The sequence below is a fragment of the Streptomyces sp. CNX435 genome, from assembly GCF_059570575.1.
Window position 1 is genome coordinate 1 of record NZ_JCANTA010000027.1, and the last position, 90823, is coordinate 90823.

75 protein-coding genes and 3 pseudogenes are annotated in these 90823 nt (G+C 73.4%); 29 read left to right on the forward strand and 49 right to left on the reverse strand.

Annotated features, from left to right (window positions below):
• On the reverse strand, window positions 1–1584 hold a 1584-nt coding region (locus T328_RS30930; protein ID WP_496499536.1), incomplete at its 3' end, for an AfsR/SARP family transcriptional regulator.
• Window positions 1585–1745: 161 nt separating this feature from the next.
• On the opposite strand from T328_RS30930, the gene T328_RS30935 reads away from it, so the two are divergent.
• The gene (locus T328_RS30935) at window positions 1746–2087 is read left to right on the forward strand and encodes a hypothetical protein (protein WP_496499537.1); all 342 of its coding nucleotides are present in this window, start codon (window positions 1746–1748) and stop codon (window positions 2085–2087) included.
• Between the two features lie 334 nt (window positions 2088–2421).
• On the opposite strand, the gene T328_RS30940 is transcribed toward T328_RS30935, so the two are convergent.
• Complete coding sequence (locus T328_RS30940; RefSeq protein ID WP_496499538.1) at window positions 2422–2730, reverse strand: helix-turn-helix domain-containing protein; 309 nt, start codon at window positions 2728–2730, stop codon at window positions 2422–2424.
• A 401-nt stretch (window positions 2731–3131) separates the two neighbouring features.
• Between T328_RS30940 and T328_RS30945 the strand changes: the two genes are divergently transcribed.
• Window positions 3132–4013 (forward strand): class I SAM-dependent methyltransferase, encoded by an 882-nt coding sequence (locus T328_RS30945; RefSeq protein ID WP_496499539.1) that lies wholly within the window; start codon window positions 3132–3134, stop codon window positions 4011–4013.
• Window positions 4014–4194: 181 nt separating this feature from the next.
• Window positions 4195–4746, forward strand: a complete 552-nt coding sequence (locus T328_RS30950) for a nuclear transport factor 2 family protein (protein WP_496499540.1) — start codon at window positions 4195–4197, stop codon at window positions 4744–4746.
• 94 nt (window positions 4747–4840) lie between these two features.
• Here T328_RS30950 and T328_RS30955 read toward each other — a convergent pair whose 3' ends face one another.
• On the reverse strand, window positions 4841–6106 hold the full coding sequence (locus T328_RS30955) for a flavin-containing monooxygenase (protein WP_496499541.1): 1266 nt from the start codon (window positions 6104–6106) through the stop codon (window positions 4841–4843).
• Window positions 6107–6196: 90 nt separating this feature from the next.
• Window positions 6197–6850 (reverse strand): TetR family transcriptional regulator, encoded by a 654-nt coding sequence (locus T328_RS30960; protein WP_496499542.1) that lies wholly within the window; start codon window positions 6848–6850, stop codon window positions 6197–6199.
• Window positions 6851–7117: 267 nt separating this feature from the next.
• Between T328_RS30960 and T328_RS30965 the strand changes: the two genes are divergently transcribed.
• Together T328_RS30965 and afsK are read left to right on the forward strand one after the other, a co-directional pair.
• Complete coding sequence (locus T328_RS30965; protein WP_496499543.1) at window positions 7118–8116, forward strand: VOC family protein; 999 nt, start codon at window positions 7118–7120, stop codon at window positions 8114–8116.
• Between the two features lie 226 nt (window positions 8117–8342).
• Complete coding sequence (afsK, locus tag T328_RS30970) at window positions 8343–11027, forward strand: protein serine/threonine kinase AfsK (protein ID WP_496499544.1); 2685 nt, start codon at window positions 8343–8345, stop codon at window positions 11025–11027.
• Window positions 11028–11100: 73 nt separating this feature from the next.
• Here the strand turns inward: afsK and T328_RS30975 are convergent, their stop codons facing one another.
• Entirely contained in the window at window positions 11101–12126 is a 1026-nt protein-coding gene (locus tag T328_RS30975) for a helix-turn-helix transcriptional regulator (RefSeq protein WP_496499545.1), read from the reverse strand.
• A 62-nt stretch (window positions 12127–12188) separates the two neighbouring features.
• Here T328_RS30975 and T328_RS30980 point away from each other — a divergent pair, with 62 nt between their 5' ends.
• The 4 genes from T328_RS30980 (at window position 12189) to T328_RS30995 (ending at window position 17069) form a co-directional block, all read left to right on the forward strand.
• Window positions 12189–12584 carry a RidA family protein gene (locus T328_RS30980; RefSeq protein ID WP_496499546.1) on the forward strand — a complete coding sequence of 132 codons (396 nt, stop codon included), beginning with the start codon at window positions 12189–12191 and terminating at the stop codon, window positions 12582–12584.
• A 353-nt stretch (window positions 12585–12937) separates the two neighbouring features.
• A complete protein-coding gene (locus tag T328_RS30985) occupies window positions 12938–14686 on the forward strand; it encodes an ABC transporter ATP-binding protein (protein WP_496499547.1) in 1749 nt (582 codons plus the stop codon).
• Complete coding sequence (locus tag T328_RS30990) at window positions 14683–16419, forward strand: ABC transporter ATP-binding protein (protein WP_496499548.1); 1737 nt, start codon at window positions 14683–14685, stop codon at window positions 16417–16419. The genes T328_RS30985 and T328_RS30990 overlap by 4 nt, the downstream gene beginning before the upstream one ends.
• Window positions 16416–17069, forward strand: a complete 654-nt coding sequence (locus T328_RS30995) for a helix-turn-helix domain-containing protein (protein WP_496499549.1) — start codon at window positions 16416–16418, stop codon at window positions 17067–17069. The genes T328_RS30990 and T328_RS30995 overlap by 4 nt, the downstream gene beginning before the upstream one ends.
• 231 nt (window positions 17070–17300) lie before the next feature.
• Here T328_RS30995 and T328_RS31000 read toward each other — a convergent pair whose 3' ends face one another.
• From T328_RS31000 to T328_RS31020, 5 genes and pseudogenes are all read right to left on the reverse strand, one after another.
• Window positions 17301–17828 (reverse strand): DUF1062 domain-containing protein, encoded by a 528-nt coding sequence (locus T328_RS31000; protein ID WP_496499550.1) that lies wholly within the window; start codon window positions 17826–17828, stop codon window positions 17301–17303.
• A 244-nt stretch (window positions 17829–18072) separates the two neighbouring features.
• The gene (locus T328_RS31005) at window positions 18073–18654 is read right to left on the reverse strand and encodes a hypothetical protein (protein ID WP_496499551.1); all 582 of its coding nucleotides are present in this window, start codon (window positions 18652–18654) and stop codon (window positions 18073–18075) included.
• 37 nt (window positions 18655–18691) lie between these two features.
• Window positions 18692–19627, reverse strand: a pseudogene (locus T328_RS31010) (helicase domain-containing protein); the annotation flags it as partial.
• Between the two features lie 87 nt (window positions 19628–19714).
• Complete coding sequence (locus T328_RS31015; RefSeq protein ID WP_496499552.1) at window positions 19715–19960, reverse strand: DUF397 domain-containing protein; 246 nt, start codon at window positions 19958–19960, stop codon at window positions 19715–19717.
• Window positions 19957–20793, reverse strand: a complete 837-nt coding sequence (locus tag T328_RS31020; RefSeq protein WP_496499553.1) for a helix-turn-helix domain-containing protein — start codon at window positions 20791–20793, stop codon at window positions 19957–19959. The genes T328_RS31015 and T328_RS31020 overlap by 4 nt, the downstream gene beginning before the upstream one ends.
• Before the next feature lie 180 nt (window positions 20794–20973).
• Between T328_RS31020 and T328_RS31025 the strand changes: the two genes are divergently transcribed.
• Window positions 20974–21357, forward strand: a complete 384-nt coding sequence (locus T328_RS31025) for an ATP-binding protein (protein ID WP_496499554.1) — start codon at window positions 20974–20976, stop codon at window positions 21355–21357.
• Window positions 21358–21434: 77 nt separating this feature from the next.
• Window positions 21435–21737: an NIPSNAP family protein gene (locus T328_RS31030; RefSeq protein WP_496499555.1), complete on the forward strand. Its 303-nt coding sequence runs from the start codon at window positions 21435–21437 to the stop codon at window positions 21735–21737.
• 6 nt (window positions 21738–21743) lie between these two features.
• Here T328_RS31030 and T328_RS31035 read toward each other — a convergent pair whose 3' ends face one another.
• The 3 genes from T328_RS31035 to T328_RS31045 all read right to left on the reverse strand — a co-directional run bounded on the left by T328_RS31035 (window position 21744) and on the right by T328_RS31045 (window position 26690).
• On the reverse strand, window positions 21744–22109 hold the full coding sequence (locus tag T328_RS31035; RefSeq protein ID WP_496499556.1) for a WD40 repeat domain-containing protein: 366 nt from the start codon (window positions 22107–22109) through the stop codon (window positions 21744–21746).
• Window positions 22110–22118: 9 nt separating this feature from the next.
• Complete coding sequence (locus T328_RS31040; RefSeq protein ID WP_496499557.1) at window positions 22119–25271, reverse strand: nSTAND1 domain-containing NTPase; 3153 nt, start codon at window positions 25269–25271, stop codon at window positions 22119–22121.
• A gap of 174 nt (window positions 25272–25445) precedes the next feature.
• Window positions 25446–26690 carry an MFS transporter gene (locus T328_RS31045; RefSeq protein WP_496499605.1) on the reverse strand — a complete coding sequence of 415 codons (1245 nt, stop codon included), beginning with the start codon at window positions 26688–26690 and terminating at the stop codon, window positions 25446–25448.
• A 628-nt stretch (window positions 26691–27318) separates the two neighbouring features.
• Here T328_RS31045 and T328_RS31050 point away from each other — a divergent pair.
• A complete protein-coding gene (locus tag T328_RS31050; protein ID WP_496499558.1) occupies window positions 27319–27756 on the forward strand; it encodes a hypothetical protein in 438 nt (145 codons plus the stop codon).
• A 279-nt stretch (window positions 27757–28035) separates the two neighbouring features.
• Window positions 28036–29070 (forward strand): GlxA family transcriptional regulator, encoded by a 1035-nt coding sequence (locus T328_RS31055; RefSeq protein ID WP_496499559.1) that lies wholly within the window; start codon window positions 28036–28038, stop codon window positions 29068–29070.
• A 362-nt stretch (window positions 29071–29432) separates the two neighbouring features.
• Here T328_RS31055 and T328_RS31060 read toward each other — a convergent pair.
• From T328_RS31060 to T328_RS31070, 3 genes and pseudogenes are all read right to left on the reverse strand, one after another.
• Window positions 29433–30209, reverse strand: a pseudogene (locus T328_RS31060) (NAD(P)H-dependent oxidoreductase); the annotation flags it as partial.
• A gap of 329 nt (window positions 30210–30538) precedes the next feature.
• Entirely contained in the window at window positions 30539–31039 is a 501-nt protein-coding gene (locus tag T328_RS31065) for an ATP-binding protein (RefSeq protein WP_496499560.1), read from the reverse strand.
• A 458-nt stretch (window positions 31040–31497) separates the two neighbouring features.
• Window positions 31498–31908, reverse strand: coding sequence for an STAS domain-containing protein (locus T328_RS31070; protein WP_496499606.1), 411 nt, complete (start codon window positions 31906–31908; stop codon window positions 31498–31500).
• A gap of 326 nt (window positions 31909–32234) precedes the next feature.
• On the opposite strand from T328_RS31070, the gene T328_RS31075 reads away from it, so the two are divergent.
• A complete protein-coding gene (locus T328_RS31075; RefSeq protein ID WP_496499561.1) occupies window positions 32235–32810 on the forward strand; it encodes a sigma-70 family RNA polymerase sigma factor in 576 nt (191 codons plus the stop codon).
• Window positions 32807–33991 carry a zf-HC2 domain-containing protein gene (locus T328_RS31080; RefSeq protein WP_496499562.1) on the forward strand — a complete coding sequence of 395 codons (1185 nt, stop codon included), beginning with the start codon at window positions 32807–32809 and terminating at the stop codon, window positions 33989–33991. Before T328_RS31075 ends, T328_RS31080 begins: the two co-directional genes overlap by 4 nt.
• 105 nt (window positions 33992–34096) lie before the next feature.
• Here the strand turns inward: T328_RS31080 and purU are convergent, their stop codons facing one another.
• From purU to T328_RS31100, 4 genes are all read right to left on the reverse strand, one after another.
• Window positions 34097–34945 carry a formyltetrahydrofolate deformylase gene (gene purU, locus T328_RS31085; protein ID WP_496499563.1) on the reverse strand — a complete coding sequence of 283 codons (849 nt, stop codon included), beginning with the start codon at window positions 34943–34945 and terminating at the stop codon, window positions 34097–34099.
• A 21-nt stretch (window positions 34946–34966) separates the two neighbouring features.
• Window positions 34967–35404, reverse strand: coding sequence for an SCO4402 family protein (locus T328_RS31090; protein ID WP_496499564.1), 438 nt, complete (start codon window positions 35402–35404; stop codon window positions 34967–34969).
• Between the two features lie 120 nt (window positions 35405–35524).
• Window positions 35525–37102, reverse strand: a complete 1578-nt coding sequence (locus T328_RS31095; RefSeq protein WP_496499565.1) for a hypothetical protein — start codon at window positions 37100–37102, stop codon at window positions 35525–35527.
• Window positions 37103–37141: 39 nt separating this feature from the next.
• A complete protein-coding gene (locus tag T328_RS31100; protein WP_496499566.1) occupies window positions 37142–38686 on the reverse strand; it encodes an NsdA family TPR-like regulatory protein in 1545 nt (514 codons plus the stop codon).
• Window positions 38687–38878: 192 nt separating this feature from the next.
• On the opposite strand from T328_RS31100, the gene T328_RS31105 reads away from it, so the two are divergent.
• Window positions 38879–39565, forward strand: coding sequence for a bifunctional DNA primase/polymerase (locus T328_RS31105; protein WP_496499567.1), 687 nt, complete (start codon window positions 38879–38881; stop codon window positions 39563–39565).
• 457 nt (window positions 39566–40022) lie between these two features.
• On the opposite strand, the gene T328_RS31110 is transcribed toward T328_RS31105, so the two are convergent.
• The 13 genes from T328_RS31110 to T328_RS31170 all read right to left on the reverse strand — a co-directional run bounded on the left by T328_RS31110 (window position 40023) and on the right by T328_RS31170 (window position 51397).
• Window positions 40023–40148 carry a hypothetical protein gene (locus tag T328_RS31110; RefSeq protein ID WP_496499568.1) on the reverse strand — a complete coding sequence of 42 codons (126 nt, stop codon included), beginning with the start codon at window positions 40146–40148 and terminating at the stop codon, window positions 40023–40025.
• A 109-nt stretch (window positions 40149–40257) separates the two neighbouring features.
• The gene (locus T328_RS31115) at window positions 40258–43314 is read right to left on the reverse strand and encodes a BTAD domain-containing putative transcriptional regulator (RefSeq protein ID WP_496499569.1); all 3057 of its coding nucleotides are present in this window, start codon (window positions 43312–43314) and stop codon (window positions 40258–40260) included.
• A 282-nt stretch (window positions 43315–43596) separates the two neighbouring features.
• Window positions 43597–43965, reverse strand: a complete 369-nt coding sequence (locus T328_RS31120) for an SH3 domain-containing protein (protein ID WP_496499570.1) — start codon at window positions 43963–43965, stop codon at window positions 43597–43599.
• Between the two features lie 153 nt (window positions 43966–44118).
• Window positions 44119–44460, reverse strand: a complete 342-nt coding sequence (locus tag T328_RS31125; protein WP_496499571.1) for a hypothetical protein — start codon at window positions 44458–44460, stop codon at window positions 44119–44121.
• 59 nt (window positions 44461–44519) lie between these two features.
• Window positions 44520–45014 (reverse strand): TadE/TadG family type IV pilus assembly protein, encoded by a 495-nt coding sequence (locus T328_RS31130; protein WP_496499572.1) that lies wholly within the window; start codon window positions 45012–45014, stop codon window positions 44520–44522.
• On the reverse strand, window positions 45011–45406 hold the full coding sequence (locus T328_RS31135; RefSeq protein WP_496499607.1) for a TadE family protein: 396 nt from the start codon (window positions 45404–45406) through the stop codon (window positions 45011–45013). Before T328_RS31135 ends, T328_RS31130 begins: the two co-directional genes overlap by 4 nt.
• A 107-nt stretch (window positions 45407–45513) precedes the next feature.
• On the reverse strand, window positions 45514–46029 hold the full coding sequence (locus T328_RS31140) for a TadE family protein (protein ID WP_496499573.1): 516 nt from the start codon (window positions 46027–46029) through the stop codon (window positions 45514–45516).
• Between the two features lie 36 nt (window positions 46030–46065).
• Entirely contained in the window at window positions 46066–46314 is a 249-nt protein-coding gene (locus tag T328_RS31145; protein WP_496499574.1) for a hypothetical protein, read from the reverse strand.
• 37 nt (window positions 46315–46351) lie between these two features.
• Window positions 46352–47296, reverse strand: coding sequence for a type II secretion system F family protein (locus tag T328_RS31150; protein WP_496499575.1), 945 nt, complete (start codon window positions 47294–47296; stop codon window positions 46352–46354).
• Entirely contained in the window at window positions 47296–48216 is a 921-nt protein-coding gene (locus tag T328_RS31155; protein ID WP_496499576.1) for a type II secretion system F family protein, read from the reverse strand. Before T328_RS31155 ends, T328_RS31150 begins: the two co-directional genes overlap by 1 nt.
• Before the next feature lie 6 nt (window positions 48217–48222).
• On the reverse strand, window positions 48223–49539 hold the full coding sequence (locus tag T328_RS31160) for a TadA family conjugal transfer-associated ATPase (protein WP_496499577.1): 1317 nt from the start codon (window positions 49537–49539) through the stop codon (window positions 48223–48225).
• Window positions 49536–50639 carry a hypothetical protein gene (locus tag T328_RS31165; RefSeq protein ID WP_496499578.1) on the reverse strand — a complete coding sequence of 368 codons (1104 nt, stop codon included), beginning with the start codon at window positions 50637–50639 and terminating at the stop codon, window positions 49536–49538. Before T328_RS31165 ends, T328_RS31160 begins: the two co-directional genes overlap by 4 nt.
• Before the next feature lie 38 nt (window positions 50640–50677).
• Window positions 50678–51397, reverse strand: a complete 720-nt coding sequence (locus T328_RS31170; RefSeq protein ID WP_496499579.1) for a CpaB family protein — start codon at window positions 51395–51397, stop codon at window positions 50678–50680.
• 490 nt (window positions 51398–51887) lie between these two features.
• Between T328_RS31170 and T328_RS31175 the strand changes: the two genes are divergently transcribed.
• On the forward strand, window positions 51888–54056 hold the full coding sequence (locus tag T328_RS31175; protein ID WP_496499580.1) for a hypothetical protein: 2169 nt from the start codon (window positions 51888–51890) through the stop codon (window positions 54054–54056).
• Window positions 54057–54318: 262 nt separating this feature from the next.
• Window positions 54319–55677: a hypothetical protein gene (locus tag T328_RS31180; protein WP_496499608.1), complete on the forward strand. Its 1359-nt coding sequence runs from the start codon at window positions 54319–54321 to the stop codon at window positions 55675–55677.
• Window positions 55678–55734: 57 nt separating this feature from the next.
• Here the strand turns inward: T328_RS31180 and T328_RS31185 are convergent, their stop codons facing one another.
• Window positions 55735–56349, reverse strand: a complete 615-nt coding sequence (locus tag T328_RS31185; RefSeq protein WP_496499581.1) for a hypothetical protein — start codon at window positions 56347–56349, stop codon at window positions 55735–55737.
• A gap of 103 nt (window positions 56350–56452) precedes the next feature.
• Here T328_RS31185 and T328_RS31190 point away from each other — a divergent pair, with 103 nt between their 5' ends.
• The 3 genes from T328_RS31190 to T328_RS31200 are packed head-to-tail and all read left to right on the forward strand — an operon-like array spanning window position 56453 to window position 58823.
• Entirely contained in the window at window positions 56453–56749 is a 297-nt protein-coding gene (locus T328_RS31190) for a hypothetical protein (RefSeq protein ID WP_496499582.1), read from the forward strand.
• Complete coding sequence (locus tag T328_RS31195) at window positions 56746–58104, forward strand: putative T7SS-secreted protein (RefSeq protein ID WP_496499583.1); 1359 nt, start codon at window positions 56746–56748, stop codon at window positions 58102–58104. Before T328_RS31190 ends, T328_RS31195 begins: the two co-directional genes overlap by 4 nt.
• Window positions 58101–58823: a hypothetical protein gene (locus T328_RS31200; protein WP_496499584.1), complete on the forward strand. Its 723-nt coding sequence runs from the start codon at window positions 58101–58103 to the stop codon at window positions 58821–58823. Before T328_RS31195 ends, T328_RS31200 begins: the two co-directional genes overlap by 4 nt.
• Before the next feature lie 135 nt (window positions 58824–58958).
• Here T328_RS31200 and T328_RS31205 read toward each other — a convergent pair whose 3' ends face one another.
• The 3 genes from T328_RS31205 to T328_RS31215 all read right to left on the reverse strand — a co-directional run bounded on the left by T328_RS31205 (window position 58959) and on the right by T328_RS31215 (window position 64810).
• Window positions 58959–59291 carry a hypothetical protein gene (locus T328_RS31205; protein WP_496499585.1) on the reverse strand — a complete coding sequence of 111 codons (333 nt, stop codon included), beginning with the start codon at window positions 59289–59291 and terminating at the stop codon, window positions 58959–58961.
• A 100-nt stretch (window positions 59292–59391) separates the two neighbouring features.
• On the reverse strand, window positions 59392–59694 hold the full coding sequence (locus T328_RS31210) for a WXG100 family type VII secretion target (protein WP_027770582.1): 303 nt from the start codon (window positions 59692–59694) through the stop codon (window positions 59392–59394).
• Window positions 59695–59878: 184 nt separating this feature from the next.
• Window positions 59879–64810, reverse strand: a complete 4932-nt coding sequence (locus tag T328_RS31215; RefSeq protein WP_496499586.1) for an FtsK/SpoIIIE domain-containing protein — start codon at window positions 64808–64810, stop codon at window positions 59879–59881.
• Window positions 64811–65013: 203 nt separating this feature from the next.
• Between T328_RS31215 and T328_RS31220 the strand changes: the two genes are divergently transcribed.
• Window positions 65014–65658, forward strand: coding sequence for a hypothetical protein (locus tag T328_RS31220; protein ID WP_496499587.1), 645 nt, complete (start codon window positions 65014–65016; stop codon window positions 65656–65658).
• A gap of 131 nt (window positions 65659–65789) precedes the next feature.
• Here the strand turns inward: T328_RS31220 and T328_RS31225 are convergent, their stop codons facing one another.
• The 4 genes from T328_RS31225 to pdxH all read right to left on the reverse strand — a co-directional run bounded on the left by T328_RS31225 (window position 65790) and on the right by pdxH (window position 70736).
• Entirely contained in the window at window positions 65790–66758 is a 969-nt protein-coding gene (locus T328_RS31225) for an alpha/beta fold hydrolase (RefSeq protein ID WP_496499588.1), read from the reverse strand.
• Window positions 66759–67204: 446 nt separating this feature from the next.
• Entirely contained in the window at window positions 67205–67891 is a 687-nt protein-coding gene (locus tag T328_RS31230; RefSeq protein WP_496499589.1) for an iron-dependent transcriptional repressor DtxR, read from the reverse strand.
• A gap of 180 nt (window positions 67892–68071) precedes the next feature.
• On the reverse strand, window positions 68072–69670 hold the full coding sequence (locus T328_RS31235) for a PAS domain-containing protein (protein WP_496499590.1): 1599 nt from the start codon (window positions 69668–69670) through the stop codon (window positions 68072–68074).
• Window positions 69671–70046: 376 nt separating this feature from the next.
• Window positions 70047–70736 carry a pyridoxamine 5'-phosphate oxidase gene (gene pdxH / locus T328_RS31240; RefSeq protein WP_496499591.1) on the reverse strand — a complete coding sequence of 230 codons (690 nt, stop codon included), beginning with the start codon at window positions 70734–70736 and terminating at the stop codon, window positions 70047–70049.
• Window positions 70737–71083: 347 nt separating this feature from the next.
• Here pdxH and T328_RS31245 point away from each other — a divergent pair, with 347 nt between their 5' ends.
• Window positions 71084–72190, forward strand: coding sequence for a citrate synthase 2 (locus T328_RS31245; RefSeq protein WP_496499592.1), 1107 nt, complete (start codon window positions 71084–71086; stop codon window positions 72188–72190).
• A 210-nt stretch (window positions 72191–72400) separates the two neighbouring features.
• On the opposite strand, the gene T328_RS31250 is transcribed toward T328_RS31245, so the two are convergent.
• From T328_RS31250 to T328_RS31265, 4 genes are read right to left on the reverse strand one after another with little or no spacing between them, the layout of a single operon-like run.
• A complete protein-coding gene (locus T328_RS31250) occupies window positions 72401–73051 on the reverse strand; it encodes a TetR/AcrR family transcriptional regulator (RefSeq protein ID WP_496499593.1) in 651 nt (216 codons plus the stop codon).
• Window positions 73039–73932 (reverse strand): enoyl-CoA hydratase-related protein, encoded by an 894-nt coding sequence (locus tag T328_RS31255; RefSeq protein ID WP_496499594.1) that lies wholly within the window; start codon window positions 73930–73932, stop codon window positions 73039–73041. Before T328_RS31255 ends, T328_RS31250 begins: the two co-directional genes overlap by 13 nt.
• A 47-nt stretch (window positions 73933–73979) precedes the next feature.
• Window positions 73980–75146, reverse strand: coding sequence for an acyl-CoA dehydrogenase family protein (locus T328_RS31260; protein WP_496499595.1), 1167 nt, complete (start codon window positions 75144–75146; stop codon window positions 73980–73982).
• Window positions 75143–77413 carry an ATP-binding protein gene (locus tag T328_RS31265; protein ID WP_496499596.1) on the reverse strand — a complete coding sequence of 757 codons (2271 nt, stop codon included), beginning with the start codon at window positions 77411–77413 and terminating at the stop codon, window positions 75143–75145. Before T328_RS31265 ends, T328_RS31260 begins: the two co-directional genes overlap by 4 nt.
• A gap of 179 nt (window positions 77414–77592) precedes the next feature.
• On the opposite strand from T328_RS31265, the pseudogene T328_RS31270 reads away from it, so the two are divergent.
• Window positions 77593–78787 (forward strand): annotated as a pseudogene (locus tag T328_RS31270) (RNA-guided endonuclease InsQ/TnpB family protein); the annotation flags it as partial.
• A 64-nt stretch (window positions 78788–78851) separates the two neighbouring features.
• Here the strand turns inward: T328_RS31270 and T328_RS31275 are convergent.
• Genes T328_RS31275 through T328_RS31285 form a run of 3 tightly spaced genes read right to left on the reverse strand, consistent with a single transcriptional unit; the run spans window position 78852 to window position 83124 of the window.
• A complete protein-coding gene (locus T328_RS31275; protein WP_496499597.1) occupies window positions 78852–80459 on the reverse strand; it encodes an acyl-CoA carboxylase subunit beta in 1608 nt (535 codons plus the stop codon).
• On the reverse strand, window positions 80456–82192 hold the full coding sequence (locus tag T328_RS31280; RefSeq protein WP_496499598.1) for an acyclic terpene utilization AtuA family protein: 1737 nt from the start codon (window positions 82190–82192) through the stop codon (window positions 80456–80458). The genes T328_RS31275 and T328_RS31280 overlap by 4 nt, the downstream gene beginning before the upstream one ends.
• Window positions 82189–83124, reverse strand: a complete 936-nt coding sequence (locus T328_RS31285; RefSeq protein WP_496499599.1) for a TIGR03084 family metal-binding protein — start codon at window positions 83122–83124, stop codon at window positions 82189–82191. The genes T328_RS31280 and T328_RS31285 overlap by 4 nt, the downstream gene beginning before the upstream one ends.
• Before the next feature lie 209 nt (window positions 83125–83333).
• On the opposite strand from T328_RS31285, the gene T328_RS31290 reads away from it, so the two are divergent.
• Entirely contained in the window at window positions 83334–83858 is a 525-nt protein-coding gene (locus T328_RS31290; RefSeq protein ID WP_496499609.1) for a Uma2 family endonuclease, read from the forward strand.
• Here the strand turns inward: T328_RS31290 and T328_RS31295 are convergent, their stop codons facing one another.
• Window positions 83859–86873 (reverse strand): FAD-binding and (Fe-S)-binding domain-containing protein, encoded by a 3015-nt coding sequence (locus T328_RS31295; protein ID WP_496499600.1) that lies wholly within the window; start codon window positions 86871–86873, stop codon window positions 83859–83861.
• A gap of 170 nt (window positions 86874–87043) precedes the next feature.
• On the opposite strand from T328_RS31295, the gene T328_RS31300 reads away from it, so the two are divergent.
• The 4 genes from T328_RS31300 to T328_RS31315 form a co-directional block, all read left to right on the forward strand.
• The gene (locus T328_RS31300) at window positions 87044–88105 is read left to right on the forward strand and encodes a glycoside hydrolase family 10 protein (RefSeq protein ID WP_496499601.1); all 1062 of its coding nucleotides are present in this window, start codon (window positions 87044–87046) and stop codon (window positions 88103–88105) included.
• 203 nt (window positions 88106–88308) lie between these two features.
• Entirely contained in the window at window positions 88309–88965 is a 657-nt protein-coding gene (locus tag T328_RS31305) for a hypothetical protein (protein WP_496499602.1), read from the forward strand.
• Window positions 88966–89192: 227 nt separating this feature from the next.
• Window positions 89193–90026, forward strand: a complete 834-nt coding sequence (locus T328_RS31310; protein WP_496499603.1) for a hypothetical protein — start codon at window positions 89193–89195, stop codon at window positions 90024–90026.
• A 40-nt stretch (window positions 90027–90066) separates the two neighbouring features.
• Window positions 90067–90823, forward strand: a 757-nt coding sequence (locus T328_RS31315; RefSeq protein WP_496499604.1) for a WXG100 family type VII secretion target, incomplete at its 3' end; no start/stop codon positions are given.

Genomic DNA, 90823 nt, shown 5'->3' on the forward strand with positions numbered 1-90823 from the left:
CTGGCCGTAGCCCAGTTCGAAGGTGGCCTTGACCGCCAGGTCGCCCACGCGCAGCTCGTCCAGGCGGCGGTGTTCGTCCGACAGCTTCCGGGCCAGCACCGGCACCGTCCACGAACGGCGTGCCGCCAGCCGGGAGGCCGCGATGCGGATGGCCAGCGGCAGGAAGCCGCAGGCCGCGACGACGTCCATCGCCGCTCCCCGGTACGGCTCCACCCGCTCGGCGCCGACGATGCGCGTGAACAGCAGCAGTGCCTCGTCCGGGTCCATCACGTCGAGGTCGACGTAATGCGCCCCGGCCAGGTCCCCCATCCTCGCCCGGGAGGTGATCACCGCCGCACAGCCTTCGGTGCCGGGGAGGAGGGGGCGTATCTGGGCGGCGTCGCGGGCGTTGTCGAGCAGGGTCAGGACGCGGCGGCCGGCGAGCATCGAGCGGTACAACGCCGCCCGCTCCTCCACCGGTTCGGGGATCTCCGCGTCCGGGGCACCCAGGGACCGTAGGAAGGAGCCGAGGACGGCGGCCGGATCCGCCGGGGACGGGCCCGCGCCTTGCAGGTCCGCGTACAGCTGGCCGTCCGGGAACGACTCGCGGGCAGCGTGGGCGACGTGGACCGCCAGGGTGGTCTTGCCGACGCCGCCGATGCCCGACACCGACGACACCGCCATCACCATGTGCGGGGCCTGTACCAGCTGCTTGCCCAGCTCCTCCACCACCGCTCCCCGGCCCGTGAAGTCCGGCAGCGTTGCGGGCAGTTGCGCGGGGGCCACGGCTGTGGCCGGGGCGCGGGGGGCCGGTGCCGGGGTCGGCTGGTCGGTGGTGCGCAGGATGCGCTGCTGCAGCGCCGCCAGCTCCGGGCCCGGTTCGACGCCCAGTTCGTCGGTGAGCTGGCGCCGGGTGTCGGTGTACACCGCCAGCGCCTCCGCCTGCCGGCCGCTGCGGTACAGCGCCAGCATCAGCAGCTCCCGGAACCGCTCCCGCAGCGGATACGCCGCCGTCAGGGCCGTCAGCTCCGAAATCGCCTCCGCGCGCCGCCCCACCTCGACATCCAGCTCCAGCCGCCCCTCCAGCAGTGACAGCCGCCACTCCGCCAACCGCGTCCGCTGCCGCTCCGCGTACGGCCCCGGCAGCCCCGCCAGCGGCTCGCCGTCCCACAAACCCAGCGCGTCACGACGCAACTCCCGCGCCCGCTCCGGCTCCCCCGCCGCCAGCGCCGCGTCCGCCTCCCCCGCCAGGCGCGCGGCCGTGTCCACGTCCAGTTCCGCACCCGCCCCCAGGTGCACCGCATACCCGCCCGCCTCACCCCGCAGCAGGTCCGCATCGTCACCCAACGCCCGGCGCAGCCGCGACACGTACGTCCGTACCGTCCCTACGGCATCCCGCGGCGGGTCCTCGCCCCACACCGCGTCGACCAGCTCCTCCACCGCCACATGCCGGCCGCCCCGCAGCAACAACACCGCCAGCACCGCCCGCTGCTGCGGCGAACCCACACCCACCGGCTGCCCGCCACGCCACACCCGCACCGGCCCCAGCAGCCCGAACCCCACAGACCCCCCGGGTAACCCCGCGCCGCGCACACCCTCGGACATCGCCACCCCCAGGCCCAGCCCCCGCACACCCAGTCTGCCCCACCCCCCACACCCGCCGCCACCGGCCACAACCGGCCACGACCGCCCCGATTGACAGCGGATTGACGGCCCTCGACGCACCGTCCACAGGGCGTCCATGGACGTCGGTTTCGCTGTACGCCATGAGCGACTTGACTCCCCGGACAGAAGCACATGCCCATGCCCACGGTCTCCGTCTCGTCGTCGACGCACTCCCGGACGAGCGGTTCACCCACCGGTCCGTACGGCAGCTCCCCGATCCCCCGCCGCCGCACCTGGTGCCCGTGCTGGCCGAACTCTCGCGCGGCACACCGGACACGGTCGCCTGCCGCAACCTGCACATGTCGCCGCGCACCTACAGCAGGAGGGTGGCGGAGCTGCTGGACCACCTCGGCGCGCAGAGCCGGTTCCAGGGTGGGGCGCAAGCGGTGCGGCGGGGGTGGCTGGTGGGGGCGTGCCTCGCCGATACGGCGGAGGGCCGCTGAACGGCCGGGTACCGGGCCAGGCACCGGCCAGGCACGGCCAGGCACCGGCCGGCTACCGGCCGGGCTCGGGCGGGCCTACGCGCGCCCGCCTCACCCCGCCCGGCAGCGCGGGCACCGGCACGGTGGCCAGCGCTCGGGCAGCTCCGGCAGCTCCGGCAGGGGTTCCGTCTCGGCGGGCCGGAAGTGCGTACGGCTCGCGCGGCCCCGGCGGCCGGTCCGCGAGACCCGGTAGACCGTGATCGTCAGACCCGGGTGGCCCGACGGCCCCACCCGCTCCGGCCGACGTACCGGATCTGATGCCATCCCGACGCCCCTCACCACCTGTCGGCGGCGGTCACCGGGAAACGCCCGCGGTGTGCGGTTCCGGGATGTCGACCAGCTCCAGATACGCGAACGCGAAGACCGCCGCCTGCGCCCGCGAACGGACTCCGATCTTGCGTACGGCGTTGCTGAGGTGCGCCCTCACCGTCCGCTCCGTGATTCCCAGCCGGCGGGCGATGAGGCGGTTCCCCGCGCCCGTACCGACGAGGAAGAGCGTCTGCCGCTCGCGATCGGTCAGCAGCGGGATTCCGTCGGGATCCCCCGGGGCCCGTAACCGCCCTTCCGTATCGACCTCCGACGGGCTCGGCTTCCTCTGGCACACGACCGACAGTCCTCCCAGCCCCCCGCGGTGCAGTGCAACGGCAGCCGCGAAAGTATGCGGGCGGGCGGACGGCGGTCAAGGAATCCGGACGTCCCCGCGCAATGCTGGCGATTACTCGCCGATCTGCCCGGCGCGCCCTTGCGCCGGCGTCCGGTCGCCGGTCGCCGGTCGCCGGTCTCGCGGGACACGGTGAACGACGGCTTGACGTGGGCATTAAGCAAACGTTGATGGGCCCCTGCCATTCTCTTCTCAGGCCCGCTTCTAGGGGGAAACCGGGCCGAGCGGTCGGCCGCTATCTCACACCGATCAGGTGAGCGGCCCACACGGTGCCCGTCCGATGACCATCAGGGGAAGTCGTCGGACGGGCACCGTCCTCGTTTCCGGATACGTACGCTCCTCGCATGGAGCAGGAGCGGGAGCGGGAGCGGGACATACGGTCCGTGGAGGACGTACTGCGGCTGCTGGACGGGATGTTCGAGCCGGATGCCGATCGCTGGCGCGGCGGCGCGGGCGGCGGCTGGTGGGACGGGTTCTACGCCGATCGGGAGCGGGAGGTTCCGTTCTTCGTCGGCAAGCCCGACGAGAACCTCGTCTCGTACCTCGACCGCGGCCTCGTCGCCCCCGGCCGCGCCCTCGACCTCGGCTGCGGCCCGGGGCGCAACGCCGTGTTCCTCGCCGGGCGCGGGTTCGACGTCGACGCCGTCGACCTCTCCGCCGCCGCCGTCGCCTGGGGCGCGGAGCGGGCGCACGAGGCCGGGGTGACGGTCCGGTTCCGCTGCGGTGACGCCTTCGACCTCGTACGCGACGAGCCCGGCCCGCCGCGCGGCGGAGGCGCCGGACACGGCGGAGGCGCCGGACACGGCGGACGCGGCGGACGCGGCGGACACGGCGGACACGGCGGACACGGCGGACGCGGCGGACACGGCGGACACGGCGGACCGTACGACCTCGTCTACGACTCCGGCTGCTTCCACCACCTGCCCCCGCACCGCCGCGTCAGCTACCTCGCCCTGCTGCGCGACCACCTCGCCCCCGGCGGGCACTTCGGCCTCGCCTGCTTCGCCGCCGGGGCCATGGGCGCCGAACTGCCGGACGCCGCGTTCTACCGGAAGGGCACGCTGCACGGCGGGCTCGCCTACACGCCGGAGTCGCTGCGGTGGATCTTCGGTGAGCCGGGGTGGGAGGAGGTCGAGCTGCGAAGGATGCGGGGCGAGGCGGCGGAGTCACCGTATTTCGGGGAGGAGTTCCTGTGGACGGCGCTCTTCCGGCGGCCCGACGACTGACGACTGACGTCGTCGGGCGGTGCGACTGATCTCCCATGGTGCCTCTTGGCGTCGCACGGTCCCGCACGCTGTGACCGCATGAGGTTCACCGGGTTCCGCTCCGGGCCGTCTTTAGGTCGGCTTTCGCTGCGGTGGTGCACGATCGCCCCGTCGATTCGATCGAGCCGTTGTGGAGGATGAAGTGAAGGAGACCCCCGCCCGCCGTCACGTGCTGCGCGGCGCCGCCGCCGGCGGACTGCTCACCGGGATCGCCGCCGCGGGCGCGCTGCGCGCGGCCCCGGCCCAGGCGGCACCCGCCGAGACAGCCGCCGGGCTGCGCCACGACCGGGTGCTCCACGTGGCGAACACGGCGATGGACGGCTTCGACCGCGGCTGGCGTACCGGGGACTGGCAGTCGTTTCTGGCGATGCTGACGGACGACTTCAGCTTCTGGTTTCCGGAGGATCCGGCGCGCGGCCGGTTCGAAGGGGGCCCCGGCCGGCGGGCGGTGGCCGAGTGGACCGCGTTCCACGCCGGCAACGGCAACCGCGTCCACGGCGAGCGGCGCCGGGTCACCGCCGCCGGCAGCCGGGTTTTCTACGAGTACGACTCGGTGGGCGCCTCGGCCGGCACGGCGGCGTACCGGAACTGGGAGATGATCGTCGTGGAGGTGCGCGGCGACAGGATCAGCGCTCTGCACGAGTACTGGGGCGACGCCCGCCCGGCTGACGGCGGTGCCGTCGGGGCGCCGTAACAGCCAACGGCCGTCACGACGTGGGCGGCGCTCCGTCGGGGCGCCGTAACAGCCGTCACGACGTGGGCGGCGGACATGGCGAAGTCCCGTCCCCTCAGCCGCCGCTCCTCGCCACTTCCCTCGCCAACTTCCCCGCCTCCGCCCCGATCTCCCGCAGACTCCCGCTCACCGCCGACGTATACCCCACGAAGTGCAACCCCGCCGCCCCCTCCGGCGACCGCCACCCCCGCGCCCGCGGCAGGCCGCGATCGTCGAGCACGTCCAGGTGGCCCACCACCTCCTCCAGCCCGCGCCGCCAGCCCGTGGCCGCGATCACCGCCTCCGGCTCCGCGCGGTCGCCGTCCGCCAGGATCACGCCGTCGGCGTCCAGCGCCGCCACCGCCGGGACCGGGATCACCCGGCGTTCCCGTACCGCCGCGACCAGCCCGTCGTCCAGGATCGGGACCGCCCCCTCCCGGGCCCGCGTGTACAGCCCGCTCGCCGGGCGGGGCAGGCCGTACGCGCCGAGGTCCGGGACCGCCGTCCGGCTCACCCTGGCCGCCAGCCGGTCCACCGTCCGGGCCGGGAGTGCCCCGCTCAGGCCGCGGCCCGCCACCGCGCCCCAGCCGGCCATGGGCCGGCGCACGATGTGCGGCAGCGTCCGCACCGCCAGCCGCACGCGCTTCGCGCCCCCGTCCGCCAGGTCCACGGCTATCTCCGCGCCCGTGTTGCCCGCGCCGACGACGAGGACGTCCTTGCCCTCGTACGGGGCGGGGTTGCGGTAGTGCGCGGCGTGCAGCAGTTCGCCGCGGTACGAATCGCGGCCGGGCCAGTCCGGTACGTACGGGGTGTGGCAGTAGCCCGTGGCGACCACGACGCGGCGCGCGTCGAGGACCCGGCCGCCGGTTGCCGCCACCCTCCAGCCGGAGTCGACGCCGGCAGCGGACGAACCAGAAACGGGCGCATCAGAAGCAGCCCAGTCAGACGCGGGCGAGTCGGAAGGCGACGACGAAGCGCGGTCTATCCGCGCCACCTCCACGTTGTGCACGATCTCCAGCTCGTGGTGCTCCGCATACCCCTCCAGGTAGCGCACCAGCTCGTCCCGCCCCACCCACCGCCCGTACCGGCGCGGGATCGGCACCCCCGGCAGCCCCGACATCCCCCGCGGCGTGTGCAGCCGCAGCCGGTCGTAGTGCCGGCGCCACGAGTCGCCCACGCGGGCGCCCCGCTCCAGGACCACGGCCCGGATTCCGGTCGCGCGAAGCGCCGCCGCCGTGGCGAGCCCCGCCGGGCCGGCGCCGACGACGAGCACCGGACGGTCGTCCCGGCCGCCCCGGCCGTCCCGCCTCGCCCGTCCTGAAGGGACACTGTCATGTGGCATGCCGGTGAGCGTAGTGGGGCAACGGCCGCTTTCCGGCAGATTGCCGGGCTCGTAGCACTAACGATTCAGCAGCGGCTATGCTGCGCACGCTCACGTCTGCTTCGGCGGCTTCCGCCCCGTCACCCCGAGGTGCATCAGCAGCGCCAGCGACGGCTTCAGGTCCGCCTGCTTCACGCCCCAGGTCTGGAACGCCTTCTGGTGCGCCGCCACCCCCGCGAGCATCACCACCAGCGACCCGGCCACCGCCGCCGGGTGCACGGACTCGTCGACCTTGCCCTTCGCCTGCAGCTCCCCGACCGACTCGGTCAGGGACTTGGTGACGGAGTTCAGGATCTTCATACGGATCTTGTAGAACCGCTTGTCGCCCTCCGCGGCCCCGAGGTCGACGACCCGCAGGATCGCCTCGTTCCGCCGCCAGAACCCGAGGAATCCCTCGACCAGTTCCTCCGCGGCCTGCGCCCCGGACCTGCCGGCCCACGAGCGGCCGGCCACCAGCTCGGTCAGGCCGGCGCCCTCCTTGGCCATCTGCTCCGCGAGCTCCAGGACGGCGCCCTCGACGTCCGGGAAGTACTGGTAGAACGTGGCGGGTGACGTGCCCGCGCGCCGGGCCACGTCGATGACCTTCACATCCCGGTACGGCGAGGCGTCGAGCAGCTCGCCGAGGCACTCAAGCAGCTTGGTGCGGGTCGCCTGGCCGCGCCGGCCGGCGACACGGCCGTCGACCGTCCGAACTTGACCTGTCATGTCGTCAGCTTACCGACGCGTGATCGAACCGCGATCCGGCAGGGGCAAACGAGGGCAAACGGGGAGGTCACACGGGCGGAAGTGCGCGAATTGCCACTCTCGAACAGAATTGACCCGACGTTCGGGGTATTTTCACAACAGCCGATGTCCACCGCCGACATGTTGGCGCTACCTTGGCGATGCGACCCACCGCCCGATCCCCGTCACGCCGGTCCCGCTCACACCACCAGCCCCCACACACGGTCCCGTGGAAGGACGACGACGGCCATGGACGTATTCGCCGAGGGCTCACCCTGCTGGGCCGACGCCACGCTGCCCGACTTGCGCGCCGGCGAGCGCTTCTACGGTGAGCTGTTCGGCTGGACGTTCACCGGGGGCGGTACGGGAACGCCCGTCGGCGACGCCTTCCCCCGGCACTCCCGGGCGCTGCTCGACGGCGCGCCCGTCGCCGCGCTCGTCGCCAAGCGGGACGGCCGGATGCCCACCGCCTGGGGCGTGCACCTGGCCAGCCCGGACCTCGTCGGCACCGTCGAGAAGGTCCGGCGGGCCGGCGGCACCGTGCTCACCGGGCCGGCGGGGGTCGGGGAGTACGGCCGATCGGCGCTGGCCGCGGACCCGGACGGCGCGGTGTTCGCCGTCTGGCAGGGCGGCACGCGCCCGGGCTTCGGGGTGACCGACGTGCCCGGCGCCTTCTGCTGGACCGAGGTGTACGTACGGAACGCCGACGCCGCCGACGCCTTCTACCCGGCCGTCTTCGGCTACGAGCTGCAGGATCCCCCGTTCGACGCCGGCGACTTCAAGGTGTGGGCGCTGCCGGGGTCGGGCCGGGAGGTGGCGGGCCGGGCGGTCGTCGGCGACATGGTGCCGGCGGAGATGCCGCCGCACTTCCTCGTCTACTTCCGGGTGGCCGACGTCGGCGAGGCGGTCCGGACCGTACGGCACGGGGGCGGGCGGGTGCTGGTGGACCGGCAGGAGATCCCGGGGGCGACGTTCGCGGTGGTCGTGGACAACCAGGGGGCGGCGTTCGCGGTGATGGACGGCGCGGCGGGCGGGGACACCGCCCCGGGCCCCGACGAGGCCCCCGAGGAGGCCCCCGATGAGGCCGGTCAAGGCCGCCCCGGCACCGGCACCGCCGCAGGCCCCGGCACCGACCCAGCCGCCGGCCCGGCCACCGACCCAGACGGCACCCGCGGCACCCGCGGCACCCGCGGCGCCCGTGCCGCGGAGTCCCCCTCCGCCCCCGCCACCAGCACCGACGGGACCTGACACCGTGCTGTCCCACGCCCCGCGCGCGGCGCGGCCCGCCGGGTTCCGCCGTACTCGGCGGTACCAGGGCCGGCGGTCCCCCGAGCCGCCCCCCGGGTTAGCCCCGGCGCGCTCCGGAGTGGAGAATCGGCAGGCGTACTTTCGGGACTGACGGCCGTACGCCTGCGGTGAGAGGCTGCAGGGGGGCCCGGTTCCGGGAGCCCCCGACGGGGAGGTGGATGGTTACGTGGTCGAGCAGCTGGCGCAGCACGACCCGAGGCGGATCGGTCCTTTCGAGGTGCTCGGCAGGCTGGGCGCCGGCGGGATGGGTCTCGTCTATCTCGCGCGGTCGGCCTCCGGCCGCCGCGTGGCGATCAAGACTGTCCGCACCGAGCTGGCCGAGGACCAGCTCTTCCGCGTGCGCTTCACCCGCGAGGTCGAGGCCGCCCGGGCCGTCAGCGGCTTCTACACCGCGCCCGTCGTCGACGCCGACCCGCGGGCCGCCGTGCCGTGGCTCGCCACCGCGTACATGCCCGCGCCCTCGCTGGAGGAGATCGTCAACGACTGCGGGCCGCTGCCGCCGCAGGCCGTGCGGTGGGTGGCCGCCGGGGTCGCGGAGGCGCTGCAGTCCATCCACGGCGCCGGGCTCGTCCACCGCGACCTGAAGCCGTCCAACGTGCTGGTCCTGGAGGACGGGCCGCGCGTGATCGACTTCGGTATCGCGTCCGGGGTCTCCAACACCCGGCTGACCATGACCAACGTCGCCGTCGGCACACCCGCGTACATGTCGCCCGAGCAGGCCCGCGACTCGCGCAGCGTGACCGGCGCCAGCGACGTCTTCTCGCTCGGCTCGACCCTCGTCTTCGCCGCCACCGGACACGCGCCGTTCCACGGCGCGAACCCCGTCGAGACGGTCTTCATGCTGCTGCGCGAGGGGCCCGACCTGGAAGGGCTGCCGGGCGAGCTGCGCCCGCTCATCGAGTCGTGCATGCAGATGTCGGCCGACCACCGGCCCAGCCCGGAGACGCTGCAGTCCGACCTGGCGCCGCACCTCTTCGGCGCCGCGGGCGACGACAGCGGTACGGCGTCCGCGTGGCTGCCGCGGGCCGCGATCCGGATGATCGAGCAGCGCCGCGGGGCCGCGGCCACCGTGGGCGGGGCCGGCGGGGCCGCGGGGCGGAACGGGGGATCGCGGGGGTCCTCCGCGTCGCGCCGGTCGATGCCGCCGCGTCCGCCGCACCCGCCGGGGCCGCCGCCGGCGGTGGCGCCGTCCGCGGGTCCGGGGGCGGGGCCCGTACCGCAGTCCCCGCCGCAGTCGGCGGCCCAGTCCGCCCCCGTGTCCGCACCGCACTCCGCACCGCACTCCGCACCGCACTCCGCCCCCGGCCGGCACGCCGGGCCACCCGATTCCGCCCCCCTCGGCCCCGGCCCCGGCGGTTCGGGGCCCGCCCATGCTGCGCCCGGCGGCGCCCCGGCCGCACCCCCCGCGGCGCCGCCGGAGCGCGCCCCCGCGCAGCCCGTACCGGCCGGCGCGGCGCCCGGCGCCGAGGTCCAGCTCGCCGGCGCCCCCGTGGCGATCGGCCCCGGCCCTCGCGTCGTGGACGCCCGCGCCGCGCGCGCCCGCGCCGCCGCCGACGGCGGCCTCGACCTCGGCTGGGCCCGTCCCCGCGGCGGCGCCGCCGCACCGCACGCCGGGCAGCAGGCGCCCAGCGTGCACATCGGCGGCGGCCACCACCTGGCCGCCTCCCCGCCCACCACCGCACCCGCGCCGCCGGAGCCGGCCCGGTGGCGGCCGTGGCGCTTCCGGATGTCCAACGACGTCTGGGGCAAGCCGCTGGTCTCCGGGAACCTGCTCTACGTGACCTCCTTCGAGGTCCACGCCCTGGACGTGACCAGCGGCCGGCGGCAGTTCAAGACCCGCGAGGTCGCCTGGTCCATGGCCCTGTCCGAGGGCCTCATCCACGCCTCCGACGGCCCCAGCCTCTACGCGCTCGACGCCGCCGACGGCCGCGAGCGCTGGCGCCAGGGCACCGGCGGCTGGGTCTACTCGCTGCAGGTCGCCGCCGGCACCGTCGTCACCGGCACCCGCGGCGGCGGCATGCAGGCCCGGCACGCGGCGACCGGCGAGCCGCTGTGGGAGCTGAACGGGGCGCAGACGGAGTTCGAGACGCAGGAGGCCGGGCCGCTGGCCCACGACGGCACGGTCTACGTCTGGAGCGACGGCCGGCTGCGCGCCCTGGACACCAGATCCGGCGCGGAGCGCTGGTCGTACCCGATCGGCGACGCTGCCGCCTGCGGCGGCGTCCCGGTGCGGCTGCTCCCGGTGGCCGGTACAGCCGGTACAGCCGGTACGGCCGTCGGGCCCACGGTCTTCGCGGCGGCCGGCAAGCGGGTGCTCGCCCTGGACGCGGCGTACGGCACGCTGCGCTGGACGTTCGAGGCGCCGGCGGTGATCCTGAGCCCGCCCGCGTACGCCCCGGGCGCGGCCATGACGGGCGGCGGCGTCTTCGTCGCCGACCACCTCGGTACGGTCTACGCCCTCGACGCCGCCGACGGCCGCGAGCGCTGGCGCATCGCCACGGAGGCCCGCCAGTCCATCGAGCCCGTCCTCGTCGCGGACGGCCACGTCCACGTCGGCAGCGGCTCCGCCCTCTACACCCTCGACGCCGTCGCCGGCACCCCGATGTGGCGCTTCGCCACCCGCGGCGAGCTGATCGGCGCCCCGGTCGCCGCCGACGGCCGCGTCCACTTCGGCTCCGCGGACCACTGCATCTACGCGGTCGACGCGGTCGGCGGCCAGCTCCGCTGGAAACTGGCCACGGACGGCGAGATCACCGGCTCCCCGGTGGTCGCGAACGGCGTCGTCTACGCCTGCAGCAAGGACCGCTGCGTGTACGCCCTGGACGCCGAGAAGGGCACGGCCCGCCGCTGACCGGGGAGCCGGCCGCGAGTCCGCCGGCGCAGCCGGCGGCAGCCGGGCGGTGTCGCGGCCACCGCGCCCGGGGTCAGCCGCCGAGTCCGTCCTCGGCCGCCCCGCCCGGCGGCTCCGCCCCCCGCGCCTCCGCGTAGTGCGCCGCCAGCGCCGCGGCGCGCTCGCGGAGCGCCGTACGCAGCCACTCCGGCGCCAACGCCTCGGCGTCCGCCGCGAGTTGCCACACCGCCCACTCGGCGTGCCGCGCGTCCTGGAACGCCACCTCCAGCCGCAGCCGCCCGTCGGCCCCCGGCTCCACCTCCTCGGCCAGCACGGCCAGCGCGGTGCCCACCAGCTCCTCCCGCCGCGCCGCCTTCACCCGCACCTCCACCGCGACCTGCTCGCCGCCGCTACGGAACCGGGCGCTCCGCTCCTGCCAGGCCCGGTCCAGGTCGACGCACTCCGGGCGCTCGGCCGGTTCGGGGAGTTCCTCGGCGGCCCGTACCCGGGAGAGGCGGTAGGTGCGGTCGGCGCCGGCTCTGGTGGCGAGCAGGTAGCCCCTGTCCCGTACGGTGACGAGGCCGATCGGGTCCACCGTGCGCCACGCCGCGGCCCGGCCCTCGGGGGCGTAGCGGATACGCAGCCTGCGCCCGGCGAAGACCGCGCCGCGGATCGCGGCCAGCACGTCGTCCGGTACGGCGTCGGCGGTGAGCGGACGCGCGAGGAGATCGGTCTCCGGGTCGACGAGCAGCCGTTCGGCCACGCCGGCGGCGGTGTCCCGGTAGCCGGCGGGCAGCGCGTCGACCACCTTGAGCATCGCCGACGCGAGCGCCGAGCCGAGGCCGAACGCCTGCGCCCCGCGCCGCGATCCGGCGATGAGCAGCGCCAGGGCCTCGTCGTGGTTGAGCCCGGTCAGCTCCGTACGGAACCCGGGCAGCAGCGCGAACCCGCCGTGCCGGCCGCGCTCGGCGTGGACCGGGACGCCGGCCGCGGACAGCGCGTCGATGTCGCGGAGCACGGTGCGGGTGGAGACCTCCAGCTCGCGGGCGAGCGTGGCCGCGGACAGCCGGCCGCGCTGGCGCAGCAGGAGCACCAGGGAGACCAGACGATCGGCGCGCATACGAAAAAATCTAGCAGCATATACGACACAGGATGTCGTGATTCGCTGCGAGGCTGACGGCCATGGAACGTACCGCGATAAACCCGGTGACCTGGTCGCAGGAGATGGGCTTCAACCAGGGCGAGGTCGTCTCCGGCCACACCCGGACCCTCTACCTCTCCGGCCAGACCGCCATGAGTCCCGACGGCCGGCCGCAGCACGACGGCGACATGGCCGCACAGCTGGCGCTCAGCGCCGACAACCTCGAAGCCGTACTCGCCGACGCCGGCATGTCCCTGGCGAACCTCGTCCGCCTCAACGTCTACACCACCGACGTCGATCTGCTCTTCCCGCACTACGGCGAGCTGGCCGGCCGCCTGGCCGCCGCGCAGGCGGCGCCGACGACCACGATGCTCGGCGTGACCCGGCTGGCGATCCCCACCCTCCTGGTCGAACTCGAAGGCACCGCCGTCGCGTAGCGCGACCCCCGCCTCCCGGCCCCGGCACCCGGGGGCCGGGAGGCGGGAAGCACAGCCGCTGGGTGCGCATCGAGGGCATCGCGGGGCTCGACACGCCCACCTGACCCTGCGGCAGCACCGGCTCAGCCGCTACCGCGAGGCCGCTCAACTGAACCCGCGCACGCGCCCGCCGCAGTTCCGACGGCCGGGCCAGCGCGGTCACGGTACTTCGCCGAAGGCGAGGCGAGGCTTGCCCTTTTGTTAGGCGCATCTCATAATGCTCGTTAGTGAAAATGGTTATCGGTCCGGATCCGGGTCGGCCGGTGGTCCGTGGAGATGCCCGCGTACTTGCGCTGCAGAAGGGTGCGTCGTTGATGAGGACCGAGACCACGCCACGGAATCCGATCGCGTCGCTGCTGCGTCCCGTGCGCGGACGTCTCGTGCTGGCGGCGTGCTTGCAGGCTGTCTCGTCGGCGCTGGTGCTGTCTCCGCTCATCACCAGCAGCGTCATCGCCCGACAGCTTCTGGCCGATCCGACCGATCCGGGCATCTGGTCGACACTGCTGGCCGGGTCGCTCCTGCTCGGACTGGGCCTCGTGTTAAGAGGTGCGGCGGATCTGATCGCGCACCTCGCCGACAACACCTTGACGCTGGTCCTGCGACGGCGCGTCGCGGCGCGGCTGCGCAGCGCCCCGCTCGGCTGGTTCACCAACACCACCGCGGGGCAGGTGAAGCAGGGCATGCAGGACGATGTCGGTGCGCTGCACCATCTCGTCGCACATTCCTACACCGAGATCGCCGGTGCGGTCGCGACACCGATCGCTGCCTATGCGTACCTGTTCGTCATCGACTGGCGGCTGGCGTTGATCCTGGCGATGCCGATCCCGGTCTTCGTGCTGATCTACCGGCGCATGATGGCCGACAGCGGGAAGCAGATGGGCGAGTACGGCCGCGTCCTGGCCGGCATCAACAGCGCCGTGGTGGAGTTCGTCGACGGGATCCCCGTCGTCAAGACCTTCGGCCAGACCGGTCGCGCCCACGCCGCCTACCGCGCCGCGGTCGAGCGTTTCACCACCTTCTTCCTCCGCTGGACCCGTCCGCTGATCGCCCCGGAGACCATCTCGAACCAGCTGATCGCCCCGATCACCCTGCTGATCCTGACCTTCCTGTTCGGCACGGGGTTCGTCGCGGCGGGCTGGATGGACGGGATCGACGTGGTGCCGTTCGCGCTGGTGGGCCTCGGCCTGGCAGGCCCGGTCGGGGCGTTGACCTCGAACCTGCAAGCGCTGCAGATGGGACAGGCCGCGGCCGGCCGACTGACAGCACTGCTCCAGATCGATCCCATGCCGGAACCGGCCGCACCGGTGAGTCCCTCCGGGACGCGCATCGAGCTCGACCACGTCGACTTCGGCTACGAACCGGACCGGGAGGTCCTCCACGACATCACCGCCACGTTGGAACCCGGCAGCGTCACCGCGATCGTCGGCCCTTCCGGATCGGGCAAGTCGACGCTCGCGCGGCTGATGCTCCGTTACGCCGACCCCACGGTCGGCCAGATCCGGCTCGGCGGCGTCAGTCTCGACCAGATCGCCTCAGCCGAGTTGTTCCGCACGGTCGGATCCGTCTTCCAAGACGTCCGCCTGCTCCGGGGAAGCATCGCCGACAACATCGCGCTGGCCCGTCCGGACGCGGCACGCACCGACATCGAGCGAGCTGCCATGGCGGCGAACATTCACGAGCGCATCCTCCGCCTCCCGCGCGGTTACGACTCCGTCCACGGTGAGGACGCCATCCTCTCCGGGGGCGAAGCGCAACGCGTCAGCATCGCCCGCGCGTTCCTGCACGACCCGGACGTGCTCATCCTCGACGAGGCGACCTCCGCCGCCGACGCCGAATCCGAGCACGCCATCCAAACGGGACTGTCGGCCCTGGCGACCGAACGCTCTCGCACCGTCATCGTGATCGCCCACCGGCTCGACACCGTCCGCGACGCGGACCAGATCCTCGTCCTGGACCAGGGCCGCATCGTCGAGCAGGGACGCCACGACGACCTCCTCAAGCGTGACGGCGCCTACCAGCGTCTCTGGCACGCGCAGCACCACACCGAAGGGAGCCTCCGGTGATCCGCCGCCTTGCCCGCTACCTCGGCCCCGAGAACGCCGCCCTCATCTACCGCTACTTCCGCTGGGCCCTCTGCTCCAGCCTCGTCCAGGGCCTCAGCCTCGCGTTCACCATCCCGATCCTGCGCGCGTTGCTGACCGGGGACACCACGGCCGCCGCGGGATGGCTGGCGGGCTTCTGCGTCGCCGCGATCATCTCGTGGCGCGTCGAGTACTCGGCAACCCTGAAAGGCTTCGACGCGGCAGGCAAGTTGCTCACCACGCTGCGGTACCGCATCGGCGACCACGTCGCGACGTTGCCGCTGGGATGGTTCACGCCGACCAACACCGGCACCCTGGGACTGACCCTCAGCAAGGGCGTCATGGACATCCTCGCGCTCCCCGTGCGCCAGCTGACCGCTCTGATCAAGTCGATCGTGATCCCGCTGGTACTCATCGCCGCCCTCGTCGTTGTCGACCATCGGATCGGGCTGATCGCCCTGGCCGCGGTACCCGCGGTCGCCGCCCTGTACTGGTGGGCCGGCAGGCTCGGCCGCCGGGCCGATGCCGCGGTCAACCGGGCCACCGCGGACGCGAGCGACCGCATGGTCGAGTTCGCCCAGGCACAGCCGGTGCTGCGTGCCTTCGGACGAGCGGGATCGGCCACCGACCACTTCGACCAGGCACTGCGGGAACAAGCCCGCACCGAGCGCCGCCAGCTCTGGCTCGTGCTACCCCCCGTCATCCTCAACGGCATGGTCGTCCGGCTCACCCTGCTCGGCCTGTTGTCCACGGTGATCGCGTTCGCCGCCGGCGTCACCGACCCACTCGCTCTCGCAACCCTGCTGGCGACCCTGCCGGTCATCAACCGCCTCGTCACCCCGCTCGGCGAGGTCGCCAGCCACGCCACCGTGATCCGCACCGCCACCGCACACATGGACGCCGTCGACACCATCCTCGACGCCGAAACCCTGACAGAACCCACGGTGCCCCGCCAACCGGCTGACGCAACAGTCGAGTTCGCCAACGTCTCTTTCGCCTACCGCACCGGCATCCCGGTGCTGCGCGACATCAGCTTCACCGTTCCGCAAAGGACCACGACCGCGGTCGTCGGGCCATCGGGCTCCGGCAAGAGCACACTCGTCCGGCTCGCGGCCCGGTTCTTCGACCCGCCGGAAGGAGAGATCCGTATCGGGAAGACGCCGGTCGCCCTGATCGGCGCCGAGAAGCTGCAGCGCATGGTCGCCCCGGTCTTCCAGGACAACTACCTGTTCTCCGGCACCCTTGCCGACAACGTCCGCATCGCCCGCCCGGACGCCACCGACGCCGACCTCGACACCGTTGCGGAACGAGCGGGCCTGACCAACGTCATCACCGCGCTGCCGGAAGGATGGAACAGCCAGGTCGGCGAAGGCGGCACACGACTGTCCGGCGGGGAACGGCAACGCGTCGCGATCGCCCGCGCCTTCCTCAAAGACGCCCCCATCCTCCTGCTGGACGAAGCCACCGGATCCCTCGACGCCGAGAACCAGCACGCGTTCGCCACCGCCATCGACACCCTCCGACGCGAGAAGACGGTCATCGTCATCGCGCACCAGCTCTCCACCATCACCACCGCGGACGAAATACTCTTCCTCGAAGACGGACGCATTGTCGAACGCGGCACCCACCAGGAACTTCTCACCATGAACCAGCGCTACGCAGCACACTGGCGAGCACTCAACGCCACCCGCACCTGGCGACTCCTCGCCCAATGACAGCTCCCCGGCGAGCCAGCGGACGGCCCCGAAAACTCACCGACAGCGACATCATCGACGCCGTCCTCGAAGAAGGGTTCTTCGGCATCACCGTCGCCGCGGTCGCGCGCCGCCTCAATGTCTCCACCATGACCCTCTACCGATATGCGCCCACGAGAGCCGACCTACTCGCCCTCGCCTGGAACCACGTCATCACCACCACCCACTGGCCGCCGCTCACCGGCCCCTGGCAGCAGATCCTCCACACACACGCAACCACGTTCTGGCACCTCCTGGCCCGATATCCGGGTGTGGTCACCGAACTCTCCCAAGCCCTCATGCCGACCGCGATGATGAACCACATCGACGGCCTCGCCGTCGCCCTCGTCGATCAAGGCTTCACCGCCCGGGACGCCGTTCTCTCCGTCGACCTCGTCATCGACCTCACCGTCGACCACCGCCGCGGCGTCGAGAACATCCACGGACTCGCCGACACCCCGGCGACCCTGGATGCCATGGCTCAGCTATGGGCCCCCAACGACGCCGACCCACCCAACAGGCGGGCCGTGCGAGCCGCCATGACCAACGCCATCACACTCACCCCATTCGACTGGTACACCCAGAAACTCGACCTCGCACTCAACGGCATCGAAGCCACATTCCCCAGGTAGAGCGAGGTGCCCCGAAACGCCGCCGCAGCCGGTGGCCGCGCCGTCACTGACCGCCGCTGCTGCGGTCGTGCCTACCCCGGCTGGGGCCACCAACGCCAAACCGGTCCGCTCGGCGCTGCTCGTTCGATCAGCTTCCACGTCGGTTACGGACGGACGTGAGCCGGACTCCGGCAACACGGGCCGGTCCGGCGGGAGTCGCCGGACCGGCCCGTGCCCTGCCGAGGGTTGCTCTCAGCGTTTGAGGGTGAACGTGAAGTCGCCGGAGAGCCTGCCGGTCAGGCGGACCGCCGAGACGAGCCTCCCCTCCACGACCAGCCTCTCGGCCTCGGCCCGTGCGAGGCCGCAGCCGTCGGCGATCAACCGCACCGGCCGGACCGGGATCCGCGCCGCGAAGCGCACGGTCACGTCGATGACCTCGCGGTCCAGGTGGTCGGTGCCGCCGGTGTCGAGGCGCCAGGCGCCGGTCCAGTCGAGCGCGACGCGGTTGCGGCGCTGGACGGCCGGGTCCTGGAGCAGGCCGGCCGCCAGGCCGATGTCGTTGTGATGCAGCCGGGCGAGCGTTTCGGGGCGTACGGAGCGGACGTTGACCCGCTCCAGGACGGAGAGCTTCGTCGTTTCCCCGCAGCCCGTACAGAGCGCGAGGAGCCAGGCGTCGAGGAGCTTGTGGTGGGCGTTGACACGGAACTTGCCGTTCGCCCGGAACCGCCCGGACGCGCACGCGTGACAGCGGCGGCGGACGAGCGGCAGGCGGGTGGGCATGACCAACCAGTCTGTGAGCACAGAAGTACACCGGTATCTGTGTGAGAAAACGCAGCAAAAAGCAGCACGGCGTACGCACAGAGCGGCGTACGACGCGCGACCGATCAGCGCTGGGGAGGTCTCACACGGTGTACAACGGCATGCCCTTGCCTCGACGACTGGAGCCGCGAGCACGGTAACGGCGCGGGGCGGCGCAGCTCCACCGGTTTTCGCGCGCGGCGGTTGACCGCCCAGCGCCGCGGCCTCAGGCGGCGCGGGGCGGTTCCTGACGGTGGTCGTTGGGGGTGCCCTCGTCCTGCCGGGGTCCGGTGGCCGGGGGGTATGCGGTGGGGCCGCGGCGGGCGGTGAGCTGGTCGGTGGCCTCCTGCTTGGGTTCGGGGGTGATGTGGCGGACGCGCTGCTTGCCCCAGATACCCGCGCCGATCAGCATCAGCGCGCCGCCGATCACCGCGTTCGCCGCCCCGACGTCCAGACCCGTACCGTCCGTGCTGACCTTCAGGCCGTCGGCCACCTGCCCCTGCCGGAACATCCAGAGCCCGGTGATGAACAGCACCAGCAGCCCGGCCAGGGTGACGAGGCGGCGTGAGTGCCGCAGGATCCCGAAGACGGCCAGCAGCGCGGCGACCGCCATCGGCAGGAAGAGCGACCCGAAGAGCTGGGCGCGGGAGTTGGAGATGCCGTCGAAGACGTCGCCGAGTCCGTAGTACCGGCCGTCGCGGCCGTTGTACCAGGGCCGCCAGGCACTCCAGACCACGCCCACCGCGCCGATCAGCACGAGGATGGATCCGGCGACGTACCGCTTCCTGCTCGCGTTGGTCTCCAGCATCTTCGTTCCCTCCGATGCCGTAGTCCCCCACCCGACGCTACGCCCGGATCCCCCCTTCCGCGACCGGTGACCCTCCGGCGTCGGCTCCCGGTGCCGGACGGCTGTACACCACGTCGAGGCGGGAGACGGCGCGGGTCAGCACGACGTACAGGCGGCGCAGGCCGGTCTGCCCGTCCTCGGCGTCGGTGATCGCGGCCGGTTCGACCGCGACGACGTGGTCGTACTCCGGGCCCTTGGCGGCGGTCGCCGGCAGGACGGCGACGCGGGCGGCGAGGTCGTCGGGGCCCGCCGTCGCGATGCCTGCCCTCTCCAGAACCGAGCGCACCCCGTCGACCTCGGCCGCGGCGGCGATCACCCCGATCGAGCCCTCCCTGCCGAGAGCCTGCTGTACCGCGTCCCGTGTCGCGGTGAGGACATCCGGGGCGCGCAGCATCCGCAGCGCGCCGTCGTAGCGCAGGGAGCGGGCGGCGGGGACGTCGACGTCGAGGTGGCCGAGCACGTGGTTGGCGAGGTCGACCACGGCGGCCGGCACCCGGAAGCCGGTGGTGAGCGACGCGATCTCGGTGTCGGGCCGGCCCAGGTGGGCAAGGAGCGAGGGCCAGTCGCGGGCGGCCCACGGTGTGGTGCCCTGGGCCAGATCGCCGAGCACCGTCAGCGAGCCGAACTCCGCGCGCCGCGAGATCACCCGCGCCTCCATCGGGGAGAGGTCCTGCGCCTCGTCGACGACGATGTGACGGTAGCCCTCGGGGTGATCCAGCAGCCCGGACAGCTCGTCGAGGAGTACGTGGTCGGCGGCGCTCCACCTCGCCGACTTGACGGACCGCGGCGGCCTGGCCCAGAGCAGTGCCCGCCGTTCGGCGGCGTCCAGGATGCCGTGGGCGGCGCGGGCCAGCTCCCCGGCGTCGGTGAACAGCGCGGCGAGCACCTCGGCGGGCTGCACTCTGGGCCAGGCGGCGTCCAGGAAGGCGTCGATCGAGGATAGGAGCGGCGACGGACGGGCACCGAACCGGCCGCCCACCCCGCACCGCGGGAGCGGTGGGGGTGGTCGACAAGCGGTCCGCTACCGGGGTGAGGCGGCGGCGAAGGCGGTGAACGCCTGCCAGGCGTCGGCGGAGAAGGTGAGCGCCGGGCCGTCGGGGTCCTTGGAGTCGCGCACGTGGACGGCGGTGGGGGTGGTGGCGACCTCGACGCACTGGCCGCCTTCGCTGCCGCTGTAGGACGACTTGTGCCAGTCGTGGGCGACCTCGATGCACGCCCCCCCTTCGCTGTCGCTGTAGCTGCTCTTGAACCAGGCCAGCGTGCTCATAGCTCTCCCAGGATCTTCTCGATGAGTTCGAGTGATTCGCGAGGCGTCAGCGCCTGCGCCCGGATGATGCCATACCGCCCCTCGATCTCGCGGACCGCTTTCCGGTCCACGATCAGCTGGCTGGTGCCCTGCACCTCCACGTACGCAATCCTGCGCCCGTCCTCCGTCTCAAGCAAGTGCAGCGGACCTGCCAGACCCGCGTGCTCCTCGCGGTCCGTCGGCATGACCTGGATCTCGACGTTCGGCAGTCGCGCGATCCGGAGGAGGTGTTCCAACTGGCCGCGGAGCACGGCCTTTCCACCGATCGGCCGTCGCAGCAGGGTCTCCTCCAGCACGTAGCTCAGCATCGGCGCCGGCTTGCGGTCGAAGATCGCCTGGCGGTCCAGCCGGGCGGCCACCCGCTGCTCGATGGTGTCTTCATGCACCGGTGGACGACGGGCCGCCAGCACCGCGCGCGCGTACGCCTCGGTCTGTAGCAGTCCGTTGATCACCTGACAGTCGTAGGCGTGCAGCTCCACCGCCTCCCGCTCCAGGGCCGCGAAGTCCTCGAAGAACGCCGGATACCGCGCCCGCGTCACCTCGTCCTTCATCGCCTTCAGCAACCCGCCCGCCTCCAGCGCCACGTCCACCTGGTCGATGTACTCCGGCCGCGGGATCCGCCTCCCCTGCTCCACGGCCGACACCATGTCGACGCCGTAGCCGATCCGGTCCGCGAGCTGCTTCTGCGTGATCCCGAGCCGCTCCCGAAGGATCTTCTGCTGCATCCCGAAGGTCTTGAGGATCCCCGAACCCTCGCCCCACTCCGGTCGACCCGGACGCTCTGATTCCGCCATACTGACCTACCTCCCCACCAGCGCTACGTGACACGTACAGCACTCTCCGTAGCGGCTGTACGCCTCGCCAGGCTATGCGCATCAGCGGCATCGTGGGGGCCCATGAAGCCCCCAACGATTGCACGAGAAGCGGAATGCGCCCCTGGCGCGCAACCGACCGCGCTCGCCCGGACGTTCGCCATGCAGTTCACCTCCAGCCGCCGTGGCGCCCGCCTCGCCCGGCTGCTCGCCGTGCGGCGGCTGGACACGTGGGGGCATCCCCGCGGCGGGGAGGTGTCGCTGAAGGTGGAGACGGTCGTCGCGGAGCTGTGCGCGAACGCCGTGCTGCACGGGCGGGTCCCCGGGCGGGACTTCCACCTCGCGGTGCGGCTGCGCGTCGACGGCGTGGTCCGGATCGAGGTGTCGGACGCGCGGCGTGAGCGGGTGCCGGTGCTGGGGCGGCCGTGCCCGGTGGACGAGGAGTCGGGGCGGGGGTTGCTGCTCGTGGACGCGCTGGCGGAGCGGTGGGGGGTGGCCGAACGGAGAGGCGTGGGGAAGATCGTGTGGTGCGAGGTCGAGACGTAGGCGCTACGCCGCACCGTTCTGACCGCTCCGCGATGCGTACGCTGCGGTCCGGGAGCTAACGACTCAGGAGGACTCGGATGCCCAAGACCACCCAGCTGCGCACCTACACCGTCCGGGAGGGCATGCTCGATGAGTGGGTAGCGCGGTGGCGTGCAGAAATCGTGCCGCTGCGCCGGGAGTTGGGTTTCACCATCGGCGGCGCCTGGGCCGACCGGGAGCGTAACCAGTTCGTCTGGCTCATCTCGTACGACGGCCCGGAGACGTTCGCCGAACGGAACGCGCTTTACTGGGCCTCGCCGGGACGCAAGGCGATGAATCTCGACCCGGACGAGTACCTGGTGCACACCGATGACCGCACGGTCGAGACGGTCGACCTGTAGTGGTGATCACGGGTTCAGCGGAAGCATGTGGTGCCGTCGCTCGTCGTCGCTGAGGACGCGGAAGACCCGGCCGCGTGCTTCCGCTTCAAGACGTTCGAAGTCGGGCTCGGCGGCCCACACTCGGGCGGTGCCGTCGAAGGAGCCGGTGAGGAGGCGAGTGCCGTCACGGGACCAGGCGACCGACGCCACTTTGTCCTGGTGCACGCCTACGATCGCGATCTCCTCGAAGGTGGCGGACGACCAGAGGCGCACCGTGCGGTCGTCGGACCCGGTGGCGATGAGCCGACCGTCCGGAGACCAGGCGACAGCACGGACGCGGCCCTCGTGGCCCTTGAGGACCTGGACACGGCGGCCTGTGGTCGTGTCCCACACGGCGGCCGTTCAGTCCCCGGAGGCAGTGGCGACGCGGTCTTCGTCGGGGGACCAGGCGACGTCGTCCACGTAGTTGTCGTGCCCACGCAGCACGGTGAGCTGCCGGCATTCGGCAACGTCCCAGAGTCGGCACGTACGGTCGTCCGAGGCGCTGGCCAGGAGGCGGCCACTGGAGGACCAGGCGATGCGACTGACCCAGTCCTGATGTCCGGTCAGAGAGACGAGTTCGACTCCCGCTTGGGCCGACCAGACCCTCACTGTGCCGTCGTGGTCTCCGGTGGCGATGCGGCTGCCGTCGGGGGACCAGGCGACCGACTCGACCACGGGTACCCGGTGGTCGAAGAGGCTGGCCTGGTTTGCCATGACGAGGCTGAACACACCGCCGTTGGTGCTGATGGCCAGGCGGTCGTCGAGCGGTGCCCAGGCGGCGCTCCAGACGCGGTCCGCCTGCTCGATGACATGGCTGGAGGGGGTTCCCGTGGTGGCGTCCCATACCCGGACCGTTCCGTCGTCCGAGGCGGTGGCGATGCGGGTGTTCTCATGCGACCAGGCAGCCTGGTTCACGGGTCCGCGGTGCCCGTGGAGAAGCAGCCGTTCGGCACCCCTGGGGCGTAGGTCCCAGATGCGGCCCGTGCCATCGGTGGAGCTGGTGGCGAGCCGGTCGCCGTTGGGGGACCAGGTCACGCCCCACACCGTGTCGGAGTGCCCGCGCAGGACGGCGACGACCTTCGCATCGCAGGCGTCGACGATCCGTACGCTCTGGTCGGAGGAGGCCGAGGCGAGCATCTGTCCGTCGGGCGACCAGGCGACGTTCCAGACGTAGTCCGTGTGACCGCGGACCAGAAGCCGCTGCGCGCCGCTCTCGGCGTCGAAGACGCGCACCGTATGGTCACCGGATCCGGTGGCGATCCGGTGACCGTCCGGGGACCAGGCGATGCCTTCCACGAAGTCGGAATGGCCGGACAGCGTCGTCACCGAGGTGCCGGTGGTGAGATCCCACACGAGGGCGGTCTGATCGTGTGAGGCCGAGGCCAGGCGTGCGCTGTCCGGACCCCAGGCGAGGCCCCACACGTCGTCGCGGTGTCCGCGCAGTTCGTGGATGAGGTCACCCGTCTCGGCGTCCCATACACGCACCCTCTGGTCGCGTGAACTACCGGCGATCCACCGACCGTCGGGTGACCAGGCAACCCGCCGCCCGATGTCGGAGGCACCGGTGAGCAGACGCAGGGGCTCTCCGGACGCGGCGTCCCAGATCCGTACGACGCAGTCGCGGCCCACGCTGGCGATCCGGGAGGAGTCGGGCGACCAGGCTACGCCCTCGACCATCACACCCTCGGACGGCAGAGCCCACACAGAGCGACCCGACCGGGCGTCATAGACCCTGGCCGTGCCGTCTCTGGACGCTGTGGCCAGAAGCCGCCCGTCCGGGGACCAGGCAACGTCCCGGACAGTGTTGGTGTGCCCGTCGAGTTGGATACGTAAGTGACTGAACGCCAGGGCCGTCATGAGGCCACGCCGGGCGTTCGGGGTCGGCGTGCATTCGCCGAGCGCGGCCAGTGACAGCAGGAGAGACTGCTCAGGCTGCTGTTCCACGGCGCCGAGCGCGTGCTCGCCGATGCTGTCCGAAACGCGCCGCAGGAACACGAGATCGCGACGCTGTGACGACTCTACGAGCGATTGCGCCGCTTCCGAGGCCTGACCGGTCTCCTGCAGCGCGAGCAGCCATCGCCGGGCGAGAGTGAGCCTCTCGCCGGTGAGCAGATAGTCGGCGCCGCGTCCGGAGCGCTCCCAGTCCTCCGCCCACCGTTCGAGTTCCGCGCGTTGCCGCAGCTGTTCTGCGCGCGCCTCGACCTCCTGCCGCAAGGGTGCCCACCGGCGGAACAGCGCCTCATGCGTGACCTGGGCGTAGGGCTCCTGGCCAGCGCGTACGTCGGACATAAGCAGGCGGGCCTCGACAAAGGCGTCCACGACGCGTCGTTCCTGTGCCGTCAGCTCGGCGAGCGGTACGCGACGTCTGGCCACCTCTTGACCCTGGACGGTGACGAACCTCAGCAGCACCCGCAGTACGAATTCAATGCCATCGTCCGCAGAGCCCAGCTCGGCCACGGCGTGATCGGCTTGCCGGCCCAGCGCGCCGGCCACTCCGCCGCGGCTGTGGTAAAGCTCCTCCGTGACCGTCCCTCCGGGGCCGGAGGCGAAGTACAGCTCCTGCAACAGATAAGCGAGCAACGGCAGGGCGTCGTCGGCGCCCGCGTCGTTGACGATTGCCTCCACGACACTGGGCGCGAAGGAGAGACCGACAAGCGCGGCGGGCTGCTCGACCACCTGGGCGAGGTGGCTCCTGCCGAGCGCGCCGATGGCGACCGGGTGCTGGAAAAGGTCGGCGTGGCCCGTGTCGAGAAGCGGTCCCAGGAAGTCCACGCGCAGTGTGGCGAGTACGCGGATCCGCGCATCTCGCGTCACGCAGGCGCGAAGGGCTTCGAGGAACTGGGTACGTTCCCGTTCGCCGGCGAGAGTGACGAGTTCTTCGAACTGGTCGACCACGACGAGCATGCGGCGGAACCTGCCGCCGCGAAGCCTGGATAATTCCGCGAGCAGCGAGGCGGGGTCCTGCCGAAGACGCCGTAGTACCGCGCTCACCGGTTCGCGCTCACCATCGGCCGCAGAGATCGCGGAGGCCAGGGCCGCCAGGGGGTTGGGGCCCGGAGAGAAGGCGGGGAGGATCGACCAGCGTCGGCTGCGCAGCCGCGGCATCACCCCCGCTCGTACCAGCGACGACTTCCCGCTCCCCGAGGCGCCCACGAGGACGAGGAACCTGTCTGAGGGCCGGTCCTGCGCTTCGTGCAGCCGACGTGTCAGATCCTCGGACTGGGCCTCCCTGCCGAAGAACACGGCGGCCTCGTCCTCTACAAACGCGTCCAACCCGGGATACGGAACCCGGTCGCGAGGCCAGTCCGTCGGCGGAGTCGCGGGATTCTCCAGCCGGTAGACGACGATCTGCACCACCACCATGGTGACGATCAGCAGTCCGATCGCCGGGATCGCAACCCGCTGGAGCACGTGCAGGAGCCACGGCACGTCGTTCTCGTTGGTGGCGTAGTTGGTGACGATCCCCAGCAGACTTGCCACAAGCACCAACAGGACCTGGAGCAACAGCTGCAAACGGTTCCTCATGACGCACCAATCAGTACGCCGCTTCGTCGCCGCAGCACTCCACGCCCCCGCTCCGCCGCCACCGAGTACCGGGCATCGGGACATCGACGCCCATTGCACATCATCTGGGCCGGGCGACGCGATCTCAACCGCCCCCGGGAAAACCGGTCACGGCACCAGGTCCTACGCCGCCCGCACCCGGTCCTCCGCCCGGCCTCGGCTCACCACCAGCGACATCATCGCCGCCAGCGCGCACAGCCCGCCCGACGCCAGCCACACCATGTCGTACGTTCCCGTCACGTCGCGGGCCACGCCGCCGAGCCAGGCCACCAGCGCCGCGCCGATCTGGTGGGAGGCGAGGACCCAGCCGAAGACGATCGCGCTGTCCTCGCCGTAGTGCTCGCGGCAGAGCGCGAGCGTGGGCGGGACGGTGGCGACCCAGTCCAGGCCGTAGAAGACGATGAAGAAGACCATCGGCGGGTGGATCGACGGGCCGAGCAGCAGCGGCAGGAACATCAGGCTGAGGCCGCGGAGTCCGTAGTAGACGGCGAGCAGCCGGCGGGCGTCGTACCGGTCGGTGAGCCAGCCGCTCGCGATCGTGCCGATGACGTCGAAGACGCCGACGACCGCCAGGAGCGAGGCCGCCACGGTCATGGCCATGCCGTGGTCGTGGGCGGAGGGCACGAAGTGGGTGCGGATGATGCCGTTCGTGGACGCGCCGCAGATCGCGAACGTGCCGCAGAGCAGCCAGAACGTACCGCTGCGCGAGGCGTCGCGCAGGACGCGCAGCGCGCGTGCGGCGGCGCCGTGCCGCGGCGGGGGCTTGGGGACGAACTCGTCCGAGCCGTACGGGGCGAGGCCGACGTCGGCGGGGTGGTCGCGCAGGAGGAGCCAGACGAACGGCACGGCGGCGGCGGAGACCAGTGCGACCGTCACCGTCGCCGGGCGCCAGCCGTGGGTCTCCACGACCCACGACAGCAGCGGCAGGAACACCAGTTGGCCGGAGGCGGTGGCGGCGGTGAGGATGCCGGTGACGAGGCCGCGGTGTTTGACGAACCAGCGGTTGGTGACGGTGGCGGAGAAGGCGAGCGCCATGGAGCCGGTGCCGAGGCCGACGAGCAGGCCCCAGTAGAGGAGCAGTTGCCAGCTGGCGGTCATCCAGTGACTGAGAAGGGCCCCGGTGGCGATCATCGTGAGCGCCACGGCCACCACGCGGCGTATGCCGAAGCGGTCCATGAGCGCGGCGGCGAAGGGGGCGGTGACGCCGTACAGGGCGAGGTTGACCGAGGCGGCGAGGCCGATGGTGCCGCGGGACCAGCCGAACTCGTCGTGCAGGGGGCCGATCAGCAGCCCGGGCAGCGCGACGAAGGACGCCGCGGCCACGACGGTCGCGAAGGCGACCGCCGCGACGAACCAGGCGCGGTGCACGCGGCGCCGCCGCGGGGCGGGGACGACGGTCGCGGTTGTGGCGGCGGTGTCGTCTGTCTCGTTGGTCTCGGCGGTCTCGGCGGTCTCGGCGGAGGGCGGCGGCGGTGTCTGCGTCACCCATCGAGGATGGCCCGCGGATCATGCGCGGACGAGTGGCCCGAGGGCCAAGGTCTGCAAGGATCAGGCCACCCCGACAACGCTCGCCGTCTGCTACGAGGCCCAGCGGTGGACCCGCCCGTCCGGGGCGGTGTAGCTCACGTTCTCTCGTTCGCGGTGGCCTCGATGGTGAACGGCCCGACGCCAGATCCCGGCGGGCCGGACGGCGATAGATTCCGTCAAGACCACGATAGATTCCGTCCAGGTTTTGCGCATACAGCCGGTGGCATGATTGTCGCGACCACGCGGCTTGCCTGTACGCTAACGACTCGCGCCTACCCTCCACCCTTGTTGCAGGGGAATTCTTATCGGCGCGTGAATCGAGACCACACCGACGACGAGGGACACGAATGCAAAAGGCCCAAAACAGGGCCTGAGCCGCACTCTCACGGGGGGCAAGTCGCTGGATCTGCCGGGCGCCTCGGAGAGGCGCCCTCGATCACGAGTAAGTCTTCAGGGGAGGAAACAGGCAATGATGCGCAAGATTTCGGCCGCCGCGTTCACGGTGGGGCTGGCAGTGACGGGGGCGCTCTTCGCGGCCGGTCCGGTGCAGGCGCAGAACCCGCACCCGTGTGACCCGTTGGATCTCGACATCTGCACCGAGACCATCGACGACCACCCTGGCGGAAAGCTGTGGTTCAAAAGGGACGGGGACAGGGTGGAACTCGCCGACACCGACGAGGACGGCCTGCGGGCCGTCGGTAATGTCTACCTGGGGAGCAAATCCGCTGGCGACGCGAAGAAGGTCTACACCTTTTACGCTGAGGGAGGCGACGGCCTCGTGGTCAGGCGGGCCAGCGATGGCGGTAAGTACAACCTCATCGAGAACCGTGTGTACACCTTCCAGGTCTGCCTCGACGACGACCCGGGCAAGGACAGGTTCTGCAGCTACTGGGAGGTGTACAACTAGCCCCGGGGATTACGGGAGGGGCGCCCGAGTCGCCTCGACGACGGCTAACTGACGAAGAAGGCCCCTCCAATTCGCCCGCCACCGAGCGCGGCGAGCATTCCCCATCAGCCCCCGCCGCGCCGCTTGCCTGCGCGCGGCGGGGGACCCAAGCAGCCCCGGCCGCTCAACCGTTCGCATGAGCGTCAACCAGATGGCGGGGGAAACCCTGGAAACCCGACCCAAGGCGGCCTCGCGGCGACACCCGATGGCCCGAGGGTCAACGTGTGCAAGGATCGGGCCATGAGCACTGTGCAGCGCAGAGCGACCGCGGGGGCGGGCATCTTCCTGCATCCGGAGCGGCATCCCGTCGCGGTCTTCGTACGGCACGGGATGCTGCCCATCGAGATGGGAATCGCCCACCGCCTCTTCGGGCGGGCCCGCAGCGCGGCGGGCGATCCTCTGTATGAGGTGGTGACCTGTACGGTCACGCCGGGCGAGGTGCGTACGGACGCGGACGTGAGCGTCAACGTACGGTACGGGCCGGAGGCGCTGGCCCGGGCCCGTACGGTGATCATCCCCGCGGCGCACGAGGCGGACGAGGCGTACACGCGCGGGCGGCTGCCCGCGGAGCTGGCGGCGGCGCTGGGACACGTGCGGGTGGGGACGCGGCTCGCGTCGATCTGCACCGGGGCGTTCGTGCTCGCCTCGGCCGGGCTGCTGGACGGGCGGCCGGCGACGACGCACTGGACGTCGGGCGACCGGTTCCGGAGGCTGTTCCCGAAGGTGCGGTTCGACCCCGACGTGCTGTACGTGGACGACGGCGACGTGCTGACGTCCGCGGGGGTGGCCTCCGGGGTCGATCTGTGCCTGCACATGATCCGGCACGACCACGGCTCCGCCGTGGCCAACGACGTGGCGCGGCGCACCGTCGTGCCGCCGCACCGGGACGGCGGGCAGGCGCAGTTCATCCGGCGGCCGGTGCCGGAGCCGGCGGTGTCGACGACGGCGAAGGCGCGGGCGTGGGCGCTGGCGCGGCTGCACGAGCCGCTGGCGCTGCGGGACTTGGCGGAGTGCGAGTCGATGTCTGTACGGACGTTCACGCGGCGGTTCCGGGACGAGGTGGGGATGAGCCCGGGGCGGTGGCTGACGGTGCAGCGGTTGGAGCGGGCGCGGCAGTTGCTGGAGGACACGGACCTGGCGGTGGACCGGATCGCGGCGGACGCGGGGTTCGGGACGGCGGCGTCGCTGCGGCAGCACATGCAGGCGGCGCTGGGGGTGTCACCGAGCGCGTACCGGCGTACGTTCCGGGCGGAGGGGGGCGGGGTGGCCGCCTGAGGCGGGGGCGTTGTCCGAGGCGGGGATCACGTCCGCGGTCGGGGCGTTGTCCGGGGCGGGGGCCTCGTCTGCGGTCGGGGTGCCTACGGTCGGGGCGTTGCCTGCGGCGGGGCGTCGCCTGCGGCGGGGGCTCCGCCTGCGGCGTGGGGCGTCTCTGGCGGAGGGACGGGCTTGTCAGCGGGATTGTCGGAGGGGCGGCCTACCCTGGGGCGGGTGTGCGGGGAAGTGGGGGTGTTTGTCTGCGCGTTGGCCGCCGACGCGCCCTCGCCGTACGACCCCGCCGCCGACGGGCTCTCGCCGTACGACCCCGCCGCCGACGGGCTCTCGCCGTACGGCCCCGCCGCCGACGGGCCCTCCACGTGCGGCCCTGCCGCCTCCGTGCGGTGCACTCCCAAGCCCGCTTCGCCCGCGGCCAGTTCCGGTCGCAGCACCAGCCGCTCGTCGTAGTCCCCGCTCCGCTCCATGCGGTACGGCAGCGGGGCCGTCGTCCCCAGGGTGCGCAGCCGCTCGCCCAACGCCGCGGCAACCGGCGGGTAGCCGGCCGGCGTGAGGCGGTCGGCGCCGTAGACGACGAAGGGCGGCAGCGGCGCCATGCCCGTGTAGAAGAACGTGCCGTGGTGCAGCGGCCACAGCACCTCGTCGATGTGCCCGTGGATGCCGCGCGGGCCGAAGCTCGCCTCGCGGGCGCCGACCGACGTCACGACCAGCGCGCGCTTCCCGGCCAGGCCCCCGTCCCCGTATCGCCGCGTTCCGCCGTCCGCGTCCTTGACCTTGGACGCGAGTCCCTGCACGAGCACCCGGTCGAACCAGCCCTTGAGAATCGCCGGGGGCCCGAACCACCACAGCGGGAAGTGCACGACGAGGGCGTCCGCCCACGCCAGCTTCTCGTGCTCGGCGGCGATGTCGGGGCTGACGGTACCGGCCCGCCAGGAGTCCTCCTGGGCGTCGCCGACGAGGAACCGGTGGTCGGTGGCGTCGGCGTAGTCGTCCACGTCCAGTACGGCCTTGAAGCCCATGGCGTACAGATCGGACTGCCGGACCTCGTGACCCGCGTCGCGCAGCGCGCGGAGGCCGTCGTCGCGGAGGGCGGCGTTGAGTGAGCGGTGTTCGGGGTGGGCGAAGAGCCAGAGAACGTTCATGCTTCGAGACTCGCGCCACGCACGGCCCGGGGCGAGAGCCGTATCGCCAACATCCGCAAGAATCACGCCACGAGGAGCCCACGCGAAGCCACGCGAATCGCGCCACGCCGCTGAGGGTCGAGTGGCGGTACGCCCGTGCAACCCCGAGCCTTGCACGGCGAACCGCCACCCGGCATCGGCGGATGGGGACCGTCGCCGAATGCGCGACCCGCTTTCGCCAAGGGCGTACCACCGGCCGGCAGCCCTCGGCGTCCCCTCGCAACGAATCGCTGCCCACAAGGGTGATCAGGCCCGTACGGCTCGTCAACACCTGGTCCGGTCCGGAGGTGTCACGTGCTGTTCGTGCCGGCGCGTGCGTGTTCGTGCGCTCCCGCGAGCAACGCGCCGTCCGCGCCGTCCGCGCGCTCCCCCGGCGGCCGGGCGAGGGCGCACGCGCGGTCGATCTCGCACCAGATGACCTTGCCGAATCCTTCCGCCTGCCACCCCCAGCGGTCGGCGATGGCGTCGACCAGCTCCAGCCCCCGGCCGTGCGTCTCGTACTCCTGCGCGCACCGCTGCCGCGGCGGGGCGGCGCAGGTGTCGACGACCTCCACCCGGTACGGGCCGCAGTCGGCGGGCGACGCGGGGAGGGAGAGGCGGAGGCGGGCGGGCCGGTCGGTGTGGACGACGGCGTTGGTGACCAGCTCCGAGACGAGCATCACCAGCGATTCGGCGTACGGCTCGTCGGCCGCCACCCCGGTCCACGCCAGCCTCGCCCGGGTCCACCGCCTGGCCCGGCCGACCTCGACGGGGTCGGGCTGCACCTTGAGCTGCACCTGCAGGGTCTGCACCGCTCACACCATCCTCGGGATCACGCTGCGTGATCTCTTCACTGTCCAGGATGATTGACGTAGCGTCACGGCAACAAGCGCTTCGGGCATATCCCAGCGCGAATGAGTGCGCGTGCGGCATACTGTGCGACGCTCGCGCCCGACGGTCGAACGCCGGTCCGGCATCGACCATTCATGCTGCTGTGACCATGTACGAGTCGGGCACGTCCGCACCGCCGCGGCCACCGATTCGAGGGCCGCGGGTCCGTGTCGCCACAGGACAACTCGCACCCGATGAAGGGTAGTGGAGTCGGGGCCGACTTCGTTGCGTAACGGAAGAGTTCGCCCGTGCGTGTTGAGCTCTCCCTCCTTTCAGCACTCTCCGTAGTCAAATCGCGGGTCGGTGAGTGAGGAGTCCGAGGACGAGTGACACCCAACTCCGCTGCCGGCTACGCCGAAAGCCGCCGCACCGACACCCGCTACGCCGACAGCGGCTCCGCCGTACCGCCCGTCGCGTCGTCCACGTCCGCGTAGACCGCGAACAGCCGCCGTACGCCCAGCGCCGCCAGCACCCGGTTCACGTGCGCCCCGCTGGCGACCGCGCTCCCCGTCGAATACGCACCCGTGGCCCCGCTGCCGCCGTCCGCCGGCAGGATCAGGCGGAACTCGCCACCGCAGGAACTCAACAGCCGGCGCGCGGCGATGAGGACGCCGACGCCGCTGGAGTCGCAGAAGCGGACCGCGGAGAGGTCGAGGACGAGGTGGCGGCGGCCCTCCGCGACCGCGTCGTGCACGTGCTGGCGTACGCGGGGCGAGGTGACCAGGTCGAGCTCGCCGGAGACCCACAGGACATGCCAGTCGCCTCGGTTGTCGGTGGTCACCTGCAGCAAAGACACCCCGTCGCAGTCCTTCCGTCGCCTGCCGGCCCGTCGCGCCCGCTCGCCCGTCCGTTTCGTCCCGCCGGCATCCGTCATCTGCCGTGTTGCACGTGTCACCTGCTGTGCCCACAGCACACAAGATGAAACACCGACCCTATGCGCAATCACCGCACGAGGCCCCCGCATTCCGGTCAGCAGCGGATAACCGTTGGCAATTCGTTGCCTTCTGTTGCACGTAATGCGGTACAGATCACGCTCCGAGGGCGTACGTCCCCACCCCCCGGCGCTACATTCGTTGCCACCGGCAACGCGGAGGCGACCGACGGATTGGGGGACGCATGGCGCACGGGACCGGACCGCAGGGCGCCGGACAGGGCACCGTTCCGCCCCGCTGGAACCGCAAGATGCAGCAGCGGCTCGCGCGCGGCGAGGCCGCCGCGCTGGGCGAGCTGTACGACCGCTTCGCGCCCCTCGTCTACGGCCTCGCCCTGCGCGTGCTGGAGAACGAGGAGGAGGCGAACTGCGTGCTCTCCGAGGTGTTCTCGTACGTCTGGCAGCACCCGGACGCGTACGACCCGAAGCGCGGCCAACTCCGCGCCTTCCTCGCCGGACTCGCGCACAAGCACGCCGTACGGCGGCTGCGCTGGTCCGTGATCCAGGCCGGCGCGGCCGGGGAGATCGGGGACTCCGAGGAGCGCATCCGCGCCGTCTCCGTCGCCGCCCGCGCCGACTACCTCGTCACGTCCATGCCCGAACCGCTGCGCGCCGCGCTGGAGCTGGCGTACTTCAAGCGCCGCGACTACCGCCAGACCGCCGCCGAACTCGGCGTCTCCGCCGACGAGGCCCGCCGGCGGCTGCGCCTCGGGCTGCAGCTGCTCGCCACCGCGCACACCGAGGGCGGGCGGCCCTCATGACCACGGGCCCCTACAACCACGGCCGGCTGAAGTCCCTGCTCGGCGCATGGGCGCTGGCGGCCTGCGCGCCGGAGGAGACCGCGGCCGTCGAGGCGCACCTGACCGACTGCGCGCCCTGCGCCGACGAGGCGCTCCGGCTGCGCGACGCCGTGCGCCTGCTGCACCCGCACGACAACCTCGACCTGGACGCCGCCCTGCGCGGTCGCGTGCTGGAGCTGTGCCTGACGCGGCGGATGCCGGGGATCCCGATGCCCGGGTGGTCGGTGCCGTACGACGCCGAGACCGCCCGGCTGGACGCGCTGCTGCACGACATGGGCGAGGCGGAGTGGGGCGCTCCGGTACAGCTCGCGTGGTACGACGACGACCGGCCGGCGACGCGGGAGACGTCGGTGGCCGGCGTCATCGGGCACCTGCTGGCCGTCGACGGGCTGCTGGCCCTCGCGCTCGGCCTCCCCGACCCGCTCGCCGCCGCGGACACATCCGCCGACGAGGCGCACCCGCGCACGGTCTCCTCCCCCGCCGAGCGCACCGAGGCGCTGTGGCGGGAGGCGGGCTCGTCGTACGCGGAACAGCAGTCGCTCGCCCGGGAGTTCCGGCGCAAGCACGCGGGGACGATGCGCGGCCACTGGCGGGACCAGACGTACGCGCTGATACGGACCGCGGGGTTCGCGGGCGGCGGCGTGGCCGACCTGCCGGTGCGGTACGGCGGCGGGGTGACGCTGCCGCTGCGCGACGCCTTCCTGGACCGGGCCTTCGAGTGCTGGATCCACGCCTGGGACATCGCGGAGGCGGTGGACTACCCGTACGTGCCGCCGACGCCGGAGCACATGCACCTCATGATCGACCTGGCGGCGCGGCTGCTGCCCGGGAGGCTCGCGGACCGGCGCCGCTCGGGGCGCGCGGCGCCGCCGCGGACGCTGGTGGCGGCGGGGGCGCCGGGGCGGACGCTGCACCTGGAGGTGGAGGGCAAGGGCGGCGGGGACTGGTACATCCCGCTGGACTCGCCGGCGGCGGTCGCGGGGCCGGAGCGGGCCGTGGCGCATGTGGCGCTGGAGGGCCTGGAGTTCTGCCGGCTGGCGGCGGGGCACGTGTCGCCGGAGGACGCGGCGGCGGGGCGCGACGGGGAGCGGGAGGCGGTGGACGACTTCCTGTACGCGGCGGTGTCGCTGTCGCGGCTGTAAGCGGGGCAGGCGGGGCGGACAGCGCGGGCGGCTAGGCGGAGCGGACCGCCCAGGCGGCGCGTACGGACGCGGAGTCGCCGCTACGGGTCGTAGAACCGCCGCGGTCTACGCGAAGACCACCGTGCGCGTGCCGTTCAGCAGCACCCGGTGCTCGCTGTGCCACTTCACCGCCCGCGCCAGCGCCTGGCACTCCACGTCCCGCCCGACCGCCACCAGCTGCGCCGGCGTCACCTCGTGCCCGACCCGCTCGACCTCCTGCTCGATGATCGGGCCCTCGTCGAGATCCGCGGTCACGTAGTGCGCGGTGGCGCCGATCAGCTTGACCCCGCGCGCGTGCGCCTGGTGGTACGGCTTCGCGCCCTTGAAACTCGGCAGGAAGGAGTGGTGGATGTTGATGATCCGCCCCTCCAGCTGCTTGCACAGGTCGTCGGAGAGCACCTGCATGTAGCGGGCGAGCACCACCAGCTCCACACCCTCGGCCCGGACCAGCTCCAGCAGCCGCTGCTCCGCCTCCGCCCCGGTGTCCTTCGTGACCGGCAGGTGGTGGAACGGGATGCCGTAGGAGCCGACCAGTTCCTCGAAGTCGGTGTGGTTCGACACCACGGCCGCGATCTCCACCGGCAGCGCGCCGGTGCGGGCGCGGAACATCAGGTCGTTAAGGCAGTGCCCGAACTTGCTGACCATGAGCAGCACCCGCATCCGCGTGCCCTGCTCGTGGATCTGCCAGTCCATCGCCCACGACTCCGCCACCGCCGCGAAGCTGGCGCGCAGCTTCTCGACGTTCGCCTGCCCCTCGGCGGAGAAGTGCACCCGCATGAAGAACAGGCCGGTGGTGGGGTCGCCGTACTGCTGGCTGTCCTCGATGTTGCAGTCCGTCATGAAGAGGTAACTGGAGACTGCATGCACGATGCCCTTTTTGTCCGGGCAGGACAGCGTCAGCACGTACTCGCTCATGGGCCTACGATCCCACACCCGTCAGGCGGCGCCCGTCATGATCGCCAGCACTTCGAGGGAGCGCGGCGTGGCGTCGGGGTCATCGCCGTCGTTCTCCGCGAGCCGCACGTGCGCCTCCCGCGCCGCGCGCACGGCCTCGGGCCAGGCGTGGTTCTCCAGGTACGCGGAGACCGGGGAGTCCGCGCCGACCTGGTGCATGATGCGCAGCACGCGCAGCACGGCGGTGTCGACGAGGGCGGCCTCGCGGGAGTCGCGGAAGATCGTCCCGACGTACTTCTCCGCCGACCAGTTGTCCAGCCAGGTGTCCTCGACGAGGCGGTAGACGGCGTCGGTGACGTCGCCGTACCCCGACGTCCCCGCCGCCCAGTACTCACGCTGGAACTCGGGGTCGGAGATCATGTGCAGCGCGGAACGCACGTTGGCGCGCCAGCGCCACCACGGCATGTCGTTGATGGGCATGGGGACCATGGTGGGGTAACGGCGGTCGCCGCGGGAAGCCCTTTCACCGACGGGACCGCCCGCACCGCTCACCGTGCCCGTACCGCCCACCGTCCCGCACCCCTCACCGTGCCGTACCGCTCACAGCTGCGTCGCCTGGCGCCGCGAGAGGCCGTACTCGTCGGCGATCGGGTTCCAGAGACCGGCGGCCTTCTGCTTGGCGGTGGTGGCCTCGCCGCTGGCGCGGTTGCCCGCCGACAGGTGGTTCCCGCCGCCGCCGCAGCCCTTGCCGCGCCTGGCCGCTTCGGCCCAGGCGGCGTAGTGGTCGTCGGCGGAGGCGCTGGCGTTCCAGGCGTTGGTGAGCGAGCGGGTCAGCTGCTGGTGGGACGGCAGCCGGTCGACGGAGAGGTCCGAGAGCCGGGTGACGAGGTCGCGGCGCTGGCCGGCCGCGTCGCGCAGGTCCCGGGCGGCCTTGCCGAGGGCCTTGCACTGGCGGATGTTCTCCACCGAGCTGATCACCGTGTCCCGGCTGTCGTTGCTCTCGGCGAGCAGCGCGTCCAGGTCCTTGGCCTGCGCCTCGGCGGGGTCGTCCTTGACCCGCTTATCGCCGTCGCCGCCGTCGCCGTCGTCCTTGCCGCCCGGGTCCTGGTCGGCGCTGGCGCTCGGGGTGGCGCCGCTGGCGGAGTCGCCGCCGCCGTCGCCGCTGCTGAGGAGCCAGCCGGCGGTGATGCCGACGGCGGCGCAGGCGGCGGTGCCGATGGCGATGGCGGCCCAGCGGGGGATGGAGCCGCGGCGGTCGTCGTCATCGTCGTCGTAGTAGCGCCCGGGGGGCGGGGCGCCGTTGCCGTGGCCGTGGGCGTACGGGCCGGGGGGCGGTCCGCCGGGGTGGGCACCGGGTGCGGGGCCGGCAGGGCCGGCAGGGCCGCCGGGGGGCTGGGCGCCGTACGGGGCGGACGGGTGGCCCGCGGGGGCGCCGCCGGGGCGGACCGGGGGGAGCTTCTGGGTGGCGCCGGGGTCACCGGCGGGTGGGCCGCCGGGGGCGCCGGGGGCACCGGGGCCGGGGCCGGCGGGGGCCGCGTCGCGGAAGAGGCCCTCGAACTGCGTGTGCACCGGTGCCGCGTGGCGGGCGGAGCGCGGGGAGTCCTCTTCGTACGCCGGCGGGGCGAAGGGCGGCACGCCGGGGGGTCCGGCGGGCGGGGCGCCGGGCTGCGGGTCCGCGTACGGGCCGGCGAGCGGCTGGATGAGCTGGGTGGCGTCGGCGTCGTCGCCGGGTCTCTGCTGCGGTGCGGCGGCGACCGGGGGTATGAGCTGGGTCGCGGCCCCGTCGTCCGCCGCACCGGGCGGCGGGCCGGCGGGCGGCTGGTGCGGGGCACCGCCGTACGGCGGCTGCCCCGGCCCCGGCCCCGAACCGGCGCCGGGGCCGCCGGGGCCGGCGCCGGGGCCGCCCGGCGTGGCCTGGAGCGGCCAGGGCTCCGGGTCGGCCGGCGGCGCGGCCGGCGGGGCGCTCTGCGGCGGCTGCGGGCGCTCCGGGCGGTTGCCGAGGTGACGTATCTGCTGCGTCGACTCGTCCACTGTCTCCGCGGCAGCCGCGGCCGGGGACGGGTCCTGGGCCCACCACGGCTCGCCGCCCGGGGGCGGCCCGGCGCCGTCCGACGCGGGGGGCACCGCTCCCGCGCGCTCCTCGCGCCGGGGCTCGCTGCCGTGTCCGTTGTGGGTCAACGGGACTCCTCATGGGTACGGACTCTGACCGTCCGGACACTACCTGCTCGGTGCCGCGGTGAGCCAAGAGCCCAGCCCATGGCACCGGGCGGTGAACTCCCGCACCGCCGGCTCCGCCTCGTACGGCTCCAGGCTCCGTGCCAGCCGGGCCAGTTCGGCCGCCGCCCGGGCCGAGGCGAGCCCGTCGAGCAGCCGCAGCGCCCGCACGCCCGTACGGCACGCCTGGGCCGGCTCGCGCCGCCCGGCCTGCGCCCGCCCGAGCGCGGCGAACGCGAGGCAGCGCAGCCGCGCCGACGACTCCGGCAGCCCGGCCAGCGCCTCCTCCGCGCACCGCTGCGCGGCCTCGTAACGGCCCAGCTCCAGCAGGGCGCAGGCCAGTTCGTAGGCGAGCGCGGGCCGGTCGAAGCGCGCCAGCCATGCGGGCTCGCGCGTACGTCCAGGGTCGCGCCCCGGATCGCGTCCTGGATCGCGCCGCGGGTCGCGCCGCGGATCGCGTACGCCGCCCGCACCGCCCGCCATACCCGCCCTGCTCGCCCCGCCCGCCCCGCCCGGCCCGCCCGGCCCTCGGATCCCGTCGGCCTCCGCCTGCTCCAGCGCCGCCCGCGCCCGCGCCGCCGCCTCCCGGAACGCCGCCTCGTCGCCGAGCCCCGCCGCGCCACGTGCCTCGGCGGCGCTGAACAGCGCCTCCGCGCGCGGCGGTACGCGGTCGCGGGTGCCCTCGCGGGCGGTACGGGCCAGCTGGACGACCTCGCGGTGGTTGCCGAGCGCGGCGGCCAGCCGGCTCATGCCGGCCGCCAGGACGTAGCCGCCGAAGCCGCGGTCGCCGGCGGCGTCGGCGAGGCGCAGGGCCTGGACGTAGTAGCGCTGGGCGACGCCCGGCAGGCCCGTGTCGACGGCCATGCCGCCGGCCAGCTCGGTCATCCGGGCGGCGGCGGCGAGCAGTTCGCGGCCGATGGCGTCGTCGTAGCGGCCGGCGAGCAGGCCGGCGACGACGGAGTTGAGGTAGTGCACGGTCACCGGCCGGTAGTGGCCGCTGCCGTGCCGGCGGTCGAGGGCGGCGAGGGTGGCGGTGGTGTCCCGTACGGCGTTCACGTCGGTGCGGGTGACGGGCCGGCCCGAGGTGCGGGCGAGCGGCGGCCCGGGCGCGCTGATCAGCCAGTCGCGGCTGGGCTCGACGAGCGCGGAGGCCACCGGCGTCGCGCGGGTCAGCACCTCGCGCCGGCCCACGTCGGCGCGCCACAGCTCGCAGACCTGCTCGACGGCGGCGGTGACGGTCGGGGCGTAGATGAGGCCCAGCGCGGTGCCGGAGTGCCGGGAGTCGGCCATGCCGACCTCGTCCAGGGTGACCGCGCGGCCGAGCTTGCGGCCCAGCGCCTCGGCGATCATCGCGGGCGCCTGGCCGCGGGGGCGCTGGCCGCGCAGCCAGCGGGCCACGGAGGTCTTGTCGTAGCGCAGGTCGAGGCCGTGTTCGCGGCCGCACATGTTGACGCGGCGGGCCAGCCCCGCGTTGGAGCAGCCGGCCTCTTCGATCACCACCTGAAGTCGTACGTTCGGTGTGCGTGCCTCGATTGGCCTGGCGGCCATGGGTAGTCCTCCCTGCAAGGGCCTTGCTCGGCCGGTTCCTGCCAGAACCGCCAGGACGATCATTTCCCGCGAAATAAGCGGAAAACGCCATGCTCCCTCCCGCGCATCCGTGCGCCCCACTGCCGTAACGTTGCTGCGGCCGAAGGCTCCGCGGGCCCGTAACCCCTGCTCACGGCTGGAGTTGAGCCGTTCGTGAACGAGACCGTGGGAGCAGAGGCGACGCAGGTACCCCGACGACTGAACCCGCACGAGCGGGGCGAAGAACCGCTGTCCGCAGCCCTGCGGTACGCGGAGGAACGGCACTGGGACGTCGTCCCGGGCACCTGGATGGAGACCGACGAGGCGACCGGCGTACCGCGGTGCTCCTGCGGCGACGCGGAGTGCCACGCGCCGGGCGCGCACCCCGGGCGGCGCGACTGGAAGGCAGCCGCAACGGCCAGCGCCACCGTCGTGCGCCGCCTGTGGTCGAAACACCCGCGGGCGGCCGTACTGCTGCCCACCGGGCGGGCGTTCGACGTCGTGGACGTCGCGGAGAGCGCCGGGTGTCTGGCGCTGGCCCGGCTGGAGCGGAAGCGTACGGCGCTGGGGCCGGTGGCGGCGACGCCGGACCGGCGGATGTACTTCTTCGTGCTGCCGGGCGCCACGGCGAAGGCGATCGACGGGCTGCACACCCTGGGCCACGCCTCGTCGGCGTCCCTGGACCTGGTGGTACGCGGCGAGGGCGACTGGGCGGCGGCGCCGCCGACGCGGTTCGGGCTGAGCGGGCCGGTGCAGTGGGTGCGGCGGCCGACGGTGTCCAACTCGTGGCTGCCGGACGTGGCCGACCTGATCAGCACGCTGGCGTACGCGTGCGGGGTCGCCTCCCGGCGGCGGGCGTAGGGGGATCCGGGGGCCGGGGGCGAAGCGCCGCTCGCCGCAAGCGGCGGGGCGGGGTTTCAGGAGGAGCCGGAGCGCTTGTCGACGCAGGTGCCGGCGCGGGGCGGGCAGGGGCGGGGGCGGGGAAATGCAGTGCGCGGGGGCCTGAGGCGCTCCTGACCGACGACAGGGCCGCGCCGGCAAGCGCGGACGAGCCACCCCGCCACGCACCGGCCACGCGCCGCGGTGCGTGGCCGCGGCCCACGCTGTCAGCTGCGCCGGGGCAAGAACCGCGGTTCACGGGGGACGTGCGACGCCAACGGCAGGCGCAGCCCCGCCGGACACGCCCTGCCGGCCGCCGCGAGCCGACGGCGGGCTCGTACCGCACACCCCTGCCCCCGGACAGCCCCCGACACCGCACACCAACTCCCACAACCGACCGGGCCGCTGCAGGCGGCCCCGCCCCGCCGCGCCGCAGGCGCTAGCTCGCCGCCCCCGTCGAGCCGGGCTGCGTCCGCCAGCCCGGCAGCAGCTCGTCCAGCAGCACCGCCGAGCGGCCCCCGCCCTGCCGGCCGCCGCGAGCCGACGGCGGGCTCGTACCGCACACCCCTGCCCCCGGGCAACCCCCGCGCCGCGCACTAACTCCCGCAACCGCCCGGGCCCGCCGCAGGCGGCACCGCGCCGCCCCGCCGCGCCCCGCCGCAGGCGCGCCGCAGCTAGCTCGCGGCCCCGGCGGAGCCGGCCCGCGCGCGCCAGCCCGGGAGCAGCTCGTCCAGCAGCGCCTCCGTGCGCGGCGGCAGGCCGCGGGCGCCGTGGAGGGCCGCCGCGCGGTCGAGGAGGTCGGAGGCGGTGGCCTCCAGGCGGGCGGTGTCGCCGGTGGCGTGCACCGCGCGCAGCAGCTCGTTCCACAGCCGCTCGTCCGCCGGGGCGACGACCAGCGCCGACTGCACCGCGGCGACCGCGCCGTCCGCCTGCCCCGCCTCCCGGCGCAGCGCGGACAGCGCCAGCCCCGCGTCGGCGACGAGCAGCGGCAGCTGGGCCTCCACGATCTCGTTGGACAGCCAGCCGTACCGCCCCTGCGGCCGGTCCGCGAGCAGCGGGCCCGCGGCCAGCGCCAGCGCGTCGTTCAGCAGCCGCTCCCGCGTCTGCGGGCTCGACTGCCGGTCCGGGTCGGTCGCTTCGAGGTGCAGCGTGCGCAGCACGTCCCAGTCGGAGACGACCGACGTGGACAGCGCCAGCCGCCCGTCCGCGTCCGGCGCGAGCCGCGCGGCCCCCGAGGGGTCCCGTCCCAGCCAGTTGACCAGCCGCTCGACGAAGGCGTCCCGCACGTCGTCCGTCACGCCCCGCGGCCAGAGCGCCGCGGCGAGCACCTGCGGGTGCACGCCCTCGCGGTGGAACAGCAGCAGCGCCAGCGCCTCCCGCAGCAGCGGGCTGCGCTCGCCGTCCGGCTCGGCCAGGCCCATGATCTCGTACGAACCGAGCAGCCGCGCGTACACGGCGGGCCGGCCCTGCTCGGACAGGTCCACGGTGAAGCCGACGTCGCCGGCGGCGCGGGTGACGGAGATGCCGCGGCCGTCCGTCCCGCTGGTCGCCGGGCCCTCGAAGCCCACCTGGGAGAACAGCTCCACCAGCGCCTCGTGCTGCTCCTGCGGCAGCCGCTGCGCGGCCAGCTCCAGGCCCAGCAGCGGGGCGCTCAGCCGCCCGTCCCGGGTGATCTCGAACTCCCAGGACGCGCCCGCCAGTTCCTCCTGCCCGGTGCCGACGAGGTAGCCGATGCCGAGCCGCGAGGAGCCGCCGGCGAGGTGCGCGAGCTGGTCGGCCTCGGCCGCGGTCGGCTCGGTGGCGACGATGACGAGGTGCGGCGCCCAGTGCGTACGGCCCGCGTGCCCGGCGCGGCCGGTGAGCACGCTGTCGTGCCCGGCGTTGCCGAGGGCGTTGGCGCGCTGCGCGGACTCGGCCTCCATGACCTCGATGAGCGCCGGTACGTCCTCCAGGTAGCGCACCCGGGTCGGCGCCAGCTCCGTCAGCCGCTCGCCGAAGCCGACGACGGTCACCGACATCCGGTCCGACCATCCGTTGGTGGCCAGCTCCGCGGCGATGGACGACAGCACCGCGAGCCGGTCCGCGGGGGCGCCCTTGACGGCGGCGATGCCGGGGACGGCCTCCAGGTTGAGCAGCAGCCGGGCCTCCTCGCGGGTGCCGAGGCTGGCCAGTCCGGGGTACGGGGCCGCGGCGGCGCCTTCACCGGGCTGCGCTTCCTCGGGCTGCGGGATGCTCTCGACGTCGGCGCGGTCGATGCGCCAGAACGTCTGGTCCTGGCCGGTACGCCACGGGGCGGGCGGCTCGCCCGCCACCCCGGCGAGTTGCAGGTAGAGGTCGCTCTCGGTCAGCCAGGCGGCGTAGATCGTGGGCAGCGGGCGGGCGGTCGCGGTCAGCGCGGCGGACAGGCCGCGCAGCGCCCGGTCGAGGAAGCTGACGCCGCCGGGGTCGGCGCCCACCAGCAGCGCGTCGCGGGCGAGCGCGGCGCGCCCGGCCGGCTCCGCGCCCGTACGGCCGGCGCCGCCGGTGTGGAACGCCGCCTGCCACAGCGCCTGCCGGCGCCGCCGGCTCAGCGCGCCGAGCACGCCGGCGGCCAGCAGCGGCGCGGCTATCAGCACCTCCGGCAGGCTGATGCCGCCGTCGCTGTGCACCTCGGCGGCGGCCCCGTCGCCGGCGCCGCGCTCGCCGGCGCCGCCGTCGGTGTCGCGGGTGGGGATCTGCTGGACGTTCGCCTGCTCGCCGGCGCGGTCGCCGGACTCGCGGTCGACGGCGGGGGTGTCGGGCACGAGGCGCTCGCCGCGGCCGGAGGTGGCCTGCTGCCTGTCGCCGTCCTTGCCGTGCTCGTCGGCGGTGGGGCTGGACCTGTCGTACTCGTGGATCTGCTGGGCCTCGGACTTGGACACCTCGTCGCGGTCCTCGGGCATCTCGACCAGGTCGCCGCCGTGGGCGTCGGCGGGCATCTCCATGATCCAGCCGGGGCGGATCAGGCTGGCCTGGCTGAGCTTGGAGCCGTCGGGCTGGATGCGGTCCTTGTTGAGCTGGTAGATCTCGCCGTAGCGGCGCCCGTCGCCCAGGTGCCTCTCCGCTATCTCCCAAAGAGAATCGTGATGGCGGCCCTCGGGCGGCTGGATGCGGTAGAACTTCGTGTCCCGCTCGGCCTGTTCGCTGGTGTCCTTGCGGACCTCGCCGCCGGCGCCCTGGCCCTGGGGCGTCTCGACGTCGACGGCCGGCCGGGCGGTGTCGACCTGCTGGCCCGGGGTCTGCTGGGCGGCGGCGACCGGCGGCGGCTTGTTCTGGTCGAGCTGCTGGCCGAGCTGGGACAGGCCGGGCGCGAAGCTCGCGGCGCCAGCGGTGAGCAGCAGCAGGGCGGCGACGAGCTGGCGGGCGAGCGCCTGGCTGGCGCCGGAGCCCGGCACCCGGCCGGGCATGCCCATCCCGGAGACGGCGGCCTTGGCCTCGACGAGCACGCACGCGGCGAACTGCGCCCAGGCCAGCCAGACGACGACCGCGAAGACCTTGACGAAGACGTCGGTGGTCACGTCCTCGTTGAGCATGCTGAGTGAGGGCGTCTCGTCGGGCAGCGGCCAGCCGATGAAGTAGGCGAGCGCGCCGGGCACGCCGACGACGAGCACCACCAGCGCGAGGAAGGCGAAGAACGCCCTGACGACGTCGCCGAAGGTCCTGCGCCGGATGCGTACCGGTACCGGAGTCCTGTTCGCACTGCTGCGTGCCATTGCTGGTCCTGAGCCCTCCCGGTCGGCGCGGCGCGGACCGCGGCCCCCCATGTTCGCGCGCTGCGCGCGCAGGCCGCTGGGCGGCGTCCCCGTAGTTGCCCACCTGACGTTACCGAAGGCCGTTTTAGGGGTCGAGCCCAGGCAGGTGACTGCCTCGTCACGACCTCGTCACCGCGACTGTACGGGACGCTTCCGCGGCCCGCCCACGCGAAGCCGCCGGAGCCGCCCCGCGCATGGCGGTGCGGCCCCGGCGGCCGGCGCTACGGGCAGCGGCCCGCGGGCTCAGCAGTACGGGATGCGGTCCACGTTCTTGACCCAGCGCGCGGCGAGGAAGCCGTTGTGGGACTTGAGCTTGTACCAGATGCCGTTGCCGAACACGTCCTGGCCGTCGACCTTGCAGTCGATCCAGACGATCTCGCCGCGGGGGATGAAGCCCATCTTGCGGGAGTGGGTGGTGGGTTGCGAGCGGATCAGGATCCCGGGCTTGGCGATCACCACGCCGCGCTGCGAGCGGTTCCAGTCGTCCCAGGTCTTCACGGCGGGCGCGCCGGCGCCCGCCGTCGTGGTGGCCGCCACGGGGGCCGCACCCAGCAGCCCCAGCGCCATGGCTCCCGCGGTCAGCGCGACAGCGGTTTTGGTTCTCTTCAGCACAGTTGCCCCTTGACAGTCGATCGGAGTGAGGCGGTCGCCTCGGTCCGGTTTGTATGACTATCTGACCGATGTCCGGGGGTAGCTCACCGAAGACGGGCTAATTCGCCCGATCGGCAGCACAGCCTCGCGCGTACGGCCCAGGGACACCGCCGTTCAGGCGGGGCCGGCCGCGTTCTCGACGAGCTGCAGCAGCAGCGCGGCGGCCGTCTTGACCTCCTTGGTCGCGCCGACCTGTACCTCGGTGCCGACGTGGTTGCCCCAGCCGGGCGAGGCGTTGTACTTGGTGCCGTTCAGCGTCAGCGACACGGTCTGGCCGCGCGTGAAGCGGACCATGGAGCCGCTGACGGCCGCCAGCGGGGCGCTGTCGATGACCTGACCGTTGGTGTCGAACAGGCTCAGCGTGCCGCCGTCCACGGTGATCGTGCCGTGCTGGGCGAGGGGCCGCAGGCCCTTGCCTATCTGGACCTGGTCGAAGACGTACTGGGGCTGACTCACGCGTTCTCTCCATGGGATTGCGGATGGGACGGGGCGCGCCGGCGGGCGCGGGCCGCGGGCTACGGTTCGCCGACCTCAGTGCGCGGCTCGGCGCGGGCGTTGCCGGTGGCCTCCAGCGGGCCGCTGAGGGCCAGGCCCGTCAGCAGCGGGCGGTAGCTCAGGACGATCTCGACCTCGACGTATGCGGCCGTCGCGTCCGTACACGTCGCGGACTCGACGTCGCCGTTCTGGACCTCTACGTGGGACATGAACTCCTGGACCCGGCTGTCGCAGTTCTCCGCCCGGATCGGGGCCTCCAGTTCCGTCTGGCCCTCGTACAGCGCGTCCTTGTCGGTGTCCTGCGCCGCGTACCGGGCCGCCTGCTCCGCGATATCCGCCGCGCGCTCGCGCTGCGAGATCGCCAGTCCGCCGTCGACCACGAACGCGGCCAGCGCCATGAACAGGAACGCGAAGATGATGACCGCGCCGGCGCCCGAGCCCCGGTCGTCCAGCCGGTCCCGCCGGGCCGCCAGGCCGCCGCGCAGCCGCGCGGCCAGGACACGTACGCGCCTCATGCCGCCCTCCGGTACGGGTCGAGCGGCGCGGACGACGAGCCCGTCATCCGCGGGTCGATGTCCAGGCCCAGCATCCCCAGGCCCTTCACCTGGCAGCTCACCTCGACGGTGATGACGTTGCTGGCGGCGCCCGGCTCCGGCGGCGAGAAGTCCCCCGACAGGTCCACCTCCACCGGGCCCGTGCACACGTCGCCCTCCAGCTGCGACTCCGCCGCCCGCTGCGCGGCCGTCCGGGCCTCGCCCACGGTCCGCTGCAGGGACGCCGCACGTACCGCGTCGCGCGCCGCGCCGTCGACGCCGCCGCGGCCGTCGACCAGCTGGCCGAAGGCGACGAGGACGAGGATGAACAGGAACATCACCGGGGCGAGGATCACCACCTCGATGGTCGTCACCCCCCGGTCGTCGGACCGGAGGTCCCGGCCCTCCCCCGGCTCCCCGGGCACCTGCTCCCCGCGGTCGCCGTGCGCCTTGCTCACAGACATGGGTCCCCCGTCCCCCGTCATCCCAGATCCGGTACGAACCGCTCGATCGGCCCCTCCGACTCCGCCCGTGCCCGGAGGTCGATGAACGGGAAGACGTTGACCACGCCGCCCTCCACCTCCACCCCGACCCGGTCGCCGTCGGACTCGTACGGCCTGATGTCCGGGCCGGTGAGCAGCTTCGGGCCGACGGTGTCCAGCCGCTCCTGCGCCGCGGTCTGCGCCAGGCCCTGCCACGCGCCCGGGTTGGACTCGGCGGTCCGGCGCGCCTCGCGCGCGCCCGCCTGCGCCGTCGCCTGCGCGACGTGGTCGGCGAAGAAGTACAGCCCGAACTGCACGGTGGAGAAGATCATGAAGTACAGCACGGGGGTGAGCAGCACGAACTCGATCGCGGACATGCCGCGGTCGCCTCCGCCCACGCCGCGCCGCCCGCTGCTCGCCCCCGTGTGCGCGTACGCATCACCGCCGCCGCCGTCGCCGCGGCAGGCGTCGAGCCTGCGCCGCAGCCACGGTGGTGCCTGTGCGCTCATCGTCATGATCAATCCGCCCCGTCAGCCGGTGGTCCCGCGGCTTCAGCAGCCGTCGGCGCCGGCGTTCTGGATGCAGTTCTCCACATCCGACGCGCCGTCGCTCAGCGCTCGGTTGATGATGACCGCGACCGCGCTGACGATCGCCACCACGATCGCGGAGATGATCACCCACTCCACGGCGGAGGCACCGCGGTCCAGCTCGCCCGAGCGGGCGCGCTCCACGCGGCCGCGCAGGAAGGTGACCAGAAAGTCGATCGCCGGATGTCCGGTGCTGGTGAAGCGGTTCTTCATGACGTCGTACGTCCTCTCTGCGTAATGGGGGGATGACTCAGACCTGCAGCACGCGGATCGCCGCGGGATAGACCAGGAAGACCAGGAACCCGGCGCACAGCAGCAGCTGTGCGACGAGCATGGACTGCGACTTCTCGCCTGCCGCCCCCTCGATTTCGGCAAGCTCGCGATGTCTCATGGTCTCCGCCCTGGCCGCCAGCGACTCGCGCACTTTCGCGCCGTCGTCGGAGACCAGCGCCAGCGACGCCGACAGGTCCTTCAGCTCTTCGATCCCCAGCTCGTCGCCGAGATTGCCGAGCGCCTGCCACTGGCTGGTGCCGGTGATGCGGGCGTCGGCCAGTGCGTTGCGGACCCTGCGCAGCGCCCAGCCGTCGCTGATGTCGGCTGCCGCCATCAGGGCCTCGGGCAGGCCGCGCCCGCCCGCCAGGTTCATCGCCACCAGGTCCAGGTACGCGCCCACGACGCGGCGCAGGTCCTTGCGCTTGTCGGCGGCGTCCCTGCGTACCTCCAGGTCCGGCAGGAGGAAGAAGAGCAGCGCCGCGACCAGCGCGAGCCACACCGGGATGACCGGGTTCAGGCCGAAGCCGGCCACCGAGATGAACGCGTACACCATGGGGCCGAAGATCAGCCCCACCGCGGACAGCAGCACCTTCGTCGCCAGGAAGCTCTCCCAGGAGCGGTCCAGCACCGCCAGGTCGGAGCGCAGCGAGCGCTGCTCCCAGCCCTGCCGCAGGTAGAACTCCGCGGCCCGCTGCCCGACCTGGGCGCGCAGCCCCCCGAGGCGCCCCTCGTCCTGCTGTTGCGCCGAGGAGGTGGTCGTCCGGCCGGCGCCGCGGGCGCGCAGCGCGTCGACCCGTGCCACCGTCGCGACCGCGCCGCGGCGGCCGGGCGCCAGGGCCCGTACGAGCAGGTAGATGCCCAGGCCCATGACGGCGCCGATGATGACGGAGTACGTCAGTGTGTCCGCACCCTGCAACTCCATCAGGAGACCTCCTCACGCGGCCGGACGAACGCGACCTGCTGCGGCGGCTGCTTCGCGCCCGCCAGGAAGCGCTCGGGCGTCTCGATCGTCGACAGCTTGCGCAGCCACCAGAAGCCGGCCGCGAACAGGGCGCAGACGCAGGCCAGCACCGCCTGGCCCATCGGCGAGCCGTAGGGCTCGACGAAGCCGCGGTTGAAGACGGACAGGCCGAGCACGAACGCCACCGAGACGCTGACGACGATCTGCACGCTGCGCCGCGTCGAGGCGCGCTGCGCCATCACGCGCTGGCGCATGTCGACTTCCTCGCGCGCCGACTTCGCCAGCGCGCCCAGCACCTCGCGCAGACCGGGGCCGCGCAGCCGGGCGTTGAGGATGAGGGCCGCGATGATCAGGTCGGCGGAGGCGTCGTCGAGGTCGTCGGCGAGGTGCTGCAGGGCGTCCGGCAGCGGCGTACGGGACCGCAGCCGGTCCACCATCGCGTCCAGGTGCGGCCGCAGCGCGGGCGCCGCGGCGCGGGCGGAGGCCGGAATGGCCTGCTCCAGGCCGACGGCGCCGGCGATCGTGTCGCGCAGCGACTCCGTCCACTGGGCCAGCGCCTCGACCCGCTTCATCGCGATCCGCTCCGCCGACGCGCCGCCGAAGAGCTTGTCCCAGAACGCCACCAGGATGCCGGTGGCCAGGCCCGCGACCGGCCAGCGGGTGAGCAGCAGCACCAGCAGCCCGGCGACCGCGGCGAGCGTCGCCCGCTGGCTGGCGAACCGGACCAGCTCCGCGGCCCGTTCGCCCTCCTGCAGCTTCTCGTGCTCCGGCTTCGCCGGCAGCCCGCGGAGCGCGACGACGAGCAGCGCGACACCGCCGCCGACGACGGCGCCGGCGAGCAGCCCGTACAGCAGCGTCATGGAGAAGACCGTGCTGTTCATGCGCCGCTACCTCCAATCCCCGCTGGGCTGGTAGCCGAACGGCATCAGCTCGTCGATGCAGTTGATCGGCGCGTGCGGGTGCAGCAGGCCGTCCGGGCCCTCCTTGAAGACCTCGGACGACATGACCCGGCCGTCCACGCCGTTGACCTCGCGCACCGAGGAGACCATGCGCTGCAGGCCGCCGCCCTGGTGGTAGAGGTTCCGCCGCTCGATGAAGACGACGAAGTCGATGGCGCCGGCGACCAGCATCTGGCTGGCCTCCACCGGCAGCCGCTCGCTGGCCTGCAGGGCGTACGTCGAGATGCGGTTGAAGACCTCGGAGGAGCTGTTGGCGTGGATCGTGGACAGCGAGCCGTCGTTGCCCTGCGACATCGCGTTGAGCATGGTGACGATCTCGTCGCCGAGCACCTCGCCGACGATGACGCGGGACGGGTTCATACGCAGCGACCTGCGCACCAGCTCGGCCATCGTGATGGCGCCGTGGCCCTCGGAGTTGGGCAGCCGCTCCTCGAACGCGACCACGTTGGGGTGCAGCTCGGGGAACTGGTCCAGGCCCAGTTCGAGCGCGCGCTCCACGGTGACCAGGCGCTCGACGGCCGGGATCTCGTTGGCGAGCGCGCGCAGCAGCGTCGTCTTCCCGGCGTTGGTGGCGCCGGCGATCATGATGTTCTTACGGGCCCGTACGGCGCAGGTCAGGAACGAGCCCAGCTCCGGGGAGATCGTGGCGTTGCCGACCAGGTCGGGCAGGAACACCTTGCCGAGGCGGGCGCGGCGGATGGACAGCGCCGGGCGGCGGGTGACGTCCATGACCGCGGAGAGCCGGGAGCCGTCCGGCAGCCGCAGGTCGAGCTGCGGGTTGGCGGAGTCGAAGGGGCGGGAGGAGAGGCCGGAGTAGGCGCCGAGTATCTGGATCAGCTCGACGAGTTCCTCGTCGCTCTCGGCCACCGGGTCGACTTTGGCCTCGCGGCCGTCGGCGTAGCCGACGAAGACGTGGTCGAAGCCGTTGATGTCGATGTTCTCGACCTCGGGGTCGTCCAGCAGCGGCTGCAGCCGGCCGACGCCGAAGAGGGCGGCGTGCACGGCCGCGGCGTACGCCTCCTCGGTCTCGGCGTCGAGGGGCGTGCGGCCGTAGTTGATCTCGGAGCGGGCGTAGTCCTCCAGGATCTGCGCGATGACGGCGCGGGCGAAGTGCCGCTCGTCCTCGGCGGACATGGGGGTGACGCCGGCGAGCTGGTCCTCGTGACGCTGCCGGGCGATACGGTCGCCGGCTTCCTGGCGGAAGCGCTTGACGAGGCCGTGGTCTACTGCGGGTCCGCTGGTCATCGGGCGGCTCCATGGCGGGGGCCGGGGCCGGGGGTGGTGCCGGGGCCGGGGGCCTGGCCGGGGGCGGGGGCGCCGTAGGCGGGGTGCTGGCCGGGGGCGGCAGGCTGACCCGGCTGACCGGGGGCCGGGGGCTGTTGGCCATGCGGCTGGGCGTGGGCCGGCTGACCCGGCTGCCCGGGCTGTCCCGGCTGCTGCGGGCCGGCGCCCTGGCCCGTACCCGCCACGCCTCCGCCGTACGGTGCCTGCGGCACGCCGCCGCCGTACGGCGGCTGCGGGGCGCCCGCGGCGGCCGGCTCGGCGAGCAGCGAGCTGCCGAAGGTCTGGTGCATGTCGCTGGCGACCTTGCGGATCGAGCGTACGAGCATCGACTTCTCCGCCCGCCCGCGGCGGCGCCCCGCCATCTGCTCGGCGCCCGCGACGTCGTCCGCGACCACGCCGAGCACGCGGGCACCCGACTGCGAGGCCGTGAGCATGTCGTTGACCTGCCCGGCGACCTTCGCGGCACCGGACGGCTCGGTGACCAGCAGCACGCCGATCAGCGGCGTGCCCAGCGCGGCGGCGCCGCGCTGCGTGCCGTGCAGCCGCGCGGACAGCGACGACGCCCGGTCCCGTACCCGCGCGATCTGCTCCGGCAGCGCGCGGGCCACCAGCAGCACCAGCGCGGCGTGCGAGAACAGCTCCAGGGTCCCGGAGTCGGCGCCGACGCGGCCGCAGTCCGCGATCACGTCCGCGCCGCCGTGCGGTGACTCGGCGAGCGCGGCGAACGCCCGCCCCAGCGTGGGCCAGAGCCGGGTGAGCCCGGCGGCCTGGTCGGAGTTGCCGAGGCCGACGATGACGTCGAGCCCGCCGGACATCGGCTGCGCGTGATCCCACAGCTGCTCCGCGGCGATCCCGCGGCGGGCGGTGGCGGCCAGCGACAGCATGCCGGTGTTCGGGTCGAGCGGGTTGCCGTTCTGCCCGACCGAGCGGTAGACGAGGTCGCCGCCCGCCGGGTCCGCCTCGGCGAGCAGCGCACGCCGGGGCCAGACGGCGGCCAGCGCGACGGCGGTCGTCGTCACGCCGGGCGCGCCCTTGTCGGCCGCGACTGCGATCAGCGCCATGGTGAGTTCCCTCGCTCCCGTGAAGACCCGTGCCGACGTCAGCTGTTGCTGGATACGAGAGTCAGGCCGACTTCGTTCTCGGACGCCGCCGCCACGAGGGGACCTGCCTGTGTCTTGTCGACGAGGAGATTGACGGTGACGGTTCCACTGGTGACCGTGCCCTCTTCGCCCCTGCTGATGCTCTGCACCTTGACGCCCTCGGCGAGCACGTCGCCGGTCGCGGTGGTGCCCGAGGTGCCGGTGTCGGAATCCTCGGTGGTGCTCGCGTTGTCGCCGACGAAGTAGGCGTCGACGCGGGCGCCGTCGATCAGGCCGCCGGGCATCTGCCCGGACTCCATGGTCACGCCGACCACGGTCTGGCCCGCCTTCAGGCCCTTGCCCTCCTGGATCATCTCGGAGACGAGGATGCTGCCGGGGACGAGGTCGGTGGTCGCGTAGAACTCGTCCAGCCCGCCCCGCTGGTTCCAGCGGATGTACGGGATGTCGCTGTCCTCCGGCATCATCACCTGCTCGATGTCCTCCTCGGAGATGCCCTCGCCCGCGGGGACGCGCTCGGAGATCTGCACGGCGGCCACCTGGTTGCCGGCGCGCAGCACCAGCACGGCCGTGCCCAACGCGCCCGCGAGGATGAGCAGCACGGCCAGTGCCGCCAACGCGGGTTTGCGTTCGCGAGGAGCAAACGGCAGTCTGTCGCCGGACTGCGGAACAGGGGCGGCCGACCTGCCGCCCGCGGCTGCCGTGCGTTCCCTGGTCTTCACGGAATCACCCCGTAACTCGCCGTTTCCTGGCCGAAATTCCCCTACCTGATCGGCCGAGAACGCCGCAACAGGTTGTCAAGCCATCGAACCGTAGCAGTAGCCTAAACCCCCCTCAACCCGCGCCGGGCAACGAGAGCGTCACAGCCCGTCGACAGTTCCGAAAGCTGGGACGACGACCTTGCGGAACGGCATATCGCCAGCTTGCCGGGGGCGCGCGAGGCCGGCCTCGGCGGCCTGCGGGCCCGCGCGCACGCCGGGGGCGGGCCCGGCGGCGGTGTCGGCGGGGTGCTCTGTGACAGACCTGTGGACGGGATATTGGCGAATCCGGATATGTGCACTCGCCAACTCGTCAATTGGATGGAATTCCGCGGGCGTCGGGGCGCGATTACGGATGCCGGTGGTCGTCGCTACGATCTGGTGGGAAAGGGGGATACGCGTGCGCCGGCCGGTGCGGCGGCGGGTGTGCGGCCGGCTTGCACGGTTCGGGGGGATGGTGAAGTTCGTGGGGGGTTCGGCGGCGGGGTCGACGCGCGCGCCGGGGGTGCCGGTGCGTACCGCCGGCGTCTTCCCGGCCTGGCGGACGGCGGTGGCCGCCGGACTGCTGCTGCTTCTGGCGTGCCTGCCCGGGACCGCCGCGACCGCGGCCGGCCGGGCGGAGGGGGACGCGAGCGGGCAGGCGGCGTATCTGGCGGAGCAGTTGCGCAGGAATCCGGTGTACGTCACGGACCAGGCCCCGCGCGAGTTCCCGCGCTCCGCCGCCGCGGAGGTCGCGAAGGTCGCGAAGCGGGCGGGCGTGCCGACGTACGTCGTGCTGCTGGCCGAGCGCGAGGCGTTCGACGAGCGGCTGCTCGGCGCCGTACACGACCGGCTGCGCCGGGACGGGCTGTACGTGCTGCTGGACGGCAGCGGCATCGGCATCACCGCCGTGCCGTTCGGCGTCGACGTGCCGGCGTCGGCGGCGGAGACCGTCGCGCAGTATGAACTGCCGTACGACGCCGGCGCGCTGCTGACGTTCCAGCGCTTCGTGGAGGCGCTGACCGACGACGACCCGGCGGGGCGCGCGGAGGCGGCGCGGCAGAAGTACGGCAGCGACGCGGACAACGGGCCGAGCGAGGAACCTGACAAGCTGCACATCTCGCGCACCGACCGCGCGAACCAGTCGTTCCTGACGGGCATCGCGCTGGCCGGGGTGCCGCTGCTGACGCTGCTGCTCGTGCCGTACGTGCTGCGGACGCGCGCCCGGTCGCGGCGGCGCCGGGCGGCGGCCGGTGGCAAGCCGGCGGCGGCGGGGCGGTCCGCCGGCGGGGGCGGACGGGGGCTGCTCGCGGCGGTCGCGGCGGCGGCCGTGCTGGCCGTGGGCATCGCGCTGGGCGCGGCGGCGAGGTACGACGAGAAGACGTCCGACCCGGGCCCGCCGCCGACGCGGGCGGACATGGCGGCCCGACTGGCCCGTGTGTCCGCGGGCCTGGCGAAGGACCCGGTGTACGTGGACCCGGAGTCGCCGGCGCAGATCGACGCCGCGGAGCTGAGGGGGCTGCGCAAGAAGATCGGCGCGCTCGACGTGCCGGTGTACGTGGCCTCGGTGCCGATGGCGCCGGAGGACGAGTCCGGCGGGCAGGGCGACACGTTCCTGGAGTCCCTCGGCCGGACGGCCGGCGAGGACGGCATCTACGTGCTGGCCGACCCGCGCAGCGGCTACGTCAACGCCGCGGACATCGGGATCGGGCTCGACGTCGACCTGTACCTGTTGCCGGACGAGATCGGGTACCCGCCGCGCGACGAGGACGTGGGCGACGGCGACCTGCGGCTCGGCGAGCGGGTGGGCATGCTGGTGGACGAGCTGACCGGAGCGCGGCGCGGCGGCGACCCGGGGACGGCACCGTCGCCGGTGGACCCGCCGGACCCGGTGGCGGAGGACGCGCTGCCGTCGGTGTTCGCGGCGGACTTCGTACCGGGGCTGTTCGTGGGGGTGCTGGGGTCGGCGGTGGCGTTCGGCGCGGTGGCGGGGTCGGTGGGGATCGGCCGGCGGTTGCGGGGCGGTTTCGCGGTGGCGGCCGTCGCCGCCGGCTCCGGGCCGGGGGTCGCCGCCGGCTCCGGGCCGGGATACGAGGCACCGCCGGACCCCTCCGCGGCGTACCTCCGGCGCACGGCGCACGCGGAACTGGAGGCACTGGCCCGGGAGTTCGAGGCCGCGGACCCCGACGGCGCGGTGCGCACGCGGGCGTGGGACTGCCTGGACGCGGCGCGGCTGCTGGTCGACGCGGAGGAGGACGGCCGCATCGACCGCGACGCACCGCCGGAGGCGCTGGCGACGGCGATCGCCCTGGCCCGCGCGGGCCGCGCGACGCTGGCCCGCCCGGGCGGCACCCCGGCGAACAGCCTCTGCACGCTGAACCCGCTCCACGGCCCCGCCCGCGCCAAGCAGCGAACCCGCCTCGCCCCGGGGGCACCGGCCAGGGCGGTCCCCCTCTGCGCGGCCTGCCGCGCGGCGGCGGCGTCCAGCCCGGGCACCGCCCACACGCTGCGCCTCACGCTCCCGGCGCCGCGCGGGGAGGCCCGTATCCCGTACGACACGGCCCCGGGCGCGCTGCCCGCGGCCCGCGAGGGAATAGCCCGACTGATCCGCGAGGTACAGGAGTCCGCCGGTGTCCACGACTGAGTACGGTCCCGGACCGGGTCACGACGCGGCCCGTGCGCAGAGCGCGCAGAGCGCGGGTGCGGCGCGGCGGGCCGGCGACGCAGGCGCGGCAGAGTGGGCACGCGGGGCAGCCGCGGCGCCCGCGCGGGCCACCACCCGGGGGCTCCGCCCGCAGGGTGAGTCGCGCGGTGCCGCCGCGACACCGGAAGCCGCCCGCCCGGGGCCCGCACGCCACACCACTCCCCCGAGGCGCCCGCGGGTCGCAGCCGCCGCGGCGGTCGGGCTGCCGCGCGCCGGCGCGCCCCGCCGCCGCCCGCAGGGCGCCCGCGCCGCGGTCGCCGCCCTGGCCGGGCTGCTGCTCGTGCTCCTCTCCGCCTCCGCCGCCTGGGCGGCGCCCAGCCCCGGGGAGGAGATCGCCGGGCACCTCCGCGACTCCCCCGTCTACGTATCCGACGCCTACACCGGGGCCGTGGACGAGGCACGGCAGCGCGAGATCGCCGCGCAGATCGAGGAGACCGGGCTGCCGATCAAGGTCGTGCTCGTACCGCTCGTGGAGGGCGACGACTTCGCCGGAGACTCCGGGACGCTCGCGGAGGTGGTGCGGGGGCGGCTCGGCGGCGGCGCTCTGATCCTCGTCACGACCAGCGAACAGGCCGACTGGCTGGAGGGCTACGAGTGGCCCGGCGACGAGCACCAGGCGCAGGACGCGGTGGGGGCCGTCGGGCACCTGGACGAGATGAAGGACGCCGGGCTCGCGGCCCGGGTGGCGAAGGCCGTCGAGCTGATCGACGCGGGCAACGGCACCGAGGTCTACGACGAGGCCGTGGCCGACCTCGGCGCCGACGCGCCGCCGGCGGACGGCGAGGGCGGCACGGAGAGTTCAGCGGGCGCGGAGGGCGCGAAGGGCGCGAAGGGGGAAGCGGACGAGGGCGGTTCGGCGTGGCCCCTGGTCCTGGTCCTGGGCGGCATCGCCCTGGCCGCCGTCCTCGCCGCCGGGGCGCTCCGCTACGTCCGCCGCCGCGGCCCCGGTCCGCGCGCCGCCACGGCGCCGTTCGCCACACCGCAGGCGGTGTTCGCCGCGGCCCGCGCGGCGGACGAGGCGGAGCTGCGCCGCCGCGCGGAGGAGGAGGTCGTGGCCCTGGGCGAGGCGGTACGGGAGGTGGAGGCCGGCGCCGCCGACCAGGCGGCGCACCTCCACGCGGCGCTCGACGCGTACGCCGCGGCGGGCACGGTCCTCGACGGCGCCCGGAGCCGCGCCGACCTGGCCGGCGTGCTGGCCCTGGTCGCGGAGGGCCGCGACGCAATGGAAGCCGCCCGCGACACCCGCCCCCGCCGCACCGGGCCACCGCTCCCCCTGTGCTTCTTCAACCCCCTCCACGGCCGCGCCGCCCACCGCACCCGCTGGCGCCCCCTGGGCCGCCGCCGCCAGCTCCACGTCGCCGCCTGCGACACCTGCACCGGGGCGCTTCGCGAACGCCGCGCCCCGGAGGTGCTGACGGACACGGTGGACGGCCGCGACGTCCCGTACTTCGAGGCCCCCACGGAGGACAGCGTCTGGGCGGCCACCGGCTACGGCTCCCTCACCCGGGACGCCCTGGCCCCCCGGATAGCCCGCGGCGACTTCACCCGCACCCGCGACTGACATCCACAAGTGCATCGCCCCCGGCACGCACCGCACGTGGGCGCACGTGGGCGCACCTCACCCGCCGCCCGGCGGCCACTCCACCCCCGCCTGCTCCAGTATCCCGCGGTACCTGCCCCGCCCCCGCCGCATGATCGCCGACGCCACCCACAGGTACAGCCACCACACCACCGTGATCCCACCCACCACCGCCAGCGGCGCCGGCCGCAACGAGCCGTTGACCGCGAGGGCGATCAGCACGCCCAGCGGTACGGCCACCGCCAGCATCCGGAGCCGTGGGCGGCGCGACGTGCCGTAGAGGTCCACCATGATCCGCGCGTGCAGCAGCTCCACCTCCTGCCGCGCCTCCGGCAGCGGCTCCGGCGTGCGGCCGGAGGTCATGCCCGGGAGCGGGCCGCCGAGCGGGGCGTCCGGGTAGCGGGAGCGCGTGCGGGTCGCGCGTTCCGCGGCGTCCGGGAGGCGGCGGAAGGCGAAGACGGGGTGGCTGCGGCCGGGGCGGTGTTTCCCGGAGAGGCCGGCGTAGCGGTATCCGTACTGCTCGGCGAGGTAGGCGAAAGCCGCGAACGTGCGCCGGGAGTTCCACGGATTGATCGTCGTGTACGTCTCGGCGCCCTGCTCCCCTGCCTTCAGCAGCGCGCGCAGCTGGGCCCGGAGTTGGGGGTGTAGAGACATGACCGTCCTCTGCAGGGAACCGTGGACGCCGATTTCCGTCTCCTATCATGCAGCGACGAACACGTTCCGTGTAGCAGATGCTCTGACACACCCGGGGGGATTCGTGTCATTCCTGAGGTTCTTCCACGACGACGTCATGGCGATGGCCAGGACCCTGGAGTCCAGCGGGGACCGCATGAAGGAGTCCTCGAAGAAGATCGCCGACACCGACGCGAGCCTGGTCGGCCACGACGAGCTGCGTTCGGCGTGCGACGACTTCGCGGACTCGTGGGACTACGGCTTCGGCCAGCTCTCCAAGCTGACCAAGGGCGTCTCGGAGTTCGTCGTCACGGCGGCCGACGAGCTGGAGAAGCTGGACAAGAAGCTCCACGACGAGCTGCAGAAGGCGGGGAAGAAGTGACGCGCGCCGAAGACTTCCCGAACCTCGGTTTCGACCCCACGCCCGGCGACCTCGACACGGTACGCCGCCTCGTCGCCGCGATCGGCACGGTCACCGGCCAGAGCGGGACGGCGCAGTCCCAGCTCAGCCGGATCGGGGAGACGGACGGCATCTGGGTCGGCAAGGCGGCCGACGCCTTCAGCGACTCCGTGTCCGAGATCCCCCCGTACCTGGAGAAGGCCCTCACCTCCCTCAACGCCGCCCACCGGGCGCTGTCGTCGTGGGAGTCCGGCCTGGCCGGCTACCAGAGCCGCGCCCGGAAGCTGGAGCTGGAGGCCGAGGCCGCCGCGGGGCGGGTGAGTTCGGCGCAGCAAGCCCTGGACGGGCTGCCGGGCGACACCGAGGGGATGACGGACAAGGAGAAGGAAGACCACCAGGAGGACAAGAAGGGCAAGACCGCCTCGTATGACGCGGCGGCGGCCGAGCTGGAGGCGATCCGGGGCCGGGCGCGCACGCTGAACGACGAGTTCAACGGCGACGCCGAGACGGCCGCGCGGCAGATCAGGAGTGCGGCCGACGACGCGCCGCCGGAGCCCAACTGGTTCGAGCGGCGTCTTGACGACCTCGGAAACCTTCTCGAAGCCGCGTGGGACACGATCACCGACCCGAACTTCTGGAAGCTCATCGGCGACATCCTGGCCGACGTCGCCATGGTCATCGGCATCATCTGCCTGTTCGCCCTGCCGTTCGGCGGCCTCGCGGGCCTGGCCCTGATCGGCCTGTACGTCGGGATGGGCGCCTTCGCCGCGCACGCCATCGCGCTGGCCGGGGGCGCGGAGGGCATGACCTGGCAGACGCTGGCCTGGGACGCCGCCGGGGTGCTGGCGGGCGGCCTCGGCCGCGCCGGGATGCGGCTCGCGCAGTCCGGCCGCGCGCTGGTCCAGGCCGGGCGGAACCTGCGCGCCACCCAGGGCTTCGCCGCCGCACTCAGCCGGATCGGCCCCGGCAACTGGGGCAACCTCGCCCGGCTCCCCAGCGGCGTGGCCAACTCGCTGCGCGGCTTCGCCATGTCGGGCCAGGGCTGGGCGCACGTGGCCGCGGGCAACCTCGTCGACTGGTCGGCCACCATCGCCGGTGCCGGGTTCGCCATCGGCTCCAACATCAATCCCGGACGGTGGACCGACGGCGACTGGAACGTGGCCGACATCCCGGTCGTCGGGCCGATCTCGGCGCTGGCCGACTACTTCGAGCCGGAGAGCGACGTGGTCGCGCCCGGTCCGCTGCCGCCCCGGGTCGATCCGCCCGCGATGCTGACGTCGGCCGGCGACAGCTTCACCCGCGGGCTCAGCCCCTCCCAGCTGGGGACGGCGGCATGACGGCGGCCGAGGGTGCCCGCAAGGTCCCGTACGCCTTCAGCTACCGGGTGCCGGACGAGTTCGTACGCCTTCCCGAGACCGACACCCTGGCGGGCTGGGACGAGGCGCTGGGCCGGCTGATGCCGGACGCGGACGAGGCAGAGCTGGCAGCCGCCGGGATGCAGATGCGCACGTTCCTGCCCATGATGGCCGAGGGCGGCGAGACGACCATCCTCACCGCCATGTGCGTCGGCACGGAGGACGTGGAGGGCGAGGAACGGCTCTCCATGGGGCTGCTCGCCGTGTCCGCCCGGCCCAGCGACCACGACGACCAGCTCATGGCGGCGGAGGGGATCTTTCGCGCGAAAGAGCATAAGTTCTTCGCCGGGGCGAAGGAACCCGTGGAGCTGGACTACGAGTTGGGCAAGGGACTGCAGGGCGCGCAGGACATGCTGCTGGCGGTGAAGCTCCCCGGCGGGCCCGGGGTGATGTCGGCGTCGCTGCGGTCGCTCACCCTGCCCGGCGCCGGCGAGGTGAGCCCGGCGCCGATGGTCCCGTTCGCGTCGCTGCAGCTGATCGTGCCGGCGCCACGCGGCTATTGCGCCTACGTCACGATCACCACGCCGTCCGTCTTCCTGCTGGACTCCTACTGCATGCGGCTCGCGCACATCGGGCGCACCTTCGGGTTCGACGTGCCGGGGGCCGCCGCCGGCGGCGAGGCGCACGAGGCCGGGGCGTAGGGGACCCGGGGCGTAGGAAACCTGGGAATCCCGGCCGGGGAGCACGGCTCAGGGGCAACTGCTCAGGGGCACGGCCGGCGAGCACGGCGACGGCCCGGCGGGGACCGCCGGGCCGGAAGAGCGGGGGCAGGGCGGCTACTTGCCGCCGCCTACCTGGCTCTCCTCCTTCTTCGTGCCCTTCTGGAGTTCCTTCTCCAGGTCCACGTCCACCTTGTGGGCCTCGCGGACCACGGTGTCGGACATCTCGGCCAGGCTCGTCAGTTGGTCGTCGATGTCGCCGCGACCGTCCTCCCAGCCCGACTCGAAGTCCTCCAGCTTGTCGACCACACCGCCGTCCCCGATGTCGTCGCGGTACGACTCGAAGGTGGCCTTCGTGCGGTTCATCCGGTTCTTGATGCTGCGCAGCCGCCCGCCGAAGCCGTCGAGCTCGCTGAGCGGAATCGCCAGCCTGTCGCCGTCGTTGCCCATGAGCCTCTCCCCCAGTCACTACGAAGCGGGGCGCCGCCGCACCGAACACGATGCCACGGCGCCCCGGCCAAGCGAAACGAACCGAACCGAATCGCGAAGGTCAGCCCTTGAGGCCCTTCTCCAGCTCGGAGTCCAGGTTCTCGAAGGCGTCGGCGGCGGACTTCAGGAAGTCGCCCATTCCCTCAAGGCCCTCGATGGTCTTCTTCGCGCCGGTGGTGAACTCGTCGAAGGACTGGTCGAACTGCTTCGAGGACCGACCGGTCACGTAGCCGTCGCTCACCAGGCTCTGGATGTACTTGCGCAGGTCATCCAGCTTGCGGTCGATGTCCTGCCGCTCGTCCTTGAGTCGCTTGGCGGCATCCCGCATGTCCTGATATGTAACATCGACATCGGCCTTGCCCATGGCAGCTACCCTCCCGTTTGTCTCATCGTCGCGAGGGCCGTCCCCGAGACGTCAGTCGTGCATCGTTCGTATCTCGCAACCGTAGACGCAATCCATCGCCCCCGCGGTTGCAGGGTCGAAGAGGTCGGCGTGACAGCAGCCACGACGGGCACGACGGCCAGGCGCGTCGCGCCCGTCACGCCCGTCACACCAGCGGCGTCGTCACCGCGAACGGCTCACCGTCGCCCAGGTGCAGCAGCCCTTTGCCCGGCTGCACCTGGTCGCCGACCGAACCGCGGTTCAGCCGGATGCCGATGAGGTCGCCCGCCGACGGGTCCTGCGGCGACAGGGCGACCCCGCGGCGCGCCTTCTTGGCCTCCACCTGCCAGCCGGAGAAGCCGGAGGCGACCTCCTCCTCGTCGCCCGCGAGGACCAGCGCCCAGCCGCGCTCCGCGCCGCGCCGGGCGATGGCCTTGAACTCGTCGCCCGCGTCGCAGTTCGTCAGCATCTCCGCGTCGTCCACGAGAACGGCGATCGGCTCGTCCGGCGACGCCTGCTTGAGCAGGTCGTGCACCTCGTCCTCGTCGATGTCGTCCTCGGTGAAGACCTGCAACACGCCTTCGCGGCCCGCCAGATCGCGCATCGGCGAGGGCCGCGGCGCGGCTATGACGAGCCGTACGCCCTGCTGGAGGTACGTCAGCGCCATCGACTTCAGCACCGTGCTGCGGCCGGACTTGGCCGGGCCGCCGATGATGAACGCCGGGATGCCGTCGGCCAGGTTCGGGCCGAAGCCCATCAGCTCGTCGCCGCCGACGCCGACGAGCGCCCACAGCTTGGAACTCTCCTGCGCCTGTACGTCGCGCATCTCCCACGCCTCCTCGAAGCCGAGGCGGCTGGGCAGCACGTCGACGCGGAACGGGCGCAGCGAGCGCGGCACCGCCGCGTCCCGCTCCGTCGCCGCCTCGCCGATGGCGGCGACGGCGGCGGCCTGGGCGGCGCCGGAGAGGTCGTCGGAGAGGACCGCGATCTGGGTCTCCAGGCCGCTTTCGGAGCGGAACATCCGGCCGGGCTCGATGTCCTCGGGGATGTTGCGGGCGTTGAGGCTGATCATGGAGAAGTCGGAGCGGTCGGGCAGCCGGAAGGCGAACTTGTCCTCCGTCAGCGTGCTGATCCGGCCGGTGAGCACGCTGCGGTCGCCGGTGATGATCATGTGGATACCGACGCTCGCGCCCTCGCGCAGCAGCCCGTAGATCTCGTCGGTCAGGTCGCCGTGGTTGATCTCGCCGAGGGTGGGCAGCCAGCCCTCCCACCGGTCGAGGAGCACCACGACGTACGGCAGCTTCTGCTCCGGGTCCGACGCCGCCGCCCGCTGTTCGGCGATGTCGGCGAAGCCGTCCGCGGCCAGCAGCTCCTGGCGGCGGCCCAGCTCCTGCTTGAGCCGGCCGATGAGGCGCACCGCGCGCTCGGTCTGGTTGCGGCTGACGACGGCGCCGCAGTGCGGCAGCCGGGTCAGCGCGTTCAGCGCGCCGTTGCCGCAGTCGATGCCGTACAGGTGCAGGTCGGCGATCGAGTGCGTACGGGCGAGGGAGCCGGCGATCGTACGGAGCATCTGCGAGCGCCCGCTGCGCGGGGCGCCGCCGACGATGAGGTGCCCGAAGTCCGTGAAGTCGATGGCGACGGTGCGCCGCGCCTGCTGCGCGGGCAGGTCCTCGATGCCGTACGGGGCCGGGGGCAGCGGCCCGGTCGCCTGCGGCTCGGGCAGCGTGTCGAGCTGGACGCTGTCGGGCAGCGCGGGCAGCCACGGGCTGTGCTGCTCGGGGATGCCCAGGCGCTCGTTGGCCTCGTTGACCGCGTCGACGAGCACCTTCAGGTCGGTGATCTCGTCCTCCTCCTGCTGCGCTCCCGCGGGCCGCTTGAGCGCGCCCCGCCCCAGCTCGGTCCAGCCGAGTCGGCCGGCCCAGGGCTGGGCGGTCGCCGGGTCGGCGGCGCCGGGGCGCCGGCCGCCGACGCGGCCGGACTGGAAGGGGACGAGGGAGGCGTGACCCAGGCGCACGTACGCGCGGCCGGGCATGGACTTGGCGATGAAGCCGGCGTCCGGGGCGTCGATGACGTCCGCGGACTCGCCGCCGTCGGTGACGCGCAGCGCGATCCGCAGGTTGGTGTTCGCGCGGATCTCCGGGGAGACGACGCCGCTGGGCCGCTGGGTGGCGAGCATCAGGTGGATGCCGAGGGAACGGCCTCGGGCGGCGATGTCGACCAGGCCGGTGACGAAGTCGGGCAGTTCGCGGACCATGGCGGCGAACTCGTCGATGACGAGCAGCAGCCGGGGCAGCGGCGCGTACCGCCCGGGCTCGCGGCGCAGCAGGTCCTGGAAGTCCTCGATGTCCTTGGCCTCGGCGTCGGCGAGGATGTGCTCGCGGCGGTGCAGCTCGGCGCGGAGCGACTCCAGGGCGCGGGTGACGAGGTGGTTGTCGAGGTCGGTGACCATGCCGACGGTGTGCGGCAGCTTGACGCAGTCCTTGAACGCGGAGCCGCCCTTGTAGTCGATGAGGACGAAGGTCATGTTCTCCGGGGTGTTCGACACCGCGAGCGCCGCGACGATCGTCTGCAGCAGCTCGGACTTGCCGGAGCCGGTGGTGCCGGCGATGAGGCCGTGCGGGCCGTCCTTGCGGATGTCGATGGCGAACGGGCCGTCGTACGACTCGCCGATGACCGCGGTCGTCGACTGCCCGCCGATCTGCCAGCGGGCGGCGATGGCGTCCCCGGTCGGCGGCTCCAGCTCCACGACGTCGAGCAGCCGGCTGGACGACGGGATGGCGGCGTCCTCCGCCTCCCCGCTGATGTCCCGCACCGGCGACAGGCCGCGCGCCACGAGCGCGCACCACGCGGGCGAGACGAAGTCCGGGCGCACCCCGCGGCGCCGCTCGGAGCCGGCCTGCTCGACGCGCAGCCGGATCGGGCCGGTGCCGTCGGCCGCGGCGGCGCGCTGGGCGGCGTCCTGCGACGGGCCCGTGCCCCAGGCGCCGACGCGGAACGGCGGGAAGCCGCCGGCGCCGCCGGGCCCGCCGGCGCCGGGCACCTGCTGCATGGGGATGCCGCCCTGGCCGGCGGCGGCCCGCGGGTCGTGCTCCTCCGGCTTGGGCTCGGCGACAACGATCGCCTGGCACTCGCCGGGCAGGAAGCGGTCCTCGGAGTCGAGGCAGATCGCGAACATCGACACCGCCGGGCCCTCGCGCAGCAGCCGCACCACGCCGGGCAGCGAGCGCAGCCGGCGCGAGCCGTCGAAGACGATGACGATGTCGGGGTCCTTGAAGGACGTCGGCCCGTTGGAGCGCTGGTCCTTGGCGGCCTTCTGCCGCGCGTCGAGCAGCTGGGTCAGCTCGGCGATACGGGCGGCGACCGTCTCGGTGTCGGTGCCGACGAGGGCGTTGGTGTCGTACTCCCCGGGCGGGCGGGCGTGCGGCAGCCAGCGCATCCAGTCCCAGCCGGCCTGCCCGCCGGGCTCGGTCAGCACGTAGAACTGGACGTCCAGCGGGCTGTGCAGGACGGCGGCCTGCGCGACGGCCCAGCGGCCGAGGGCACGCGGGGTGTCGCCGGCACCGGCGACGCCGAGGACGCCGATCTGCCGCAGCGGCACGGTGACGGGCGCGTCCTGGATCTTCCACAGCACCTGGCGGCGGTGCTCGTCCTGCTCGGGGTCCTCCAGCAGGACCTCGGAGTCGAGTTCGGCGGTGCCGAAGCGGAGCAGCAGGTGGTCGGCGTCGGTACGGCGGCGCTCCCACAGCCGGGTGCGCGGGCCGGTGGAGGTGGACAGCAGCAGGGCGGGGTCCGGGCCGTTGAGACGGCGCTCGTTGCGCTCGGCGACGAGGGCGTCGCGGGCGTCCTTCTCGATACGGGCCTTGTGTTCCTTGTATTCGGCGACGGCCTTCACGTGGGACTTGCGGCCGTGCTTCTTGTCCATGAAGTAGTTGCCGATCATGATGATCGGGCTCATGAACGCCATCAGCAGGTAGTACCAGCGGCCCATGACCAGGCACATCGTCACGCCCATGACGGCCGGCATCAGCGCCATCAGCCACGGCAGCGGCCGGGCCTGGCCCTCCTTGGGCGGCGACGGGAGCTTGAAGCGGGTCTCGCGGTCGGGCGGCAGGAGGCGCGGCGGGCGGTTGTAGTCGAGCCCGCCGCCGTCCTCCGAGGCGGCGACGGCGGCGTCCGGCGGGGCATAACGCACCAGCTCGAACAGCGAGTTACCGATGGCGACCTGGGCGCCGTACGGCCAGGCGTCCTTGCTCTGCGGCGGCTCCTGCGGGAGCGGCGGGGCCGCCGCGGCGGCGCCCCCGCGGCGGACGCGGCGGGCCTCACGACGGGCCTCGCGGCGGCGGCGCCGGCGGGAGCGGCGGCTCTCGTCGTCGTCGGACTTCTCCTTGGGCTTGGCCAGCTCGGCGAACGTCGTGCCGTCGAGGGTGGCCTTCTCCTGGTCGCCGTGGATGTGGACCTTGCAGGTGCCGTCGGCGGAGACGGTGAGGCTGAAGGCGCGCTCGGGCAGCTCGGGGTCGGTGACCCGGATGTGTGTCGCGTTGCCGCTGCCGACGTCGACGCGGCCGAGGCCCAGGCGGTGCACCGCGCCGGCCATGGGGCCACCGACGACGCGCAGCTCGACCAGGCCCGTGACCTCGCGGGGCGGGCAGCCCACCGGGTCGTAGAGGCTGACGACAGAACCCTCGCGCAGGGGCGACTGGGCGACGGGCAGGCCCGGGTCGACGGCGAAGCCGTCGACGAAGACGGGCGGGGGCGCGGGCGCCGCCGCACCGGGCGGCGGCGGTGCGCCGGGGGCGCCGGGGGCGCCGAACGGGACGGCCGCAGGCGGCGCTCCGGGCGGGGCGGCCGGCGGCGGGCCGGCCGCGGCCCAGCCCCCGGGCGCCGGGGCCGGAGCGGCCTGGGCGTGGGCGTGGGCGTGGGCATGCTGGGCCGGCACCTGGACGGCCTGTGGTGCCCCCGGAGCGGCCGGCGGCACCGAGTCGAGCTGGCCGGCCAGGGCTCGGGCGACATCGCCGACGGACGACTCCGCCTCGGCGTCGAGGACGACGTCGGCGCGGTCGCCCCCGAGCGGATCGACGACGGTCAGGGTGAGGCGCACGCTGATCCTCCTCGAACGTCCCCGGCTGTTCCCCGGTTTTTCCCCCCGCGGAAATGCGTTCAGCTCGGACACTAGGGTCTACGAAACGATATCCGCCCCGGGCTACGCGGGAACAGCTCGTATCCGGGATTGTGGATAACTACGCCGGCCCGGCACGGCCGCGGGGCGCCGGCGACGACCGGACGCGCGACGGAGGGGGCAGCATGAGCCGCTGGATGGAGGCGCTCACGATCGAGCGCGGAGGCTTCCGGATCCGGGTGCCGGAGTCCTGGTGGGAGTTCGACGTACGGCCCGAGTCCCGGGACGACGGCATCCGGCAGATGGTCAACGACCGGGTCCGCCGCAACCCCGAACTGGCCGAGCAGCGCGGCGTGCTGGAGGCGTTCCTGCGCAAGGCCGCCAAGGACGCATGGGCCTCCGGCGCCCTGTACTGCGGCTGCATGGCGGAAAGCTTCGGCGGCGAGGTGCCGGTGACCGGGTCGATCACCGTCTCCCTCATCGGCGCCCGCACCGAGAGCGGCGAGCTGCTGCCGACCGACCCCTCGCTGATCGTGGGCCAGATCAAGCAGATCCGGCCGAAGAAGGAGGGCGACGCCTGGCGGAAGGTCTCGACGGTCGAGATCGAGGGCATCGGCACCGCGGCCCGCACACAGGGCGTCGAGGACATCAAGATCCCCGGCGACGACCGCACGATCCGCGCCGTGCTGATGCAGACCTTCGTCCCGGTCCCGGGCCAGGAGGGCAAGGTGGCGCTGGTCGCGGGCAGCAGCCAGGTGCTGGACCTGGCGGACTCGTTCTTCGACGTGTTCGACGCGATCACGTCGACGTTCCGGTTCGTCGGCGAGTAGCACCGCCCCGCCCGGGAGCACGGCCGTACGGGCCTCTCCCGCCGTACGGACCTCTCCCGCCGTACGGACCTCTCCCGCCCCGCCGTACGGATCCTCCGGCCGTCCGGCGCACAACGCGCCCCGCACCCCGGTCACTTCGGCGTGAGCACGTCCTCCAGGAACGGCTCCACGGCCCGGTGGAACGCCTCGGCGTCCTCCAGGTGCAGCAGGTGGCCGGCGTCCAGCTCGGCGTAGACGCCGTGCGGCAGGACGCGGACCATCTCCTGGGCCTCCGCGCGGCCCAGCTCGCCGTCGATGCCGCGTATCACGAGGGTCGGGCACCGCACGAGGGCGAGTTCTTCCCAGTGCGCGTCGTGCACCCAGGTCGCGCGGGCCCGCAGCATCTGGCGGCGCGAAAACACCGGGCGCCAGCCGTCGGCGCGCTCCGCCATCACCTCGGCGTAGAACTCGCCGCGGGCGGGGCGCGGGCGCTCCAGCACGGGGTCGTCCTCGCCGAACCACTTGCGGACGTCGGCGAGCGTGGCGAACGGGACCGGCCAGGAGCGGAACCACTCCTCCCACTCCCGCTGCGAGGCCGCGCCCAGCGCGGAGGCCCGCATGTCGCAGATGACCAGCCCGCGCACCAGGTCGGGGCGGCGGGCGGCGAGCTGCCAGGCGGTGAGCGCGCCCATGGAGTGGCCCACGAGGACGACCGGGGCGAGGTCCAGCTGCTCGATGACGGCCTCGGCGTCCGCGATGTAGGCGTCGCGGTCGAACGGGCCGTCCCCCGGCTTGTCGCTGCGCCCGTGCCCCCGCTGGTCGAGCGCGATGGCGCGGGCGCGGGCGGAGAGCCAGCGGGCGGTGGTCGCCCAGTGCGACGCGCGGCCCATCAGACCGTGCAATAAGAGCACGCCGGGACGGCTCTGCAGACCGCCGCCCGGCGGCCCGGCGGCCTGCGCCGGCCCGTCGGCCTGCGCCAGCCCGTCGGCCTGCGCCAGCCCGTCGGCGGACGGCCGCCGGCGCGCCGCGAGGCCGTCGGCACCGCGCTTCGGCGGGTCTCCGAACTCCCAGGCGGCGAGGCGCAGCCCGCCCGCCCCCGTCACGTTGATACGACGCACCATGTGTGCCGACACCCCCAATCCGTTCGGCGAAGCTCACGCTATCGAATGCCTATTCGAACACCGAGGCGCTGGGCCCAACATCCCTCGTTCGAGTGACCGGGCCTCGGGATTGGCCGCGGTCCTCGCGGGGAGACAGAGACCGGGAGGCGGACCCGCATCGGGGACATCGGGTCCGTGGGGAGACGACCCTGGGAGCTCGGGGCTCCGGGTCGGTACGGGGAGGCGGGGCCCCGGCGAGCCAGGCGCCGGGGCCCTCGTCATGGCCCCCGCCGGATACTCGGGGGCCCGGGTATGTCAGTGGCATGACCCACCCCTCCCTGAGGCCGTCAGCGACAGCGTGGCACGCCCGGCCCTCGCGCGCTGCCGTTCGGACAGGAATCCCGCAGTCCGCTCACCGCCTGCCACGGCAGCGGCGGAAACCCGCCACCGGGCGGGCCCGAACGGCCCTAACGCTTTGCCACGAAGACGTGCGAGGCGACCTCGGCGTCCAGCTCGGCGGCCTCGCCGCCGCTGCCGACGAGCACGCCGCCGGCCGAGTCCGTCACGCTCACCACGGCGCCCGGCTGCACACCGGCCCGCCGCAGCGTGTACATCAGCTGCGCGTCCGTCTGGATCGGCTCGCCGATGCGGCGGATGATCACCGTCCCGGCGTCCGGCCCCAGCGCTGACAGGCTCACCATGCCCTCGTCGAGGAACGGGTCCGCCTCGGCCTTCTCGCCCAGCTCTTCCAGACCGGGGATCGGGTTCCCGTACGGCGACTCGGTCGGGTGCCGCAGCAGCGCGAGCACGCGGCGTTCCACGGCCTCGCTCATCACGTGCTCCCAGCGACACGCCTCCGCGTGCACGTGCTCCCACTCCAGGCCGATCACGTCGACCAGCAGGCACTCCGCCAGGCGGTGCTTGCGCATCACGCGGGTCGCGAGCATGCGGCCCTCTTCCGTCAGCTCCAGATGCCTGTCCCCGGCGACGCGCACCAGGCCGTCCCGCTCCATGCGGGCGACGGTCTGGCTCACCGTGGGGCCGCTCTGATCGAGCCGCTCCGCGATTCTCGCGCGCATGGGGACGACGCCCTCCTCTTCGAGTTCGAGGATGGTGCGGAGATACATCTCCGTTGTGTCGATCAGTCCGGACATGCGTGCCCCTAGATTTCTCGTGCGGTGGCCCTGCACTAATTCTGACGCATCCCGGTGACAAGTGGACCCGGCGCGTTCCTTTCGCCTGACTTTCACCGCCGATCTGCGGGGATCTTCGGGAAAAAGGCGATCCGCGCCCGGCCCCGGGCCCGGCCACCGGGGCCCCGCACCGGACAGGTTCTAACCCAGCAGCTCCGCCAGGTCCAGCGAGGCCGCGACCCGGACGGCCACGTCCTCCGCGTACGCCGCGTCCTGCCGGGTGAAGCCGCGCCGCCCGCCGCCGCGCAGGAACGTCACGACCCCCAGCGTCCGCCCCCGGCTGCGCAGCACCGCACACAGCGCGTGCATCGTGCCCGGCGGCCACTTCCGCGCCACCGACCAGCCCTCCGCGATCGCCGGGTCCACCCCGCCGCAGCCGGCGCGCACCGTGCCGCCGCGCTCCACCGCCTGCAGCGCGGGGTGCCCGGCGGGGTAGCGGACGGGGAAGCCGTGCGGCCCGGCCGGCAGGCACGGGCCCGGGCCCTCGGCCGGGGTCGCCGCGGCCCGGGTGAGCTGCACCGGACCGGGCGGCGAACCGGGGCCGTGCGGAACGCCGGGGCCGGGCGGGGAGCCGGGTTCCGCGGGGGCGGCGGCCAGGTCGACCAGCGCGTGGTCGGCGAAACCGGCGAGCGCGAAGTCCAGGTAGACGGTCGCGGCCTCCATCGGGTCCTCGCACTCCGCCGCCGCGCGCGAGGCGCGGTGCAGCTGGTGGTCGCGGAAGCGCAGCACCGAGGCGGCGTCCTCGGCGAGCTTGGCCTCGGTGACGTCCTGGAAGAGCCAGCCGACGCCGAGCGGCACCGGGTGCTCGGCGAGCGGCGAGGCGAGCCGTACGAACGCGCCGCGCAGGCACCTGCGCCGGATCGCCGGATCGCCGCCGGTCTCGCCGCGCACCGTGACCCACACGTCGGCGGGGACCGCGGTGCTGCCCTGCGCCAGTACGTGCTGGAGCGCGCTCTCGACCTCCTCCGCGCCCTGCTCCAGCAGCTCGCCGAAGGGGCGCCCGAGCAGCCCCGCGCGCCGGGCGCGCAGCACGCGCGCCGCCTGGCCGTTGGCCAGTGCCGGCCGCAGGTCGGCGTCCACGAGCAGGACGCCCCAGGCGGCGTCCTCGCACAAAGCCTCGCTGAAGGCGAGGGACCGCTCCAGGTCCAGCTGCGCGTGGACCTCGCTGAACGCGCAGTAGACCCCGACCGCGGCACCGCCGCCCGGCTCTTCGGCGGGCGGGTCTCCCGCACCCGGGTTCCCGGCGCCTGCGCCTGCGGCGGCTGCGGCGGCGGCTGCGGCGCCCGTACGCACCGCGGAGGTCTGGGTGCGTACGAGCACCCGGCCGCCGTCCTTGCGCAGCAGCGCGAACTCCTGCACCTGCCGCCCCGGCGCGTCCATGGCGCCGAGCAGCCGCGCCTCCACCTCGGCGGCGTCCTCCGCGCGGGCCGCCCAGCCGGCCAGCCCGCGGCGGCCGACGGCCTCCGCGGCGGTCCAGCCGAGCAGCCGCTCGGCCTCGCGGTTCCAGTGGGTGACGACACCGTCGGCGTCGAAGGCGCACAGGGCGGTGTCCATGCCGTCGAGCAGCGCCACCAGCAGGTCGGGGGCTGCGGGGCGGCGGCCCGGCGGCGGCGCGTCCCCGGCCGTCGCGTCGGCCGCCGCGGGTGGGGACCCGGCGGCTTCTCCCGTGTCCGGAGCGTCCGCGGCCTGTTCGCCGGAGGCGTTCCTGCGGTCCCGGTTGGTACGCCGGGTCGCGCTCATCAGGCACCCCCTGCTCGCCGCGGCGTCGTGTGCGTGGTGTGGTGCACCCGGATCATTCAACTCGAACGTGACGCAGCACACACCCGTTCCGCGGAAATCGTTGCGAGGCAGAAATCAGTTGAGGGGCCGCGGGGGCGTGCCTAGTGTGTGGGGCACACGAGAAGGGAGGTGGTTCGGCAGATGATGAAGTACCGGACGCGTGAGGTGACTGCGGGCTAGTGGTCCGCCGTCGCGCTTGAGCGCAATGCCGGACCGGGGCGCCTAGGACGGCGCCCAGCCGGCCCTTATCCCAAGCAGTTCACCCGACCCGCGGTCCGCCGGTACGTCCGACCGGCTCCCCTGAAGGGGAATGGGCCGCGGGTCGCCTGCTGCGCGGCTACGGGCAGAGGCGCTCCACCGTCCAGCCGCCGCCGGCCGCGCCCTCGGTACGTACGTACCGGAGACGGTCGTGGAGGCGGTTCTCGCGGCCCTGCCAGAACTCCACCGTCCGCGGCCTGACCCGGAAGCCGCCCCACTCCGGCGGCGCCGGCACCTGCTCGCCCTCCGGATAGCGGTCCGCCAGCTCCGCGTACATCCGGTCCAGCTCCGCCCGCGACGCCACCGTCGACGACTGCTCGCTCGCCCACGCGCCCAGCTGCGAGCCGTGCGGCCGGGTGCGGAAGTACGCGACCGTCTCGTCGCGCCCCGTACGCTCCGCCGACCCCGCGACGATCACCTGGCGGGCGACGGGGTGCCAGGGGAAGAGCAGCGACACGTGCGGGTTGGCGGCCAGCTCCCGGCCCTTGCGCGAACCGTAGTTGGTGTAGAAGACGAACCCCCGCTCGTCCACGTGCTTCAGCAGCACGGTGCGGGAGCTGGGCCGGCCTTCGGCGTCGGCGGTGGAGACGACCATCGCGTTGGGCTCGTGCAGTCCGCTCTCCGCGGCCTGCCGAAACCAGCGGCCGAACTGCTCGAAGGGATCGGCGGCGAGGGAGTCCTCCGACAGTCCCGCGGCGCGGTAGTGCGCGCGCATGGCGGCCGGGTCGAGGGAGCGTTCGGTGTCAACGTCAACGTGGCGCACCCGCATATCTTGCAGTATGAGCGGCCGCCCGGGCGCGGCAGTATGCCCGCTCGACGTTCCCCGCAACCCTCCGGGTAACCCTCCGGACCGGGATCCGCGGAATGTGCCCCATCTCACGCCCCGGCCGCATGTGCCTGACCCGACAGAATCGGCCGATCCACCACTGTGGAAAGCCCACACCCCCGGCTATGGTGGCCCGGAATGCACGGCCCCGGACCGCGAGCGATGGCGCCGCGGAGCCTCGCCAGCGCACACCCCCCGCACCACCCGCACCACCCCACGCCCCGGGGCTGACCCGACCGTCGCTGCACACCCCGCCGCAGCGCACCGCAACGCACTGAGGGAGCCGCCTGATGTCCGACTTCGTACCCGGGCTTGAGGGAGTAGTCGCCTTCGAGACGGAGATCGCCGAACCCGACAAAGAGGGCGGCGCGCTCCGCTATCGCGGTGTGGACATCGAAGATCTGGTGGGTCACGTCTCCTTCGGCAACGTCTGGGGTCTTCTGGTCGACGGCGCGTTCAAACCCGGTCTGCCGCCCGCGGAGCCCTTCCCCATCCCCGTGCACTCCGGCGACATCCGCGTGGACGTGCAGTCCGCGCTGGCGATGCTGGCGCCGGTCTGGGGGCTGCGCCCGCTGCTCGACATCGACGAGGCGCGCGCCCGCGACGACCTGGCGCGGGCGGCCGTCATGGCGCTGTCGTACGTCGCGCAGTCCGCCCGCGGGCAGGGGCTGCCGATGGTGCCGCAGCGGGAGATCGACACGGCCCGTACGGTCGTCGAACGGTTCATGATCCGCTGGCGCGGCGAACCCGACCCCAAGCACGTCGCCGCCGTCGACGCCTACTGGACCTCCGCCGCCGAGCACGGCATGAACGCCTCCACCTTCACCGCCCGCGTCATCGCCTCGACGGGCGCAGACGTCGCGGCGGCGCTGTCCGGCGCGGTGGGCGCGATGTCCGGGCCGCTGCACGGGGGCGCGCCGTCGCGGGTGCTCGGGATGATCGAGGAGATCGAGCGCACCGGTGATGCCGAGGGCTACGTGAAGCGGGCGCTGGACAACGGCGAGCGGCTGATGGGCTTCGGGCACCGCGTGTACCGCGCGGAGGACCCGCGGGCGCGGGTGCTGCGGCGGACGGCGAAGCAGCTGGGCGCGCCGCGGTACGAGGTCGCGGCGGCGCTGGAGAAGGCGGCGCTGGCGGAGCTGCGGGCGCGGCGCCCGGACCGGGTGCTGGAGACGAACGTCGAGTTCTGGGCGGCGATCGTGCTGGACTTCGCGGAGGTGCCGGCGCACATGTTCACGTCCATGTTCACGTGCGCGCGGACGGCGGGGTGGTCGGCGCACGTCCTGGAGCAGAAGCGGACGGGGCGGCTGGTGCGGCCGTCGGCGCGGTACGTGGGGCCGGGGTCGCGGTCGCCGCAGGAGATCGAGGGCTACGCGGAGGCGGGCGGGGCGGGCTGAGCGGTGCTTGGCCGGCGGGGCGTTGCGGGGCCGGCTGTGCGTTGCGGGGCCGGCTGTGCGTTGCGGGGCCGGCTGTGCGTTGCGGGGCCGGCTGTGCGTTGCGGCCGGGCTGAGTCCCTGCGGACCGGCCGGGGCTTGAGTGTCGGTGGGGCGGCCTACCCTGGGTGCGGGTGTGCGGGGATTGTGGGGCGGGCTGAGCCGTGCGGTGGCTCAGCGGGCGTTCGCTAGCGCCGTCGTCAGCAGGTGTGACCACTGCGCCACGACGCGGTCGCGGCGCGCGCTGTCGTCCGTGAGCAGGGTCGCCAGGCCCAGGCCCCGGGCCATGTCGAGGAAGCCCTGCACCGTCTCCCGTACGCCCGGCACCGACTCGTCGGCGCCGAGCAGCGCCACCGTCATGCGGTGGGCCTCCCGGCCGACGCGGGCCTCCAGCGCGGCCACGCGGGAGCGGAGCTGCTCCTCGTTGGCGGCGGCGACCCAGAGCTGGAGCGCGGCGCGGAAGAGCGGGCCGGTGTAGAGGTCGACGACACCGCGCACGACGGCGGCGGTGGCCTCCCCGGCGTCACCCGCCGCCGCGGCGGGTGACGCCGCCGGCGGCAGCGCCCGCAGCGCCGCCGAGCGCTCCGCCGCCACGTGCTCCACCGCCGCCGTGAACAGGTCCTCCCGGGTCGGGAAGTGGTGCTGCGCCGCCCCGCGCGAGACGCCCGCCCGCTCGGCGACCACGCTGACCGTGCTCCCGCTCCAGCCCAGCTCCGCCAGGCACGCGACCGCCGCCTCCAGCAGCCGCTGCCGCGTCGCCCGGCTCCGGTCCTGCCGCGGGTCCCGCCCTCGCGGCTGCCGGGGGGTGTCGGTCAGCGGAACCACTTCGGCTCCCGGCGCTCCAGGAACGCCGTCATGCCCTCGCGGGCCTCGGGGGACGCGAACAGCGACGCCGACAGCTCCGCGAACGGCTCCGTGTCGCGGTCGAAGGCGCGCAGCACCTCGCCCGTGACCAGCCGCTTCGACGCCGCGAGGCCCTGCGGCGACGCCGCCCGCAGCCCGTCGAGCACCGGGGTGAGCAGCGCGTCGACGTCGTCGCCGGCGAGCGTGACCAGCCCGATACGGGCCGCCTCCTCCGGGCCGAAGCGCTCGCCGGTGAGGTAGTAGCGGGCCGCCGCGCGGGCGTCGAGGCGCGGCAGCAGCGGCATCGAGATCACCGCGGGCGCGAGGCCGAGCCGCGCCTCGGTGAAGGCGAACGTCGCGCCCGTGCCCGCCGCCGCGATGTCGCAGGCGCCGAGGAGTCCGAGGCCTCCGGCCCGTACGTGCCCGGTGACCCGGGCGACGACGGGCTTCGGGCACTCCACGACCGCGCGCAGCAGCCGCGCCAGCGCGAGCGGCCCGTCCGTGAGGGCGGCCGGGATGGGGGCGGTGGCCGGAGCGGGAGCGGGGGCGGTGCCGGTGGCGGGGGCGGCGGACAGGCCCGTGCCGGGCCACCCCGACAGGCCGGCGACCGCCTCCGTGGCCTCGCCGAGGTCGGCGCCGGCGCAGAAGGTGTTGCCGGTGTGGGTGAGCAGGACCGCCCGCACGTCGTCGTCCTGCGCGGCGGCGGCGAGGCCGTCGTGGAGTTCGGCCATGAGGCGGGTGGAGAGCGCGTTGCGGTTGTGGGGCGAGTCGAGGGTGAGGGTGCTGATGGCGCCGCGGTCGTCGCGCGCGATCCGGACGAGGGGCGCGTCGGCGGCGGCCGGGCCGGCGGGTGCGTCGGTCATGGCGTGGGGGTGCTCCTTCGGTACGTCTGCGTTCTCAGTACGAGTTCTCAGTACGACTTGGGCAGGCCCAGCGTCTGGTGCGACACGTAGTTGAGGATCATCTCCCGGCTGACCGGGGCGATCCGGGCCACGCGGGACGCGGTGAGCATCTGCGCAAGACCGTACTCCGTACTGAGGCCGTTGCCGCCCAGCGTGTGCACGGCCTGGTCGACGGCCTTCGCCGCCGCCTCGGCCGCCGCGTACTTCGCCATGTTCGCCGCCTCCCCCGCACCCGCGTCATCGCCCGCGTCGTACAGCGCGGCGGCCTTCTGCGTCATCAGGCGCGCAAGCTCCAGCTCGATGTGCGCCTGCGCGAGCGGATGCGCGATGGCCTGGTGCACGCCGATGGCGCCGCCCTTCCACACCTGGCGCGTACGGGCGTACTCGACGGCCCGCGCCACCGCCTGCCGGCCGAGGCCGAGCGCGAACGCGGCGGTCATGATGCGCTCGGGGTTGAGGCCGGCGAAGAGCTGGAGCAGGCCGGCGTCCTCGTCGCCGACGAGGGCGTCCGCGGGCAGCCGCACGTCGTCGAGGAGCAGCTCGAACTGCTTCTCCGGTGCCTGCAGTTCCATGGGAATCTGCGTGCGCTGGAAGCCCTCGGCGTCGCGCGGGACGATGAACAGGCAGGGCTTGAGCTTGCCGGTGCGGGCGTCCTCGGTGCGGCCGACGATCAGCGTGGCGTCGGCGATGTCGACGCCGGAGATGAACACCTTGCGGCCGGTCAGCACCCAGTCGGTGCCGTCGCGGCGGGCGGTGGTGGTGATGCGGTGGGAGTTGGAGCCGGCGTCGGGCTCGGTGATGCCGAAGGCCATTTTGCGCGTGCCGTCGGCGAGTCCGGGGAGCCAGCGCCGCTTCTGGTCCTCGGTGCCGAAGCGGGCGATGACCGTGCCGCAGATGGCGGGCGACACGACGAGCATGAGCAGCGGGCACCCGGCGGCGCCCAGCTCCTCCAGCACGATCGCCAGCTCCGCGATGCCGCCGCCCCCGCCGCCGTACTCCTCGGGGAGGTTGACGCCGAGGTAGCCGGCCTTGCCGGCCTCGGCCCACAGCTCGTCGGTGTGCCGGCCGTCGCGGACGACGGAGGTGAAGTAGTCGCGGCCGTAGCGGGCGCCGAGGGCGGCGACGGCGGCGCGGAGGTCGCGGTGCTCCTGGGGTTCGAGGATGGCGCTGGTCATGGCTGGGAGCCTTCCTGGTCGCGGGGCTGGTCGGGGGGCTGGTCGCGGGCGTCTTCGACGACGGCGAGGAGCGCGCCCACCTCGACCTGACGGCCGGGTTCGGCGTGCAGGGCGGTGAGCACGCCGGTGGCGGGGGCGCTGACCTTGTGCTCCATCTTCATCGCCTCCAGCCAGAGGAGCGGCTGGCCTTGCCGTACGGACCGGCCCGGGGCTATTCCGTCGGCGAGGCGGACGACGGTGCCGGGCATGGGGGCGAGGAGGGACCCGGCGGGGGTGTCGGCGCGAGGGTCGGGGAAGCGGGGCAGGGGGCGGAGGGCGTACGAACCGTGGGGGGTGTCGACGTAGGCGGGGTGGCCACCGGCGGGCTGGCCTCCGGCGGGGTGGCCTCCGGCCGGGGCGGCGGGGGTGGCCGGGTCCGGGGCACCGTAGTCCGGGGCGTACACGGCGACGTCGAAGGCGCGGGTGACACCGGCGACTTCGAGCACCACGCGATTGGGCGCCGCGGCGAGCACGCGCACACCGGGCAGGTCGTCGGCGCGTACGCCGTCGCGGGTGAGGCGGTAGCGCACCTCGACCCCGGCGCCGCCGGGTTCGGCCCGGTACGCCTTCACCTGCGACTGCGACGGCACGTTGCGCCACCCCCCGAGCCGGGCGGGCAGCACGGCCCCGCGCGCGTGATGCCGTGCGGCGGCGTCGGCGAGGGCGGCGGCGAGCGCGGCGAGTTGCAGGGGGGTGGGCGTGCCCGGGGGGCGGGTCAGCGTGGGCAAGTGGTCGTCGTAGAACGACGTCGTCATGTCCGCCCGGATGAACTCCTCGTGCTCCAGCGAGCCCACCAGCAGATCCCGGTTCGTCACCGGGCCGTGGATCCGTGCCCCGCGCAGCGCCGATGCCAGGCGGCGGATCGCCTCCGCGCGGGTCGGGGCGTGGGAGATCACCTTGGCCAGCAGGGCGTCGTAGTACGGGGTGACGGTGTCGCCGGCGGTGTAGCCGGTGTCGAGGCGCAGGGTGGGGGGTTCCCCGATCCCTCCCCCTACGCCCTGGAGGGCGTGGGCGGTACCCCCACTTCCCGAAACCGGGGCTCCGCCCCGGACCCCGCCAGGGCTACGCCCCAGACCCCCCGCAGCACCCGCCACCGGAACGCCCTCGCCGTACGGCACATGGCCGCCCCAGCCGTACGGCGCACGGCCGTCCCCCGTCGCCCCGGGCGGGCCGCCCGCGTCGGCCGGGAGCGTCAGGCGGTGCAGCACTCCAGTCTGCGGGGCGAAGTCCGACGCCGGGTCCTCCGCGTAGAGGCGGGCCTCCACCGCGTGGCCCGACGGCCGCGGCGGGTCCGGCGGCAGCGGCGCGCCCTCCGCCACCCGCAGCTGCAGGGCGACGAGGTCCACCCCGTAGACCGCCTCCGTCACCGGATGCTCCACCTGCAGCCGGGTGTTCATCTCCAGGAACTGCGCCCGCCCGTCCGGCGCCAGCAGGAACTCCACCGTCCCCGCGCCCACGTACCCGACCGACCGCGCGGCCCGTACCGCAGTCACCTCCAACTCCAAGACGAGACCCGCCGCCAGACCCGGCGCCGGGGCCTCCTCCACCACCTTCTGGTGCCGGCGCTGCAGCGAGCAGTCGCGCGTGCCCAGCGTCCACACACCCCCGTGCGCGTCCGCGAGCACCTGCACCTCCACGTGCCGTCCGCCCTCGACGTACGGCTCGACGAACACCTCGCCGTCCCCGAACGCCGCCGCGGCCTCCGCCGACGCCGAGGCCAGCGCGGCGTCCAGCGACGCGAGTTCGCGTACGACCCGCATGCCGCGCCCGCCGCCGCCCGCCGCCGCCTTCACCAGCAGCGGCAGGTCGTCCTCGACCGCCTTCGCCGGGTCGAAGGGCGCGAGGCCCATCAGCTCCTTCGCGCGCGTCTTGGACGCCATCGCCTCGACCGCCTCCGGCGGCGGCCCGACCCACGTCAGCCCGGCCGCGGCGACCGCACGCGCGAACTCCGCGCTCTCGGAGAGGAACCCGTAGCCGGGGTGCACCGCGTCCGCGCCGGCCGACACCGCCGCCGCGACCAGCAGATCAGCGCGCAGGTACGTGTCCGCCGGCGCGTTCCCCGGCAGCCGGACCGCCGCACCGCCGGCGTCCAGCGCGCTGCGTACGTGCAGCGCGCCCGCGTCGGCGTCGGAGTGCACGGCGACGGGCGTGATACCCAGGTCGCGGCAGGTGCGGAAGACGCGGCAGGCGATCTCGCCGCGGTTGGCGACAAGAAGGGTGCGGATCACGGAGCTTCTCCGAGGATGCCCCAGCCTCCAAACGGGGGAGGAATCGACCTCCTGCGAAGCAGGGCAGAGGCAGCCGGATCGCCGTCATGACAACGCAGCGACCGTCCATCACCGACGTGAGCAAACCCAAGTTGATCAATAACTCTCAACTGTCAGTCCTCTCGGATATGTTCAGGCGCATGACGGCGCAGGCGCAGAAGGTGGAGGGTTCCGGGCACGCCCGGTACACCTATCGCCTGCGCCTGTCGTCCACGGCCCGTTCCGCACTGGAATCCGAGTGGGACCGGTGCCGCTGGATCTGGAATGAATCGGTTGCCAAGTCCAAAGCCGTACACCAGCACAGCCGGGCGACTGGCGAGGCACTGACGTGTGGTCCGGCCCAGCTCGACAAGATACTGACCGCAGCACGCAAGACAACGCCGTGGCTCGCTGAGGGTGCGAGTGTTCCTCAGCAGCAGTCGATCCGCGACTTCGGCAAGTCGCGGGCGAAGGCCCTCAAGGACATCAGGGCTCGGTTGCCGATGCGACAGCGCGCAGGGATGCCCCGATACAAGAAGAAGCGTGAGGCGCTGCCGAGCCTGAACTACACCCAGCGCGGGTTCCGGCTGAACCACGGGTGCCTGCACCTGGCAGGTGGGATCGTGGTGCGTCCGGTGTGGTCGCGAGACCTTCCGTCGTCGCCGTCCTCGGTGCGGGTGTACCGCGATGCGATGGGGCACTGGTGGGCGTCGTTCGTCGTCCGCGCCGAACCTGAGCACCTGCCCGCAACCGGCCGCGTGATCGGGATCGACTGGGGCGTGCGCGAGACCGCCACCACCACCAGCGACAGCCACGATCTTCCCCACGCCCAGCACGGCAGAAACGCCGCGCCGAAACTCGCCCGGTATCAGCGCATGATGGCCCGAAGGAAACCCGCAAGGGGGCAGGCCGCATCGAAGGGGTACCGTGAGGCGAAGCGGCAGGCAACCATGCTGCACAAGAAGGCAGCGCGGCGACGTGAGGACGCTGGCCGCAAGTGGGCCAAACGCGTCGTTCGTGACCATGATGCCTTGGCGGTAGAAGACTTCCGCCCAAAGTTCCTTGCCAAGTCGACCATGGCCCGCAAAGCGTCCGACGCCGCCATCGGAGCCACCAAGCACGCCCTGATCGAAATGAGCCGCAAGCACGGCCGTGCCGTGCACCTTGTCCACCCCGCGCACACCACGATGGACTGCGCACAGTGCGGAGCGAGAACCAAGCACGCACTCCCACTCTCGATGAGAACGTACGCCTGCACCGCGTGTGGAACTGTCTCGCCCAGGGACAAGAACTCCGCCCGTGTGATGCTGGTCCGGGCTGGTCTCTGTCCCGGCTAGTGCTGATCGTGCAAGACCTGTGCGCCCGCCGGGCCGCAGGCAACGTGAGCTAGGAATCCCCTCTCCTTCGGGGCGGGGAGGTTTCAAAGCCGGAACACCCCGTACCCGTCGTGCACCCCCGCGTACGGCGCCGTGTGGATCGCCGACAGGCAGATCCCCAGCACCGTCCGGGTGTCCCGCGGGTCGATGACCCCGTCGTCGTACAGCCGCCCCGACAGGAACACCGGCAGCGACTCCGCCTCGATCTGCTGCTCCACCATCGCGCGCAGCGCCGCGTCGCCCTCCTCGTCGTACGGCATGCCCTTCGCCTCCGCCGACGCCCGCGCGACGATCGACAGCACGCCCGCGAGCTGCTGCGGCCCCATGACCGCCGACTTGGCGCTGGGCCAGGCGAAGAGGAACCGCGGGTCGTACGCCCGGCCGCACATGCCGTAGTGGCCGGCGCCGTAGCTGGCGCCCATGAGCACCGACAGGTGCGGCACGCGGGAGTTGGAGACGGCGTTGATCATCTGGGCGCCGTGCTTGATGATGCCGCCCTGCTCGTAGTCCTTGCCGACCATGTAGCCGGTGGTGTTGTGGAGGAAGACCAGCGGGATGTCGCGCTGGTTGGCGAGCTGGATGAACTGCGCGGCCTTCTGCGACTCCGCGCTGAACAGCACGCCGCGCGCGTTGGCGAGGATCCCGACGGGGTAGCCGTGCAGCCGGGCCCAGCCGGTGGCCAGGCTCGTCCCGTACAGCGGCTTGAACTCGTCGAAGTCCGAGCCGTCCACCACCCGTGCGATCACCTCGCGCGGATCGAACGGCACCTTCAGGTCGCCCGGCACGATGCCCAGCAGCTCGTCCTCCGGGTACGCGGGCGGGGCGGCCGGCGGCGGGTCGGGGTGCGCCTTGCGCCAGTCGAGGCGGGCGACGACGCGGCGGGCGGTGTGCAGCGCGTCCGGCTCGTCGACGGCGAGGTGGTCGGCGAGACCGGAGGTGCGGGCGTGCATGTCGGCGCCGCCCAGGGACTCGTCGTCACTCTCCTCGCCGGTGGCCATCTTCACCAGCGGCGGGCCGCCGAGAAACACCTTCGCGCGCTCCTTGACCATGATCACGTGGTCGCTCATGCCGGGCACGTACGCCCCGCCCGCGGTCGAATTGCCGAAGACGACGGCGATCGTGGGGATGCCGGCGGCGGAGGAGCGGGTGAGGTGCTTGAAGAGCGCCCCGCCCGGGATGAAGATCTCCTTCTGCGACGGCAGGTCGGCGCCGCCGGACTCCACCAGGTGGATCGACGGCAGCCGGTTGGCGAGGCTGATCTCGTGGGCGCGGAACGCCTTCTTCAGCGTCCAGGGGTTGGACGCGCCGCCGCGCACGGTCGGGTCGTTGGCGGTGATCAGGCACTCGACGCCGGAGACGACGCCGATGCCGGTGACGAGCGACGCGCCCACGGTGTATGCGGGGGAATCCGAACCCCAGCCGGCCAGCGGGCTCAGCTCCAGGAACGGGGTGTCGGGGTCGAGGAGCAGCTCGATGCGCTCGCGTACGAGCAGCTTGCCGCGGGCGCGGTGCCGGGCGGTGTACTTCTCGCCGCCGCCCGCCACGGCCTTGGCATGCTCGGCGTCGAGGGCGGCGAGCTTGTCGAGCATCGCGGCGCGGTGGGCGGCGTAGTCGGGGCCGGCGGTGTCCAGCGCCGAGGCCAGCAGGGTCACAGCAGCTCCTCGGGGATGTCGGCGTGCCGGGCGCGCAGCCACTCGCCGAGCGCTTTGGCCTGCGGGTCGAAGCGGGCCCGGGCGGCGGCGCCGTCGCCGAGGAGGCCGTCGACGGTGAAGTTGAGGGCGCGGAGGTTCGGGAGGACGTGGCGTACGACGGGGAAGGGGGCGGTCTCGGGGAGGAGTTGGCGGAAGCGGTCGACGGTGAGGGTGTGCACCAGCCAGCGCCATGCCGTCTCACTCGCGGCCCCGGTGCCGGTGCCGTTGCCCGGGCGGGCCCAGACGCCGACGTTCGCGCTGCCGCCCTTGTCGCCGCTGCGCGCGCCGACGACGGCGCCGAGCGGCGCACGGCGCGTCGGGCCCGGCGGCGGGGGCGGCGGCAGCGGCGGTTCCGGTACGGCGGCGAGGGCCCGGGTGCGCGGCGGCGGGGCGACGGGGACGCGGGTGCCGTCGGGCAGCACGGCGGTGTGGGGGACGTCGGCGGCGGGGACGTACGCGGCCTCGAAGACGCCGTACGGCTGCGCCCTGCCGGGCGGGGCGGTGACGTGGAAGCCGGGGATGCTGGCGAGGGCCAGTTCGACGGCGGCGCCGGTGACGGCGCGGCCGACGGCGGCCTCGTCGGGGTCCCGGACGGCGAGGCGGAGCAGGGCGGACGCCTCCTCCTGTACGCCGGCGTCGGGGCGGTCGGTGCGGGCGAGGGTCCAGCGGGCGTCGGCGACGCCGGCGAGGACGGGGTCCAGCTGGGCGCGTATCAGGGCGGCTTTGGCGTCGACGTCGAGGCCGGTGAGGACGAAGACGACCTCGTTGCGGTAGCCGCCGAGGCGGGAGACGCCGACCTTGACGTCGGGCGGCGGGGGCTCGCCGCGTACGCCGGTGATGCGGACGCGGTCGGGGCCATCGGGGTCGAGGCGTACGGAGTCGAGGCGGGCGGTGACGTCGGGGCCGGCGTAGCGGGGGCCGGCGGTCTCGTAGAGGAGCTGGGCGGTGACGGTCTCGACGGTGACGGCGCCGCCGGTGCCGGGGTGCTTGGTGATGACGGCGCTGCCGTCGGCGTCGATCTCGGCGAGGGGGAAGCCGGGGTGGCGGACGTCGTGCTCGGTGAAGAAGGCGTAGTTGCCGCCGGTGGCCTGGGTGCCGCACTCCAGCACGTGGCCGGCGACGACGGCACCGGCGAGGGCGTGAAGGTCGGGGGTGTCGGGGTCGCGGGGGCCGCCCGGGTCGGCGGGGGACCAGCCGTAGTGCGCCTGGGCGGCGCCGGTGACGAGCGCGGCGTCGGTGACACGGCCGGTGACGACGACGTCGGCGCCGGCGCGCAGGCAGGCGGCGATGCCGGCGCCGCCGAGGTAGGCGTGGGCGGCGAGGGCACCGGGCCAGGTGCCGCGGGCGGTGAGGTCGTCGCCCTCGACGTGCGCGACACGGGCGGGGACGCCGACGCGCCCGGCCAGCTCGCGGACGGCGGCGGCGAGGCCGGCGGGGTTGTGGCCGCCGGCGTTGACGACGAGTGCGACACCGCGGTCGCGGGCAAGGCCGAGGCCGTCTTCGAGCTGGCGGAGGAAGGTCTTGGCGTAGCCGGTGGCGGGGTTCTTGAGGCGGTCGCGGGCGAGGATGAGCATGGTCAGCTCGGCGAGGTAGTCGCCGGTGAGCACGTCGAGTTCGCCGCCGGTGAGCATCTCGCGGACGGCGGCGAAGCGGTCGCCGTAGAAGCCGGAGGCGTTGCCGACACGGAGGGTCACGGGCGGTCCTCCGGGGCGGCGCGGTCGCCGGTACGGGCGGCGCGTACGGCCGGGCCGTCGTCGGCGGCGGCGTCCCCGGCGGCGCCGTCCTCGGCGCTCGTACGGCCCGTACCCTGCCCGCCGTCCACCGCCGCGCCGCCCGCCGCCCGCTCGCGCCCGCCGCCCGGCGGGCCGGCGAACGCCTGGGCGATGCCGAGCCAGCGCTCCGCCTCCGCGCCCTCGGCGACGAGCGCGGTGTCGGCGCGGTGCACGCGCTGGGTGGCCAGCAGGCAGAAGTCGAGCGCGGGCCCGGTGACGCGCTCGGCGGCGCCCTCGGGCCCGTACGCCCACGGCTCCCCGCCGCCGGGCGCGGCCAGCTCGACGCGGAACTCCGCGGCGGGCGGCGTCAGCCCGTTGACGGCGTACGCGAAGTCCCGCGTCCGCACGCCGATACGGGCCACGTGCCGCAGCCGCGCTGTGGGCGCACGCCGTACGCCGAGGGCGTCGGCGACGTCCTGCCCGTGCGCCCAGGTCTCCATCAACCGCCCCGACGCCACGCCCCCGACGCTCATCGCCGGCCCGAACCACGGCATCCGTACCCCGGCCGGCTGCGCCAGCAGCACGCGCCGCAGCTCCGCGCGCCCCCGCCGCCAGCGGTCGAGCAGCACCCCGGGCGCGAGCCCGGCACCGCGGGCGGCGCCGTCGTCCACGAAGTCGTACGGCGCCTCCTGCGCGTGCGCCAGCATCCGCCCGAACTCGTCGGGATCGACGGCGGCGGCGAGCGCGGCGCGGTCGGTCCAGGCGAGGTGGGCGATCTGGTGCGCGACGGTCCACCCGGCGGCGGGCGTGCCGAGCGCCCACCGCTCGGGCGGCAACCCGGCGACGAGGGCGTCCAGCGCGGCGCTCTCGTCGCGGAGGTCGTCGAGCAGGGAGGTGATCTCCGGGCCCGGCATGGTGCGCTCCCCTCGTGACTACTGCGGAGTAGGGTGGCAGCGGGCAAGAAAACAAGCAAGCGTGCTTGCCGGATTATTTGATCGGCTACTCCCCGTGACCGTGCCGCCGCACGCGTCGTTGATCGCGCGGCAGCATGCCGCTGAAATGACAGCCAACGGCGGGATCGAGATGACCGAGATCGACGACAAAGCACTCCTCCCTGGACGGCCTGTTCGAGGCATTCGACGCCCCCGCCTTCGAGGGCTATCGCATCGAGGTGGTCGAGGGGAGCATCCACATGGTCCGGCAGCGCGCCGTTCACTGGGAGATCATTCTGGAGATCGCCCGGACTCTGGACGGGGCGTTCGGCGGCGACGCCCAGATCCTGTCAGACGTACGGATCGACTTCCCCGGCAAGGAGAACGCCTTCTGCCCGGATGTGGCGAAGCTGTGCGACAGCGCCCAACCCGAAGGCGAGGAGCACTGGCGCCACCAAGACGTCGAGTTCGTCGCCGAGGTGGTCACCCGCGGCACGGAGAGGAACGACTACGGCCCGAAGAAGACCGCGTACGCCCTCGCGGGCGTGCCCGTGTACCTGATCGCCGATCCGTATCAGCGCAGGTGTCACCTCTACACCGAGCCCGAGGACGGCGACTACGCCAGGGAACTCACCGTCGCCTTCGGCGTCGAACTCGACCTCAAGGAGACACCGCTCGGCATCACCCTCCCCACCGACAGGTTCCCCTCCGACTGATCACCCCTCCTCCGGCAGCCCCTCCGCCAGCAGCTCCGCCAGGTGGCGGGCGCGGATGCCCGCGAGCTGGTCGAGTTGCGTGCGGCAGGAGTAGCCGTCCGCCACGACCGCGGCGCCTTCCGGCGCGCTGCGTACCGCCGGGAGCAGCTGGTCCTCAGCGCAGGTCGCGGAGACCTCGTAGTGGCCGCGCTCGAAGCCGAAGTTGCCCGCCAGGCCGCAGCAGCCGGCGGCGAGTTGCCCCTCCAGGCCGGCCTTCGCCATCAGGCGGCGCTCGGCGGCGTCGCCGAGGATCGCGTGCTGGTGGCAGTGCGTCTGGCCGGTGACCGGGCGGTCGAGGCGGGGCGGGGTCCAGTCGGGGGCGGCGGTTTCGAGGGCTTCGGCGAGGGTGCGGACGCGGGCGGCGAGGCGGGGGGCGCGCTCGTCGTCGGGCAGCAGCTCGACGAGGTCGGTCTTGAGGGCGGCGGCACAGGGCGGTTCGAGTACGACGAGGGGCGGCCCGGCTTCGCCCGCGCCCGTACCGCCGCCCCCGCCATCCCCCGGCTCCAGCGCGTCCAGCGTGCGCCGCATCACCTTACGGGCCAGATCCAGCTGCCCCGTGGAGACGTACGTCAGCCCGCAGCACACCTTCCCCGCCCCCCGCGGCAGCCCCACCCGCACCCCGGCCGCCCGCAGCACCCGTACCGCCGCCGAACCCGCCTCCGGCGACAGGTAGTTCGTGAACGTGTCCGGCCACAGCAGCACCTCCGGATCGGCGTCGACGCCGCCCCGCCCGAGCGACCGCGTCAGCGGCACCGGGGCGATCCGCGGGATCGGCCGCTCCGCCGCGATCCCCGCCAGCCGCTTCGCCACCGCCGCCAGCGGCCCGACCCCCGCCAGCGCGTTCGCCGCCCGCGCTGCGCGCAGCGCGGCCGTCAGCCGCAGCCACCGCGGCAGCCGCCCCATCGCGTAGTGCGCCATGGGCCGCCGCCGCCCGGCGTAGTGGTGGTGCAGGAACTCCGCCTTGTACGTGGCCATGTCGACGTCCACCGGGCAGTCGCTGCGGCACCCCTTGCACGACAGGCACAGGTCGAGCGCCTCGCGTACCTCCTCCGAGCGCCAGCCGTCCGTGATGACCTCCCCGGCGAGCATCTCGTGCAGCAGCCGCGCCCGGCCGCGGGTGGAGTGCCGCTCCTCGCCCGTGGCGCGGTACGACGGGCACATCACCCCCGGACTCCCCGGCGGGTTGCGGCACTTGGCGACCCCGACGCACCGCCGCACCGCCGCCGCGAAGTCGCCCCCGTCCGGCCCGTCGTGCGGATAGCCGAACGCCACCTCCACCGGCACCGGCCCGCGCGGCAGCGGCGCGAAGCGCAGATCGGCGTCGAGGGGGGCGGGGCGGGCGAGGACGCCGGGGTTGAGGGCACCGTCGGGGTCCCAGAGGTCCTTGAAGCCGTGGAAGAGCCCGACGAGTTCGTCCCCGTACATCGCGGGCAGCAGCTCCGACCGCGCCCGCCCGTCGCCGTGCTCGCCGGACAGCGAGCCGCCGTGCGCGACGACGAGGTCCGCCAGCTCCCCCGAGAACTCCCGGAAGCGGGCGATGCCGGGCGGCGTCAGCAGGTCGAAGTCGATGCGTACGTGGATGCAGCCGTCGCCGAAGTGCCCGTACGGCAGCCCGCGCAGCCCGTGCGCGGCGAGCAGCGCGCGGAACTCGCGCAGGTACGCGCCGAGCCGCGCGGGCGGCACCGCGCAGTCCTCCCAGCCGGGCCACGCCTCGCTGCCGTCGGGCATGCGGGTGGCGGTGCCGGAGGCGTCCTCGCGGATCCGCCACAGGGTGCGCTGCGCGGCGGGGTCGGCGAGGACGGCGTGGTCGACGGCGTCGGCGGCGCGGCACACCTCCTCGGCGGCGGCCCGCGCGGCGGCGGGGGTGTCGCCGCCGGTCTCGACGAACAGCCAGGCGCCGCCGCGGGGCAGCGCGTGCGCGTCGGGGCCGCTGCCGACAAGGTCGGCGGCCATGCCCTCGACGGTCAGTGGGCGCAGCGGCAGCAGCCCGGGGGCCGCCTCGGCGGCGGCGGACTCGTCGGCGTAGCCGAGGACGGCGAGGGCGCGGGCGGCGGGCGCCTCGACGAGGCGGACGGTGGCCTCGGTGAGGACGGCGAGGGTGCCCTCGCTGCCGGTGAAGGCGCGGGCGAGGTCGGCGCCGCGCTCGGGGAGGAGGGCGTCGAGGGCGTAGCCGGAGATGCGGCGGGGGAGGTCGGGCCAGCCGGCGGCCGGGGTGTTCTCGCCGTACGAACCGGAGGCGGAACCGTCGTACGAACCGGCCCCCCCGCTCCCGCCCGCACCCCCGCGCCCGGCACCGCCCGCGCCCCCGCCCGTGCGCAGGGTCGCCAGGTGCGCCGCGACGAACTCCCGCAGCCCCGGCAGCACCCCCAGGCCGTCCCGCCCCAGCCGCACCGCCCGCCCCCGGTACGTCACGACGTCCAGCGCCCGCACGTTGTCGGCCGTCGTCCCCCACGCGACGCTGTGCGGGCCGCAGGAGTTGTTGCCGACCATGCCGCCGATCGTGCACCGGCTGTGCGTGGACGGGTCGGGCCCGAACGTCAGCCCGTGCACCGCCGCCGCCCCACGCAGCCGGTCGAGCACCAGCCCCGGCTGCACGACGGCGGTACGCGCGTCGGGGTCGAGGTCGACGAGCCGGTTCAGGTGCCGGGTGAAGTCGAGGACGACGCCGACGCCCACCGCGTTCCCCGCGATGGACGTACCGCCGCCGCGGGCGACGACGGGCGCACCGTACTCCCGGCAGACGGCGAGCGCGGCGGCGACGTCGTCGGCGTCGCGCGGGGCGACGACGCCGAGGGGGACGCGGCGGTAGTTGGAGGCGTCCATGGTGACCAGGGCCCGGTCGCGGGCGCCAAACCCCACCTCGCCGCGCACGGCGTCCCGCAGGCGCCGCTCCAGCGCAACGGCGTCCACGCCGGCGCCGGCGCCCTCACCTGCGCCCGTACCCGTACCCGTGCCGGCGTCTGTCTCCGTATCCATGACCCCAGCGTGCCGGACTCCCCCACCCCGCCGCGCGTATTGACGTGCCCCACTCCCGCCTCTAACGTCCGACCCCGGAATATTCGAAACTAGTCCCGAAATATTTCGAGCGATCCGGCGCCACGACTCCACCACGCCCGCGCCCGCCCGCGCGGGGGAAGAAGGGGAACATGCGAAGACTACGCAGCAGGCCCAGGGCCCTGCTCGCCGCGCTCGCCGGCGCCCTCTGTCTCTACGGCCTCGGCACCACCACCCCCGCGTACGCCGCCGACTCGCTGAACCAGCTCGCCGAGGCGCACGGCAAGTTCATCGGCACCGCCGCCGCGACGTCCCACCTCTCCGACACCCAGTACACCGAGATCCTGGGCCGCGAGTTCGGCCAGGTCACGGCGGAGAACGAGATGAAGTGGGACACCACGGAGCCGAACCGCGGCCAGTTCAACTTCGGCCCCGGCGACCGGATCCGCGACCTCGCCCAGCAGAACGGCCAGTCGATCCGCGGCCACACCCTCGTCTGGCACAGCCAGCTCCCCGGCTGGGTCTCCGGCCTGCCGAGCAGCGAGGTGCGCGGCGCGATGGAGAACCACGTCACCGAGGTCGCCGGGCACTACGCGGGCGACATCTACGCCTGGGACGTGGTCAACGAGCCGTTCAACGAGGACGGCTCGTTCCGCAACAGCCCCCTCTACAACGCCATGGGCAAGGACTTCGTCGCCCACGCGCTGCGCGCCGCCAAGGACGCCGACCCGGACGCGAAGCTGTGCATCAACGACTACAACATCGAGGGCGTCAACGCGAAGAGCACCGCGATGTACAACCTGGTCCGCGACCTGAAGGAGCAGGGCGTACCGATCGACTGCGTCGGCATCCAGGGCCACCTGTCGATCCAGTACGGCTTCCCGAGCGACCTGCAGCAGAACATGCAGCGCTTCGCAGACCTGGGCGTCGACGTGGCCATCACGGAGCTGGACGTACGGATGCAGCTGCCGGCCGACGCGCAGAAGGAGGCCACCCAGTCGCAGTACTACGCGAACGTCATCGACGCCTGCCTGGCCGTCGACCGCTGCGTCGGGGTCACGGTGTGGGGCTTCCCGGACAAGTACTCCTGGGTCCCGGGAGTCTTCCCCGGCGAGGGCTCGGCGACCCTGTGGAACGACAGCTACCAACCGAAACCCGCGTACAACGCGGTCGCCGAGGCGCTGGGCGGCGAACCCGTGCCCGGGACCGGGTGACGGCTGCGCTGACCCTGGGCTGAGAGCCCCGCCCCGCCCGCCGGGGCCACCGAGGACGGTGGCCCCGGCGGGCGGCTGTGCCGTGGGGGACGTGGGACTGGAGTGAAGCGTTGGCATCAAGCCAACGAACGCGCTGGCGAAACCATGCGCCCAACGGATAGCGTCTTCTACCCGTAGTGATCCGTCTCCTACAGGGAGTTGACGTGAGACGCCGACGCACCCCCGCCGTCCTGGCGGCCTTAGCAGTCGCGAGCCTGCTGGTCGCGGCTTGCGGTTCCGATGACGAGGGCGGGGGTGACGACGAGAAGATCAAGGGCGCGGACGACGCCTCGTCGGCGCCGCCGTCACCGAAGGAGAGCGAACCGGAGACGGACCGCCCGGAGTTGACGCTCCCGTCGTACGCGAAGTTGACGTTCGAGGACGCCACCACGGGTGACGCTACGAAGGACGCGGTCCTCAACGACAGCGAGCAGCGGTTCATCGCCCTGTACGACGCGATCCTGAAGGCGGACACAGACAGCTCGGCCCTGAGCTTCTACACCAGCGGTGAAGCCCTCGCGATGTCCCGGGACTTCGTCAAGGGCTGGGTCGACGCCGATGACAAGTGGGCGGGTGTCATCCGGGTCTTCGATCGCGAGGTGACGCTGAAGGAGAACGGCACCGCCGCCGTGGTCTTCTGCGCCGACGAGAGCGATGCCGTCATCACGAAGGATCCCGCGAACGAGAAGGATCTACCGACAGGCAGCGGCTCGAAGAACGCGTACGTCCTCTACAACACGCTACTGGAGAAGAACGCCGACGGCGTCTGGCAGACGACCAAGGGTCTTTCTGACCGGGGGGCCGACCAGTGCCAGGCTTAACGAAGGTCACGACGACCCTCGCCGCATCGGGGCTTATCTGTCTGGGGCTCTTATCCGGTCCCGCCGCAGCCCAGCCGGACGACGGGCTCGGCGGGCATGGAAGTAACTTCGACCCTGATGAAGGATCCCCGTCCGGTGGGTCGGACGGCAACGGCAACATCTATGCACAGATCGAGATCGTGTGGGACGAGACCCGCAACGGTCCCGGCGGGGACGGTGGCGGGGCCGTGGCCCCGGTGAGCGACTGGGAGCCCCCGCCCTGCTGGTACGCCCCGGCCTACACCCCCGACAAGTTCGAGGAACTGGCCCGGGGTGTGTTCATCTCGATGGTCCACGACCCCGACGGGCAGGCCCTCGCCTCGGACTTCATGGACAAGTACAGCGGCGGCAACCCCTACCACAACTTCAACCATGACAAAGCCGGTGAAGGCTACTGGTGGGACGACTTCTACGACAAGAGCCGCCAGGACGACCCGGCGGTCCTCGACTGCATGGAGCCCTGGTTCTGGGTCGACACCGGTGAACCCCCACCGGCCGATTACGAAAACGCCGTCACCCCCGAGGTCCTGGCCGAGCTGGCGTACGACAGGCTCCGCATCCCGCGCGACGAGGCGACCCTGCGCCCGGAGGCGGCCGACCAGAAGGTCAACCTCCCGACCTGGGTATGGCTCGACGAAGGCACCTTCCACCCCGTGTCGGTCAGCGCCTCCATCCCCGAGATCAACATCGAGGCGACCACCACCGCCCGCCCCGTGGGCCTGCACATCGACCCCGGCACCGACGACGCCGAGCTGCACCCGGAGAACGGCGTCTGCCGCATCAACGACGACGGCTCCATCGGCACCCCGTACACAGCCGGCCGCTCCGAGGAGACGCCACCCTGCGGCCTGACGTACCTCCGCTCCACGGAGAACACGGGCCCGTACGAACTGACGGCCACCGTCACCTGGGAGATCAGCTGGACCGGCACCGGCCAGACGAACCCCGTCCGGCTGCCCGACGGAGTCTTCGGCACGACCACCGAAGTCGAGGTCGCGGAGATCCAGACCGTCGTCCGCTAGCTCCGTCTGCGACTACGCACCGCTGCTGATGGGGGGACCCATGGGTAACCGCCCCACCGACTGGCACATACTCGACCTCGACGAGGACCCGGTACCGGGGGACCCGGAACGGGTAAAGCAACTCGCCCGCGAGTTACACGACTTCGCCGACGACGTCGCCGACGCCTTACGCCAGATCAAGGGCATGGCGAGCGAGGACGCCCTCCTTCGCTGGGCAGGGAAGACCGCGAAAGCGTTCCAGGACGAGTTCGAAGAAGTCCCCAAGAACCTCAAGAAACTCCAGCGCTCGTACGACCTCGCCGGCGACGCACTCGCCGCGTACTGGCCGAAACTGGAACGCGCCCAGTCCCTCGCCGACAGGGCGTTGGCCAGAGGCCGCGAGGCCCGCAACGAGCTGACGTCCGCCACCGGCCGCCTGGACTCGGCCACCTCCTGGGTCGAACGCGCCACCGCGAAAACCGAGCAGTACGACGAGAAGGAGGGCAAGGACAAGCCCGACGACTCCGAAGTCCGCGCCGCCACCCGCAACGCCACCGACGCCAAGTCCGCCCAGTCCAACGCCCAGACCGCCGTCGACAACGCCGAAGCCGGCCTCGACGCGGCCAAGAAGCTGGCCGCCGACGCCAAGAAGATGCGCGAAGACGCCGCGTCCGACGCCAAGGACAAACTCGACGACGCCTCCGACGCCGGGATCCAGAACCGCAAGTGGTGGGAGAAGGCGGTCGACTGGGTCAAGGACAACTGGGACACCATCGTCAACGTCTGCAAGGTCATCGTCGCCGTCCTCGGCATCGTCG

Excerpts from the sequence above, each read along its gene's own strand:
- T328_RS30935 (WP_496499537.1), top strand. The coding sequence starts at position 1,746 with ATGAGCGACTTGACTCCCCGGACAGAAGCACATGCCCATGCCCACGGT.
- T328_RS30945 (WP_496499539.1), top strand. The coding sequence starts at position 3,132 with ATGGAGCAGGAGCGGGAGCGGGAGCGGGACATACGGTCCGTGGAGGAC.
- T328_RS30955 (WP_496499541.1), bottom strand. The coding sequence starts at position 6,106 with ATGCCACATGACAGTGTCCCTTCAGGACGGGCGAGGCGGGACGGCCGG.
- T328_RS30960 (WP_496499542.1), bottom strand. The coding sequence starts at position 6,850 with ATGACAGGTCAAGTTCGGACGGTCGACGGCCGTGTCGCCGGCCGGCGC.
- T328_RS30965 (WP_496499543.1), top strand. The coding sequence starts at position 7,118 with ATGGACGTATTCGCCGAGGGCTCACCCTGCTGGGCCGACGCCACGCTG.
- T328_RS30975 (WP_496499545.1), bottom strand. The coding sequence starts at position 12,126 with ATGCGCGCCGATCGTCTGGTCTCCCTGGTGCTCCTGCTGCGCCAGCGC.
- T328_RS30980 (WP_496499546.1), top strand. The coding sequence starts at position 12,189 with ATGGAACGTACCGCGATAAACCCGGTGACCTGGTCGCAGGAGATGGGC.
- T328_RS30985 (WP_496499547.1), top strand. The coding sequence starts at position 12,938 with ATGAGGACCGAGACCACGCCACGGAATCCGATCGCGTCGCTGCTGCGT.
- T328_RS30995 (WP_496499549.1), top strand. The coding sequence starts at position 16,416 with ATGACAGCTCCCCGGCGAGCCAGCGGACGGCCCCGAAAACTCACCGAC.
- T328_RS31000 (WP_496499550.1), bottom strand. The coding sequence starts at position 17,828 with ATGCCCACCCGCCTGCCGCTCGTCCGCCGCCGCTGTCACGCGTGCGCG.
- T328_RS31005 (WP_496499551.1), bottom strand. The coding sequence starts at position 18,654 with ATGCTGGAGACCAACGCGAGCAGGAAGCGGTACGTCGCCGGATCCATC.
- T328_RS31015 (WP_496499552.1), bottom strand. The coding sequence starts at position 19,960 with ATGAGCACGCTGGCCTGGTTCAAGAGCAGCTACAGCGACAGCGAAGGG.
- T328_RS31020 (WP_496499553.1), bottom strand. The coding sequence starts at position 20,793 with ATGGCGGAATCAGAGCGTCCGGGTCGACCGGAGTGGGGCGAGGGTTCG.
- T328_RS31025 (WP_496499554.1), top strand. The coding sequence starts at position 20,974 with ATGCAGTTCACCTCCAGCCGCCGTGGCGCCCGCCTCGCCCGGCTGCTC.
- T328_RS31030 (WP_496499555.1), top strand. The coding sequence starts at position 21,435 with ATGCCCAAGACCACCCAGCTGCGCACCTACACCGTCCGGGAGGGCATG.
- T328_RS31050 (WP_496499558.1), top strand. The coding sequence starts at position 27,319 with ATGATGCGCAAGATTTCGGCCGCCGCGTTCACGGTGGGGCTGGCAGTG.
- T328_RS31055 (WP_496499559.1), top strand. The coding sequence starts at position 28,036 with ATGAGCACTGTGCAGCGCAGAGCGACCGCGGGGGCGGGCATCTTCCTG.
- T328_RS31075 (WP_496499561.1), top strand. The coding sequence starts at position 32,235 with ATGGCGCACGGGACCGGACCGCAGGGCGCCGGACAGGGCACCGTTCCG.
- T328_RS31080 (WP_496499562.1), top strand. The coding sequence starts at position 32,807 with ATGACCACGGGCCCCTACAACCACGGCCGGCTGAAGTCCCTGCTCGGC.
- purU (WP_496499563.1), bottom strand. The coding sequence starts at position 34,945 with ATGAGCGAGTACGTGCTGACGCTGTCCTGCCCGGACAAAAAGGGCATC.
- T328_RS31090 (WP_496499564.1), bottom strand. The coding sequence starts at position 35,404 with ATGCCCATCAACGACATGCCGTGGTGGCGCTGGCGCGCCAACGTGCGT.
- T328_RS31100 (WP_496499566.1), bottom strand. The coding sequence starts at position 38,686 with ATGGCCGCCAGGCCAATCGAGGCACGCACACCGAACGTACGACTTCAG.
- T328_RS31115 (WP_496499569.1), bottom strand. The coding sequence starts at position 43,314 with ATGGCACGCAGCAGTGCGAACAGGACTCCGGTACCGGTACGCATCCGG.
- T328_RS31130 (WP_496499572.1), bottom strand. The coding sequence starts at position 45,014 with ATGAGGCGCGTACGTGTCCTGGCCGCGCGGCTGCGCGGCGGCCTGGCG.
- T328_RS31140 (WP_496499573.1), bottom strand. The coding sequence starts at position 46,029 with ATGACGATGAGCGCACAGGCACCACCGTGGCTGCGGCGCAGGCTCGAC.
- T328_RS31145 (WP_496499574.1), bottom strand. The coding sequence starts at position 46,314 with ATGAAGAACCGCTTCACCAGCACCGGACATCCGGCGATCGACTTTCTG.
- T328_RS31150 (WP_496499575.1), bottom strand. The coding sequence starts at position 47,296 with ATGGAGTTGCAGGGTGCGGACACACTGACGTACTCCGTCATCATCGGC.
- T328_RS31155 (WP_496499576.1), bottom strand. The coding sequence starts at position 48,216 with ATGAACAGCACGGTCTTCTCCATGACGCTGCTGTACGGGCTGCTCGCC.
- T328_RS31160 (WP_496499577.1), bottom strand. The coding sequence starts at position 49,539 with ATGACCAGCGGACCCGCAGTAGACCACGGCCTCGTCAAGCGCTTCCGC.
- T328_RS31165 (WP_496499578.1), bottom strand. The coding sequence starts at position 50,639 with ATGGCGCTGATCGCAGTCGCGGCCGACAAGGGCGCGCCCGGCGTGACG.
- T328_RS31175 (WP_496499580.1), top strand. The coding sequence starts at position 51,888 with ATGGTGAAGTTCGTGGGGGGTTCGGCGGCGGGGTCGACGCGCGCGCCG.
- T328_RS31185 (WP_496499581.1), bottom strand. The coding sequence starts at position 56,349 with ATGTCTCTACACCCCCAACTCCGGGCCCAGCTGCGCGCGCTGCTGAAG.
- T328_RS31200 (WP_496499584.1), top strand. The coding sequence starts at position 58,101 with ATGACGGCGGCCGAGGGTGCCCGCAAGGTCCCGTACGCCTTCAGCTAC.
- T328_RS31205 (WP_496499585.1), bottom strand. The coding sequence starts at position 59,291 with ATGGGCAACGACGGCGACAGGCTGGCGATTCCGCTCAGCGAGCTCGAC.
- T328_RS31210 (WP_027770582.1), bottom strand. The coding sequence starts at position 59,694 with ATGGGCAAGGCCGATGTCGATGTTACATATCAGGACATGCGGGATGCC.
- T328_RS31220 (WP_496499587.1), top strand. The coding sequence starts at position 65,014 with ATGAGCCGCTGGATGGAGGCGCTCACGATCGAGCGCGGAGGCTTCCGG.
- T328_RS31225 (WP_496499588.1), bottom strand. The coding sequence starts at position 66,758 with ATGGTGCGTCGTATCAACGTGACGGGGGCGGGCGGGCTGCGCCTCGCC.
- T328_RS31230 (WP_496499589.1), bottom strand. The coding sequence starts at position 67,891 with ATGTCCGGACTGATCGACACAACGGAGATGTATCTCCGCACCATCCTC.
- T328_RS31235 (WP_496499590.1), bottom strand. The coding sequence starts at position 69,670 with ATGAGCGCGACCCGGCGTACCAACCGGGACCGCAGGAACGCCTCCGGC.
- pdxH (WP_496499591.1), bottom strand. The coding sequence starts at position 70,736 with ATGCGGGTGCGCCACGTTGACGTTGACACCGAACGCTCCCTCGACCCG.
- T328_RS31245 (WP_496499592.1), top strand. The coding sequence starts at position 71,084 with ATGTCCGACTTCGTACCCGGGCTTGAGGGAGTAGTCGCCTTCGAGACG.
- T328_RS31255 (WP_496499594.1), bottom strand. The coding sequence starts at position 73,932 with ATGACCGACGCACCCGCCGGCCCGGCCGCCGCCGACGCGCCCCTCGTC.
- T328_RS31260 (WP_496499595.1), bottom strand. The coding sequence starts at position 75,146 with ATGACCAGCGCCATCCTCGAACCCCAGGAGCACCGCGACCTCCGCGCC.
- T328_RS31285 (WP_496499599.1), bottom strand. The coding sequence starts at position 83,124 with ATGCCGGGCCCGGAGATCACCTCCCTGCTCGACGACCTCCGCGACGAG.
- T328_RS31295 (WP_496499600.1), bottom strand. The coding sequence starts at position 86,873 with ATGGATACGGAGACAGACGCCGGCACGGGTACGGGTACGGGCGCAGGT.
- T328_RS31300 (WP_496499601.1), top strand. The coding sequence starts at position 87,044 with ATGCGAAGACTACGCAGCAGGCCCAGGGCCCTGCTCGCCGCGCTCGCC.